At 55.7% G+C, this 115,343-nt stretch carries 90 protein-coding genes, 5 tRNA genes, 1 other RNA gene, 3 pseudogenes and 1 other annotated feature (1 of these 100 running past the window's edge); of the genes and pseudogenes, 45 read left to right on the top strand and 54 right to left on the bottom strand.

All coding sequences use genetic code 11. The features are described 5' to 3' along the window. Positions 1-1,529, top strand: partial view of a carbamoyltransferase HypF gene (gene hypF, locus INT84_RS19705; protein WP_194208163.1) — the 3' portion only. It extends 796 nt beyond the left edge of the window; only the last 1,529 of its 2,325 coding nucleotides appear in the window; its start codon lies off the left edge, out of view; its stop codon occupies positions 1,527-1,529. A gap of 312 nt (positions 1,530-1,841) precedes the next feature. On the opposite strand, the gene norW is transcribed toward hypF, so the two are convergent. Further along, entirely contained in the window at positions 1,842-2,975 is a 1,134-nt protein-coding gene (norW, locus tag INT84_RS19700) for an NADH:flavorubredoxin reductase NorW (RefSeq protein ID WP_194208162.1), read from the bottom strand. Beyond that, positions 2,972-4,420 carry an anaerobic nitric oxide reductase flavorubredoxin gene (norV, locus tag INT84_RS19695; protein WP_194208161.1) on the bottom strand — a complete coding sequence of 483 codons (1,449 nt, stop codon included), beginning with the start codon at positions 4,418-4,420 and terminating at the stop codon, positions 2,972-2,974. Before norV ends, norW begins: the two co-directional genes overlap by 4 nt. Positions 4,421-4,605: 185 nt before the next feature. On the opposite strand from norV, the gene norR reads away from it, so the two are divergent. After that, positions 4,606-6,123: a nitric oxide reductase transcriptional regulator NorR gene (norR, locus tag INT84_RS19690; RefSeq protein WP_176920002.1), complete on the top strand. Its 1,518-nt coding sequence runs from the start codon at positions 4,606-4,608 to the stop codon at positions 6,121-6,123. Here the strand turns inward: norR and gutQ are convergent. From gutQ to srlA, 7 genes are all read right to left on the bottom strand, one after another. Then, positions 6,120-7,085, bottom strand: coding sequence for an arabinose-5-phosphate isomerase GutQ (gutQ, locus tag INT84_RS19685; protein WP_194208160.1), 966 nt, complete (start codon positions 7,083-7,085; stop codon positions 6,120-6,122). The genes norR and gutQ overlap by 4 nt on opposite strands. Next, positions 7,078-7,851, bottom strand: a complete 774-nt coding sequence (locus INT84_RS19680; RefSeq protein ID WP_176920000.1) for a DNA-binding transcriptional repressor — start codon at positions 7,849-7,851, stop codon at positions 7,078-7,080. Before INT84_RS19680 ends, gutQ begins: the two co-directional genes overlap by 8 nt. A 66-nt stretch (positions 7,852-7,917) precedes the next feature. Beyond that, a complete protein-coding gene (gene gutM / locus INT84_RS19675) occupies positions 7,918-8,277 on the bottom strand; it encodes a transcriptional regulator GutM (protein WP_194208159.1) in 360 nt (119 codons plus the stop codon). A gap of 188 nt (positions 8,278-8,465) precedes the next feature. After that, a complete protein-coding gene (gene srlD / locus INT84_RS19670; RefSeq protein WP_194208158.1) occupies positions 8,466-9,245 on the bottom strand; it encodes a sorbitol-6-phosphate dehydrogenase in 780 nt (259 codons plus the stop codon). A 17-nt stretch (positions 9,246-9,262) separates the two neighbouring features. Further along, positions 9,263-9,625: a PTS glucitol/sorbitol transporter subunit IIA gene (srlB, locus tag INT84_RS19665; protein ID WP_194208157.1), complete on the bottom strand. Its 363-nt coding sequence runs from the start codon at positions 9,623-9,625 to the stop codon at positions 9,263-9,265. Between the two features lie 11 nt (positions 9,626-9,636). Further along, positions 9,637-10,602, bottom strand: a complete 966-nt coding sequence (locus INT84_RS19660) for a PTS glucitol/sorbitol transporter subunit IIB (RefSeq protein ID WP_194208156.1) — start codon at positions 10,600-10,602, stop codon at positions 9,637-9,639. Further along, the gene (gene srlA / locus INT84_RS19655) at positions 10,599-11,162 is read right to left on the bottom strand and encodes a PTS glucitol/sorbitol transporter subunit IIC (protein ID WP_194208155.1); all 564 of its coding nucleotides are present in this window, start codon (positions 11,160-11,162) and stop codon (positions 10,599-10,601) included. The genes INT84_RS19660 and srlA overlap by 4 nt, the downstream gene beginning before the upstream one ends. A gap of 253 nt (positions 11,163-11,415) precedes the next feature. Here srlA and mltB point away from each other — a divergent pair, with 253 nt between their 5' ends. From mltB to luxS, 17 genes are all read left to right on the top strand, one after another. Continuing rightward, a complete protein-coding gene (gene mltB, locus INT84_RS19650) occupies positions 11,416-12,492 on the top strand; it encodes a lytic murein transglycosylase B (protein WP_194208154.1) in 1,077 nt (358 codons plus the stop codon). A 270-nt stretch (positions 12,493-12,762) separates the two neighbouring features. Further along, entirely contained in the window at positions 12,763-13,419 is a 657-nt protein-coding gene (locus INT84_RS19645; RefSeq protein WP_194208153.1) for a metal ABC transporter ATP-binding protein, read from the top strand. After that, positions 13,416-14,276: a metal ABC transporter permease gene (locus INT84_RS19640; protein ID WP_194208152.1), complete on the top strand. Its 861-nt coding sequence runs from the start codon at positions 13,416-13,418 to the stop codon at positions 14,274-14,276. Before INT84_RS19645 ends, INT84_RS19640 begins: the two co-directional genes overlap by 4 nt. Positions 14,277-14,291: 15 nt before the next feature. Then, positions 14,292-15,170 (top strand): metal ABC transporter substrate-binding protein, encoded by an 879-nt coding sequence (locus tag INT84_RS19635; RefSeq protein ID WP_194208151.1) that lies wholly within the window; start codon positions 14,292-14,294, stop codon positions 15,168-15,170. Positions 15,171-15,296: 126 nt separating this feature from the next. Further along, positions 15,297-15,794 (top strand): nicotinamide-nucleotide amidase, encoded by a 498-nt coding sequence (pncC, locus tag INT84_RS19630; RefSeq protein WP_194208150.1) that lies wholly within the window; start codon positions 15,297-15,299, stop codon positions 15,792-15,794. Positions 15,795-15,885: 91 nt separating this feature from the next. Beyond that, on the top strand, positions 15,886-16,950 hold the full coding sequence (recA, locus tag INT84_RS19625) for a recombinase RecA (RefSeq protein WP_176919992.1): 1,065 nt from the start codon (positions 15,886-15,888) through the stop codon (positions 16,948-16,950). A 131-nt stretch (positions 16,951-17,081) separates the two neighbouring features. Next, positions 17,082-17,582 (top strand): recombination regulator RecX, encoded by a 501-nt coding sequence (gene recX / locus INT84_RS19620; protein ID WP_194208149.1) that lies wholly within the window; start codon positions 17,082-17,084, stop codon positions 17,580-17,582. A 127-nt stretch (positions 17,583-17,709) separates the two neighbouring features. Beyond that, entirely contained in the window at positions 17,710-20,337 is a 2,628-nt protein-coding gene (alaS, locus tag INT84_RS19615; protein WP_194208148.1) for an alanine--tRNA ligase, read from the top strand. Positions 20,338-20,695: 358 nt separating this feature from the next. Further along, positions 20,696-20,881: a carbon storage regulator CsrA gene (csrA, locus tag INT84_RS19610; protein WP_000906486.1), complete on the top strand. Its 186-nt coding sequence runs from the start codon at positions 20,696-20,698 to the stop codon at positions 20,879-20,881. A gap of 312 nt (positions 20,882-21,193) precedes the next feature. Further along, positions 21,194-21,286, top strand: a tRNA-Ser gene (locus INT84_RS19605). A 3-nt stretch (positions 21,287-21,289) separates the two neighbouring features. Further along, a tRNA-Arg gene (locus INT84_RS19600) sits at positions 21,290-21,366 on the top strand. A gap of 62 nt (positions 21,367-21,428) precedes the next feature. After that, a tRNA-Arg gene (locus INT84_RS19595) sits at positions 21,429-21,505 on the top strand. A 60-nt stretch (positions 21,506-21,565) separates the two neighbouring features. Continuing rightward, a tRNA-Arg gene (locus INT84_RS19590) sits at positions 21,566-21,642 on the top strand. A gap of 195 nt (positions 21,643-21,837) precedes the next feature. Further along, positions 21,838-21,914, top strand: a tRNA-Arg gene (locus INT84_RS19585). Positions 21,915-22,029: 115 nt separating this feature from the next. Continuing rightward, positions 22,030-22,596, top strand: a complete 567-nt coding sequence (yqaB, locus tag INT84_RS19580) for a fructose-1-phosphate/6-phosphogluconate phosphatase (RefSeq protein ID WP_194208147.1) — start codon at positions 22,030-22,032, stop codon at positions 22,594-22,596. Positions 22,597-22,744: 148 nt separating this feature from the next. Next, the gene (gene gshA, locus INT84_RS19575) at positions 22,745-24,301 is read left to right on the top strand and encodes a glutamate--cysteine ligase (RefSeq protein ID WP_194208146.1); all 1,557 of its coding nucleotides are present in this window, start codon (positions 22,745-22,747) and stop codon (positions 24,299-24,301) included. Positions 24,302-24,526: 225 nt separating this feature from the next. Continuing rightward, positions 24,527-25,042 carry an S-ribosylhomocysteine lyase gene (gene luxS / locus INT84_RS19570; protein WP_176919987.1) on the top strand — a complete coding sequence of 172 codons (516 nt, stop codon included), beginning with the start codon at positions 24,527-24,529 and terminating at the stop codon, positions 25,040-25,042. Positions 25,043-25,078: 36 nt separating this feature from the next. Here the strand turns inward: luxS and INT84_RS19565 are convergent, their stop codons facing one another. The 12 genes from INT84_RS19565 to INT84_RS19510 form a co-directional block, all read right to left on the bottom strand. Next, on the bottom strand, positions 25,079-26,194 hold the full coding sequence (locus tag INT84_RS19565; RefSeq protein ID WP_194208145.1) for an ATP-binding protein: 1,116 nt from the start codon (positions 26,192-26,194) through the stop codon (positions 25,079-25,081). Then, entirely contained in the window at positions 26,191-26,898 is a 708-nt protein-coding gene (locus INT84_RS19560; protein ID WP_194208144.1) for an RNA ligase family protein, read from the bottom strand. Before INT84_RS19560 ends, INT84_RS19565 begins: the two co-directional genes overlap by 4 nt. 361 nt (positions 26,899-27,259) lie before the next feature. Continuing rightward, positions 27,260-28,798 (bottom strand): multidrug efflux MFS transporter permease subunit EmrB, encoded by a 1,539-nt coding sequence (gene emrB / locus INT84_RS19555; RefSeq protein WP_176919984.1) that lies wholly within the window; start codon positions 28,796-28,798, stop codon positions 27,260-27,262. 15 nt (positions 28,799-28,813) lie between these two features. Further along, on the bottom strand, positions 28,814-29,986 hold the full coding sequence (gene emrA / locus INT84_RS19550; RefSeq protein ID WP_194208143.1) for a multidrug efflux MFS transporter periplasmic adaptor subunit EmrA: 1,173 nt from the start codon (positions 29,984-29,986) through the stop codon (positions 28,814-28,816). Between the two features lie 126 nt (positions 29,987-30,112). After that, entirely contained in the window at positions 30,113-30,643 is a 531-nt protein-coding gene (gene mprA, locus INT84_RS19545) for a transcriptional repressor MprA (RefSeq protein WP_176919982.1), read from the bottom strand. A gap of 90 nt (positions 30,644-30,733) precedes the next feature. After that, positions 30,734-31,069 carry an L-valine transporter subunit YgaH gene (ygaH, locus tag INT84_RS19540; RefSeq protein WP_194208142.1) on the bottom strand — a complete coding sequence of 112 codons (336 nt, stop codon included), beginning with the start codon at positions 31,067-31,069 and terminating at the stop codon, positions 30,734-30,736. Continuing rightward, on the bottom strand, positions 31,059-31,805 hold the full coding sequence (locus INT84_RS19535) for an AzlC family ABC transporter permease (protein ID WP_194208141.1): 747 nt from the start codon (positions 31,803-31,805) through the stop codon (positions 31,059-31,061). The genes ygaH and INT84_RS19535 overlap by 11 nt, the downstream gene beginning before the upstream one ends. Positions 31,806-31,907: 102 nt before the next feature. Then, positions 31,908-33,077, bottom strand: a complete 1,170-nt coding sequence (locus INT84_RS19530; RefSeq protein ID WP_194208140.1) for an MFS transporter — start codon at positions 33,075-33,077, stop codon at positions 31,908-31,910. A gap of 128 nt (positions 33,078-33,205) precedes the next feature. Beyond that, the gene (gene proX, locus INT84_RS19525; RefSeq protein WP_176919555.1) at positions 33,206-34,201 is read right to left on the bottom strand and encodes a glycine betaine/L-proline ABC transporter substrate-binding protein ProX; all 996 of its coding nucleotides are present in this window, start codon (positions 34,199-34,201) and stop codon (positions 33,206-33,208) included. A 68-nt stretch (positions 34,202-34,269) separates the two neighbouring features. Next, positions 34,270-35,334, bottom strand: coding sequence for a glycine betaine/L-proline ABC transporter permease ProW (gene proW / locus INT84_RS19520; RefSeq protein WP_194208139.1), 1,065 nt, complete (start codon positions 35,332-35,334; stop codon positions 34,270-34,272). Beyond that, positions 35,327-36,529 carry a glycine betaine/L-proline ABC transporter ATP-binding protein ProV gene (gene proV, locus INT84_RS19515; RefSeq protein WP_194208138.1) on the bottom strand — a complete coding sequence of 401 codons (1,203 nt, stop codon included), beginning with the start codon at positions 36,527-36,529 and terminating at the stop codon, positions 35,327-35,329. Before proV ends, proW begins: the two co-directional genes overlap by 8 nt. Positions 36,530-36,891: 362 nt before the next feature. Then, the gene (locus tag INT84_RS19510; RefSeq protein WP_194208137.1) at positions 36,892-37,899 is read right to left on the bottom strand and encodes a LacI family DNA-binding transcriptional regulator; all 1,008 of its coding nucleotides are present in this window, start codon (positions 37,897-37,899) and stop codon (positions 36,892-36,894) included. A gap of 191 nt (positions 37,900-38,090) precedes the next feature. Here INT84_RS19510 and INT84_RS19505 point away from each other — a divergent pair, with 191 nt between their 5' ends. Together INT84_RS19505 and INT84_RS19500 are read left to right on the top strand one after the other, a co-directional pair. Then, positions 38,091-39,185, top strand: coding sequence for a cellulase family glycosylhydrolase (locus INT84_RS19505; protein ID WP_194208136.1), 1,095 nt, complete (start codon positions 38,091-38,093; stop codon positions 39,183-39,185). 123 nt (positions 39,186-39,308) lie between these two features. After that, a pseudogene (locus INT84_RS19500) lies at positions 39,309-40,426 on the top strand (MFS transporter); the annotation flags it as partial. Positions 40,427-40,485: 59 nt separating this feature from the next. Here the strand turns inward: INT84_RS19500 and nrdF are convergent. From nrdF to INT84_RS19475, 5 genes are all read right to left on the bottom strand, one after another. After that, complete coding sequence (gene nrdF / locus INT84_RS19495) at positions 40,486-41,448, bottom strand: class 1b ribonucleoside-diphosphate reductase subunit beta (RefSeq protein WP_194208135.1); 963 nt, start codon at positions 41,446-41,448, stop codon at positions 40,486-40,488. Between the two features lie 10 nt (positions 41,449-41,458). Next, positions 41,459-43,603: a class 1b ribonucleoside-diphosphate reductase subunit alpha gene (gene nrdE / locus INT84_RS19490; RefSeq protein ID WP_194208134.1), complete on the bottom strand. Its 2,145-nt coding sequence runs from the start codon at positions 43,601-43,603 to the stop codon at positions 41,459-41,461. Continuing rightward, on the bottom strand, positions 43,576-43,989 hold the full coding sequence (nrdI, locus tag INT84_RS19485; RefSeq protein WP_194208133.1) for a class Ib ribonucleoside-diphosphate reductase assembly flavoprotein NrdI: 414 nt from the start codon (positions 43,987-43,989) through the stop codon (positions 43,576-43,578). The genes nrdE and nrdI overlap by 28 nt, the downstream gene beginning before the upstream one ends. Beyond that, on the bottom strand, positions 43,986-44,246 hold the full coding sequence (gene nrdH / locus INT84_RS19480; RefSeq protein ID WP_176919546.1) for a glutaredoxin-like protein NrdH: 261 nt from the start codon (positions 44,244-44,246) through the stop codon (positions 43,986-43,988). The genes nrdI and nrdH overlap by 4 nt, the downstream gene beginning before the upstream one ends. 244 nt (positions 44,247-44,490) lie before the next feature. After that, positions 44,491-44,820, bottom strand: coding sequence for a DUF883 domain-containing protein (locus INT84_RS19475; protein WP_194208132.1), 330 nt, complete (start codon positions 44,818-44,820; stop codon positions 44,491-44,493). Positions 44,821-44,982: 162 nt separating this feature from the next. Between INT84_RS19475 and INT84_RS19470 the strand changes: the two genes are divergently transcribed. Further along, the gene (locus INT84_RS19470; protein ID WP_176919544.1) at positions 44,983-45,333 is read left to right on the top strand and encodes a DUF2002 family protein; all 351 of its coding nucleotides are present in this window, start codon (positions 44,983-44,985) and stop codon (positions 45,331-45,333) included. 10 nt (positions 45,334-45,343) lie between these two features. Here the strand turns inward: INT84_RS19470 and alaE are convergent, their stop codons facing one another. Next, positions 45,344-45,793 carry an L-alanine exporter AlaE gene (gene alaE, locus INT84_RS19465; RefSeq protein WP_194208131.1) on the bottom strand — a complete coding sequence of 150 codons (450 nt, stop codon included), beginning with the start codon at positions 45,791-45,793 and terminating at the stop codon, positions 45,344-45,346. 444 nt (positions 45,794-46,237) lie between these two features. Next, complete coding sequence (locus tag INT84_RS19460) at positions 46,238-46,417, bottom strand: hypothetical protein (RefSeq protein WP_176919542.1); 180 nt, start codon at positions 46,415-46,417, stop codon at positions 46,238-46,240. A gap of 173 nt (positions 46,418-46,590) precedes the next feature. Between INT84_RS19460 and INT84_RS19455 the strand changes: the two genes are divergently transcribed. Beyond that, positions 46,591-46,749 carry a YqaE/Pmp3 family membrane protein gene (locus tag INT84_RS19455; protein WP_103678479.1) on the top strand — a complete coding sequence of 53 codons (159 nt, stop codon included), beginning with the start codon at positions 46,591-46,593 and terminating at the stop codon, positions 46,747-46,749. 17 nt (positions 46,750-46,766) lie between these two features. Here INT84_RS19455 and INT84_RS19450 read toward each other — a convergent pair whose 3' ends face one another. After that, a complete protein-coding gene (locus tag INT84_RS19450) occupies positions 46,767-47,318 on the bottom strand; it encodes a 2-oxo-tetronate isomerase (protein WP_194208130.1) in 552 nt (183 codons plus the stop codon). Between the two features lie 204 nt (positions 47,319-47,522). On the opposite strand from INT84_RS19450, the gene INT84_RS19445 reads away from it, so the two are divergent. Next, positions 47,523-47,918, top strand: a complete 396-nt coding sequence (locus INT84_RS19445) for a YdeI family stress tolerance OB fold protein (protein WP_194208129.1) — start codon at positions 47,523-47,525, stop codon at positions 47,916-47,918. Positions 47,919-48,139: 221 nt separating this feature from the next. Further along, complete coding sequence (gene lysM, locus INT84_RS19440) at positions 48,140-48,580, top strand: peptidoglycan-binding protein LysM (RefSeq protein WP_176919539.1); 441 nt, start codon at positions 48,140-48,142, stop codon at positions 48,578-48,580. 60 nt (positions 48,581-48,640) lie between these two features. On the opposite strand, the gene fhuE is transcribed toward lysM, so the two are convergent. Then, a complete protein-coding gene (gene fhuE, locus INT84_RS19435; RefSeq protein WP_194208128.1) occupies positions 48,641-50,797 on the bottom strand; it encodes a ferric-rhodotorulic acid/ferric-coprogen receptor FhuE in 2,157 nt (718 codons plus the stop codon). A 294-nt stretch (positions 50,798-51,091) separates the two neighbouring features. On the opposite strand from fhuE, the gene INT84_RS19430 reads away from it, so the two are divergent. Beyond that, on the top strand, positions 51,092-51,451 hold the full coding sequence (locus INT84_RS19430; protein WP_194208127.1) for a hypothetical protein: 360 nt from the start codon (positions 51,092-51,094) through the stop codon (positions 51,449-51,451). 19 nt (positions 51,452-51,470) lie between these two features. After that, positions 51,471-52,655 carry an FAD-binding oxidoreductase gene (locus INT84_RS19425; RefSeq protein WP_194208126.1) on the top strand — a complete coding sequence of 395 codons (1,185 nt, stop codon included), beginning with the start codon at positions 51,471-51,473 and terminating at the stop codon, positions 52,653-52,655. A gap of 29 nt (positions 52,656-52,684) precedes the next feature. On the opposite strand, the gene INT84_RS19420 is transcribed toward INT84_RS19425, so the two are convergent. The 6 genes from INT84_RS19420 to INT84_RS19395 form a co-directional block, all read right to left on the bottom strand. Next, the gene (locus INT84_RS19420) at positions 52,685-53,401 is read right to left on the bottom strand and encodes an oligogalacturonate-specific porin KdgM family protein (protein ID WP_194208125.1); all 717 of its coding nucleotides are present in this window, start codon (positions 53,399-53,401) and stop codon (positions 52,685-52,687) included. Between the two features lie 103 nt (positions 53,402-53,504). Then, a complete protein-coding gene (gene aztD / locus INT84_RS19415; RefSeq protein ID WP_194208124.1) occupies positions 53,505-54,731 on the bottom strand; it encodes a zinc metallochaperone AztD in 1,227 nt (408 codons plus the stop codon). A 36-nt stretch (positions 54,732-54,767) separates the two neighbouring features. After that, positions 54,768-55,715 (bottom strand): zinc ABC transporter substrate-binding protein AztC, encoded by a 948-nt coding sequence (gene aztC / locus INT84_RS19410; protein WP_194208123.1) that lies wholly within the window; start codon positions 55,713-55,715, stop codon positions 54,768-54,770. 57 nt (positions 55,716-55,772) lie between these two features. Further along, a complete protein-coding gene (gene aztB, locus INT84_RS19405) occupies positions 55,773-56,615 on the bottom strand; it encodes a zinc ABC transporter permease AztB (protein ID WP_194208122.1) in 843 nt (280 codons plus the stop codon). Beyond that, a complete protein-coding gene (gene aztA, locus INT84_RS19400) occupies positions 56,616-57,317 on the bottom strand; it encodes a zinc ABC transporter ATP-binding protein AztA (RefSeq protein ID WP_194208121.1) in 702 nt (233 codons plus the stop codon). It lies immediately after the preceding gene. A gap of 189 nt (positions 57,318-57,506) precedes the next feature. Beyond that, on the bottom strand, positions 57,507-59,480 hold the full coding sequence (locus INT84_RS19395) for a PhoX family phosphatase (RefSeq protein WP_194208120.1): 1,974 nt from the start codon (positions 59,478-59,480) through the stop codon (positions 57,507-57,509). 182 nt (positions 59,481-59,662) lie between these two features. Here INT84_RS19395 and INT84_RS19390 point away from each other — a divergent pair, with 182 nt between their 5' ends. Then, on the top strand, positions 59,663-60,100 hold the full coding sequence (locus INT84_RS19390) for a hypothetical protein (protein WP_194208119.1): 438 nt from the start codon (positions 59,663-59,665) through the stop codon (positions 60,098-60,100). 186 nt (positions 60,101-60,286) lie between these two features. Next, complete coding sequence (locus INT84_RS19385) at positions 60,287-60,847, top strand: Ail/Lom family outer membrane beta-barrel protein (RefSeq protein ID WP_194208118.1); 561 nt, start codon at positions 60,287-60,289, stop codon at positions 60,845-60,847. Between the two features lie 75 nt (positions 60,848-60,922). On the opposite strand, the gene INT84_RS19380 is transcribed toward INT84_RS19385, so the two are convergent. From INT84_RS19380 to smpB, 9 genes and pseudogenes are all read right to left on the bottom strand, one after another. Then, positions 60,923-62,113, bottom strand: coding sequence for an HlyD family efflux transporter periplasmic adaptor subunit (locus INT84_RS19380; protein ID WP_194208117.1), 1,191 nt, complete (start codon positions 62,111-62,113; stop codon positions 60,923-60,925). After that, positions 62,094-64,280, bottom strand: a complete 2,187-nt coding sequence (locus INT84_RS19375; RefSeq protein ID WP_194208116.1) for a type I secretion system permease/ATPase — start codon at positions 64,278-64,280, stop codon at positions 62,094-62,096. Before INT84_RS19375 ends, INT84_RS19380 begins: the two co-directional genes overlap by 20 nt. Further along, a complete protein-coding gene (locus tag INT84_RS19370; protein ID WP_194208115.1) occupies positions 64,277-65,683 on the bottom strand; it encodes a TolC family outer membrane protein in 1,407 nt (468 codons plus the stop codon). Before INT84_RS19370 ends, INT84_RS19375 begins: the two co-directional genes overlap by 4 nt. Positions 65,684-65,751: 68 nt before the next feature. Further along, positions 65,752-85,455: a BapA/Bap/LapF family large adhesin gene (locus INT84_RS19365; RefSeq protein WP_194208114.1), complete on the bottom strand. Its 19,704-nt coding sequence runs from the start codon at positions 85,453-85,455 to the stop codon at positions 65,752-65,754. Between the two features lie 1,352 nt (positions 85,456-86,807). After that, positions 86,808-88,628 carry a hypothetical protein gene (locus INT84_RS19360; protein ID WP_194208113.1) on the bottom strand — a complete coding sequence of 607 codons (1,821 nt, stop codon included), beginning with the start codon at positions 88,626-88,628 and terminating at the stop codon, positions 86,808-86,810. 279 nt (positions 88,629-88,907) lie between these two features. Further along, positions 88,908-89,767: pseudogene (locus INT84_RS19355) on the bottom strand (primase-like DNA-binding domain-containing protein); the annotation flags it as partial. A 2-nt stretch (positions 89,768-89,769) separates the two neighbouring features. Beyond that, a pseudogene (locus INT84_RS19350) lies at positions 89,770-90,460 on the bottom strand (integrase arm-type DNA-binding domain-containing protein); the annotation flags it as partial. Between the two features lie 116 nt (positions 90,461-90,576). Then, positions 90,577-90,940: a transfer-messenger RNA gene (gene ssrA / locus INT84_RS19345) on the bottom strand. A gap of 200 nt (positions 90,941-91,140) precedes the next feature. Then, a complete protein-coding gene (gene smpB / locus INT84_RS19340; protein WP_194208112.1) occupies positions 91,141-91,623 on the bottom strand; it encodes an SsrA-binding protein SmpB in 483 nt (160 codons plus the stop codon). Positions 91,624-91,772: 149 nt separating this feature from the next. Here smpB and INT84_RS19335 point away from each other — a divergent pair, with 149 nt between their 5' ends. Then, a complete protein-coding gene (locus tag INT84_RS19335) occupies positions 91,773-92,210 on the top strand; it encodes a type II toxin-antitoxin system RatA family toxin (RefSeq protein WP_228066370.1) in 438 nt (145 codons plus the stop codon). After that, positions 92,200-92,493 (top strand): RnfH family protein, encoded by a 294-nt coding sequence (locus INT84_RS19330; protein WP_194208111.1) that lies wholly within the window; start codon positions 92,200-92,202, stop codon positions 92,491-92,493. The genes INT84_RS19335 and INT84_RS19330 overlap by 11 nt, the downstream gene beginning before the upstream one ends. A gap of 55 nt (positions 92,494-92,548) precedes the next feature. Here INT84_RS19330 and bamE read toward each other — a convergent pair whose 3' ends face one another. From bamE to nadK, 3 genes are all read right to left on the bottom strand, one after another. After that, a complete protein-coding gene (bamE, locus tag INT84_RS19325; RefSeq protein ID WP_194208110.1) occupies positions 92,549-92,893 on the bottom strand; it encodes an outer membrane protein assembly factor BamE in 345 nt (114 codons plus the stop codon). Positions 92,894-93,041: 148 nt separating this feature from the next. Beyond that, on the bottom strand, positions 93,042-94,703 hold the full coding sequence (recN, locus tag INT84_RS19320; protein WP_194208109.1) for a DNA repair protein RecN: 1,662 nt from the start codon (positions 94,701-94,703) through the stop codon (positions 93,042-93,044). Between the two features lie 86 nt (positions 94,704-94,789). Next, entirely contained in the window at positions 94,790-95,668 is an 879-nt protein-coding gene (gene nadK, locus INT84_RS19315; protein ID WP_176916912.1) for an NAD(+) kinase, read from the bottom strand. Between the two features lie 122 nt (positions 95,669-95,790). Here nadK and grpE point away from each other — a divergent pair, with 122 nt between their 5' ends. Then, a complete protein-coding gene (gene grpE / locus INT84_RS19310; RefSeq protein ID WP_194208108.1) occupies positions 95,791-96,384 on the top strand; it encodes a nucleotide exchange factor GrpE in 594 nt (197 codons plus the stop codon). 37 nt (positions 96,385-96,421) lie between these two features. Here grpE and INT84_RS19305 read toward each other — a convergent pair whose 3' ends face one another. Beyond that, positions 96,422-97,708 carry an HlyC/CorC family transporter gene (locus tag INT84_RS19305; protein WP_194208368.1) on the bottom strand — a complete coding sequence of 429 codons (1,287 nt, stop codon included), beginning with the start codon at positions 97,706-97,708 and terminating at the stop codon, positions 96,422-96,424. 10 nt (positions 97,709-97,718) lie between these two features. Then, complete coding sequence (locus INT84_RS19300) at positions 97,719-98,510, bottom strand: inner membrane protein YpjD (RefSeq protein WP_194208107.1); 792 nt, start codon at positions 98,508-98,510, stop codon at positions 97,719-97,721. Between the two features lie 165 nt (positions 98,511-98,675). Here INT84_RS19300 and ffh point away from each other — a divergent pair, with 165 nt between their 5' ends. The 10 genes from ffh to INT84_RS19250 all read left to right on the top strand — a co-directional run bounded on the left by ffh (position 98,676) and on the right by INT84_RS19250 (position 107,614). Then, the gene (gene ffh, locus INT84_RS19295) at positions 98,676-100,037 is read left to right on the top strand and encodes a signal recognition particle protein (RefSeq protein WP_176916908.1); all 1,362 of its coding nucleotides are present in this window, start codon (positions 98,676-98,678) and stop codon (positions 100,035-100,037) included. Positions 100,038-100,283: 246 nt separating this feature from the next. After that, complete coding sequence (gene rpsP, locus INT84_RS19290) at positions 100,284-100,532, top strand: 30S ribosomal protein S16 (protein WP_176916907.1); 249 nt, start codon at positions 100,284-100,286, stop codon at positions 100,530-100,532. 18 nt (positions 100,533-100,550) lie between these two features. Continuing rightward, a complete protein-coding gene (gene rimM, locus INT84_RS19285) occupies positions 100,551-101,099 on the top strand; it encodes a ribosome maturation factor RimM (RefSeq protein ID WP_176916918.1) in 549 nt (182 codons plus the stop codon). Between the two features lie 44 nt (positions 101,100-101,143). Then, entirely contained in the window at positions 101,144-101,881 is a 738-nt protein-coding gene (gene trmD / locus INT84_RS19280) for a tRNA (guanosine(37)-N1)-methyltransferase TrmD (protein ID WP_176916906.1), read from the top strand. Positions 101,882-101,951: 70 nt separating this feature from the next. Next, positions 101,952-102,299 carry a 50S ribosomal protein L19 gene (gene rplS / locus INT84_RS19275; RefSeq protein WP_006687325.1) on the top strand — a complete coding sequence of 116 codons (348 nt, stop codon included), beginning with the start codon at positions 101,952-101,954 and terminating at the stop codon, positions 102,297-102,299. A 135-nt stretch (positions 102,300-102,434) separates the two neighbouring features. After that, on the top strand, positions 102,435-102,839 hold the full coding sequence (locus tag INT84_RS19270; protein WP_370529693.1) for a DUF2946 domain-containing protein: 405 nt from the start codon (positions 102,435-102,437) through the stop codon (positions 102,837-102,839). Positions 102,840-102,895: 56 nt separating this feature from the next. Next, on the top strand, positions 102,896-104,251 hold the full coding sequence (locus INT84_RS19265; protein ID WP_194208106.1) for a PepSY domain-containing protein: 1,356 nt from the start codon (positions 102,896-102,898) through the stop codon (positions 104,249-104,251). 220 nt (positions 104,252-104,471) lie between these two features. Continuing rightward, the gene (aroF, locus tag INT84_RS19260) at positions 104,472-105,542 is read left to right on the top strand and encodes a 3-deoxy-7-phosphoheptulonate synthase AroF (RefSeq protein WP_194208105.1); all 1,071 of its coding nucleotides are present in this window, start codon (positions 104,472-104,474) and stop codon (positions 105,540-105,542) included. Between the two features lie 10 nt (positions 105,543-105,552). Next, positions 105,553-106,674, top strand: coding sequence for a bifunctional chorismate mutase/prephenate dehydrogenase (gene tyrA, locus INT84_RS19255; protein WP_194208104.1), 1,122 nt, complete (start codon positions 105,553-105,555; stop codon positions 106,672-106,674). Positions 106,675-106,741: 67 nt separating this feature from the next. Then, positions 106,742-107,614, top strand: coding sequence for an SMP-30/gluconolactonase/LRE family protein (locus tag INT84_RS19250; RefSeq protein WP_194208103.1), 873 nt, complete (start codon positions 106,742-106,744; stop codon positions 107,612-107,614). Here INT84_RS19250 and pheA read toward each other — a convergent pair. The 4 genes from pheA to bamD form a co-directional block, all read right to left on the bottom strand. Further along, the gene (pheA, locus tag INT84_RS19245) at positions 107,611-108,771 is read right to left on the bottom strand and encodes a bifunctional chorismate mutase/prephenate dehydratase (protein ID WP_194208102.1); all 1,161 of its coding nucleotides are present in this window, start codon (positions 108,769-108,771) and stop codon (positions 107,611-107,613) included. The two genes, INT84_RS19250 and pheA, sit on opposite strands and share 4 nt — an antisense overlap. Positions 108,772-108,792: 21 nt before the next feature. After that, positions 108,793-108,918: a sequence feature (Phe leader region), on the bottom strand. Then, the gene (pheL, locus tag INT84_RS19240; RefSeq protein WP_103678196.1) at positions 108,870-108,917 is read right to left on the bottom strand and encodes a pheA operon leader peptide PheL; all 48 of its coding nucleotides are present in this window, start codon (positions 108,915-108,917) and stop codon (positions 108,870-108,872) included. It overlaps the preceding feature by 48 nt. 103 nt (positions 108,919-109,021) lie before the next feature. Continuing rightward, on the bottom strand, positions 109,022-109,375 hold the full coding sequence (gene raiA / locus INT84_RS19235) for a ribosome-associated translation inhibitor RaiA (RefSeq protein ID WP_176916900.1): 354 nt from the start codon (positions 109,373-109,375) through the stop codon (positions 109,022-109,024). A gap of 259 nt (positions 109,376-109,634) precedes the next feature. After that, complete coding sequence (gene bamD / locus INT84_RS19230; RefSeq protein WP_103678129.1) at positions 109,635-110,372, bottom strand: outer membrane protein assembly factor BamD; 738 nt, start codon at positions 110,370-110,372, stop codon at positions 109,635-109,637. 131 nt (positions 110,373-110,503) lie between these two features. Here bamD and rluD point away from each other — a divergent pair, with 131 nt between their 5' ends. The 3 genes from rluD (at position 110,504) to clpB (ending at position 114,911) form a co-directional block, all read left to right on the top strand. Then, a complete protein-coding gene (gene rluD / locus INT84_RS19225; RefSeq protein WP_194208101.1) occupies positions 110,504-111,484 on the top strand; it encodes a 23S rRNA pseudouridine(1911/1915/1917) synthase RluD in 981 nt (326 codons plus the stop codon). Next, the gene (gene yfiH / locus INT84_RS19220) at positions 111,481-112,212 is read left to right on the top strand and encodes a purine nucleoside phosphorylase YfiH (protein WP_194208100.1); all 732 of its coding nucleotides are present in this window, start codon (positions 111,481-111,483) and stop codon (positions 112,210-112,212) included. The genes rluD and yfiH overlap by 4 nt, the downstream gene beginning before the upstream one ends. Before the next feature lie 125 nt (positions 112,213-112,337). After that, positions 112,338-114,911: an ATP-dependent chaperone ClpB gene (gene clpB / locus INT84_RS19215; RefSeq protein ID WP_194208099.1), complete on the top strand. Its 2,574-nt coding sequence runs from the start codon at positions 112,338-112,340 to the stop codon at positions 114,909-114,911. The last annotated feature ends 432 nt before the right edge of the window (positions 114,912-115,343 follow it).

Genomic DNA, 115,343 nt, shown 5'->3' with positions numbered 1-115,343 from the left:
CAGCCGACGACTTGCCGCCGCAGGCGCGCACGCTACTTTCAACTCCCGCCGCGCCGGTAGTGCTGGTGGAAAAATCCGGCCTAAACGACCTGTGTGAGGCGATTGCGCCGGGCCTGAATGAGGTTGGCGTGATGCTGCCCGCCACGCCGCTGCACCATCTGCTGATGCAGGCGCTCGACCGCCCGCTAGTAATGACCTCCGGCAACCTGAGCGGTAAGCCGCCCGCCATGACCAACGCGCAGGCGCTGGCGGATCTGGCGGATATCGCCGACGGTTTTTTACTGCATAATCGCGACATTGTGCAGCGGATGGACGACTCGGTGGTGCGCCAGAGCGGGGAGATGCTGCGCCGTTCGCGCGGTTACGTCCCGGATGCGCTGACGTTACCGCCGGGCTTTGAGAATATCCCGCCAATGCTTTGCCTCGGCGCGGATCTCAAAAATACCTTCTGCCTGGTACGCGGTGAACAGGCGGTGCTAAGCCAGCATTTTGGCGATCTCACGGATGAAGGCGTTGAAGCACAGTGGAAACAGTCGCTACAGCTGATGCAGGCCATCTACGATTTTACTCCGCAGGCGGTGGTTGCCGACGCGCACCCTGGCTATCACTCTTCGCAGTGGGCTGCCGCGCACGGCCTTCCCCATCAGACGGTTCTCCATCACCACGCCCATATCGCCGCTTGCCTGGCCGAGCACCGCTGGCCGCTGGACGGCGGCGATGTGATAGCACTGGCGCTGGACGGCATCGGCATGGGCGAGAATGGCGCGCTGTGGGGTGGCGAGTGTTTACGGGTGAACTATCGGGAGTGCGAGCATCTCGGTGGTTTGCCTGCCGTCGCGCTGCCCGGCGGCGATCTGGCGGCGCGCCAGCCGTGGCGCAATCTGCTGGCGCAGTGTCTGGCGTTTGTGCCGGAGTGGGAGCGTTATCCGGAAACGGCGGGAGTGCGGGCGCAGAACTGGCCGCTGCTGGCCCGGGCGATTGCGCGCGGGCTTAACGCGCCGCTGGCCTCCTCATGTGGACGGTTGTTTGACGCGGTAGCTGCGGTGCTGGGCGCTGCAACGGTATTGTCAGGCGGGAAGTTAAGGGGGGCAGATAGCGCGTCGAATTTATTGAGCGAGGTATCGACTGCATTGAGCTACGAAGGAGAGGCGGCCTGCATGCTGGAGGCGCTGGCCGCGACCTGTGATGAGGTTCAGCATCCGGTCTCAATGCCGGTGGCTGAAAACCAGCTCGATCTGGCAACCTTCTGGCATCAGTGGCTTAACTGGCAGGCCACGCCCGCCGAACGCGCCTGGGCATTTCACGACGCACTGGCGGCGGGGTTTGCCTCGCTGATGCGCCAGCAGGCGCAAGGGCGGGGGATTACCACGCTGGTATTCAGCGGCGGCGTGCTGCATAACCGTCTTCTGCGTGCGCGGCTTAGTTTTTATCTTTCTGACTTTGAACTGCTTTTTCCGCAGCAGTTTCCGGCCGGTGATGGCGGCATCGCGCTGGGGCAGGCGGTGGTCGCCGCGGCACGGTTGATGTAAGAATCTGCGGCTCCTGAGCCGGAATGCCTGATGGCGCTGCGCTTATCAGGCCTACGAGTCAGCTTCCGGCGGCAGTTTCCGGCTGGTGACGGCGGGGTTGCGCTGGGGCAGACCGCCTCTGCGGCGCGGACGGTAAAGGTTTTGTAGGCCGGATAAGGCGTAGCCGCCATCCGGCATCCGCGCTCCGGTCAGTCTGCAACGCGGGGAAAACGCCCTCACGCGGCCAGTTTTGTAGGCCGGATAAGGCGTAGCCGCCATCCGGCATAAGCGCGACCGTTGTCAGCAACGTGCCCACCCGCCGCTAAAAATTGCTCACGCGGCCAGCGCTTTGAGCAAGGCGAACGCCTCTTTCATCCGATCTTCGCTGACCACAAACGCGCACAGCCGCTCATCCGCATCCATACCTTTTGCCACCATCCCCTGCGCATCGACAGCGATTTGCCAGCGCAAATCTGCCCGTCGGGTGTCTCCTGCCAGATGCAGCGGCAGATCCGTTGTCTTCACTTTCACCAGCATCGCCGGAAGCTTCAGCTCGCCGCCCGTGGCGATCAGGGTTTTCGCCAGGCACATGGCGCTTAACATAATGGGTTGCAGGAAGGGTAGCACCATGCCGTTAATCTCCGCGCAGTCACCCAGCGCAAAGATCGTCGCGTTGCTGGTTTGCAGCGAACTGTTCACCACGATCCCACGATTGACCGCCACGCCAGCGCGCCGTGCGAGGGTGGTTTCCGGACGCAGGCCGGTGGCGGCAACCACCGCATCCACCTCAATCACCCGCTGACGGTCGAGGGTGGCGCGAATGCCGCTGGCGGTCTGCTCCAGCGAGACCAGCTGCGACTTCAGCAGCAGATGCACATCGCTTTCCGTCAGACGATGTTGCAGGCGGCTGCTGACTTCCGGCGGCATCAGCGAGGCCAGAATGCTGGCGGCGCTGTCAATTAGCGTCACTGCCTTGCCCGCGCGGCAAAAATCCATCGCCAGCTCGGTGCCGATCAGCCCGCTGCCAACAATCAGCACCCGTTTTGCATCACGGAGCGTAGTTTGCGCCGCGCGATACTCCTGCTGGCTATTGAGCGTCAGCATCAGTTCATGGCCGGGCACCGGCGGCACGAAGGCCGCCGCCCCGGTCGCCAGCACCAGCTTGTCGTACTGCCACTGACGATCCTGACTCAACACCCGGTGATTCGCCGCGTCGATATCGGTAATGCGGGTATGCGGGCACAGGCGCAGATTGTACTGCTCGGCAAACTCGCCTGCCGTTTGCAGCGTCAGTTCGTCGGCGTGCAGGCCCCGGCTGATCACATGGCTGAGATCCGGTTTGTTGTACTCATCCATGCTGTCTGCTGCAATCAGCGTTAACGGTACGCTGGCGTCCTGCTTGCGGATATTTTTCACCAGCTGACGGGCCGCAAAGCCCGAGCCGATAATCACTATGCCGTGGTTCATACCGCCTCCGTCGCCAGTTCGTCGAATACCTCTTTACCTAATGAGCATTCCGGGCACAGGAAATCATCCGGCACGTCGCTCCACGGTGTACCGGGCGCAACATTCTGCATCGGTTCGCCGGTTTGCGGATCGTAGATCCACTGGCACACGCTGCACTGCATGCACGGGCCAAGGTCGGCGACAGCGGCAGCGGCGCAGGCGCACTCCTCCTGCGGCGGAGTAATAACCGGTTTGGCTTCCGGCAGCGGAGCGAGCGCCCACTGACGGGCGATATCGCGACCGTGCTGACGGCACACTTCCAGCGCGTCGAGGTCCGGACGCCATTTGGCCTTCAGGCTCAGCGACATTTCCAGACCGGCATCCTGCAAGCGGGTGGAGAGACGATCCACCGCGCCGCCGCTCCAGCCGTGAGAGCCGAAGGCGCTGGCGCGTTTGTTGCGAAAACGCAGGCCGGTGATCTCTTCGACCAGCCCGGCAATTTTCGGCATCATCACGTTGTTCATCGTGGAGGTGCCCACCAGCACGCCTTTTGAGCGGAAGACGTTGGTCAGGATCTCGTTTTTATCGCTGCGGGCGACGTTAAAGATTTTCACCGCCACGTTCGGGTCCACTTCGTTGATACCCTGGGCGATGGCATCCGCCATCATGCGGGTGTTGTTCGACATGGTGTCGTAGAAAATGGTGATCCGGTCTTCCTGATAATCCGCCGCCCATTTCAGGTACAGCTCAACGATCTGCGTCGGGTTGTCGCGCCATACCACGCCGTGCGAGGTGGCAATCATATCGACCGGCAGGTTAAAACCGAGGATTTCAGTAATTTTTGGCGTCACCAGGCGGCTGAACGGCGTCAGGATATTGGCGTAGTAGCGCTGGCACTGTTCGAACAGCTCGGTCTGATCGACTTCATCATTAAACAGGCGTTCGTCGCAGTAATGCTGACCAAAGGCATCGTTACTGAACAGCACCGCGTCGCCGGTCATATAGGTCATCATGCTGTCCGGCCAGTGCAGCATCGGCGTTTCAACAAAGATCAGCTGCTTGCCGTTACCAATATCCAGCGCATCGCCGGTTTTCACCACGTTGAAGTTCCACTCCGGGTGATGATGGTGGCCGTTAATGGAGTCAATCGCGTTGGCGGTACAGTAAATCGGGGTGTGCGGAATATAAGACATCAGTTCGGTCAGCGCACCGGCATGATCTTCTTCCGCGTGGTTAATCACGATGTAATCGATTTTCGCCAGATCGATCTCCGCCCGCAGGTTCTGCACGAACTCGCGGCTGAATTTGTGATCGACGGTATCGATCAGAACGTTTTTCCCTTCCTGAATCAGATAACTGTTGTAGCTGCTGCCGCGCAGCGTTTTATATTCGGTGCCGTGAAAATCACGCACTTCCCAGTCACGTTGCCCAACCCACTGAATATTATTTTTTACCAGAATAGCCATCACAACCTCTATCGTAAGCCAAATATTTATCAAAGATGTATAGCTATAATCAATAAGCGTGCCAGTTTTTAACTGGTTGTTTTTATTGGGTTATGTATTTAACGCTTGTTTTTTTGATGTCAAAATGACTATCATCATGACTGTCAATATGACAAAGCTGATAGTCAAAAAGACAATGAGGTGGCATGGGCTTTTCGGTTGAGGTACTGGCGAAGATCGCCATTGAGTTACAGCGCGATATCGGCCATCAGGATCGTTTTGCACGACTGATCGCCACGCTGCGTCAGGCGCTGGGCTGCGATGCCTCGGCGCTGCTGCGCTATGAGGCGCATCAGTTTATCCCGCTGGCGATCGACGGGCTGGCGCAGGATGTGCTCGGGCGGCGGTTTGCGCTGGCCGGGCATCCGCGTCTGGAAGCGATTGCCCGCGCGGGCGACGTGGTGCGGTTCCCGGCGGACAGCGATCTCCCCGACCCTTACGACGGTCTGATCCCCGGTCAGGAGAGTCTGAAGGTACACGCCTGCGTCGGGCTGCCGCTGTTTGCCGGGCAAAATCTGATCGGCGCGCTGACCCTCGACGGCATGTCCGCCGACCGCTTCGATAATTTCAGCGATGAAGAGCTGCGGCTGATCGCCGCGCTGGTGGCGGGCGCGCTGAATAATGCGCTCCTGATTGCCCAGCTTGAAAGCCAGAACGTGTTGCCGGGCGAGACGCGCGGTTACGGGCAGACGGCGGGGCAGGAGATGATCGGCCTGTCGGACAATATGACGCAGTTGAAAAAAGAGATCGCGATTGTGGCGGCCTCCGATCTTAACGTGCTGATTGGCGGGGAAACCGGTACGGGTAAAGAGCTGGTGGCGAAAGCCATCCACGAAGGATCGCCGCGCGGGGCCAGCCCGCTGGTCTACCTTAACTGCGCAGCGCTGCCGGAGAGCGTGGCGGAAAGCGAACTGTTCGGGCATGTAAAGGGGGCGTTTACCGGCGCTATTAGCAACCGCAGCGGTAAATTTGAGATGGCGGATAACGGCACCCTGTTCCTTGATGAAATTGGCGAGCTGTCGCTGGCGTTGCAGGCCAAGCTGCTTCGCGTATTACAGTATGGCGATATTCAGCGGGTCGGTGACGATCGCAGCCTGCGGGTTGACGTGCGCGTGCTGGCGGCGACCAACCGCGATCTGCGCGAAGAGGTGCTGGCCGGACGTTTTCGCGCCGACCTGTTTCATCGGCTGAGCGTGTTTCCGCTTTCGGTGCCGCCGCTGCGCGAAAGGGGGGAGGATGTCATCCTGCTGGCGGGCTATTTTTGCGAGCAGTGTCGCGCCCGGCTTGGGCTGTCGCGGGTGGTGTTAAGCCCCGGCGCGCGGGCGCATCTGCTGAGCTACGGCTGGCCGGGCAACGTGCGTGAACTGGAGCACGCCATCCACCGGGCAGTGGTGCTGGCGCGGGCCGCAAGAACGGGGGAAGAGGTCGTGCTGGAGGCGCAGCATTTTGCGCTGCATGATGAACCGGCCGCGCCCGCCGCCGCCAGCGTTCAGCCCCCGACCGCTGGTGCGAATCTGCGTGACGCCACCGAACGTTTTCAGCGGGAGTTGATTACCCGCGCGCTGGGGCAAAGTGAGGGAAACTGGGCGGCCAGCGCCAGGCTACTGGAAACTGACGTCGCCAACCTGCACCGGCTGGCGAAGCGTCTCGGACTAAAAGCCTAGAGAATGCCGGCCTGGTAGAAATCCTGAAGGTTAATCGCGCCGGTGAGTTTACCCTGCGCGTCCACCACCGGCGCGGCGGTAATTTTACGCTTCATCAGGATCTCTTTAGCATCAACGGCGCGGCTGTCGGCCTGAAGCGTAATACCGCCCCTGGTCATCGCCCCGCCGACGTCAGCGGTTAACGCGCCGCCGCCTACCAGCCAGCGCCGCAGATCGCCATCGGTAAACACGCCCTGTACCTGTGCGTCGTCGTCGCAGACTGCCACCAGCCCAAGCCCGGTGCGGCTGAGTTCCATCATCGCGTCCATCACGCTGGTGGTCAGTTTTACCTGTGGGATCGCCGCGTCGCGGCGCATCAGATGGTGGACCTTATTCAGCAACCGTGCGCCCAGTGCACCCGCCGGATGCGAACGGGCAAAATCTTCCTCGTTAAAACCGCGTGCCTGCATTACCGCCATCGCCAGCGCATCCCCCATCATCAGGGTATTGACCGTGCTGGAGGTGGGGGCAAGATGCATCGGGCAGGCTTCGCGCTCGACGGAAATATCCAGCACCGCCGAGGCCGCCAGCGCCAGCGGCGAGCGGGATTTGCCGGTCATCGCCAGCAGCGTTACCGCCTTTTCCTGTAAGCGCGGGATAATAAGATCCAGCTCTTTGGCGCTGCCGGAATAGGAGATAAACAGCAGCACGTCGCGGCTTTCGATCATCCCCAGATCGCCGTGCAGCGCCTCTGCCGGATGGACAAAAAACGCCGGCGTGCCGGTGCTGGCGAGCGTCGCGGCGATTTTTTTACCAATATGCCCCGATTTTCCCATCCCGGAGACAATCACTTTTCCGGCGCAGTGGATAATGGTATTGGCGGCGCGAATAAAATCCTCGCCCAGCCGCTCGGCGAGGCGGCTGGCTTCCTGTAGCTCCAGCTGTAACGTCTGACGGCCCGCGTCCAACAAAAACTCACTCATGCTCTTCTCCGGTAATAATCACTTCAACGCCTTTTTCTTCCAGCGCCTGCCGAAACGCCGGGGTAATGCCCGCGTCGGTGATCAGTTTATTAACGCGTTCCAGACCACAGACGATGTTGGGGCTTTTGCGGCCAAACTTTGATGAGTCCGCCATCAGAATGATTTCACGCGCGGCGGCGCACATGGCGTTACTGACGCTGAAGACCTCATTGAAGGTCGTGACGCCCGCGTTCAGATCGATGCCGTCGGTCCCCATAAAGAGCTTGTCAAAGCTGAAATGCTGGAAGGCGTTCTCGGCAAGCTGGCCGTGAAAAGAGGCGGATTTTTTGCGAAAGGTGCCGCCGGGCATCAGGATGGTTTGCTCATTATCCAGCTCCGACAGCGCATTGACGATGTGCAGGCTGTTGGTCATCACCGTAATGTTATTAAAGCGGCTCAGCAGCGGCACCATCTGCAACACGGTGCTGCCCGCGTCCAGAATGATGGAGTCGCCGTCGTGGATAAACTTCACCGCGCTTTCGGCGATCAGCGCTTTTTTATGCGTGTTGATCAGCGTCTTGTGATCGATAGGCGGATCGGCTTCATCTTTATTCAGCACGACGCCGCCATAGGTGCGAATGACGGTTCCCGCATTTTCCAGCATCACCAGATCCTTGCGGATAGTCGTGCCGGTGGTGTCAAAGTGCTGTGCCAGTTCCTCCACCGAGCATTTCCCCTGCTTTTGCAGATGCTCAAGGATAGCGGCCTGGCGCTGACGTGGTTTCATAGGCGTGGATACCCGAATTAAGTTGCGAAGTGATAATTTCGCAAGCTATTAGCGTTCACAACGAAATTACCCATGTTTCAGTTTAAGCGCCAATGATAGTGCATTCTGACAGAGCGGATCTTGTGGAAAGATCACATCAGGCTTTAATTCCTGGAGATATTTGCCCTCAAGCGCGGCAATTTTGCCCGGACGGGCGAAAACGGTGAGGCCACGCATTATCAGCGAGTCGCAGACTTTATCGTGTTTGTCGAGTGCGAGGGCGATAACGACTCTGGGCTTAAAACGGCCGCCGGAGCGCCCGACGCCGACGCGTCCCTGCTGGCAGAGCTTGTCGAAGGCGCGGTTAAAAAGCCAGATCTGCCAGCCGCCGAGGGCGAGCTGGCTGAGCCAGGCGATGATGGCGACGGTGATCAGGGCGGCAACCATAGTTAACTCCTCTTTTGTGGGGGGCCGCAATAAACACCTTCGGCCTCCGGGGAAAGTTATGCCGGGCGGCGCTGCGCTTGCCCGGCCTACAAAGGTTCAAAACTCAATCAATTACGATAATATGTAGGCCCGGTAAGCGCAGCACCACCGGGCATCGTGGCACACTGCCAGCGCCATCGGGCACACCCTTAAAACATCACCTGACCACCGGTAACGTTAATCGACTGCCCGGTGCAATAGGACGCTTTCGGGCTGGCGTAAAACAGCAGCATATTCAGCACGTCCTGATAATCACAACCGCGTTTCAATGGCACTTTGTCGATGTAATACTGCTCGACCTCGTCCGCCTTAATACCCAGCTTGGCCGCATACTGCGGAAGCAAAGACTGAAACATCGGTGATTTCAACAGGTTGCCAAGCATCAGCGAGTGAACGGTAATGCCATACTCCGCCAGATCCAGCGCCAGCGATTGCGTCAGCCCGACGCCGCCGAATTTTGCCGCGCTATAGCCGGAATTGTGCTTGCTGCCCACCTTGCCCGATTTCGAGTTGATCTGAATAATCCGCCCCTGAATACCGTCGCGGATCATCAGACGGGAGAACTCACGGGCGCAGAGGAAGTAGCCGACCAGATTCACCTGCAAGGAGCGGTCAAAATCGCCCAGCGCGAAATCGCTGATAAACGCCGCTTTGGCAATCCCCGCGCTGTAGACCAGCAGGTCGGCGCGGCCAAAGATTTCATCCACGCCGCGTGCCAGCGCCAGTACGCTATGCTCGCTGGTGGCGTCCGCGCCGAAACCGTACGCCATCCCTTCGCCAAATTCGGCGTTAATTTCCTTCGCGACCGCGGCCGCTTTATCACTCTGAATATCCACCACCGCGACGCGGTAGCCTTCTGCGGCAAGCCCACGGCTCAGGAACGCCCCCAGGGTCTGTCCTCCGCCAATGACAACGGCAACCTGACTCATACTCTTCTCCTCACAACTTAAGCGACAAATTTCAAAATACAGCCGGGGGCAATCGCCTCTGGCATAGGACCTGCAACGTGAACGGTGCCGGGATATTCCGCCTCATGCTCACCGTCAAAACGCAGGGTGATATGCCCAAGCTCACGTAAATTCTGTTCGGCAACATCGCCTACGGCAGTTACGGCATAGCGCAGATCGCCCAGTTCGAACCGGGTGCCTGGCTTAAGCGTGCCGGTCAGCTCGCCGTGGCAGTGGATAAAACAGAACTCCACGATGTCGGCGGGTGCGCCCTCACGAAAGGTGATAAGCATGCGATCGTTGAGCGCATCCGCAGCGCACTGACCAATCTGGGTAATGGTGGTCTGGTAAATCACAGTCATCTTCAGGCCCCTTAGTGATAGATAAATCCGGAAACAAACCAGGCGATTAAGACGGTCGGCGCGCCGGTAAGGAAACGGCTGACCAGCACCGACGGCACGCCGACGCGCACCGTGTCCTGACGCGCTTCGGCCAGCGACAGCCCCACCGGAATAAAGTCGCACGACGCCTGCGCGTTAATCGCAAACAGGGCAGGGAGCGCCAGATACGGCGGAATGTGCCCCTGTCCAATCTGTACGCCAATCAGCACGCCGATAACCTGAGCGATAACGGCACCCGGCCCTAAGAACGGCGAGAGCAGCGGGAAAGAGCAGATCAGCGCCAGCGTGACCAGCCCCAGTGGGTTACTGGCGAGCGGGGCCAGACCGTGCGCAATCCAGTCGCCCAGCCCGGAGGCCATAATGATGCCGATCAGCGCCGAGACGAAGGCCATAAACGGCAGGATAGTTTTCAGTACGGTATCGATGGTTTCACGGCCTGCCTGGAACAGGACCGCCACAGCAGAACCCATACCCATACCGACTTTTGCCAGCAGGCCATCGCTCTGCTCGATGATTTTTTTACTGCTGTCGTAGTCACGCCCTGCGGCGGCAGGGGCGCTCTGGACGGTGGCCTCGCCCGCCCACGAGATGTTTTCTTCCCGCACGCCCGAGACGTAGATGTCTTCCAGAATGTACTGCGCCATCGGACCGGATTTGCCGGTGGAATGAATATTGATCGTCGGGATCCGCCGCTTCGGATAGAGCCCGCAGCGCAGGGTGCCGCCGCAATCGATGATCGCCACACCGATGTCTGCCTCCGGCGGCTCACCCTCTTTAAAGCCGTCGACCGCCTGCCAGCCGGTCATCTCCGCAAGTTTGTCGATAATGGCGGGACGCGTACCGGCGGTGATGTAAACGATCTTCTTACCCGGCGTGGCCTCCAGCTCCAGCGGGCCGCCCCAGCCGCCCGCACCTTTTTCTATACGGATACGTTTCATGATGTCGCTCCAGACAAACGCACGTTTTGCTCAAGTTGAATGCCCATTTTTTTCTCGAAAATGGAGGTCGTCAGGTCGGTCACCCAGCCACGGAAGAAGTTAGTCACCAGCCCGACCAGCAGATAACTCACCGCCAGCGGGCCGAGCGGCAGGCCCAGCGTGGTCAGGCCGTTGGCGATGCCGAGGTAAACAAACAGTTCGCCGGGGTTGATGTGCGGAAACAAACCGTTCATGGAGTGGCAGCTATAGGAGGCGGCAGCGTAATAGCTCGGCTTGTATTTTTCCGGCATGAACCGCCCCAGGCTCAGGGTCATCGGGTTACAAAACACAAAGGTGCCGATGCAGGGCAGCAGCAGATAACGTGAAACCGGATTTCCGGCGCAGCGCTCGGCGAAGCGTTCAATACGGTGCTGGCCGATGAAATTGATCAGCGCATTCATGATTACCAGCAGACTAATCAGCAGAGGCAAAATACCCGTCACCATCCCGGTAAACACCTCACCACCTTTCTGAAACAGTCCGATAAACCACTCTGCACCATGGGTAATGGCGTCAATCATTCTTCTCTTTCTCCTGTAGGGCTACGGTCTTGCTAAATGGTGGCCTATTTTAATCAGATCGAAAGGTTTAAAAGTGTTAATTTGATCGCAAAATGAAAGATAAATATTTTAGTTTGAAAGATAGTAAAAAGAGAGGAGGTATCGGAATGTGCAGAAGCACTTTTTTGTTTGCAGGAAACACTACCGCTTCCTTGAGAGCTGGCGGATGTTTTACCATACTTGCCTTTGCTCAAATTCGTTGAATGGAACTCCCATGCTTAAGCGTCGTTACCTGGCTCTACTTCCGTTAGTTACTTTGCTCGCTGCCTGTAGCAGCAAACCCAAAACGCCCGCCGCGCCTCCTGAAACGGTGGCTCCGTCTGGCGGTTTCCTGCTGGAGCCGCAGCATAACGTGATGATGCTCAGCGGTGACTTCGCTAATAACCCGGTGGCGGAACAGTTCATCGATAAAATGGTGAGCAAGCATGGTTTTAATAAGCAGCAGCTTCAGGAGATCCTGTCGCAGGCGAAGCGTAAAGATAACGTGCTGCGCCTGATGGACCGGCAGGCACCGACCACCTCGACGTTGCCGAGCGGCCCGAATGGCGCATGGTTGCGCTATCGCCAGCAGTTCATTACCCCGGATAACGTGCAAAATGGTGTCGTGTTCTGGAATCAGTACCAGGATGCGCTGAACCGCGCATGGCAGGTGTACGGCGTGCCGCCGGAAATCATTGTCGGTATTATCGGTGTGGAAACCCGCTGGGGCCGGGTGATGGGCAAAACGCGTATTCTTGATGCGCTGGCGACGCTCTCCTTTAACTACCCGCGCCGCGCCGAATACTTCTCCGGCGAACTGGAAACCTTCCTGCTGATGGCGCGCGACGAGCAGGACGATCCGCTGGATTTGCAGGGGTCATTTGCTGGTGCGATGGGGTATGGCCAGTTCATGCCCTCCTCATATAAGCAGTATGCGGTCGATTTTAACGGCGATGGACGGATTAACCTGTGGGATCCGGAAGACGCTATCGGCAGCGTCGCTAACTATTTCAAAGAACATGGCTGGGTGAAGGGTGATCTGGTTGCGGTGCAGGCCAGCGGTCAGGCGGTGGGGCTGGAAAGCGGATTCAATACCAAATACAGCGTGTCACAGCTTGCCGCTGCCGGACTGACGCCGCTTCAGCCGCTGGGTAATCACCAGCAGGCCAGCCTGCTGCGGCTGGATATCGGCACCAGCTACCAGTACTGGTACGGCTTCCCTAACTTCTACACCATCACCCGCTATAACCATAGTACCAACTATGCGATGGCCGTCTGGCAACTGGGTGAAGCGGTGGCGCTGGCGCGATAGTTCAATAACGCTTCTTGTATGCTTCTCTCGCCCCGGCACCCAGCGTCGGGGCGAAAACGTCCTTCGTTAGCCTGAAATATTTCGACATATTCCTCGCGGTAAACCTGATTTACATTTCTCTACAAACTCATTATTGTTATGTTATAACGTTATGAGGTATTCCATGCTTTCTTCCACGCTTTTCTCTTTTTCTGCCGTCACGCGCCTGCTATTCGCAGTCTTGCTACTCATCGTCCTGTGGTTAGCCGTGACCTGGGCGGTGGTATTGCCATGATTGAACTTGATCACCTTGTGGTGGGCTATGACCGCCAGCCGATTACCGCCTCGTTAAGCGGCACGATTGAAACCGGCAGCATGACGGCTATTACTGGCGTTAACGGCTGCGGTAAATCGACGCTGCTGAAAACGCTGGCAGGCTTTATACCTCCCGTCAGCGGTACGGTCCGTTGGTCGTCCGGGCGGCCGGTGATTGGCTGGCTGGCGCAGCGTCACGCGCTGGAGTCGCAGTTTCCCCTCACCGTGCAGGACGTGGTGAGTATGGGGGCCTGGCCGCGGATCTCATTGTTAAAAGCGCTGGATCGCCACCTGCGAAAGCGTATTGCGGCGGTTCTGGAGCGTGTTGGCCTGAGCGCCATGGCCGGTGTCACCATCGATCGGCTTTCCGGCGGGCAGTTCCAGCGGATGTTGTTCGCCCGCGTTCTGCTCCAGCAGGCACCGCTGGTGATGCTGGATGAACCTTTTACCGGCGTCGATGAAATTACCCGGCAAGCCCTTATGACACTCATGATTGAAATGAATCGGCAGGGGCAAACCCTGCTGGCGGTACTGCACGATAGCCAGCGCGTGGCTGACTACTTTCCTGAAAATCTTCATCTCGCGGCTGAACAGGCGTACTGGGGCAGCACGCAGGGAGCGGCGTTTGCATGATCTGGCATCTCTTTTTTCAGCCGTTTATTGAGTTTGGCTTTATGCGCCGCGCGCTGGTGGTGTGCCTGGCGCTTTCCATGAGCACCACGGCACTGGGCGTTTTTCTGCTTTTGCGGCGGATGAGCCTGATGGGAGACGCGCTTTCCCACGCGATTTTGCCGGGCGTGGCGGTGGGCTATCTGCTCAACGGTATGTCGCTTCTGGCGATGAGCATCGGCGGGTTTATTGCCGGGATCGTGGTCGCGCTGATCGCCGGATGGGTGAGTCGCCGCACGCTGCTTAAAGAGGACGCCAGTTTTGCCGGGTTCTATCTGGGATCGCTGGCGCTGGGGGTGACGCTGGTATCCCTGCGCGGCTCCAGCGTCGATCTTCTGCATTTGCTGTTTGGCTCGATTCTGGCGGTCGATACCGACGCGGCTATTTTTGTCGCGGGTGTGTCCGGCATCACGTTAGTGTGCCTGGCGCTGTTCTATCGCGGGCTGGTGAGTGAAGCGTTCGACAGCGCCTGGCTACAGGTGAATGCCCGCTGGCTACCCTCGTTGCTGCACGGCCTGTTTCTGGCGCTGCTGGTGCTGAATCTGGTGGCCGGTTTTCAGGTCCTCGGCACGCTGATGGCGGTGGGCGTCATGATGCTGCCTGCGGTCGCCGCACGCTGCTGGGCGAATACTCTGCCGGGGCTGCTGGTGCTGGCTGGAGCAGGCGGTGTCCTCAGCGCCTGGTTGGGATTGAGCCTCTCCTGGGGAGCCAATCTTCCCGCCGGGCCATCCATTGTTCTGACCGCCAGCGCCCTGTTTTTTATATCCGTTTTATTTGGCAGGCGTAGCGGGCTGGCAAGCAGTTTGCGCGCCATTTTTTAATAGCAAGGGGAAAAGATGAAATGTACAGGGGTCATTATTGCGCTGGCGCTCAGCGTCATGGCGCAGAACGCGATGGCGAAAACGCTGAATGTGGTTACCAGTTTTTCGATACTCGAGGATATTACTCAGCAGGTCGGAGGCGATCACGTTAACGTGAGAACGCTGGTAGGACCGGACGGCGATCCGCATACCTTTGAACCGTCGCCCCAGGACAGCGCGATGCTGAGCAAAGCCGACGTGGTGGTGGTTAACGGTCTTGGGCTGGAGGGCTGGCTTGACCGGATGGTCAAAGCTTCCGGCTTTCACGGCACGCTGGTTGTCGCCTCAGACGGTATCAAAACGCATACTCTGGAGGAGGACGGTAAAACCGTGACCGATCCGCATGCGTGGAATGATGTTGCCAACGGTGTGCACTATGCGAAGAACATTCAGGCGGCGCTGGAGAAGGCCGATCCGCAAGATGCTGCCGATCTGAAAGCGTCCGGCAGCCGCTACATTACCCAGCTTCAACAGCTGGATAGCTGGGCAAAAACGCAGTTCAGCGCGATACCGCAGGCGAAGCGTAAAGTGCTCACCAGCCATGATGCCTTCGGCTATTTTGGCCGGGCGTATGGTGTAACCTTCGTCCCGCCGCAGGGGCTCTCCTCGGAAAGCGAGCCGAGCGCGGCGCAGATTGCCCAGATGATTAAGCAGATTAAAGCCGACGGCGTGAAAGTCTGGTTTATGGAAAATCAGCTCGATCCGCGCCTGGTCCGGCAGATTGCCAGCGCCACCGGCGCACAGCCGGGAGGCGAGCTGTATCCTGAAGCCCTGTCCGCACCCGGCGGCGTGGCGGATACCTATGAGAAAGCGATGCGTCACAATATTGAAACCATCGCCAACAGCATGAAATAAAGCTTTAAAGGTCAGCCCTGGCTGGCCTTTTTTCTGAATCTTCCTCGTAAAATCAACTCGTCGCCCCCATCTCCTGCTGGAAAGTGCTATCTTGTTGTCCATTCTTTTCGGCATCGCGAGGCCCCTATGACCGAGGGTGAATTACAACAGTTAAGTCAGCGTGTAGGGCTGGCGCTTAAGGCGCGCGGCGCAACAATGACCACCGCGGAATCCTGCACCGGCGGCTGGGTGGCGAAAGTGATTACCGACATCGCGGGCAGCTCCGCCTGGTTTGAACGCGGCTTTGTCACCTACAGTAATGAAGCAAAAGCGCAAATGATCGGCGTAAAAAGTGCCACACTTGAACAGCACGGCGCGGTGAGTGAACCTGTCGTCGTCGAGATGGCGATTGGCGCACTGCGCGCGGCGCGTGCCGATTACGCTGTCTCCATCAGCGGCATTGCCGGACCGGACGGCGGCAGCGAAACCAAGCCGGTCGGCACAGTCTGGTTTGGCTTTGCCAGCGCTCGCGGAGAGGGGATTACCCGCTGTGAATGTTTCGCTGGCGACCGTGATGCAGTGCGGCGTCAGGCCACGGCGTATGCCCTGCAAACCCTGTGGCAAAATTTTCTACAAAATGCTTGATACTGTATGGCTATACAGTATAATTAGCGCAACAGAACAGTAATCCCCGGCGTGGTGTAAACCAGCTTCACCCGGTATGAAAGGAGTAATAATGGCTATCGACGAAAACAAACAGAAAGCGTTGGCGGCAGCACTGGGCCAGATTGAAAAACAATTTGGCAAAGGCTCCATCATGCGTCTGGGTGAAGACCGTTCCATGGATGTGGAAACCATCTCTACCGGCTCGCTTTCGCTGGATATCGCGCTGGGCGCAGGCGGTTTGCCGATGGGCCGTATCGTAGAGATCTACGGGCCGGAATCCTCAGGTAAAACCACCCTGACCCTCCAGGTCGTTGCCGCCGCTCAGCGCGAAGGCAAGACCTGTGCGTTCATCGACGCAGAACACGCGCTTGATCCGGTTTACGCGCGTAAACTGGGCGTAGATATTGACAACCTGCTGTGCTCTCAACCGGATACCGGTGAGCAGGCGCTGGAAATCTGTGACGCGCTGGCGCGTTCCGGTGCAGTAGACGTTATCGTTGTCGACTCCGTGGCGGCCCTGACGCCGAAAGCGGAAATCGAAGGCGAAATCGGTGACTCTCATATGGGCCTTGCGGCGCGTATGATGAGCCAGGCGATGCGTAAACTGGCGGGTAACCTGAAGCAGTCCAACACGCTGCTGATCTTCATCAACCAGATCCGTATGAAAATCGGTGTGATGTTCGGTAACCCGGAAACCACCACCGGTGGTAACGCGCTGAAATTCTACGCCTCCGTGCGTCTGGATATCCGCCGTATCGGTGCGGTGAAAGAGGGCGAGAACGTCGTCGGTAGCGAAACCCGCGTTAAAGTGGTGAAAAACAAAATCGCTGCGCCGTTCAAACAGGCTGAGTTCCAGATCCTCTACGGTGAAGGCATTAACTATCACGGCGAGCTGGTTGACCTCGGCGTGAAAGAGAAGCTGATTGAGAAAGCCGGTGCCTGGTATAGCTACAACGGCGACAAAATCGGTCAGGGTAAAGCGAATGCGATTACCTGGTTGAAAGAGAACCCGGCTGCGGCGAAAGAGATCGAGAAGAAAGTGCGTGAGCAGCTGCTCAGCAACCCGAACGACAAGCCGGACTTTGTGGTTGATCCTAACGACGAAAACGCGGCTGAAGCGAAAGAAGATTTTTAATCTTTCGGTAAAGCTGGAGGAGGCAACGTAAATGGCATCCTCCAGAAAATCAGGTAACATCGACGGATGTTAGTCACTAAAGGGCTGCTTAATGCGGCCCTTTTGCTATTTTAACGCTTGCAGGTTTTGCTATGACAGAGAATACCCCACGCCGCTCTGCGTATTCGCGACTCCTTGACCGTGCTGTACGCATTCTGGCTATGCGCGACCACAGCGAGCAGGAGTTGCGCCGTAAGCTGGCCGCGCCCATCATCACGAAACAAGGCCCTGAAGCGTCAGATGCGACGCCAGAGGATGTGGATCGCGTCATCGTATGGTGCATCGAAAATCACTACCTTGATGACAGCCGTTTCGTGCAGCAGTTTATCGCCAGCCGTAGCCGCAAAGGGTATGGCCCGGCGCGCATTCGTCAGGAGCTTAATCAGAAGGGCATTCCCCGCGAGGTTGGCGAACGGGCGATGCGGGAATGTGAGATTGAGTGGGCTGTACTTGCTAAAGAGCAGGCCGTACGAAAATATGGCGAACCGTTGCCTACTGACTTTCCACAAAAAGTGAAAATCCAGCGATTTTTGCTCTATCGTGGCTATCTTATGGAAGATATTCAGGATATCTGGCGAAATTTTACTGATTGACCGCATACGGGATTTTACTTCCCCGTCAAGAAAACTTATCTTATTCCCACTTTTTCGGTAGCTGGCGTTGATGTACCTCAGGGTGTCCGCTGGCTACGATATTCGTTAGCTTGATTTCAGGATAATTATGAGCAAGAGCACCGCTGAGATCCGTCAGGCGTTTCTCGACTTTTTCCACGGTAAGGGACATCAGGTAGTTGCCAGCAGCTCCCTTGTTCCTCACAACGACCCGACGCTGCTGTTCACTAATGCCGGGATGAATCAGTTCAAGGATGTTTTCCTTGGACTCGACAAACGTAACTACTCTCGTGCCACCACGTCTCAGCGTTGCGTGCGTGCGGGCGGTAAACATAACGACCTGGAAAACGTCGGTTACACTGCACGCCACCATACGTTCTTCGAAATGCTGGGTAACTTCAGCTTCGGTGACTATTTCAAACACGACGCCATTCAATATGCGTGGGAACTGCTGACCGGAGAAAACTGGTTTGCCCTGCCGAAAGAGCGTCTGTGGGTGACCGTTTACGAAACTGACGACGAAGCCTATGCCATCTGGGAAAAAGAAGTCGGCATCCCGGCTGAGCGCATTATTCGCATCGGTGACAACAAAGGCGCGCCGTATGCCTCTGATAACTTCTGGCAGATGGGCGATACCGGTCCTTGTGGTCCGTGCACCGAAATTTTCTACGATCACGGCGACCACATCTGGGGTGGCCCTCCGGGAAGCCCGGAAGAAGATGGCGATCGCTATATTGAGATCTGGAACATCGTCTTTATGCAGTTCAACCGTCAGGCTGACGGCACGATGGAGCCGCTGCCGAAACCCTCCGTCGATACCGGTATGGGGCTGGAGCGTATTACGGCGGTAATGCAACATGTTAATTCCAACTATGAAATTGACCTGTTCCGTACGCTGATCGACGCGGTGGCAAAAGTCACTGGTGCTACCGATCTGAGCAATAAATCGCTGCGCGTGATTGCCGACCACATTCGCTCCTGCGCCTTCCTGATTGCCGATGGCGTGATCCCGTCGAATGAAAACCGCGGCTACGTGCTGCGTCGTATCATTCGCCGTGCTATTCGCCACGGCAATATGCTCGGCGCGAAAGACACCTTCTTCTACAAGCTGGTGGGGCCGCTGGTTGAGGTTATGGGTGCTGCCGGTGAAGAGTTGAAACGCCAGCAGGCGCAGGTTGAGCAGGTGCTGAAAACCGAAGAAGAGCAGTTTGCCCGCACTCTGGAACGTGGCCTGGCGCTGCTCGATGAAGAGCTGACGAAACTGACCGGCGATACCCTGGATGGCGAAACCGCCTTCCGCCTGTACGACACCTACGGCTTCCCGGTAGACCTGACGGCGGACGTTTGCCGCGAGCGCAATATCAAAGTCGATGAAGAGGGCTTTGAAGCAGCAATGGAAGCGCAGCGCCGTCGCGCGCGCGAATCCAGCGGTTTCGGCGCGGACTACAACGCGATGATCCGCGTTGACGGGACATCTGAATTTAAAGGTTACGACTACCTCGAACTGAACGGCAAAGTGACCGCGCTGTTCGTTGATGGTAAAGCGGTTGACGCTATCAGCGCTGGCCAGCAGGCCGTAGTCGTGCTTGACGAGACGCCGTTCTACGGCGAATCCGGCGGTCAGGTAGGCGATAAAGGCGAAATCAAAGGCGCAGGTTTTAGCTTTGCGGTGGATGATACGCAGAAGTATGGCCAGGCAATTGGTCATCTCGGCAAACTGACGACCGGTTCGCTGAAAGTCGGCGACGCCGTACAGGCGGACGTTGATGAAGAGCGTCGCGCGCGTATTCGTCGCAACCACTCGGCCACTCACCTGATGCATGCGGCGTTACGTCAGGTACTGGGGACCCACGTTGCACAGAAAGGGTCGCTGGTAAACGATAAAGTGCTGCGCTTCGACTTCTCGCATTTCGAAGCCATGAAACCGGCAGAAATCCGGGCAGTGGAAGATCTGGTGAATGCGCAGATCCGCCGCAACTTGCCGATCGAAACGAACATTATGGATCTGGACGCGGCGCGCGAGAAGGGCGCGATGGCGCTGTTCGGTGAAAAATACGATGAGCGCGTGCGCGTGCTGAGTATGGGCGACTTCTCCACCGAACTGTGTGGCGGCACGCATGCCAGCCGTACCGGTGATATTGGTCTGTTCCGTATTGTGTCTGAATCCGGCACGGCGGCAGGTGTGCGTCGTATTGAAGCGGTGACGGGTGACGGTGCCATTGCGGCGCTGCATGCGGAAAGCGACCAGCTCAGCGATATTGCGCAACTGCTGAAGGGCGATAGCCATAATCTGAGCGACAAAGTCCGTTCAGTGCTGGAACGGTCGCGTCAGCTGGAAAAAGAGCTGCAACAGCTTAAAGCGCAGGCTGCCGCTCAGGAAAGCGCAAGTCTTTCCAGTAAAGCGGAAGAGATCAACGGTGTTAAGCTGCTGGTCAGTGAACTGACGGGCGTTGAACCGAAGATGCTGCGAACGATGGTTGACGATCTTAAAAACCAACTGGGATCGACAATTGTGGTTCTGGCAACCGTAGCGGAAGGTAAGGTTTCTCTGATTGCAGGTGTATCAAAAGATGTCACCGATCGCGTAAAAGCAGGGGAACTGGTGGGTATGGTTGCTCAGCAAGTCGGCGGTAAAGGCGGCGGGCGTCCGGATATGGCGCAAGCTGGCGGTACCGACGCGGCAGCTTTACCTGGCGCATTAGCCAGCGTTAAAAGCTGGGTAAGTACAAAACTGTAATAACTATAAGCAGTTGCGAGCGTCGTTTTCTGCGAGAAAGGCGTTCTGCAACTGCACTATTGCTATCCAGACCGAACAGATTGCAGTACGATGAGAACACAATGAATTTCAGAAACCGGGTCTGCCTGGCTTCTGGATCGGGTGCTGACATCGTGCCTGTCACCTTTATCGGGACGGTTTTATAACGATAAAGTCAGGTTGAAGTTTTGTATATCGGCTAAACTTACGTTTAACAGATTGTGATGCCGTGACTGCTTACACTTTACGTGTTGGTCATCGCTTACTTTTTGGCGTTATATGACGGATAATGCCGGGATACAGAGAGACCCGACTCTTATAATCTTTCAAGGAGCAAAGAATGCTGATTCTGACTCGCCGAGTTGGTGAAACCCTCATGATTGGGGATGAGGTCACCGTGACAGTTTTAGGGGTGAAGGGCAACCAGGTACGCATTGGCGTAAACGCCCCGAAAGAAGTTTCTGTTCACCGTGAAGAGATCTATCAGCGTATTCAGGCTGAAAAATCCCAGCAGTCCAGTTACTAATGTTTTCGCGCCTTGCTGTCTGGTAAGGCGCGGATCCCTCTCGTTTCCGTTTTCTTCTTTTTTTCGTCTCCCCCTGCTAAATATCCTCTTTTTTTGCTGCGCTTAATCAGGCGTAAATCGCTTGCGTCCGCAGAATTTTCCGTCGAAAAATCACTCTCTTTGCCGTTTTTGCAGGCTAATTGTGTGTGAAGTGTGCAAACGATAAAAGCTTGGGAAAAATTGTTTGACTTATAAGTCCCAGAAAGTAATATGTGCGCCACGCAGCGACGATGAGCAGAAACAAGTTCTTCGAAGCACTCGTAAGAGGCGTGTGGTGAGGTGGCCGAGAGGCTGAAGGCGCTCCCCTGCTAAGGGAGTATGCGGTCAAAAGCTGCATCCGGGGTTCGAATCCCCGCCTCACCGCCATTTGCATCCATAGCTCAGCTGGATAGAGTACTCGGCTACGAACCGAGCGGTCGGAGGTTCGAATCCTCCTGGATGCACCATCTTCATCAGTGTTACGGCAGGTTGAGTAACATTGAATCTGTAGTAAAGTAGTAATTCTGATGCATCCATAGCTCAGCTGGATAGAGTACTCGGCTACGAACCGAGCGGTCGGAGGTTCGAATCCTCCTGGATGCACCATCTCTTACCTGGTACGGCGTTACGCGGTACAGGTATCAGCAGTAAAGCAGTAATCCCGATGCATCCGTAGCTCAGCTGGATAGAGTACTCGGCTACGAACCGAGCGGTCGGAGGTTCGAATCCTCCCGGATGCACCATTTTGCTCCCTGTTAACAGCCAGAACGCTGTTACCTGTCCTCTGCGGACTTATCGCAGGCACCAGGGAGGATAACGTTGCGACAGCAACGGCCCGTAGGGCGAGGCGCAGCCGAGTAATCCTCCCGGATGCACCATCTATTATCTGGTGCAGCGTTACGCGGTACAGGTATCAGCAGTAAAATAGTTATCCCAATGCATCCATAGCTCAGCTGGATAGAGTACTCGGCTACGAACCGAGCGGTCGGAGGTTCGAATCCTCCTGGATGCACCATATTTCTCCCTGTTTACACTCTCCCCTATCCTGATAATTCCTCATTCTGTCGTCAGCGACAAAAAAGCCCAGTTACGCTACAGTATTACCCTGTCATTTGGTTGGTGAGAATACGATGTACGAGCGTTATGAGGGTTTGATTTTCGATATGGATGGCACCATCCTCGATACCGAACCGACACACCGTAAAGCCTGGAATGAAGTCCTCGGCGGCTACGGCCTGAGTTTTGATATGGCGGCGATGGTTTCGCTAAACGGCTCTCCCACCTGGCGTATTGCGCAGGCGATTATCGAACTCAATCAGGCCGATCTCGATCCCCATCAATTAGCGCGGGAAAAAACCGATGCGGTTAAGGCGATGCTGCTTGATACCGTGCAGCCGCTGCCGCTTATTGAGGTGGTGAAAGCGTGGCACGGGCGTCGTCCTATGGCGGTGGGCACCGGCAGCGAGCGCGCGATAGCGGAAGCGCTGCTGGCGCATCTCGATCTTCGCCGCTATTTTTCCGCGGTTGTAGCGGCCGACGACGTTAAAAACCATAAGCCCGCGCCGGATACGTTTCTGTTATGCGCAGAACGCATGGGCGTCGCCCCGGAAAAATGCGTGGTGTTTGAAGATGCTGATTTTGGCCTTCAGGCTGCGCGCCTGGCGGGCATGGATGCGGTGGACGTCCGGCTGCTTTAAGTACTCCCTGACTTTTATTTTGAATAGCAACAATGGCTAATAGCGCTGAAGGGGTAACTAACGTTATTCTTGTGCGTTTGTTTCCGCAAGTATGGCATGGTAGCACTACTATGATTATTACAATGAATTCGACAGGCGGGAGGTCAATTTGATCCCGGACGTATCACAGGCGCTGGCCTGGCTGGAAAAAAATCCACAGGCAATAAAAGGCATCCAACGCGGCCTTGAGCGGGAAACGCTGCGCGTAAATGAAGACGGTACGCTGGCAACGACCGGACACCCTGAAGCCTTAGGGGCGGCCTTCACGCATCAATGGATCACCACGGACTTTGCTGAAGCCTTACTGGAGTTTATTACGCCGGTAGATGGCGATATCCAGCACATGCTGAGCTTTATGCGCGACGTCCATCGCTATACTGCCCGTCAGATTGGCGAGGAGCGGATGTGGCCGCTGAGTATGCCGTGCTATATCGAAAATGGTCAGGACATCGAATTAGCCCAGTACGGCACCTCAAACATGGGCCGGCTGAAAACGCTTTATCGTGAAGGTTTAAAAAATCGCTATGGCGCGCTGATGCAGACCATCTCCGGTGTGCACTACAATTTTTCTCTGCCGATGGCCTTCTGGCAGGCGAAATGCGGCGTAACGGATGTAGAGAGTGGTAAAGAGCAAATCTCAGCGGGTTACTTCCGCTCGATTCGCAACTACTATCGCTTTGGCTGGGTGATCCCCTATTTATTTGGTGCCTCGCCCGCCATCTGCTCCTCTTTCTTGCAGGGCAAACCCACCACGCTGCCGTTTGAAAAAACCGAAAGCGGCATGTGCTATCTGCCCTGGGCGACCTCGTTGCGTCTGAGCGATCTTGGCTATACCAATAAATCGCAAAGCAATCTCGGTATTACGTTTAACGATTTGCAGACTTATGTGGCAGGATTGAAGCGGGCGATTAAAACGCCTTCTGAAGAGTATGCCAAAATGGGGCTGCAAAAAGACGGTAAGTACCTGCAAATCAATAGCAATATTTTGCAGATTGAAAACGAGCTGTATGCGCCGATCCGTCCGAAACGCGTTACCCGCAGCGGGGAGACGCCGTCGGATGCGCTGCTGCGCGGCGGCATTGAGTATATTGAAGTGCGCTCGCTGGATATCAACCCGTTCTCGCCGATTGGCGTGGACGAGCAGCAGGTACGTTTCCTCGACCTGTTTATGGTCTGGTGTGCGCTGGCGGATGCGCCGGAAATGAGCAGCGATGAGCTGCTGTGTACACGTACCAACTGGAACCGGGTGATCCTCGAAGGCCGTAAGCCGGGTCTCACGCTGGGCATCGGCTGCGAAAGCGCCCAGTTCCCGCTGGTGCAGGTCGGCAAAGATCTGTTCCGCGACCTGCGCCGTGTCGCGCAAACGCTGGACAGCATTGACGGTTCTGACGCCTATCAGAAGGTATGTGATGAACTGGTCGCCTGTTTCGACAATCCAGAACTCACCTTCTCGGCCCGTATTCTGCGCATGATGAAAGAGCAGGGGATTGGCGGGACGGGGAAACAACTGGCAGCAGAGTACCGCGCCACTCTTCGGGAAGAGCCGCTGGAAATCCTGAGCGAAGATGATTTTATTGCCGAGGGCAAAGCCTCATGGGAACGTCAGCGTGAGCTGGAGGCGGCAGATACTGAGCCGTTTGAAGCCGTACTGGCGAGACATGCCTGACACAAAAGAAAAAGGCCACATCACTGTGGCCAAAATTTACATCTCTGAAATCAGGGATGATGATAACAAATGCGCGTCTTTCATATATTCAGACTCGCCCGGCACTAAAGAGTTCATTTAATTTTAAAAAAAATTACGCTATCCACAGTGATGAGAAATTCAGAGCAGAAGGTTGAAAGTAACCTGCTGAATTTAAAGACATAAAGATAGCCTGGAGGAGATAGAATGCCGCTATTAGATAGCTTTACTGTTGACCATACTCGTATGGAAGCCCCTGCGGTGCGCGTGGCGAAAACCATGAACACGCCGCACGGCGATGCCATCACCGTGTTTGACCTGCGTTTCTGCATTCCGAACAAAGAAGTGATGCCGGAAAAAGGGATTCATACGCTGGAGCACCTGTTTGCAGGCTTTATGCGCGATCACCTGAACGGCAACGGCGTTGAAATTATCGACATTTCGCCAATGGGCTGCCGTACCGGCTTCTACATGAGCCTGATTGGTACCCCTGATGAGCAGCGCGTTGCCGATGCGTGGAAAGCGGCAATGGCCGACGTATTAAAAGTTCAGGATCAGAAGCAGATCCCTGAGCTGAACGTCTACCAGTGCGGTACGTATCACATGCACTCCCTGGCGGAAGCGCAGGACATTGCACGTCACATTCTCGATCATGACGTGCGCGTGAACAGCAACGAAGAGCTGAAACTGCCGAAAGAGAAATTGCAGGAACTGCATATCTAGTGGCTATCGGGCAGGGATATCCCTGCCCGCCTTGTTTTACGGGTCGGTAACCCGATACTCCACGCGCTGCGCCTCATCGGGCTGCGGCACCTCCAGCTTCGTCAACATCCGCTGTAATACCGTCTCCGGCACCGCATGCTGTCGGTTCCTGTTCTGCTGCTTCCACTGCTGATACGGCACCTCCAGATAGACAATTTTGACCTCCGCGCCATAGGCAGTAAAAAGCGAGACTAACTGCGTGCGTAGCTGGCGGGTGATGTTCGTGGCATTCCAGACAAACGGCGTTTTTTGCCGCAGCAATACCCGCGCCTCTTCTTTTGCCTGCTGCACGATACGCCCCGTTGCCGCCCGGTTTTCCGGCGTCACGCCGAGGCGACGGCGAATATCATCAAGGCTGATGACCGGCATAGCGTGGCAGTGCGCCGCGATATAGCGATCTTTGCCCATCCCCGGCAGGGCGCTGAGCAAAATCACTTCGAAAGGCTGCTCAATCCACGGCTCGAAACCCGGCGCGCTGTCCGGGTGCGTCAGATAGTGCCAGCGGCTTGCGGAGGAAGGGAATGGACGTTCCCGACCCCAGCACTGTTGCTCCTGACAAAACAGTTCAAATAACGCGATGCGATCCAGAATCACGTTTTTATCGGCGCACTCCCGACCTTCGACATCGGCGCGGGCCAGTATTGCCAGCAGCCGGGTATCAACCCGCATCGCTGCGCTAAGCAGTAACCGTTCGGGGGCAGGGCGCTCAAGCAGCCATAGCGGAAGGCCATGCAGGCGTACCAGCGAGGCAATCTGCTCACGCAGCACAAACGGCGTGGGAATATCACGGAAGAGAATTTCTCTGGCAGTCAGTTCCCCTTTGCGCGCGTGACCAGGAGAGGAGATGCGTCCCTCTTCATCAATACGCGTGGTGCTGCGTTTTTCAACATCGTGCAGCAGCGCAGCGGCCCATAACAGCGCCTGCTGCTGAGGCTTCAGCGCCTGATAGCTGGCTTGCGCACGCAGCGCATCAAGCACCATTTCCGTATGAATGCCAACATTACCTTCCGCATGATGATGCGCGTCCTGCGGCACGTTGTGCATCTCGTCCACCCAACTGAATTGTTGGCGAAGGTCAGGCCAGCTTTGCGTCTGGCTCATCGTCCAGATCATGCTTTTTCTCCTGGTTGAAACTCCCATGCCATTCGCGCACGTCGCCAGTGGCGTTTCCAGTGCTGGTCAGTTTTGACATGGTTTTTCCGCACGTATTTAAAAACGTTGTGGGCAAAATCCGCCACCGGGAAGGCGTCAGCGTTGCGGCTGACGATACCTTCCACCGTACAGGGCAGGCCGGTATGGACATCAAACGGCGCGAATGCGCCGCGGCTATCGGTATGCGTCAGAAAGCGTTGCCGCCATGCTGGCTCACTGTTGCCCGGCGGGTCAATGGTGATTTCCGGTACGCAGGGGAAATCAAACAGCGCGGCGTAGAACTTCACCTCTTCCCAGCTTAACCATGTCTCATGACAGCGCACGGCAAACAGGTAAAAGTCCTGCTCAAGCTGGTGATATTCAATGGAATGCACGGCATACAGATTTTCGCCAAATAGCTCCAGATCGCCCAGATCGTGCTTCAGCAACTGCCAGCGCTGGCGGATTTTATGCGTCCAGGCGGAGTCCGTCGGCGCGGCGTGCGAACGGGCGAAAACGCCGTGACGATTGAGGCAATTATTCTCGCCGTCCAGTTTTTCGGTATGCACCAGGGAAGCGATCGCCTGCAAATCCTGCCAGTAGTGAGCGTTAATGCGATCTTCGCTGGTGGTGCCGGGGGAGAAAGGATAGTGCCAGGTTCTCCCGTATTTTCGTTGGGTATTCATGATAATCCATTATTCGGTTTTTTAGTTGAGCTGAAAGCGCGAGGAAAATCAGCGTGGCGATCCCCGGCATGGCGGTTAATCGGGCCAGGCGGGAGGGCAATCAGTGGAAAAACGACCGAGCGGATGGCTCAGCACCGGTTGAAAAGTGAACGGAAAGAGCGGGGCGGGGAGATAATACGCGGGTTAAAAAGTGATTGCAAAAAAATGGGATCCGCAGATCCCATTGGGGTTGATGATAAACCGTCCGTGGAACACGGGGCGACCACCGGGTTGGGCCTCCCTCCGGGACCCCAATCCCGGTGTTTCCCCTGACAACCCACTTTTTCAGCGGTCTGAATGGGATCCGCAGATCCCATTATATTTAGTGGGCTCCACCCCCACCACCGCCTGCACCAAACGGCGGCCTGGCAAACCAGACCAGCCCGAGCAGAAGAATAAATATCCCTGCCGAAATCCAGAAGATCTCGTTGGCGGAAATAATTAACCCCTGATTGGTAATTTGCTGCGCCAGCCAGCCGGACGCCTGCTGCTGCGTCATACCCAGTCCCTGAAGCTGATCGTACATCTGCTGGGCCTCGGGATTATACGGATTAACCGACTCGGTGAGCTGCGCATGATGCAACGACTCGCGGTTGGTCCACAGGGTTGTGGTGATTGAGGTGCCAATCGACCCGGCAAGGGTTCGCGTAAAGTTCGACAGACTCGATGCGGCGGCCAGACGCTCCGGCGGCAGGCCGGAAAGCGTAATCGTGGTCAGCGGCATAAAGAAGCAGGCGACGGCAAAGCCCTGGATAAACTGCGGCCACGCCGAGGCACCGAAATCCATGCCGGGTTCGAAGGTATACGCACGCCAGTAGAAGCAGACCGCATACATGATAAAGCTGAACGTCACCAGACGGCGCATATCCAGTTTATGTGCAAAGCGGCCGATAATCGGCGACAGGAGTACCGGGATCACCCCGACGGGAGCCGAAGCCAGACCGGCCCAGGTGGCGGTATAGCCGTAGACCTCCTGCAATAGCTGCGGCAACAGGACAATCGCGCCGAAGTAGAGCATATAGGCCAGACTGATACACAGGCAGCCGATGGTAAAGTTGCGCGACTTAAACAACGACAGATCGACAATCGGGTTATCGTCGGTCAACTCCCAGACGATCAGGAAGGCAATCGACACCACGGCGACCACCGTCAGCACGATAATTTCACTGGACGCGAACCAGTCCAGCTCTTTACCCCGGTCAAGCATGATTTGCAGACTGCCAATCCCGAGCACCAGCAGCCCCAGCCCGACGCCATCAATTCGCCGTTGCTCGGTGCGGGTCTCGCGTCCGCGCAGCGATTGCAGGGTCAGCAGCACCACCAGAATGCCGATCGGCACGTTGATGAAGAAGATCCAGCCCCAGTGGTAGTTGTCGCTGATATAGCCCCCGAGGATCGGCCCGCAAATCGGCGCGACGATCACCGTCATCGACCACAGCGCCAGCGCGATGGAGCGTTTGGCGGGCGGGTAGTTACTCAGCAGCAGACTTTGCGACAGCGGGATCAGCGGCCCGGCCACAATCCCCTGAATGACGCGGAAGAAAATCAGCATCGTCAGGCTGCTGGAGACGCCGCAGGCCCAGGAGGCAATCGCAAACGCCACCGTGGACCACAGGAACAGTTTTACTTCCCCGACGCGTTTTGCCAGCCAGCCGGTGATCGGAATGGAGATCGCATTCGCCACGCCGAAGGAGGTAATCACCCACGTTCCCTGGCTCAGTGACGAGCCAAGGTTCCCGGCGATAGTGGGGATCGCGACGTTAGCAATGGTTGAGTCCAGCACCTGCATGAAGGTCGCCAGCGACAGCGCGATGGTCATGATGACCAGTTGCGCGCCCTCCAGCGGTTTTTGCTGTTGCATTACGCTCACCTTAAATTACCCTGCGTTAGCCTGCACAATGTCATTAATGAGTTTGTTAACAGGTTCAAGGCTGATTTCGCGGGCGTTACTTTCGTATGCCGGATTTTTACGCGCCTGATTCGCCAGCATTTGTCCGTCGCGATTGGTCGTATCGACGGTCACCAGCGTAGACAGACCAATGCGCAGCGGATGGTCAGTAAGCTGTTTCTGGTCCAGTTCGATACGCACGGGCAGACGCTGAACCACTTTGATCCAGTTACCGGTGGCGTTCTGCGCAGGCAGTAGCGAGAAGGCGCTGCCGGTACCCATATCCAGGCCCACCACTTTACCGGTGTATTTGATATCGTCGCCATAGACATCGCTGACGACGGTAACCGACTGGCCAATACGCATATGCGCAAGCTGGGTCTCTTTAAAGTTAGCGTCTACCCACAGGTTAGTGGCGGGCACCACGGCCATCAGCGGCGTGGTTGGGCTAATCTGCGCGCCGGGCTGAACCGAGCGGCGGGAAACGTAGCCGGTCAGCGGGCTGACGATTTTGGTACGTTGCAACGCAAGCCAGGCATTACGCACTTCGGTCGCGGCCTGCTTCACCGCTGGCTGATCTTCAAGGCGGGTGCCGAGGATCATCGCCTGATTGGCATTGTACTGCTGAATTGCCACGTCAAGCTGCGCCTGAGCGCTGGCAACAGCATCACGCGCATGTTGCAACTCTTCCCGGCCAATCAGGTTGGCGGAGCCGAGCGGCACGCGGCGGTTGAGGTCGGTTTGCGCCTGAGAGAGCGCCGTTTTCTGCACGTTGATATTCGCCTGCAACTGCTTGCTGTTAATCATTTGCTGGCGGGTCTGGCGCACGCTGGAGGCGAGTTCGGTCTGCGCTTTTTCAAACGCCTGCTGAGCATCGGTCTCATCAAGAGTGACCAGTACGTCGCCTTTTTGCACGAAGTCAGTGTTATCGGCCCAGACTTTCGTTACGCTGCCCGACACCTGCGCCATGATTTGCACCTGATTCCCTGCGACGTAAGCATCGTCGGTTTCTTCAAAATGACGCAGAACCAAAAACCAGTAAATTCCCCATGCCACGGCAATAATAATAAAGAGCAGGGTCAAAAGCAGAAGCAGGCGTTTACGCTTGCCCTTCTTCTTCACCGGTTGCTGCGGGGCTGGAATCGCCGCATTTTCGCTCATGTTATTCTCCACGATCTTATTATTTCACATCGGCTTATGCCGACCAGTTTGTCAGACAGGCCAGCAGTTTTAGCCTGCTGGCCTGTCAATTTCTTTTTAATCAGGATATGCGAGCGACACGAAACGTTAGCGCAACGCCTCGAGGATTGCGCCTTCTTCGTCCATCTGATCGAGACGGGTCAGAAGCTTACGCGTGATCTGCTCAAGCTGTTCTTGTTCAGTGGTGTTCAGCGCTGACCAGAGTTTGTTCAGGCACTGATGCTGAGGGGGAAGGACTTCACGTAAGAATTGATGGCCTTTCTCAGTCAGTTGCAGATGCAGGCAACGGCGATCGTTATCGCTTTCACGACGTTCGATCCAGCCGCGCTTTTCCAGCTCATCGGCGATACGGGTGGCATTAGTACGAGATGATCCTAACGCACAGCTTAATTCGGAAGGCTGAATGCTGTGATCTTCCTGAGACTCCAGCGTGATGAGCGCCATAAATAACGTCTCGTTGATCCCCTGTGCTTTCAACATCTTATTGCGGTTTTCGAGCAGTTTGCCCTGCATATGCATACACAGGCGAGTCAGAAGCACTTCCTTGAAGGGAAACTCCTCATAGCGACTGGCACGGAATTTTAGCATTTGTTCAATGGGCGTAAACGAACTATCCATTTGGGCATGACCTCATTAGTTTCAGCCGATATAATAACGACAGTGACAAATAAAGTAAATCCATTAATTACCTAAATTAATATTTACCAATTATATATTCGTCAGCCATTTCCAGGCCAATCCATAGGCGGCAGCGCTCAAGAGTGTTGGAATAATAATGCTGCGGGTCTTATAGAAGCTGATGCCCAGCACGGCAAATCCTACCAGGGTGGGCAGCAGGCGTTGTACATCAGCGATAACCTCTGGTGCGCTGGAGACCACCAGCAGTGCGCAGATAGAAGCGATGCCGATAGTGTCGAGCAGCACGCCGGACGCGCCGTGTTTTACCGGGGCGGGGCGACCTGATTGCAGGCGCAGCGGCAAATAACGAAACAGGTAATTCACGCTGCCCACCAGCAGACCGAGTAAAAGAACGCTACTGCTCATGCTTTTTCTCCTTCAGAGATGCCTGTATTAGTGCGGTCAGGCATCCGCAGGTAATGCCCGCCAGAATGGCGACCGGAATGGAGACCAGGGTAACGCCTGCCAGCGAACCGATAAGAGCAGCCGTCACGCAAAGCGATTGTTTACGCTGAAAAGAGGCCAGCAGAAAGCTCATGAACAGGGCCGGGAGCATAAAACCCATCGCCGCTTCGATGGCGGGATACCCGGCCAGCAGGCCGTTGCCTGACCAGGCACCGACGATCGTTCCCAGCACCCAGGACGCCCACGAGCAGAAGGCAATGCCGATCATCCAGTTTTCACTCCAGCGGCGATTGTCCCGCACCAGTTTAGCGGTGGCGGCGGCAAAGACTTCATCGGTGAGACCAAAAGCCCACAGTGCCGTTTTAGGCTTACTAAGCCGTGTGACAATCCGGCTGCGCAGGGAAGGGCCGTACAGAACGTGACGAACGTCCATCGCCATCACCGTCAGCGCCGCAATCCACAGCGAACTGCCCGCCGCCAGCATGGTAGTGATCACAAACTGGCTGGCACCGGCATAAATGATGCAGGAAAAAAAGAGGCTCTCAACGGGTGTAAAGCCAAGCCGGGTGGCGTTAAGGCCAAAGGCGAAGGCGACCGGGATATAACTGATTACGATGGGCAGACTGTCTTTGATCCCCTCAAACAGGGTGGCCTGATTAAGCGGAAAGCTATCGGAAGTGTGAGCGGGGCTTGCCATATTTTTGATTGATTTATAACCGGGGTGATAATCACGTGAATTAACAGGTTATAACACCATACCAGACGGCGGGAGGGGTTAACATCCCACCGTCAGACAAGATTAGTAAGCTGAACCGCGCCACCAGGCCAACAGATTCAGTACCGCGATAATCGCGCCCGCTCCGCAGACGCCCGCCCAGCCCGCGTGTTGCCAGGCAGCGGCGGAGATCAGCGAGCCTGCCGCGCCGCCGATAAAATAGCTGGTCATGTAGCCTGCGGTCAGGCGATTACGCGCATCGGGCTGCACGCGGTAAATCACCGTCTGGTTAGTGATATGTACGCCCTGAACGGTGAGGTCGAGCACCAGAATACCGATAATCAATGCGAGCACAGAGGCGTGGCCGAACCAGATGGCTATCCACGACAGCAGCAGCAGCAGCAGGCCGACGGTGGTTGTCAGGTGGGCTTTGCCTTTGTCCGCCAGTCCACCCGCGGGGCGTGCGCCCAGCGCGCCTGCGGCACCCGCCAGACCAAACAGGCCAATCATGCTTTCTGAATAGTTAAACGGCGGGGAGGCGAGCAGAAAGGCCATCGAGGTCCACAGAATGCTGAAGTTCGCAAAGGTCAGACAGCCGAGGATGGCGCGGGTGCGCAACAGCTTGTTGTGCAGAAAGAGGGTAAAGACCGAGCCGAGGATCTGCGGATAGTTAAGGTGGTTTTCCTGTTTTATCTTCGGAAGGCCGCGCCACAGGGCCAGGGCCATTAATGTCATTAACACGGCGGCCACCCAGTAGACGGTGCGCCAGCCACCCAGATCGGCGAGAAGTCCGGCTACCGTTCGCGCCAGCAGAATGCCAAGCAGCAGACCGCTCATAATGGTTCCCACCACTTTACCGCGCTTTTCCGGTGTGGCGAGGGTGGCGGCCAGCGGGACGAGGATCTGCGCCACTACCGAAAAGAGGCCGGTCAGCGCGGTACCGAGAAGCATTACCGCGAGCGACTGACTGCTGGCGGTCACTAACAGTCCGATCGCTGAAAGCAGCGTCATGGAGACAATCAGTTTGCGCCGTTCAAACATATCCCCCAGTGGAACCAGGAACAGCAGACCTGCCGCGTAGCCTAATTGAGCCACCGTGACGATAAATCCTGCCTGGCCGGGCGTCAGAGAAAACGCTCTGGCGATGGTATCGAGCAGCGGCTGTGGATAATAGTTGCTGGCGACGGCAAGGCCGGTGGCGACGGACATAAGCACGATAAGCGTCGGGCTCAGCGCCTGAGTAGATTTGTTCATTGTTATCAGTGATGGTTATTTACGTTGTACCCATAATAACGAATGATTGATGCTAACGGGGAGGGAGAGCGTGTTGGATTGTGCGGTTGGGGTTATCCCCTCCCGTGGAGGAGGGGAGATCAGAACGATTATTTCTGCGCTGCCAGCGCGTCCTTCACCCAGCCGTCGAACTGCTGCTGGTGGGCTTTGATCCAGCCATCAACGTGGCCCTGGACATCAGCCTCGGACGCTTTACCCTCATGCATCATCGCGTTCTGCGCGTTGATATCCGCCAGCGGCAGTTTCATCAGCGAGAACAGCTTCGCCGCCGCCGGGTTTTTCTCCGCCCAGGCTTTGTTGGCGACGATATGCATGGTATTTACCGGGAAACCATAGTTCGCGCCGTTCGGCAGTTTGGTATCGATATCTTTCTGCTCACCCGGCAGTGAAGAGAACGGCACCTGTAACCAGACCACATCTTTACCCGGTTTCATCACATCGCTCACCCAGTACGGCGTCCAGGTGTAATAGAGGATCGGCTTACCTTCTTTAAAGCGGGTAATGGTATCCGCCATCATCGCTGAGTAGTTGCCGTGGCTGACATCAACCGTTTTTTCCAGATCAAACGCTTTATTCTGGTGGTTAATAACCGCTTCACAGCCCCAGCCCGGCGAGCAGCCCATCATGTCCGCTTTGCCATCGCCGTTAGTATCAAAGATTTTGGCAATCTTCGGATCTTTCAGCTGAGCGAGATTGGTGATTTTATACTGCTCGGCGGTTTTTTTATCGATCAGATACCCCTGCGCCGCACCGGTCACAAACACGCCTTCACGATAAAACTTTTTGTCGCCACCCGCGGCGGCATACATATCGTCGTGCAGCGGCTGCCAGTTAACGGCGGTAAAGGTCGCATCACCAGAAGCAATGGAGGTGTAGCCCACGTTATAGTCAACTTCGCTCGGCTTATTCACGGTGTAGCCCAGCTTCTCCAGCGCGCGGCTGACCAGCAGCGTCTGGAAGGATTCTTCAGAAATGGTGCTCTGCACCGGCTGAACGGTTACGCCTTTACCCGGCAGATCGGCCGCAAAGGTGCTGGTGGAAACAAGAGTGGCCAGGGCAGTGGCTAAAATCGTGCTATGTCGCATCGTTGTTCCTTTTTAATTGAGTGAGGTCGGGCAGGCCCGGCAGACGTTGCGCCGCCGGGCAAGGGTGATTATTTGATGAAGGGGCGAGTGACTAATCCCAGCGGGCCAGTCGCGTACCAGCGGCGGTTACCGCGACTGCGGGAATCGCGGCCAACGGCCTGGGTAAGGCGGTCAAGAATGATGGCGAGGATCACGATCCCGACGCCGCCAACGGTCGCCAGACCCATATCAAGACGGCCAATACCGCGCAGTACCATTTGACCCAGACCGCCTACGGCGATCATCGAGGCGATCACCACCATCGAGAGGGCCAGCATCAGCGTCTGGTTGACGCCTGCCATGATGGTTGGCATTGCCAGCGGGAGCTGCACTTTAAACAGCATCTGACGCGGGCTGGCCCCAAAGGAGCGCGATGCCTCAATGAGATCCGCCGGTACCTGATTAATACCGAGGATCGTCAGGCGCACAATCGGTGGCAGGGCGAAGATAATGGTGACCACTACGCCCGGCACGTTACCGATCCCGAACAGCATGACGATAGGTACCAGGTAAACGAACGCGGGCGTGGTTTGCATCGCATCCAGCAGCGGACGGATAATTTTCGCCGCACGCGGGCTTCGTGCCAGCCAGATCCCCAGCGGCAGTCCCAGTATCACGCAGAACAGTAGCGCGGTGAGCACCAGCGCCAGAGTGATCATCGCTTGCGACCATGCGCCAATCGCGCCAATGGCAATCAGGGAGATCAGCGTCGCGATCCCCATGCCGAGGCCGGAAATCTGCCAGGCAATCAGGGTAAAGACGAGAATCGCCACCGGCGCAGGCATTCCCAGCAGCAGCTGCTGGAAACCGTTGAGAATATAATCCACCGGCACGCGAATGCCCTGGAATACCGGGCGGAAGTGAGTCACCACCCAGTCGATCCCCTGCGTCACCCAGCTATCGAGTGGGATCAGCGTCTTGTGGAACGGATCCATGATATTGAAATGTTCTGGTGCTGGCGCAGGCGCGCTATTAAGCCAGTCGGCGCTTCCACCACCGTCGGCGGGCGCGGCGGGCGTGCCCCAGGCATCGGCGGATTGTGCTGCGCTGTCGGCGGCAGGTGCGGTTTCCCACGGGTTATTTTGATCAGCCATTGGTAGCCCCCTCGCGATCTAAAGACTGTAGCAGCATCCGTTTTGAGATGATGCCGAGGTATTGCTGCTCTTCATCCACTACCGGTACGGCACAGGGTGCCTGGCCCACATGGGAAAGCAGTTCGCTGAGCGGCGTTTGCGCCTCCACCGCAAGCGGGGAATCGATTAACGCCGCGTCGATACCCTGCTGCTGGCTGAGCGCCGCTTTCAGGGAGTCAATGGAGACAATGCCGACATATTTATTGCCGCGTTCAATCACATAACCGTATTCGCGATCTTCATCCTGTAATAATTTGAGCGCTGAACGCGGACCGAAGCCCGGCGTTTTACGAATCAACCCTACCGGACTACGGCGGGCAATATCTTTCGCACTGAAGACCTGACTAATATCCACACCACGGAAGAAGGTGCGCACATAATCATTGGCCGGATTATTGAGAATTTCATCCGGCGTACCGACCTGAACCACTTCACCATTTTGCATAATGGCAATGCGGTCCCCAATGCGCATCGCTTCATCCAGGTCGTGAGAAATAAAGACCACGGTACGCTGATGCTTCGCCTGCAATTTCACCAGCTCATCCTGCATTTCGGTACGAATTAACGGATCGAGGGCGGAGAACGCTTCGTCCATTAACAGAATATCAGGATTGATGGCTAAGGCGCGGGCCAGACCGACGCGCTGACGCATACCGCCAGATAGTTCATCCGGGTAGCCGTGGGCATAATTTTCCAGGCCGACCTGACGCAACGCATCCAGCGCTTTTTCCTGACGCTCCTGCGCAGCAACGCCTGCCAGCTCCATACCAAACGCGGTATTGTCCAGCACGGTCATATGTGGCATCAGTGCAAACGACTGGAACACCATCGCAATCTTCTTCCTGCGCACCTCGCGGAGTTCAGCATCTGAGATTTTGGCGATATCGACGCCGTCAATCAGCACCTGTCCACGGGTGGGTTCAATCAGGCGATTGAGAAGGCGTACCATTGTGGATTTACCCGAGCCGGATAATCCCATGATGACAAATATCTCGCCTTCTTCAATGGCCAGACTCGCGTCTTTAACGCCAAGCGATAGCCCTGTTTTTTCCAGAATTTGCTCTTTCGAAAGTCCTTTCTCGATATATTTGAATGCGCGCTGTGGATGCTCACCAAATACTTTATATAGATTCTTAACTTCTAATTTAATTGCCATGCAATAAAAAGATTCCCGTTATTTGCTTTTGTCGATTTGCTACCTGTAAGAAATAATCACCGCGGTATACCCTAGCACACTGAGAATCTGAGGCAACCCTCACCCTGCCGGTTGGCATGAATATTGCCGTACCAGGATCGGCGGCATTTCCCATGATATAAGGGCTGAGCGGGAATCGAATAAAGTTGATATTTTTTTATAGCCACAACAGAAGAACGTCCTGAATCGGATGATTCTGACGATTATGCTTTGCACTATTAACCTTAACCTAAATTGAAATATATGTGTGATAAATATGCAATCTTTGGGAAATATCCGGCCAGGAAACAAGGGATATTTCCTGACGAATAATCATGACAAGGCTAACGCTGGGTCGACTGACGGACCATCAGTTTTCCGGTCATCATCACCTGGGTGGCCGTATCTTCACCCTCACAAAGATATTCCACGGCGAGCCGCCCCAGCTCGGCGTAGGGAAGCTGAACGCTGGTTAATTCCGGCGTGAGCTGGCTGGTATAGCGCTGATCGTCGTAGCCGGCTACCATCACCTGCTGAGGAACGCTGATCTGCAATTCGGCCAGCGCCTGATAGCAACCCAGCGCGAGCCAGTCGCTGGCGCAAAATATGGCGTCCGGTGGCGGTGAACACTGCATCAGCTGGCGGGTGGCGCACCGGGCTTCATTAAGCTGCCAGTTGGTGCTGATAACCAGCGAAGGGTCAAACTCGATCTCTGCCTGCGCCAGCGCCGCTTTATACCCTTCCAGACGATGTTGTGACGCATCCATCCAGCGATCGCCGGTAATATGCGCGATGCGTCGCGCGCCCTGGCCGATCAGATGACGGGTAACCTGCAAGGCATTGGCATAATCGTTCGGCAAAAACGTCGGCACCATCGGATAGTTGCGGTCATAGACGTTCAGCAGCACCAGCGGGATGCGGGTGCAATTGTCAAACGGTGCGAAATCAATCGCGCTGGTGATAGGGGACGCAAGAATAATTCCGGTGCAGCGCCGCTGTTCAAGCTGACGGATAATATGGATCGCCAGTTCACCATCATCACCGTAGTCGTAAATGGTCAGCAGGGTGCTGTTGCGCCAGGCGGCATCCCTGGCCTGATTAAACGCATCGACAAAAGGATCGTAGCCGGGCATGGCGTTGACCAGGATAGCAAGCTCCTCCTGCCCCTCCAGCTGATGCGGCGAGGGGATCTTTTTATATCCCAGCTTTTGCGCGGTGCCGATGACCCGCTGACGCGTTTCATCGCTGAGCTTAATGCTCTGTGAGTTATTGAGGATCAGTGACACCGTCGCCTGCGAGACTCCCGCCTCGCGAGCGATATCGTTCATGGTAATTTTTTCTTTCTTTTTCATAACCTTCGCCATCGGTTATCTGATTTCTGACCCACTATACCATAGCCTGACAGGGGTTTTCTGGCCGCGCTCGTAAAAGCGATGGAATGTGATCGTCGTAACAATTACCTCACGGCGATCTTGCGGTTCAGGATACTAAGTAATATTTATTAGCTAATAAATATTACTTGCGAGCGACTACAGGAGAAATTATGCGTCAACAATGGAGTAAAGAGCAGGCAAATCATTGGTATCAGCAGCAGGGTTGGATGTGCGGATTTAACTATCTGCCACGGACCGCCGTGAACTGGACCGATATCTGGCAGGCCGAAACCTTCGATGCGCCGACTATCGATCAAGAGCTGGGGTGGGCGCAGGACGTGGGTTATAACACCTTGCGTATCAACCTGCCGTTTATCGTCTGGCAGCACGATCGCGACGGCCTGATTAGCCGCATCGACGCTTTTTTAACGATAGCGGCGAAACATGGTTTTCGTACCATGCTCACCCTGATGGACGACTGCGGATTCTCCGGCGATGAACCTTATCTCGGGCCGCAAAAAGCGCCGGTGCCCGGCAAACATAATAGCCAGGCCGCCGCCAGCCCGGGCCGTGACAAGGTGTGCGATTATGCGGTCTGGCCGGAAATCGAACGCTATGTGCGCGATATCATCCGTACCTTCCGCGAAGATGCGCGTATTGTTGTCTGGGATTTGTACAACGAGCCGGGCAACCGCGGCACCTTTGCCAGCGGGACCGAAGAGGTGCTGTACGATGAAAAGCTGGAGCGTTTTGCGCTGGAGTTAATGACGAAGGCCTTCCAGTGGGCGCGAGACGAAGATCCTGTTCAGCCTTTGACCGTAAGCGCCTGGCATCTTTCGCAGGATCCGGAGCAGCCGGATGAGGAGATCTATCAGCACCCGGTCGATCGCGCTGCACTGGAGCTCTCTGACGTGATCAGTTTTCACGCCTATGTCGGCACGGCAAAAATGGTCCGCGCGATCCGTCACGTGGAGCAATTTGGTCGTCCGCTGTTTTGCACCGAATGGCTGGCCCGTCACGTCGGCAGCACCTTTGAGGCGCAGCTACCGCTTATGCATGGCTGTAACGTGGTGCCGTATCAGTGGGGGCTGGTACGCGGGAAAACGCAAACCTTTATGCCGTGGCCTGGCGTTCTGAAAGAGCAGGGCGATTATGCTCACCTCTGGTTCCACGATGTTTTCGATGAAAACGGGCTGCCATTCCGTAAAGCTGAGCTGGAACTGGTATCACATCTTGCCCGTATTGATCTGCACCCACGCTTCTGACGAATTAGAAAAACAATTTTTAAAATATACCCCCCGGTGTCCTGACCGGGGGAAAGAAAGGAATTTCTTATGGCAACGGTAATGAAAATACCCCAAAAAGAGCTATGGTCTTATTTTGGCTAAACGGTTATGACCCTGGCGTCGTTCTATATTATCGACGCGCCAATGTCTACAAAAATTATTTATGCTGGTGTGACCTATATTTTATGGGGGACGCTGTACGCTATTTCGGATATTCCTTTCTGGTCGATTTCATCGGTGATGAGCAGCAAACCCCGCGAGCGCACTAAGGCGGTGACAGCAGCCGTTCTCGGCGTCAACGCTGGCTGCGCCTGCGCCAATATTTTCTTTCCCCGCCTGACGAAGTTCTTCGCGCCTTATTCTACCGATCATGGCTATTTTATGGCGGTGCTGGTGATGATGGTTGTGGGTATGTTATTAATGCTCAACGGCTTCTTTAATGTGAAAGAGCGCGTTCCGCCAGGCATGGAAAAGGTCACTATGCGGGATACTTTCCGCAACTTGTGGCAGAATAAACCGTTGTTTATCGTGCTGTGTGCTTTTTTTGCCTGGTCCTGCACAATATTGCCAACGGCATTTATATTTACTTTTTTATTTATAATATGGCGGATGCCAGCTTGCAGGCCGCGATTGGTACCATGGGTATTCTTGCCGCGCTGGCCTGCTTAGTCGCGCCGGTATTGACCCGACGTTATAAAAAACGCACGTTATTTATGGCGCTCTGCGTGCTGGATATTGTGGTACGGGTGATTTTATGGTTCTGTGGTTATCAAAGCCTTATCCTGTTATTTTCTTTACTGGGACTTAGCACGTTATTTGTGATGATGAGCAACCTGTTTGTCTCTGCAATGATCGTCGATACCATAGAATACGCGGAGTACCATACCCATAAACGCTGTGCCGCAATCACCTTTTCCGGACAGACGTTTACCGGCAAAATGTCAGTCGCCGTTGGCGGCGGACTGATTGGGGTTTATCTGACCCTGATTGATTATGTTCCGCAGGCGGCTACGCAAAGCGAGAGCGTGTTGAACGGCTTGTTCTTCGGCATCAGCTTATTACCGGCGATTGGCTCGCTTGTCCGTATGATCATTATGTACTTTTTTGACTTTACGGAAGATAAGCACGCCGAAATTAGTCGGTTACTGGCCGAGCGTCGGGAACAGCAATCTGCCGCTGCCCTGACTGACACACCTGCCCGCGTTTCAGCCGTTGATTAATCGGGTGGTGAAAGACAGGTTTGCTGCCGGGCGGCGTCTGCTGTCCGGCAGTCCTGCCTTCAGAAATTCCAGTCTTCGTCTTCGGTTTCCACCGCTTTGCCCATCACATAAGATGAACCTGAACCGGAGAAAAAGTCGTGGTTTTCATCGGCGTTAGGCGAGAGCGCCGCGAGAATAGCCGGGTTGACCTCCGCCATTTCTGGCGGGAATAACGCTTCATAACCGAGGTTCATCAGCGCCTTATTGGCGTTATAGCAGAGGAAGGCCTGAACATCCTCTTCCCAGCCCGTATCGGCATACAGATCGTGGGTGTAGGCCAGCTCGTTGTCATAGAGATCCATCAGCAGTTCGAGGGCAAAATTCTTCAGCGCCTCGCGCTCTTCCGCGCCCAGTTTCTCCAGCCCTTTCTGATATTTATAACCAATATAGTAACCGTGCACCGCCTCATCGCGAATAATCAGGCGAATCAGATCGGCGGTATTGGTCAGCTTCCCGCGGCTGGAGAAATACATCGGCAGCCAGAAGCCGGAATAGAACAGAAACGACTCCAGAAACACGCTGGCGATTTTTTTCTTCAGCGGCTCGTCGGCGCGGTAGCGCTCCAGGATCAACTGTGCTTTACGCTGCAACGGCGCGTTCTCTTCGCTCCACAGATAGGCGGCATCCACGTCTCTGGTCTGGCACAGGGTGGAGAAAATCGAGCTGTAGGAGCGGGCATGCACCGCCTCCATAAAGCTGACGTTCGACAGTACCGCCTCTTCATGCGGCGTCAGCGAGTCGGCCATCAGCGCTGGCGCGCCCACCGTATTTTGAATGGTATCGAGCAGCGTCAGCCCGGTGAAGACGCGGATGGTGAGCTGTTGTTCCGCTGTGCTCAGCCCCTGCCAGGCGGGAATGTCATTCGACAGCGGCACCTTCTCCGGCAGCCAGAAGTTGCTGGTCAGGCGGTTCCAGACTTCAAGATCTTTATCGTCATGGATTTTGTTCCAGTTCACGGCGCTCACGCGCGACAGGCGATTCATCCCTCTCTCCTTACAGCGCGCATGACACGCAGCCTTCAATTTCGGTGCCTTCCAGCGCGAGCTGGCGCAGGCGAATGTAGTACAGCGTTTTGATGCCTTTCTTCCACGCGTAAATCTGCGCTTTATTGATATCGCGGGTGGTGGCGGTATCCGGGAAGAACAGCGTCAGCGACAGTCCCTGATCGACATGGCGCGTGGCTTCGGCATAGGTATCGATGATTTTCTCCGCGCCAATTTCATAGGCGTCCTGGAACAGCGCCAGATTATCGTTGGTCATAAACGGGGCAGGGTAGTACACACGCCCGGTTTTTCCTTCCTTACGAATTTCAATCTTCGACACGATCGGGTGAATGCTGGAGGTCGCGTGGTTGATATAGGAAATTGACCCGGTCGGCGGCACCGCCTGCAAATTCTGGTTATAAATGCCGTAACGTTTCACATCCTCGCTCAACTGCTGCCACATCGCGCGGGTGGGTAAGGTAATGCCGGCGCGTGCAAACAGTTCCGCCACTTTCGTCGTTTTAGGCTGCCAGTCATTTTCAAGATACTGACGGAAATACTCGCCGCTGGCATAGCGCGACTGCTCAAATCCAACGAAGCGCTGGTTACGCTCGCGGGCAATCATCATGGACGTATTCAGCGCGTGCCAGGTGATGGTGTAGAAATAGAGATTGGTGAAATCCAGCCCTTCCGGCGAACCGTAGGCAATACCCTCCCGCGCCAGGTAGCCGTGCAGGTTCATCTGCCCCAGGCCGATGGCATGAGAGTCAGCATTGCCCGCCGCTACCGAGGGAACCGAGCGGATGTGGCTCATGTCGGAGACGGCGGTCAGGCCGCGAACGGCGGCTTCGACGGTACGGCCAAAATCCGGCGAATCCATCGTATGTGCAATATTCAGCGATCCGAGGTTGCAGGAGATATCGTGCCCGGTCTGCGCATAATCGAGATTTTCATCAAACGTTGAGGCGCTGTTGACCTGTAAAATCTCCGAGCACAGATTGCTCATGTTGATACGCCCGGCAATCGGGTTGGCGCGGTTAACCGTATCTTCAAACATAATGTACGGATAGCCGGACTCGAACTGGATCTCGGCCAGCGTCTGAAAGAAATCGCGGGCGTTAATCCAGGTTTTGCGAATTCGCTCGTCGGCGACCATCTCGTCGTAAAGCTCGCTCACCGCAATATCGCCAAACGGTTTGCCGTAAATGCGCTCTACATCGTAGGGTGAGAACAACGCCATCTGCGCATTCTCTTTCGCCAGGCGGAAAGTCACATCCGGGATCACCACGCCGAGCGAGAGGGTTTTAATACGGATTTTTTCGTCGGCGTTCTCACGTTTGGTATCAAGGAAACGCTGAATATCCGGATGGTGTGCGTGCAGATAGACCGCGCCTGCGCCCTGACGCGCGCCGAGCTGATTAGCGTAAGAGAAGGCATCTTCCAGCATTTTCATCACCGGGATCACCCCGGAGGACTGGTTTTCAATGCGCTTAATTGGCGCGCCCGCTTCACGCAGGTTGGAGAGCAGAAATGCCACGCCGCCGCCGCGCTTCGAGAGCTGGAGCGCCGAATTTACCGCCCGGCCAATCGACTCCATATTGTCTTCAATACGCAGCAGAAAGCAGGAGACCAGTTCGCCGCGCTGCTGCTTGCCGCAGTTGAGAAACGTGGGCGTGGCGGGTTGAAAGCGACCGGACAGCATTTCGTCGGTCAGTTGCTGTGCCAGCGCGGTATCGCCCTGCGCCAGCGTCAGCGCCACCATCGTCACCCGATCTTCAAAGTGCTCCAGATAGCGTTTGCCGTCGAAGGTTTTCAGCGTATAGCTGGTGTAAAACTTCCACGCGCCGAGAAAGGTCTGGAAACGAAAACCGCTGGCGTGCGCGCGGGCAAAAAGATCCACCACGAAGGCGCGGTCGTAACGGGCCAGCACGCTGTCATCGTAATAGCCTTCGCTAACCAGCCAGTCGAGGCGCGCATCCTGATGCGGGAAAGTGACCGTGTTAGGCAGGACGTGCGCGCTGTAAAAGGCGTCCACGGCCTGACGATCTTTCTCAAACTGGATATGGCCTGCTTTGTCGTACAGATTCAGCATGGCGTTTAGCGCATGGTAATCCGGCGCGGCCTGCGTTACGCGTTCTGCGGTTGTCGTTGCCAAAATTCGCTCACTCCTTTTCGCACGTTATCAATATCACGCTGGGTACCCATCAGCTCAAACCGATAGAGCCAGGGAACATTGCACTTCTGAGAAATGACATCTCCCGCGCGCCCGTAAGCCTCGCCGAAGTTGCGGTTTCCCGAGGCGATCACCCCGCGAATCAGCGCACGATTATGTTCATCGTTTAAAAATCGAATGACCTGGCGCGGCACTGCGCCTGCCGTTCCGCCGCCGCCGCCGTAGCTCGGCACAATCAGAATATAGGGTTCGTCTACCCGGATGCGTTCGCGCTCGTTCAGCGGAATGCGCACCGCGGGCAATCCCAGCCGCTCGATAAAGCGCAGCGTATTTTCCGAGCTGCTGGAGAAGAAGACGAGGGTGCTCATGCGCGGGCGGCGATGGGCGCGGCGCTAAGGCGATTAATCATATCCGGGCGAAAGCCAGACCAGCTGGTTTCACCGGCGATGACCACCGGCAGCTGGCGATAACCCTGGGCACGCAGCGTCTCGATTTCATCCGGCTCGACATCCAGGTTAACCATCTCAAAAGCCAGTCCGCGACTTTCCATCGCACGTTTGGTGGCGTGGCATTGAACGCAATCATTTCGAGTGTAAATAATAATACGCATGATTCGTATTTCCATTTAGAATGAGAGTGGCGGCGCGGATATCGCGTCGGAGTCGTGTTGCTTCATAAGATGAGATACTAGATGTAGATAACTAAAAGTTCAACCATACAAGATATAGTATTTTTAGATAAGTTTTGCCTGGCTGATGAACGTAGCGCGGGAAGGCGTGCTGTTGCTGACGTAGAGCGGAGCGGGCGAGGGAAAAAGAAAACCCCCGCTGGATGGGCCAGCAGGGGTTCCGGTAAAACCAGGGTGTAAATTAGCGGCGACGCAGGCTCAGCAGTGCGCCAAAGAAAATGCCAACGGCGGCGGCAGTACCGACGCTGCACCAGGGTTTATCGCGCAGAAACGTTTCCGCGCAGCCTACGGCATCACGCGTTGCCTGACCTACACGAGTGCGGCCATTAGCACGCGCACGCGTCTCTTTTAACAGCACTTTCGCTTTACGACGCGCTTCTTCCGCTTCACCTTTGGCATCACTGCCCCAGGACTTTAATACGGATTCAAGGCTATCCGCTAATTGGTTAACGTCATTCTGGATATCCTGTACGCCATCATCTACATCGTTACGGTTCGGTCGATTAAACATGGGATCCTCCATTGATTTCGATGTGTTTTTAAGTGTAGACCACCTTTTTTGACCCGGAAATTAAACGCAGCGCTAAAAACTCTTTTATGGACTTTTCTGAAAGCGGTGCTAATGCTGAATACGGTAAGGTGGCGATGCAGTAAAAGATAACGAGGATAAAATATGTATTTACGACCCGATGAGGTGGCGCGCGTTCTTGAAAGAATGGGTTTTACAATGGATGTGGTTACGCAGAAAACCTATGGTTATCAGCGTGGGGAGGACTATGTATATGTTAATCGCGAAGCGCGGATGGGAAGAACGGCGCTGATTGTCCATCCGACCCTGAAAGAACGGTGCATGACGCTTGCGGATCCGGCCTCGGATATAAAAACCTGCGATCACTATCAGCACTTCCCGCTTTATCTGGGAGGCCACCGCGAGGAACATTACGGTATCCCTCACGGCTTTAGTTCACGGATGGCACTTGAGCGTTTTGTTAAAGGCGTATTCGGCGAGTACCAGCCGGGTTAACGCTGTTCCCTCAGGCTTTCACCTGCTGGCCTGCCGTGACGCGAAAGAGACGGCGGCAGTAGTCCAGAAAGTAGCCGTAAACCGCCCCCATCAACATGGAAATCACAATATTCGAGCTGACGGCCGCCACGATTTGCGGCCAGCCTGCGCCTACGGTCAGCAAAATCGCAATATAGACCGGTGACTGGAACGTCACATACGCCACCACATCCGCCAGATTCTTAATCCATCCCGCCGGGCTAATGCGGCGCGCCACGCGCATAATGGCATCGCGATAGAAGCCGTAAGGCCACGCAATAATAATGTTAACCGGGATTGCCACCAGCCGCGAAGAAAGCGACTGCTCAAACGTCATTCCGGAGAGGAATATCTCGATCAGCATATTGACAATGGAGCAGTAGACCACCATTGCAAACGTGTCAGCCATCGCGTGACGCAGACGGGACTGCGCAGAGAACATCGTTGTGCTCCTGAAGAAAGGGGGAAAGGGTATTTATCAGCGGGAATCGCCGCCTCATTCGATATGTATAGATTATATGGCTGCTTATAAACGTACAACTAGTGGAATATTTTTATTTATTGCGTTTTTGTGGATAATTTGCTTTGTGGTTGGCTGTTTTTTGCGCGTTTCGTTATTTTCGTTGCTTCTGTGTTTTTACTTGTTTTAAATCAATGGGTTAAAAAGGAGAGATGTTTTGATGCATCTCAGATGATCTGCGCCACTTCACATTTTTCAGCAGAGTATCGGGAGCGGCGTCATTAAGCGGAAGGTAAAGCATTTTTTATAGGATAAAAACGCGTTTAGTAGACGATAATGCTGAAAAGAAGAGTCGCTTTTTATGCGATTAAAATGAATGGAAATGCATATTTGCATTGCGGCGAGGGTTGACCTCACCGCCTGTTATTAGCAAACGCCAAAATCGCCATCTTCGGCGTAGAGCACCACGTCAGCGGCCTTGAGCGTCACTTTATTGCCCTGCTCATCGTTTGCCGGGACGGCAACAATCTGGTCGGCATTAACTTCAATGATTTTTAATTTTGGACCGCCAATACGCGGCTGCACGATATCGCCCGTTGAGAACATACTTACTCTCCTGTGAGGTGTGGTTCATTGTTCAAAACATTAGCATAGTAACGTCAGGAAGGTAAAAGAGGGTAAAAAGGCAGGGCGCAACCTTCACCATTGACTACACTGTTTACCCGCAGAGATAAAATCTCTTTTTATACAATAGCCTGCTTTTTTATAGGGAGTTTTTTATGGGTTTTTGGCGCGTAGTGATTACGATCATTCTTCCCCCTTTGGGAGTACTTATTGGTAAAGGCTTCGGCTGGGCGTTTCTGCTGAATATTATTCTGACGCTGCTGGGCTATATTCCTGGACTCATTCACGCTTTCTGGGTACAGACACGAAATTAATGGACAGCCTCAGGGTATTACTCTGAGGCTTCAGTCTCTTCTTCCAGAAAGTGCAGCACGCGGGCAAGGGCAAAATGTACCGCCTGGTTAATCACCTCTTTAGGCTCACCGCTGAACTGCCGTGATTCGCTTATCACAGGCCGATCAAGTACTGACCATGCAAACCAGACAAAACCGGCAGGCGTGCCGTCCGGTCCATCATCCGGACCGGCATAGCCGCTGACCGCAACGGAAAGCGGTTCACCCGAGACCTCTCTTGCGCCCTGCGCCATCTCTTCCACGGTCTGCTGGCTGACGGCGGTATGCTCAGCCAGCGTCCGGGGATTAACGTGAAGTAACGTCATCTTCGCCTCATCGGTAAAGGTGACAAAACCACAGCCGTAAAAATCAGGGGTGTCTTTTGCCGCGCAAAGCGTGGTGGCGATTTGCCCACCGGTACAGGACTCAGCGGTCGTCAGGCGTAAATTCTTTTGCGTCAGGATGCTGCCCAGACGGTCTGTAAGCTGTTCTACAGAGAGCGAAGAAAGATCGTGTTGTTCAGTAGCGGACGGGCTTGTGGAATTATTCATTACGACCTTCATTGTTACCGGTTAACTTTCATTAATCACTACGCTACCAAGTAATATAGTCAAAATTCCTACAGCGGCAGAGAAATAAGCGCGGGTTGCCGCTTCGTTTAATCAGGGCGTTAGCGGTGATAACCCGGCGAATTTGCAGGAATGAAAGATGGCTGCCATGCTTAATACCTGAGTTAAATAACCGGAGAGGCTCCGATGAATAAGAAAGCACTTTTCATTCTTCTTGGCTCATTGCTAAGTGTAGGCGCACACGCTGAAGAAAAAGGTGGCCTGAAGCCGGGTGACGCTCCACCGCCGCCGCACGCGATGGATGACGGATATCGTGGGGTTGAGGATGCGCGTATCTCGACCATCGAGAAAGCAAAGGCGATGCACGATGGCGCGTCAGTCTCATTTCGGGGGAACCTGGTGAAAAAAACCGGTGATGACCGTTTCCTGTTCCGCGATAAAACCGGCGAAATTACGGTGCAAATTCCGCCGAGCGTCTTTGACGATCGCGAGGTTAAACCGGATCATCTGCTTACCGTGAGCGGTAGTCTGGATAAAAAACAGGATCCTCCTCTGGTCCGCGTCAGTCATTTAGAGAAATAGCAATACAAATTTTGCAGCGGAGACATTCTCTGCTGCAATGTATTCATCGGTTAAATTTTATACTCCTGAAAATATTATTTATCAGAATTAACTGATGAATTTATTTAACTACCAGCACTATAACTTTTAGTCACAACTGTTTATTCATAAACGGTGCAGAATGTAGGATGGTTATTTTCTGCTACACTTTTGATATCTTCACTGCATATAACGAGGTAAAAATGGGACTGTTTAACTTTGTAAAAGATGCTGGCGAGAAGCTCTGGGATGCAGTATCCGGTCATCATGACGATCAGGCAAAAAAAGTTCAGGATCACCTGAGTAAAACCGGTATTCCTGACGCGGATAAAGTTAACGTACAGGTGACTGACGGCGCAGCCGTGGTCTCCGGTATTGCTCTGAGCCAGGAAGCTAAAGAGAAACTGCTGGTAGCGGTAGGTAATATCGCGGGTATTTCCAGCGTTGACGATCAGGTTAAAACCGATGCGCCGGCTAAAGAGAGCCAGTTCTATACCGTCAAATCCGGCGATACCCTGAGCGCTATTTCAAAACAGGTTTATGGCGACGCAAATAAGTACAATAAGATTTTTGAGGCGAATAAGCCGATGCTGAAAAGCCCGGAGAAAATCTATCCCGGTCAGGTATTGCGTATCCCTGAGTAACAGATTGGTTTTCTGACAGTATTGCTGTTGGCCCCGACGCTCGCGCCGGGGCCAGTTGTATCAGAACGTATAAGACAGATTCACCGAATAGTTCAGCGGTTCGCCATACACTTCCGAATCCCCCAGCCAGGTGTAATAGCTGCGGTCAAACAAGTTTTCAACGTTAGCCTGCACCGCCAGTTGTTTCGTCATCTGGTAGCGGGCAAACAGATTCACCAGCGGGAAACTGCCCTGTGATACGCGCTTCGTTTCGCCGTCCGGCGCGGTCGCGTCTTTATACACCCTGTTCTGCCAGTTCGCCCCGCCGCCAATGGTGACGTCCGGCAGCATCGGCAACTGATAGCGGGTAAAGAGCTTGAACGTGGTCTGCGGCATGTTGCTGTTAAAGCGGCCAGACGTGTCGCGTGCGACATAGCGCGTTGCGCCGAAGGTCATTTGCAGATTGTCGGTCACCGCGCCGTTCAGTTCGAACTCAGCCCCTTTGCTGGTGGCCCCTTTTGCCGGGTAGTACGCCTGCTCGCTGCCACCGTTAACAAACGATCCATCAATCTCCTGGCCGACGTTATCCTGCTCAATACGGAACACGGCAAACGTGGCCGTCAGGCGGCCATTCAGCCAGTCGGATTTCAGCCCGGTTTCGTAGCTTTTCCCGGTGACAGGGGAAAGATATTTGCCGCTGCTGTCGCGCTTAGTCTGCGGCTGGAAGATGGACGTGTAGCTGGCGTAGGCCGACCAGATATCGTTAATGTCATAGATCAGTCCGCCATACGGTGTGATATTAGTCTTGCTCATATCGCCGCTGCTACCGTTGGTGCTCCACTGCGTATAGCGCGCGCCGACAATCAAGGAGAGCGGGTCGGCCAGCGAGAAGCGGGCGGCGGAGTAGGCGGATTTCTGCCGCACCACATCGTCGGCATTGAGATACCAGTCGCCCCATTCAGGATCGATAACATCGCCGTTCCAGCTATCATCAAAACGGCCCATCTGCTCGCTATCAATTGGACCGTCGGCACTGTAAGTGGCGTTATGCTGGCGACTGTAGCTCACCCCGGCAACCAGTTCATGCTGGCGGCCGAGCAGGGAGAACGGGCCAGTCGCATAGGTATCGACTGAATCCAGCTTACGCTTGCCTTTGTCTTTACTGCCGAAACCGCTGGTGCCTCCGCCGGTGATCATATCCGGGGAGCCCATCACATAGAGCAGCTTGTCGTTAAAATTCTCCTCCGCATGGGTGCCATTCACCCGCAGCGACCAGCCGTTATCGAAGTTATGCGTGGCGTTAGCAAAGACTTTACGCGAATCCAGGCTGTAGCGCGCCCAGTCCGCCGAGGTGTTAGTACTGCGATCGTAATGAGTGCGCACGCCGTTGCTGTACCAGGTCGGCAGCCCGCCCCAGGTCGGATTGCCGGTATTGCTCTCCTGATAGTCGTAGCCCAGCGACAGGGTGGTGTGGTCGGATACATCCGCATCCACCACCCCGTAGAGGAATTTTTTGCTTTTATGATAGCGGTCCAGCCAGCCATCCTGATCCTGATAGCCTGCGATAATACGCCCGCGCACCGATCCCATCTCATTCAGCGGGCCAGAGACGTCAGCCACATAACGCTGCTTATTCCAGCTTCCATAGCTGGCATTGACGTTGCCGGTAAAGGTTTTGCTGTCCGCATGTTTGCGTACCATATTGACCGACGCCGCCGGGCTGCCCGCCCCGGTCATCAATCCGGTAGCGCCGCGCACAACCTCGATGCGGTCGTAGATGGCGGTGTCAGACGCGGCATCGCCGTAGTTCCAGACGTCGCTGACGGAGGTCGGGATATCATCGTAGGTGTAGTTACTGATCTCAAAACCGCGCGAGAAGTACGAGGATCGCTCGCTATCGACAATTTGCGATGAGATACCGGTCGTGTTGTCCAGCACCTCGCCGATAGATTGCAGATCCTGATCTTCAATACGTTGCTGTGTGATAACGCTAAATGACTGCGGAACGTCGCGCGGCGTCAGCGTCAGCTTTGTTCCCGCGTGGGTAGTCGCCACATTGTAATCATGCGCAGTTTCACTCTCTGCGCCGTCGGTTTTACCTTCCACTATCATATCTTGCTCTGGCGTTTTCACCTCTTCAGCGTGCGCGAGGAGGGGAAAAACGGTGGCGTGGATAGCCAGCGCCAGAAATGAAACGGTAATGCCGGACGCGCCGGTTTCCTTGCTATCAAAAGACATACCAGGTTCCTGTCAGAAAGAGAGTGCCGCTTCTTTTAAGTTGTTGTGGCATCCCTTTTCTGTCGCGTGGGACGGAAAGGGAAGAAGCTCGCAATTTGAGAATGGCAATGATAATTATTATCCTTTACAATTTCCAGCATAGATTTACATTCTCTTTACGATATCGCGCATCAAAGGTTAGCAATGTTTATTGTTACGTTATAACATAATAAATTGGCGTCTGAACCGCACTCCGCCTGAAGCCGCCTATACTTACCCCTGACTTAAACGTTTATCACGATGAGGAGCACGACGATGGCCGCGAATAATAAACAGGACCGTATGCCCTATTTTATTTATCTCTGCGAGCAGCGCATTCTGGCGCAAAATATTGACGGCCATATTATTGATATCGGCGGATACCAGGCGGAAGAGGACGGCATCTCCTGGCTTCTGGATGGCAACAAAGAGCAAGGCGAGGGGGCCAGTACGGAGCGGGAAGCGCTGGATGATATCGCCAGTAAAATCGACTTTCTGTTTCTTGACGGCCAGTTTACCAGCCTGCCGGATTTGTCGGCTGACTATGGCGATAAGCTGGAAACCGCCAGCACGAAGCAGATTGTGTTGAATGAGCTGAGCGACGCGTCCGAAACGCGCCCCGAGGCGGAACGCTGATATCCTTACGGGAGGGGTAATGACCGTAAAAAATATCGCCGTGATCGGCGCTGGCGTGCTGGGGCTTTCCGTCGCCCGCTCGCTTGCCCGGCAGGGAGCGAACGTCACGGTTTTTGAGCGCAGCCAGCCAGGTGCCGGGACAAGCAGCACGACCTTCGCCTGGATTAACGCTAACGGTAAAAATCCGCAAAGCTATCATCGCCTGAATGCGCTGGCGATTGATGAACACGTGCGTCTTCAGCAGGAAAATACCGCTCAGGGACGCTGGCTATTACAAACGGGCACTTTCGAATGGGCGAGCGGAACGGCAGCGGAAGAGAGGCTGAATGCCCGGGTTAACAAATTGATGGCGCTGAGCTATCCGGTACAGTCGCTTACGGCGGAAGCGCTAAAACGCGCCGTGCCTGAAATTCGTATTGCTGCCGATGCCGGCAATATGTGGTACTTCCCTCATGAATGTTTATTAGTGCCGTGCGTATTTATGGCGGGACTGGTTGCAGAACTGCGTGCCCATAAGGTCACTCTGCAAACCGACAGCGACGTTACAGACGTGGGGGAAAATAGCGCGGGGGCAACGTTAAGGCTGGCGGACGGCAATGTATGGAAGGGCGACAGCGTCGTCATCGCAACGGGGCGCTGGTCGCCAGAGCTGGTCGCCAGACTGGGTCAACCGCTGGCGATGATAGATGCAAACCAGCCGAATAAAATCGCCTGCGGGTTTCTTGCCACTACTCAGCCGGTATTAACTCAGCTCCAGTCGAACTTGATCACTCCCGATCTTAATGTTCGGCCTGAAGGCGGCGGGCGGCTGCTGCTTCAGGCACCTGATCTGGATGATTATGCTAACCCCGCCAGCCCGGCGGCGGTTGACGGATTTATCGGGGAAGAAATGCTCAGGCGGCTCCGGCGTTTGTTTGACAACATGGCATCGGCCCGTATCGACAATATTGCCGTCGGGCAACGCTCCCGGCCGGCTGACGGCTTGCCGGGGCTGGGCTATATCTCTTCTCTGCGCCGCGTTTATTTAATGGTGACCCACAGCGGAATGACACTTGCACCCCTGCTGGGCCGCCTGTGCGCTGACGAAATTATCCAGGGTGCGCGCTCCCCGTTGCTGAGCGACTTTTCGCCACAGCGACTGCTGGGAAAAACGGCGGAACAGTTTCCGGCGTTCGCCACGCTTCATTATCCGGCTGCGCAATAATCCGGGCGGCGTCAGCCGCCCGTTACGCCTTAAAAGTTATACGTGACCCCAACGCGATAGCGCGTCTGGCGTTCATCAGTGTATTTACTGCCGGAGACGTTACCGATGGCGACATAAGGCTTCCAGTTTTTATCAACCGAATATGCCAGTTTAAGATCGTGCGTCCATTGGTAGCTTTTATTATTAGCGACCGGCGCAAAGAAGGCGGTGTTGGTTTTATGGTATTCCAGTTCGTAATCCAGACCCCACTGGCTCAGGAAGCGATACCCCAGTACGGAGGTAATGGTCACGCCGTTCTCCGAGGTCTCTTTTTCTGTATTCCTGTTTGCGCTATAGCGTTTATAAAACGGGCGATAACGCAACGACCAGTTTACATCTTCTGTAATATTGATAATGCTTTTAATATAGGGGCGATAGTTTGTGTAACCGCTGTCGGAAACAATATTCAGCCCCCCTTCGAGAGAATAGATCTTGTTAAAGCCATAGAGGTAGCTGGGCGTAACCTCAAAACCGTCGCTGGTATTTTCATGATAGATTTTATTATTATCAGCGTCGCTATCGCCGGTTTTCCATTTCACCTCCGATGAGAGCCCAAATCCATTAGCAAAACGGTGAGAAAGTAATAGCCGGTCTTTATGCGTGTTTTCAGCCCGATCCTGTACTTCGTGACGATAATCAATGCTGAAGGCGAACGCATGGGTACTTAAAAGCGTAGTGAGCAAGAGTGTTATCAGGTTAGTTTTCATTAAAAACAATTCCAGTGGCAAATTGAAAAGCGAATATCAGCAAAGTAAAAAGAAGCAGGCCTGCGGGAAGCTCAGGCCTGAGAAGATAAAATTATTTTTCCTGTTAATCGTGATGGTCGTGGCTATGGCCGTGGACCATGCCGGAGCCGCCGACGGCAACGATATTAAACGGCTGACCGGCAACGTTAATTTCGCCCGTCTTTTTAAAGCTGTCGGCGTCCACCACGTCTATTTTGCTTTTCAGCGGGTCGGTGACGAAAATCTGTTTGTCCGCAACGGCAATACGCGGGCGCGGATCGTTCCAGTGACCGTCCATCGAGTACGGTTCGGTTAACGTAACTGACTTGCTAATCTCGCCTTTTAAGACGTCAATCTGGTGCAGTTTTCCATCCTCGGTAAAGACGTAAGCAAATTTCGAACGTACCGGGTCAACGACAAAATGAACCCGGCGGGTGGGCAGCTGTATCAGACGGAAGCTATCGGTTTCGGTCGGGTCGACCAGGATAATACGGTCCGGCCCGTAATTACCGATAAAATACTGAAGCCCTTTGCCGCCAATCAATGTTGAGGTGCTGCCTTCCGGGAGGGAAGCAGCATAAGGAAGATGTTTAATGACCGGCGTATCGCCTTTCTGGGAAATCAGCAGAAGTCCCGTTTCACAGGAGAGGGCAAAAATATCGCCCGAACCGGCTGAGCCGTGCAGGCCCGGGCACGGCGCATCCTCACCCACTTTTTTCCCGTCAAGACCGACGACACGCGCGCCAATCGGCCGTTTTGAGGCATCTTCAGGATTGGGGATGGAGACGACCGCGTAGCGATCGTAAGGCACCGCGACGCCATGATGAGGCGCAACAACGTTAACCCGGGCAATCTCTTTCTTACCGGCCAGCACGGCTTTTTCACTTAAGATTTCCGCGTTGTCTTCACCGTCAAACCACTGGGCGACTTTCCCCTGACGCTCAACAAAATGGCCCGGCTTTTTACCGGTTAAGGTCAGGTCCAGCAGCCGCGGAGGATCAACATCAATATCCGCATGGTCGCCATGATCGTGAAACGCAATGCCGGACGATATCACGGAGACTTCGCCCGCGCTGCCCTGGATAGCAAATACGGTTGCGCCGCTTTCGCTGCGGGCTAAATTTGCCGGTCCTTTAACCGGGAAGGTGGCCATTTTACTGCTGTTCAGCGCGTCAATGACCGTCACTACCGGCTTATCGTGATCGGCAACGAATAGCCGCCAGGCGTTTACCTCTTCATCGGCATGCGCAGGCATTCCTGCGAGGCCAGCCAGCAGCGCTGAAACAGACGCTGATAATAAAAGTTTTTTCATGATGATCTCCAGTATGTCAGTTGTGCGGGCGAATAATTACCGGCGTGGTTTTCCGTTATTCACGGCGGTGGTAATGGTGGCGACGTTATGCTCCATCATGGCGAGGTAGGTGGAGGCAGGCCCGGCGGGATCGGATAAAGCATCGGAATACAGCGTTCCGGCGACGCTGAGATCGGCTTCAGCCGCAATTTGTGCCACCAGACGAGGGTTGGAAATATTTTCTGCAAATACTGCCGATGCTTTATTTTGCTTAATCTCTTTTAAAATACCGGCAACGTCAGCGGCGGAAGCTTCCGCTTCGGTCGAAATTCCCTGTGGTGAAAGAAAGTGAATGCCGTAATCCTCTTCAAAGTAGCGGAACGCATTATGTCCCACGACCACGGTGCGTTTGTCCTCGGGAATAGTGGCTATCGCTGCCTTTATTTTTTGCTGTAGATCGTTCAACTTACTGGTATAGGCGCGGGCGTTGTCCTGATAAAACATGCAGCCAGACCGATCGGCGGCGCAAAAGGCATCGGCAATGTTTTTCACATAAATTTTGGCATTGGCGATGGATTGCCATGCGTGTGGATCAAAAGGTGCCGCGTGAAAAACCGCTTTACCTTCATAAAAATGATAATGGCCGCCAGCCGGATCGCGAATGATATGCGCATCCTTCGTGGTCTCTGTTACCGGCGCGGATGTTTCGCTTGCCGCAATCAATCTCTTAATAAAGCCTTCAAACTGTAAACCGTTAATCAAAATAACATCGGCTTTAGCCATCGCAATCGCGTCGGCCGGAGACGGTTCGTACACATGTGCATCGCCGTTTGGTCCCACAATGGTGCGCAATGTAATACGATCCTGACCGATATTTTTCGCCATATCGCCAATAATCGAAAAGCTGGCAATAACGTTAATTTTCGCGCTGACCTGCCACGAGGTTAATAACAGAAATAACAGCGGGACATACTGATAAAATGATACTTTTTTTGCCTTTTTCATCGGCAATTTCTCCTTTTATTTTCATTCATGACTACTGTAATGAGTGGTGAATTTAATTTAACGCTTGCGCAGCATGACGCTCATCGCTGAAAAAATATAAAAAATACCTCCCGACAATATAATTGCCGGTCCGGAGGGCAGGGAAAAATGAAACGAGAGCAGCAGGCCAGCCAGGCAGGAGAGTATTCCCAGTAACGCTGACAAAATGCACATGGACGCGACGCGCGTTGCCCAAAAGCGGGCGGTCACCGCGGGTAATATCATTATCCCTACCGACAATAACGTGCCGAGCGCCTGAAAACCCGCCACCAGGTTTAACACCACCAGCGCCAGGAAAATAAAATGCACCGGCGATCCTAAGCCTGAAACGGAACGTAGAAACAACGGGTCAAGGCATTCGGCAATAATCACCCGCCAGAAGATAAAAAAGAGGAGTAGCGTCGCAAACGCCACCGCGGCAATTAACAGCAGCGCATCGTGGTTTAACGCCAGCACGGTGCCGAAAAGCACGTGCATTAAATCGACGCTGGAGCCCCGCAACGAAATAATCAGCACGCCAAGCGCCAGCGCGATCAGATAAAAAGCGGCCATAGAGGCATCTTCTTTCTGGATGGTTAAACGCGAAACTGCGCCAGCGCTAAGCACCACCAGCAGGCCAGCGAGAAGACCGCCGAGGGTCATCGGCAAAATATCCAGGCCATACAGCAGAAAACCCATCGCCGCGCCGGGAAGAATGGCGTGAGCCATGGCGTCACCCATCAGGCTCATACGGCGCAGGGTTAAAAATACGCCCACCGGGCAGGCGCTTAATGAAAGCAGCACGGAGCCATAAAGCGCATTGCGCATAAAGCCGAATGCGGTAAAGGGAGCAACAAACCATTCATAAAGCCATCCCGTCATTCAATTCACTCTCTTATCTGCGTTGTCATCGTCTGTGCCTTGCTTAAGTACCGCCAGGGTCTCGCCCCAGGCCATAACCCTGCCGTTGATCATCAGGGTCTCTGGAAAGTGCTCGCGAACCAGGCTCATATCGTGGATCACCACCACCACGGTGCGTGACTGGGCGTGCCAGCGTTTGATCAGCGCCAGCATGTCGCGCGTTGTCTTCACATCAATGGCGTTGAAGGGTTCATCAAGCAGAATAAGATCCGCATCCTGAAGAATGACACGGGCGAAGAGCGCCCGCTGAAGCTGCCCGCCGGATAACGCCGCAAGCGGCTGGTTTTCAAAACCGGTCATCCCAACCTGCGCCAGCGCGTCAGAGAGGCGTTGACGATCCTGCTGCCGATGACGGCGAAACGGGCCTCGCTCGGGCCACAAGCCGAGCGAAACGATATCCCGCACGCAGGCCGGAAAGCTGCGGTCCAGTTCCGATAGCTGCGGCAAATAAGCGATTCGCGTCGGGTGCTGAATAATGCATTCGCCGTCAGACGGCGACAAAATGCCCGCGATCCCTTTAAGCAGCGTTGATTTACCCGAACCGTTAGGACCCACCACTGCGGTAAGCGACCCTTTGCGTACCGAGCCGGAGACGTTGTGTATGACCGGAAAACCGTTATAGCCCAGCGTCAGATTTACCAGCTCTACTGAATCGCTATCCATACCAGACGTTATTCCATACCGTTGTTTACGAATTGCAATGTTATAACATAACAAATTACAATGTAAACGGTAAATGTCATTTCGTTTGTCACTGGGAAAAGGTGATGCGGGAGAAGGTCATCTGGCGGTACGGCACGGTAAACGCCCCGGGCGGCTATCAGAACAGGATGCCCGGGGCGTGGTGAAGATTTACAGGCCGATCATTCCGCCATCGGCTTTGGTAATCACTACCGTTGACGAGCGCGGACGCCCATTGGGATTGGCATCCGGCCAGTTAGACACCGCGCGGGGATTGGCCGGATCGGTCACATCGTCACCGCCTTCGCCGGGATGCTGAATATTGATAAACAGCGTGCGATTATCCGGCGTAAAGGCAATCCCGGTGATCTCGCAGCCGCGCGGCCCGGTGAGGAAGCGGCGATATTCATTGGTGCCGGGAATGGTAGCGACCATCTGGTTATTGCCCATTCCGGCATAATCTTTCTGGTTGATGGTGCTGGAAGAGACATCGGTCTGGATCCACAACACGCCGCGATGGTCGAATGACAAGCCGTCCGGGCTGCCGAACTCCGCGCCCTGCATCGATCCTTTGGCTTTAGCATCCTTATCATCCGTGCGTCCCGCCAGCACCAGAATATCCCATTTAAAGCGTGTGGCCGCCGGATCGCCGTTTTCTTCATTCCAGTGCATGATATGGCCGAACAGATTGGCGGCGCGTGGGTTTGCAGCATCCACCGGTGCTTTGCCCTCCATTCCGCGATCGCTGTTATTGGTCAGCGTGCAATAGACGCTGCCCATGCTATGCGGGTCTACGGCAATCCACTCCGGCCTGTCCATTTTGGTTGCGCCGACCGTATCCGCCGCCAGACGGGTTTTGATCAGCAGATCGCCCTGATTTTCAAAGCCGTTGCTCTTATCCAGTCCATTTTCGCCGAAGACCAGCGGCAGCCAGTCGCCGCTGCCGTCGTCGTTGAATTTAGCCACGTACAGTGTGCCGGATTCCAGCAACTGCATTCCCGCCTCGCGGTTTGCCGAATCGTATTTTTTATCCGAAATAAATTTATAGATGTATTCGAATTTCTGATCGTCGCCCATATAGACAACCACACGGTTATCCGACGCCAGCGTTACCGCCGCGCCCTCATGTTTGAAGCGCCCCAGTGCGGTATGTTTACGTGGCGTGGAGGAGGGATTATAAGGATCGATCTCCACCACCCAGCCAAAGCGATTCGGCTCGTTGGGCGTTTTATCAACGTTAAAACGATCGTCCACTTCATTCCAGCGGTAGGAGGCGTCGGTGTCGCTGATGCCGTAGCGCTTCTCCAGCGCATTACGTTCTGCCTTCTTCACGAAAATATCGGACCAGTTTTCTTCGCAGGTGAGATAAGTGCCCCACGGCGTAAACCCGTTCGCGCAGTTCTGCATGGTGCCCAGTACCACTTCACCCTGCGGATCGGCGGCGGTTTTCATCAGATCCTGCTGACGCGCCGGGCCGGTAAGCTGCATCGGCGTGTTAACGGTGATCCGTCGCGCATACGTTGAAGGGCGCACGACCTGCCAGTCGTTACCGCTCTTTTTCACTTCAATTACCGACACGCCCATCGCATTCTGCCCCTTGAGGGCTTTTTCGTGACTCCAGTTGGCAACGCCGTCTTTGAACAGCATCCCGTTATCAATATATTCATGGTTCAGCGCCAGCAGGCCATGCGACGGATTATCTTCGCCCTGCGGCAGGCTAAACCAGGCCATGCCGTCATGGTGCATCCCGGCCTGCGCGGCCTGCTCTTCCGTGGTATTGCTGCCGTCCATTTTAAATTCAGGCAGGTTACCCTTCAGGCCCACCGCGTCACCCCAGCGGTAGAACGGGCGCGCAATATAGCCTTCCGGCACGATCACGGTATCGTCGGTCGAGAGCGGAATACTGGTAAACCCCAGCGCGACGGCCTTTGCCAGCGGGGAAGGGCGGGTCAGCGCGGCGAAGGCGCTTTCTGAGCGCATCAGCGCGGGGAAAGAGACGGCGGCACCGGCGATTGCGCCCGCCTGTAAAAAGCGACGGCGGGAGAGAAAAACATCCGCCACCTCCGAGAATACCGGGTTAGCGCTGGGATTACTGATATCTTCGCTGTGTTCTTTTTTGAATACGGAGTGTAATGGTCTGCTCATCGCGGCTTCCTGTCAGTTTGCCAGAGGGACAAAAGTTGCAGGCCATACTAGGAAATCTGTGTTACAGATTTATAACATTTGCGCAGATTAACGCCGGAGCGTCCGCCTGACGCTACCAGAAGCAGGGAGGGACGAACGGCTGACATCTTGCTACGATAATCTTTTCACGTCCGGGGAGCCTCATGTCGTTACGTAAAACCATCACACTGGTCGGTTGCCTGCTTCTGTCCATGCTTTCAGGCTGTAAAAACCATCGGGTTGAACGTACCGTGGTCTATGAAAATACGGTTTACCACTGGCGAATCGATCACGTCGTAGATATCTTTTTGCCCGACAATAAACGCCAGTACTACGAAGTATTTCTCAACGATCGCCTGCTTATCCTTCCGGGCCACACCTTCAACGATAAAAATGATATTCAGGAGTTTATTGCCGCAGGCGGTTTTGATATCGGCCACTGGCGCAATAAATCGATCGTGGTGAGCTTTGAAAATAGCCAGCTGCGTGACGGCCATGAGATACGCCTCATTCGTTCAGTGATGCTGACGCCGGAAAATGAGAAAGAGGTTATCGTGACGGATATGGTTACCCAACAACAGGTTATTGCCGGGCTTAAGTAGGATAAAATAATTTTCCTACTATATTTTGTAGGGACGATCCTGCTATATATCCTCCTTTGAGATTAATCTGTATTTCAACCCATTCATATAAAAGTAACAATAAGCTTCATTCAGTAAGTAATATTGTTATTTACTGAATGCGAAGCGGGATCAGGATAATTTCTGACAATATATAAAGGATAAAAAGTGAAAAAAATCTCTCTGGTCGTAATGCTTGCAGGCAGCCTAGCAAGCGGCATGGTGATGGCAGATAACCATTCAGTATCATTGGGTTATGCTCAAGGTAAAGTAGAGGGTTTCAAAAATATTCGCGGCGTAAATGCTCAGTACCGGTATGAATTTGATTCGCCATTCAGCGTGCTGGGTTCATTCACCTATATGAAAGGCGATGAAAAGCAGGATTACTATTATTATGGTGATGCAGTCCATAATGATATTGAAGCGAAATATTATTCTCTGCTGGCTGGCCCCGCGTACCGTATTAATGAATACGTGTCGTTGTATGCTTTAGGGGGTGTTGCCCGTACTAAAGTTGATGCCCATACTACCTGGCGTAATGCAGGCGACGGCTACGTCGGTCGTGAAAGCCTTAGCGAGAAATCTACCTCATTCGCTTATGGCGCTGGTGTTATTATTAACCCAGTTGAGAATTTAAGCGTTAACGTAGGCTATGAAGGGACAAATATCGATATCGACGGCGATCGTTCCATCAACGGGTTTAATGTTGGCGTAGGTTACCGCTTTTAAGCGATGAGTCACTATGCTGCCAGCGAATAACTGGCAGCATAGTGACAGTGTCGGGTATGGTATCACATCACCTTTCTACCGCTCCCGCAACGCCTCTTTAGCGCGGTTAAACGGTTTTATCAGGTAATCGACAATCGTCTTCTCCCCGGTTTTAATATCGACCGTCGCAATCATCCCTGGCGCGATAGAAAAACGGCGTCCCGCTTTATTGACCAGAAAATCCTGATGGGTGCGGATAAACACCCGGTAATAGAAGATCTCCGGCTTCACCTTATCCTGAATCGTATCCGGCGAAATAGTTTCGACTTCGCCCTCCATACCGCCGTAAATGGCGTAATCGTAGGCGGTGATTTTTACCAGCGCGCGCTGACCAGGATGAATAAAGGCGATGTCGCGCGGTGACAGACGCGCTTCGATCAGCAGCCGGTCGTCAATGGGCACAATTTCCATCATCTCCCCGTTGGGCGGGATCACGCCGCCGATGGTGGTCACCTGAATGTTTTTCACAATGCCGCGCACCGGCGAGCGCACAGTCAAACGCGTCACCGAATCTTCCCGGCCTTTAATGATCGCCGAGAGCATTTCGACCTCGGCATTAGCTTTCGATAACGCCTCGCGCGCCTGAACGTAATACTGCGAACGCAGGTCGCTGAGCTTAAGCCCCAAATCGCTTTTTTGCCGTTGCAGTCGCAGCACTTCGACGTGGCTGGCCGCGCCGCTTTTCTCCAGCCGCTGAGTGATCGCCAGCTCTTTATTAACCGAGGTCAGCGCCTCTTTTAACTCTGTCTGGGCGTCGGTAAGCTGCGCGCGGCGGGAGTTATAGAGTCGGGTCTCCGCGGCGATAAGATCCGGCCAGGCTTTCAGCGAGTCGGGAAAGAGCAGCGGTTTATCGCTGACTTCGGCGTAAAGCCGTGCGCTGGAGGCGAGAGAGGCCCGGTAGCGCGCCGCGCTCTCGCCGACGTTGGACTCGGAACGGGTCGGGTCGAGCCGCGCCACCACCTGGCCCGCCTTCACCTGGTCACCTTCACGCACCGTTAATTCGGCCAGCACGCCGCCGTCGAGCGACTGTAAAAGCTGCTCGCGCGAGCTGGGCACCACTTTGCCGGTGCCGGTGGAAACCTCATCCAGCACGCCGAACCACGCCCAGATCCCGGTCAGGACAAACAGCAGGGTACAGAGGACAATAATGCGCGTCGATCCGGAAAAAGCATTCTCGCGGCTGAGATCCAGGTCGTCGAATGCCGCGTCACGCTGACTGGTTTTCATTGTTATCCTCCTGTCCGTTTACCGGCGTGGTTTTACGACTCTGACTTAACGCCTGCGTTTTCGGCGCGTCCATCACCAGTTGCCCCTCTTTTAGCACGATAACCCGTTCCACCAGGTCGAGCACCGGCACGCGGTGGGTGGCGACGATCAGCGTGCGGTTGCCGAGCCACTGGCCGAGCCGCTGAATAAACTCCCGCCCGGTGTGCTCGTCCAGCGAGGCAGTGGGTTCATCTAGCAGGACGATATTGGGCGAGCGCAGCAGCATTCGCGCCAGCAGAATAGACTGACGCTGGCCGCCGGAAAGCCCGGTGCCGCCCTCCATAATCGGATGATCCAGCCCCTTCGGCTGGGTTTTGACAAAGCGCGCCGCGCCGCTGATATCCAGCACGTTGAAAATCTCCTCATCGCTGGCGTGCGGCGCGCCCAGGGTCAGGTTCTCGCGCAGGGTGCCGTAAAACAGGCGGGCGTTCTGGCTGAGAAAACCGATATTGCGCCGCAGGTCGGCCATGTCGATCTGCGACAGGCTCAGGCTGTCGAGGCGCGCTTCACCGCCCGCCAGCTCGACTCCGCCCGCCAGCGCCTGTAGCAGGGTTGATTTCCCGGCCCCGTTGCGCCCGAGAATGGCAACCCGCTCGCCGGGCTGGATCTCCAGTCGGTTAATGCGCAGCGGAATGCTCTGATCGTCGTTGTGGTAGCGAAACTGCGCGTTCTCAAACTGGTAATGGCCGTGGAAAATCTCCTGGTGCACCAGACTGTCATCGCGCTGCGTCTCGGTGGGCAGTTGCATAATGCTGTCCAGCCCCACCTTAGCCGCTTTGACCTGCTGCCAGCGGGCCAGCACGCCACACAGGTTCGCCATCGGCGCTATCATCCGCGAAGCCAGCATTGACGCCGCCACCACCGCACCGGTGGTCATCGTGCCGTCGATCACCAGCGGCGCGCCGAACATTACCACCGCCGCGTAAACCAGGCTCTGTACGGTGATCCCCCAGCTAATCAACCCCTGCGACAGTTCGCGGGTGCGCAGGCCGGATTCGGCGGTAATGCGGATATAGTGATTCCACTGTTGCAGGAAGCGGTTCTCGGCCTGCATCAGTTTGATGTCTTCCAGCCCCTGTACGCTCTCAACCAGTACCGCATTACGCAGCGTGGCTTCGTGGGCCGACTGATTTGCCAGTACCGCCAGCTTTTTTTGCAGCAGCAGGCCAGGCAGGATCATCAGCAGCGCGGCGACCGGGGCGATCCACGCCAGCGGCGGGGCGATAATCGCCAGCACCACCATAAACAGCAGGAAGAAGGGCAGATCGACCACCGTCGACATGGTCGACGAGGTCACCATCTCGCGGATCTGCTCCAGCTCGCGCAGCTGGGAAATAAAGCTGCCGGTGGAGCGGGGAATGGCGCTGTTGCGCAGGCGCAGCGCGTGGCTGAATACCCGGTCGGAGACGCGCATATCGGCCCGTTTACCCAGCAGATCCATAATATTGCCGCGCGCGATCCGCAGCAGAAAACCGAAGATCACCGCGATCAGCACACCGAGCGCCAGGACATATAGCGACGGCCACGACTGCGCCGGGATCACCCGGTCGTAGACCTGCATTGAGAAGATAATGCCTGACAGCGACAGGACGTTGATCAGCAGTGCTGCCAGCATCACCGGACCGTAGGGTTTGAGATCTTTCATCACCAGGCTTTTCAGCCAGTCGGGACGAAAGCGGGAAATATAGGCGTCGACCCGGCTGTCCTTCAGCGCCGAGAGCGGGCGCAGCGCCACCGCATAGCGGATGTCCGCCAGCAGTGCGCTGAGCGCCACCCGATTGCGCTGGCGCGTGTTGTCAATCACGCTGACCTCGACCGTATCCTCGCCGTCGAACTGTTCAATCACCGCCAGATGATCGTTTGCCAGTACAGCAACCACCGGCAGTTGCCAGCGCGAGAGCGCGGCCTGCGGGTCCGTTAGCGGCTGGAAAGAGAGCCCGCTCTGTCGCGCGAGCTGGGTTAACGCGGGTAGCCACGGCTTGCCCTGAAACCACGGGGCGTTAGCCTGGATCGTGCCCGGCGAGCAGGAGACGCGGTAGTGTGCCGCCACATCGCCTATTGCCAGCGCCCAGCGATCCAGCATCGGGCCGCTCAGCGCTTCATCTTCAGGAAGGGTAGCGTGTGTCATGGCTGGATCTCCACGGACTGAATACGACGATTTTCCAGGCCAAATGCGCTACGCAGTTTGCCGGTATTGTAGAGGCAGTTGAGTTGAAGCTGATGGAGCTGGTTGAGCGTTTGCTGTTGGGCAAAGCGCGCCTGGTAAACTTCCTGCTCGGCGTTAAGCACGTCCAGCAGCGGGCGTGAGCCTAAATCCAGATACTGTTGCTGATAGATTTGCCGGGTACGCTCACTCAACGCCTGTTGCCGGGCCTGCACCTGAAGCGAGGTCGCCAGGTTTAGCGCTTCACTGCGGGCTTCCAGCAGCTTCTGGCGGACCTGAAGACGGACGCGCTGGATGGTGGACTGCGCTGTTTCAACCGCGTGGCTGGCGGCATTGCGCCGCGCGGTCAGGCCGCCGCCCTGATAAATCGGCATTTCAACCCGCACCCATGCGGAATACTGGGTGCGATCCAGCTCGGCGTTGTTGGCATATTTATCATTAAGGTAATGCCTGACCTCCGGTTCAAGGGAGATGGTGGGCGTCATCTGGGCATCCGCGTAATCCAGGTTGGCCTGTGCCACATTGGCCTGCGCCCAGGCCGCCAGCACCGACGGCACCAGGCGGTCATCCGGCTGCGCCACGTCGCAACTGCGATTCAGCTTCTCAGGAAAGTCGTTGCTGATGGCATTGAGATTATTCCAGCCCAGCCAGGTCATCAGCGTGGCCCGCGCGCTTTCAAGACTGGCCTGGTATTGCACCAACTGCGCCCGTGCGCCTTCAATACGCGCGTCGGTTTGCACCACATCGGAGAGTGAACTGGCACCTTCATCGTTGCGCTGGTGGGCCAGATGGCCGACCGCGTTTAGCGCCTCGAGCTGCTCTTCAGCAATCGCCACCATCTGCTGCCAGGTTTGCACCTGCACCAGCGCCGTGGCGGTATCATGCCCGACGGTATCAATGCTGAGCAGCACGTTGGCCTGCTCCTGTGCCACGCCGGCACGCTCTGCTCTGACCTGGCTTGAGACTTTACCGAAATCGTAGAGCATCTGGGACAGGGAAAGCACCAGCGACGGACTGAATCCGCTATCGGAGTAAGTATTGGTATAACCATTGTTCATCCCCGCGTTGACCTGCGGGTAATATTTAGCGCGGGCAACATCCACCTGGTCGTTTTGCGAGGCCAGTTTGCCCACCGCTTCGCCGATAGACGGATGCCAGGCCACGGCGCGGTCGACGGCTTTCTCCAGCGTCAGTTGACCCGGTGCAGCGGTTTCCAGCGGCAGAGACGTCACGCCATCCAGTGACGGCAACGCCTGCTGTTGGGCAAGTTCTGCGGAAGCAATCGTGGGGTGCGCCTCGGCGGCGCAGAGCTGAAACGGACACAGGCAGCTAACCAGCCACCCGACAACGGGCCGTAGTTTTCGCATAAGTTATCCCTAAGAAAATGTCACTGCTTATCTGCCCCGGACGACATCGTCCGGGGCTATTGTGTACATCAACTAATAATGTGATTTTGTTGGATCAGCTCTTCGAGGTTGGTCTGTACATTCTCCAGGGTTACCAGGTTAGTGGACTGATAGGTGGTACCGGCACCGTCCCGGTCAATGGCTATCACCGTATTGTTGCCGCTGGTGGTGACGTTCAGGTAGCTGCCGAGCGCCGCCTGATCGCCATTCCAGCCCACCAGCAGATCGCCGATATCGATTTTGTCACCCTGCGCCAGCGAGAAGTTGCTCCAGTTATCGCTGCCGTTGCCGCCCGTCGCGCTGGTGCTGTCGAGCAGCTGATAAATCAGCGTGTCGGCATAGGCTGTGCCAATGATCGTGTCGCTTTGCGCGGTGCTGACAAACTGCGGTGCCATGTCGATGGTCAGCGTGGCGTTATCCGTATGGCCGTTCTGGTCGTTAAGGGTGTAATTGAACGTCTCCCTGGTGGTTATGGATGAGGTGGCGATACCCGGCGTCAGCGTGTAGGTGTACGAGCCGTCAATATTGATCGCCAGCGTGCCGTAATGACCCTGAACGGTGCCGCTGGCACCGCTATTGGCAAACGGATCCAGCGTGGTGCTGCTGCCGTTATAGCCAGTGATGGTCAGACGGGTATCGACGGTAGAGAGTTGATCCAGCACGCCGCCCGCGTCGCTACCGTCAAAGATATTGCCGCTGACGGTATGCACGCCGCTGGTCTCAAAGTTGTCGAGATCGTAGGTGGTGCCGGTGACGCTTGGGGTGATGGTAATGGTTCCCACGGAGAGCGCCCCGATACTGCCGGTATAGCTCAGCGTATAGTTGCCGGAATGCAGCTCCAGCCCGCCCAGATCTACCGCGATGCTGTTGCCGAGCAGCGCGCCGCCGTTAAAAGAGCCGGTGCGCAGAACGGTGGTGCCGTCGGACAGCGTCCAGTTAACGGTCAGCCCGCCCAGCGCTAGCCCGGAAGCGACGTTGAAGTGCAGCACCGCCTCTTTCACCGCCGTACCCGCCGCCACTTCGATGACGCCGCTGCCGTTACCGCTGGTCCGCGAGAAGAGTGAACTGGTCCAGGCGGCGTTGCCTACCGCATTGTCGGTAAAGGCGGTGGTATCCTGCACGGTGTTAAAGGTCATCAGCGAGCTGACATCATCCACCGCATCCACCGACAATGGCGTGGCGGAGATATTCAGCGACGCGCTGTCGGTGCCGCCCTCCGGCGTACGCACGGTATAGATAAAGCTATCCGGCGCGTTAATGCTGTCAGCCCCGAGACCGCTACGCAGCGTATAGCTGTAGTTCCCCGCCTGGTCGATGGTCAGCGTGCCGTAGCTGCCTTCGATGGTCGCGCCTTCCGCGCCCACCGCGACGCCGTTCACCTCCGTGACGACAGTGCCTGCCGGGACAACGTCATTCTCCAGCACATTACCTTCGGTATTAGCGCTGATGCTTTCCACGTTATAGACATGATCCTGAAGAATATTCAGGGTGTAGCCAGTCAGCGCGGTAACGCCAGACGCGTTATTCAACAAGAACAGATACTCGCCGCCCGGCAGCGTGAGGGTGAGCTGGCTGGACTGACCGCCCAGCAGCGGCACCTGTAGCCAGCCGGGTTCAACCCGGTACTGCTCAAACTGCTGAATAGCGTCGTTAAAGCGGTAGACGTAAAGATCGAAGGTTGAGAGCAACGCCACGCCACCAGCAGAGGATTGCAGGGTCAACGTGCGGGTAGAGCCTTCCTCAACATCAAAGATGATCGGGTTGGTCAGGTTATCCAGAATATTGGCATTGAGGACATTACCCAGCGCAATCCCCACCACCGAGAAGCTGGTCTGAGAAGAGGCACCGTTGTCAACGGCTTCGACCTGGGTCTCATAATTCAGCGTCGCGGTGTTGTCGACGGCGGTCACGGCGTTGCCCGCCGCACCCTCGCCGAGGGCGACCACCAGTTGCGCCGTGTCGCTGACGCCGTCGTGAGTAATGGTATAGGTGAAGCTTTCCGTGCGTCCCAGAACCGTCGGCGAGGTGCTGGTCAGCGCGTAGCTGTAGCTGCCGTCCGGATTGATGGTCAGCGTACCATAGAGACCGTCAATGCTCGCTCCACCAGCGCCCACCGTTACCGTCTGGCCGCTGGCGTTGGTGACCTGGCTGACCACCGTGCCGTTAGGCGCGCTGTCAGCGCCGCTCACCGGATCGATATCCTGGATCACGTTACCAACGTGCGTCGTTTCACCGTTCAGCGTGCCAGCGCTGGTCTGCGTCACCGAGACATTCAGACTGGTGAAGGAGCCGGTCGCCAGCAGGCTGGAGTTGTAGCTCAGCACGCGGTACGTGCCGCCGGTCAGCCCGTCGAGGTTAAAGCTGACGCTGCTGCCGTTGAGGGTCAGAAGGTCGGCAAACTGCGGCTGGGAAGAGTCCGCCACCGTTACCCACGCATTGCTGGTGGCGTCGAGACGCTGGACGGCAATCTGTTGGGTGTTGAGCAGCGACAGCACGATCCCGGTGGCGGCGGAATCAATACTGATATCCGCGCTGCCGCCCTCGGCGACGTCAAAGGTGACCTGCGCCGTGTCGTTGCCGATCACCGTCGCGCTGTTGCCGAGCGCGCCGACCAGCAGAACGCCATAGTCACTGTAGTTCTCGTTCGTGACGGTAGCATCGGTCGTCAGATCCAGTTCCGCGACGTTATCGCTGGCCGAAAGCGGCAGTACCGGCGCGGTCAGCGGCGTGGCGGCGGAGACGTTGCCCGCTGCGTCGCGGGCGGTGACGGAGATGGTTTCGCCTTCGGTCTGCCGATCGTCCAGGGTGAGACTCCATGCGCCATTATCGCTGGCCGTGGTGGTCAGCTGCACGTTGCCGGGTAGCGTAACGGTGACGGTGCTGCCCGCTTCAGCGGTGCCGCTGATGACGCTGCCGTCAGCGTTAATCGCCGCCTGTGGCGCGGCGGGGGCAATCGTATCCACGACCACGTTATAGATCGCGGAGGCGGTGCCGGTGTTGCCCGCCGCGTCGGTGGCGGTGGCGGTCAGGTTATGCGCCCCTTGCGCCAGATTAGTCCCCGGCGTGAACGACCAGTTGCCGTCGGCCGCCACCGTCGCGGTGCCGATCTGCACGCCGTTATCCAGAATACGCAGCGTGGCACCCGCTTCGCCCGTGCCGCTCAGCGTCGGGCGGGCATCGTTAGTGGCGGAACCATTGCCGACCACGCCGGTTACCGGCGCAACGTCATCCGTGACGGCGACGATGACCGGCGCGTCCGGCGCGGTAGTATCGACGGTAAGCGTGAACGGACCGGAGAGCGGGCTGGTATTGCCCGCCGCATCCGTTACCGATGCCGTCAGGGTATGCGGGCCGCTGGCAAGCGCCGTCGCTGGCGTAAGGCTCCAGTTGCCATTATTCCCCACCGTGGTCACGCCAATTTCCACGTTATTGTCAAAGAGCCGCAGCGTGGTACCCGGTTCACCCCTGCCGCTGAACGCGGGCTGGGTGTCATCGGTGGTACGGCCGCTGGTCAGTGGTCCGGTGACGCTACCGATATTATCGGTGGCCAGCGCGATAACCGGCGCGGCGGGCAGCAGGGTATCGACAACGACGGTAAACGGATCGGATGCCGGGCCGCTGTTGCCTGCCGGATCGGTGGCGACAGCGGTGAAAGCGTGGCTGCCGTTAGCAAGCGCGGTTTCCGGAGTGAAGCTCCATTCGCCAGCCTCATTCGCCTGCGTCGTGCCGATGGCCACGCCGTTATCCAGTACCTGCACCGTGGCTCCCGCTTCGCTGGTGCCGCGCAGCAAAGGCCGCGTGTCGTCGGTAGACTGGCCGCCTGCCAGCGGACCGGTTACGCTGCCGACATCGTCAGTAATGCTGGTGATCACCGGGGCCACCGGCGCGGTGATGTCGACAATGACATCAAACGCCGCCGACGCCGGGCCGGTATTGCCAGCCGCATCGGTCGCCACCACCGTCAACGCATGCGGACCCTCCAACAGCGGTTCATCCGGCGTAAAGATCCAGTTGCCGGTGCTGCCCACCGTCACGACGCCAATTTCCACGCCGTTATCAAGCACTTGCAGCGTCGAACCCGCTTCCGCGCTGCCGCTCAGCGTCGGGCGCGTTTCGTCCGTAGTTTGTCCCGATGTCAGCGCTCCGGTCAGCGGACCGGTCGCATCGACGACGGAGACAATGCCCGGCGCGACCGGGGCTGTGGTATCCACCGTAATGCTAAAGGCCGGGGAGGCGGCGCTGGTGTTGCCCGCCGCATCGCTGGCAGTGGCGGTAAAGCGGTGCACCCCGTCCGCCAGCGGCGTGTCAGGCGTAAAGGTCCATGCGCCAGTATTATCGACCAGCGCGGTGCCGATCGGCGCGCCGTTGTCGAGGATTTGCACGGTCGCGCCCGCGACGCCCGTCCCGCTGAGGAGCGGCCGGGTGTCATCGGTGACCTGGTCTTGCGCCAGCGCACCGGTAATCGCACCGACATCATCAGTAATACCGGCGATGGCAGGCGTGGCTGGCGCAGTGGTAGTGATGGTGAGATCAAAGCCCGCCGTGGCTGGTCCGGTATTGCCTGCGGCATCCACCGCGCTCAGCGTGAAGCTGTGCGGCCCGCTGGCGAGGGCTGTCGTCGGGGTAAAGGTCCAGGCTCCGCTGTCGCTGACCAGTGCGCTGCCGATCTGAGTACCGTTGTCAAAAATCAGCACCGTGGCGTTAGCCTCAGCGGTACCGTTGAGCGTCGGCGTGGTATCATCAGTCGTCTGGCCGGAGACGAGTGGCCCGGTAACGGTGCCGACGTTATCCACCACGCTGGTCAGCGCAGGCAGCGGTGGGGCGAGGGTATCCACCACCACCGTGAACGGCGACGAGGCGGGGCCGGTATTGCCCGCCGCGTCAGTGGCGATCGCGGTCAGCACGTGCTCTCCTTCGCCCAGCGCGGCGGCCGGGGTAAAGCTCCAGTTCCCCTCGGCATCCGCCACGACGCTGTCCAGCAGCTCGTCGTTATCGTAAATAGTGACCGTTGCCCCGGCTTCCGTCGTGCCGCTCAGCCCAGGCTGCGCATCGTTGGTGACCTGGCCGCTGACCAGCGGGCCGGTCAGCGCATCAACATTGTCGGTGACGTCGGTGATGACCGGTGCCTCCGGCGCGACGGTATCAACGATAATCGTGACCGGCGAGGAGGTGCCGCCCGTACCGTTCGCGTTGGTGGCATTCACCGCAAAGGTATGCGGACCGTCGGCAAGCGTCGCGGGCAGGTCGTACGACCACGCGCCACTGGCATCGGCTTCCACGGTATCCACGATTGCACTATCAACAATGATCGTTACCAGCACGTCCGGCTGGGCGGTGCCACTCAGCGAGAGCTGATTATCGTCTGTGCTCTGGCCGTTGGTCAGATTACCTGTAAGCGGACCAACATCGTCGGCGATGTCGGTAATCACCGGTACCGATGGCAGGCCCGAGTTCGAGGCCGGGAACACGGTTGGATCGCTGATATTGCCCGCCGCATCCTGGACGACGACGGTCAGCGGCGAGCCGCTGGTCTGCGCCGGGGTCAGGGTGACGGTAAAGTTGCGATCCTCGCCGATAACCGCGCGGCCCAGCACGTTCCCCAGCGCATCGCTGACAATGGCCGTCGCGCCAGCCTCCGCCGTGCCCGACACCGACGTGCCATCGCCAGGGGTGGTCAGGTTGTCCGGCGCATCCGGCGCGGTCAGATCCACGTTGAGGGTAAACGAGGCAGAGCGTCCGCTGGCATTGCCCGCCGCGTCTGTCGCGCTGACGGTCAGAACATAATTTCCCTCGCCCAGCGGCGTGGCCGGCGTAAAGGTCCAGTTGCCGGCATCGTCGACGTCCGCCGTGCCGATTTGCTCGTCGTTGGCGTACAGCGTCACTGTGCTACCCGCTTCAGCCGTGCCGCGGATCAGCGGCTGGGTGTCATCGGTATAGCCGCCGTTGGTCAGCGGTGCGGTGAACGGCCCGACGTTATCTTCTACCGCATTAATGATCGGCGTGGCAGGCGCGGTGGCGTCTATGGTGAAGGAGAACGGCCCGGTGGCCGCGCTGACGTTACCCGCGGCATCGGTGGCGGTGACGGTCAGCGTATACAGACCGTCTGCCAGCGGGGTCGTCGGCGTGAAGCGCCAGTTCCCCGCGTCGTCCGCCAGCGTGGTGCCAATCGCCGTGCCGTCATTGTAAATCGTGACGGTGCTGTTTACCGGCGCGGTGCCGGTGAGCGTTGGCAGGTTGTCATCGCTCAGATCGCCGCTGGCAAGCGGGCCGGTCTCTGCGCCGACGTTATCCTCCACGCTCAGCAATACCGGCGTGGCAGGTATGGCGGTCTGTACGTCGATGACGAAAGGCGCGGAAGGGCCGCTGGCGTTGCCTGCCGGATCGGTGGCAGTCAGCGTCAAGCTGTGCTCGCCCACCTCCAGCGGCGTGACTGGCGTAAAGCGCCAGTTGCCGTCGATATCCACCAGCGTTGTACCGAGCGTGTTATCGCCGTCATAGACGGTAATGGTATCGCCTGGCGTGCCGCTGCCGCTCAGGGTCGGCTGCGTGTCGTTGGTCTGCTGTCCTGAAATCAGGCTGCCGGTGCCTTCCGGCACGTCGTCAGTCACCGCAGCGAGGACAGGTGTGGCCGGAGCGGTGGTATCCACCACCACGGTAAACGCGGCTGAAGCCGGGCTGACGTTACCCGCCACATCCACGGCGACGGCAGTCAGGGCATGGGTACCTTCGGTCAGCGCGGTAGTCGGCGTGAAGCTCCAGCTACCGCCGGTGGCGACGGTAGTGCTGCCGATCAGCGTGCCATTATCATACAGGTTGATGGTTGCACCCGGCTCGCCGCTGCCGTTCAGCTGCGGACGGGTATCATCGGTACTCTGCCCGCGAGTCAGACTGCCGGTCACGCTGCCGACGTCATCATTGACGGTAGCAATCACCGGCGCGGCAGGGGCGCGGGTATCCACCGTCAGGCCGAAGCTGGCGGCGGGGCTGACGTTACCCGCGGCATCGGTGGCGGTAACGGTCAGGGTATGCGCGCCGTTCGCCAGCGGTGCCGTTGGGGTAAAGCTCCAGGTGCCGTTATTGCCGGCCTGGACGGTGCCAATCAGGGTGCCGTTGTCGAGGATACGAACGGTGCTGTTCGCCTCCGCCGTTCCGCTCAGCGCGGGCCGCGCGTCGTCGGTTCGCTGTCCGCTGGTTAACGGCCCGGTGATGCTGCCGATATCGTCAATCACCGCGCTGATTACCGGCGTTGCGGGCGCGCTGGTATCTACCGTCAGCGTAAACGGCGTGGAGAGGGCGCTGGTATTGCCCACGCCATCGGTGGCGCTGACCCGCAGACTGTGCAGGCCCGCCACCAGCGCGGTGTCAGGGGTAAAGGTCCAGCTGCCGGTTTCACCCACCTGTGCGCTGCCGATCGCCGTTCCGTTATCGAAAATCGTGACCGTAGCGCCTATCTCGCCGATGCCGGAAAGCGTCGGGCGCGTGTCGTTGGTGCTTTGTCCGCTGGCGAGTTGTCCGGTGACCGGCGCGGTATCGTCAGTCACCAGCGTAATCGCCGGGATCTGCGGCATAACCGTATCCACGACCAGACTGAAGGCGGCAGACGGCTGACTGATGTTGCCGTCGCCATCGGTGGCGGTGACCGTCAACACATGCCCGCCGGTGCTCAGCGCGGTCTCAGGCGTAAAGCTCCAGACACCGCTGGCGTCCGCCGTCACCGAACCAATCTCTGTTTCTCCGTCAAAGATGCGTACCGTGGAGTTGGCCTCGGCGGTGCCATTCAGCGTCGGGCGCGAGTCGTTAGTGCTCTGGCCGTCGGTCAATGCGCCGGTGAATTCCGGCACGTCATCGACCACGCTGGTGATGGTCGGCGGCTGCGGCGCGGTGATGTCCGGGGCGTTAACCGTGGCGGCGGGACCCTCGTTCGCTGCGGCATCGGTGGCCGTCGCGCTCAACGGCTCGCCGTTGGTTTGCGGAGTGGTCAGGGTTACGGTAAAGCGACCGTCGTCATCCGCCGTGGCGCTGCCGAGCGGTGCGTTATCCGGTCCGGTCACCGTCACCGTGCTGCCCGCTTCTGCGGTACCTGACAGGGTTGTGCCGTCTTCAGAGACCAGCAGGTCTGACGGCGCGGCTGGCGGCGTAAGATCCGGCGTGGCGACGGTGGCTGCCGGTCCGGTATTATCTGCCGTATCGGTCGCCGTGGCGCTTAACAGTTCGCCGGTGATCTGCGGCGTGGTCAGTTCGATGTTGAAATTGCCGTTATCGTCCACCACGCCACTGCCTACATTTTCATTACTGGCGTTGACAATGGTGACGGTGCTGCCCGGTTCAGCGCGTCCGGTGACGACAGCGCCATCCGGGGTGATCGCCAGTTCCAGCGGCGCATCAGGCGCGGTAGTATCCACTGCGCCGGTGCGGGTGGGCTGGCTGCTGTTGCCTGCCGCATCGGTCGCGATGGCAGTTAACTGCTGACCGTTGGTCTGCGGCGCGTTAAGCGTGACGCGGAAATTGCCATCCTCGCCTGCGACGGCATTACCGAGCAGTGTGCCAGCGGCACTGGTGATGGCGATACTGCTGCCTGCTTCCGCGCTGCCGGTGACGGTGAGGCCATCGCTGCTGACCGCCAGATCCTCCGGCGCGTCAGGCGCAACGGTATCCACCACGATGGCGAACGGTGCGGAAAGCCCGCTGGTGCCCGCCGGGGTCGTGGCGGTGGCGGTGAACTGATGCGGTCCATCTTCCAGCGCTGTCTCCGGCGTGAAGTTCCAGTTGCCGCTGGCATCAGCGGTCACGCTGCCCAGTTCAACGCCATTGTTGTAGAGCGTAATCTGCGCGTTAGCTTCCGCCGTTCCGCTCAGCAACGGTCGGGTATCGTCAGTGGCCTGGTCTGCGGTCAGATTGCCGGTCAGGGTGCCCGCGTCATCAGTAACCGTGACAATCGTCGGCGCATCCGGCAGACCGGAGTCGGACCCGGTAAACGCCGTCGGTTCGCCGACGTTGCCCGCGCTGTCCTGAATACGCGCTTCCAGCGGCTGACTCATGGTCTGCGCCGGGGAGAGGCGCACGACAAAGGTGCCGTCCGTATTTACGGTCCCGCTGCCAATTTGTACGTTGTCGGCGTTAACAATGGTGATTAGCGCCCCGGCTTCCGCCGTCCCGCTTACCGTGGTGCCATCCTGTGCCACGGTCGTAATGACCGCGGCTTCCGGCGGGGTGACGTCAATAATGATGGCAATTGCAGCAGACGGCTGGCTGACGTTGCCGACGCTGTCAGTTTCCCGCACGGTGAAGCTGTGATCGCCTTCCGTAAGCGGCTCATCCGGGGTAAAGCGCCACTGTCCGTCGGTGCCCACCGTGGCGTTACCCATCTCAACCCCGTTATCAAACAGGACGATCTGGTTGCCTGGCTCGCCGCTGCCGCTCAGGACAGGGCGGGTGTCATCGGTGCGCTGACCATCCACCAGCACGCCGGTAATCAGTCCGGTATCATCTGTTACCACCGGCGTCGCAGCCTGCGGCGCGGTGAGATCCACCACGACCGTAAAGGCCGCCGAGGCCGGACCGGTATTGCCTGCGCTGTCGGTGGCGCTGACGGTAAGATCGTGCGTCCCTTCGCCCAGCGCGGTGTCAGGGGTAAAGCGCCAGTTGCCGCTGTCATCTGCCTGTACCGCGCCAATTTCCGTGCCGTTATCGAAAATGCGCACCGTAGCGCCCGCTTCTGCGGTGCCGCTCAGCGCAGGCTGCGCGTCGCGGGTGAGCTGGCCGCTGGTCAACGGTTGTGACGTGCCGGTGGAGTCATCTGTCACACTGGCAATAACTGGCGCTGCCGGAGCGGCAAGGTCGATCACGACGTTAAATACCGGCGACGGCGCGCTGCTGTTGCCCCCGGCGTCGGTAGCGATGACGGTTAACGGATGGCTGCCGCTGCCCAGCGGGGCATCCGGCGTCAGACTCCAGATTCCGTCATCGTTAACCTGCGCAGACGCGATCTCAATGCCGTCATCGTACAGCCGGACGGTATCGCCCGGTTCGCCGCTGCCACTCAGCGTCGGGAGCGTGTCGTCGGTGGCCTGGCCGCTGACGAGCGGACCGGTCACGCTGCCGTTATCATCGCTGACGCTGTCAATTACCGGTGTTGCAGGGGCGGTAGTATCAATATTAATGGCAAAGGCCGCCGAGGCCGGTCCGGTGTTGCCGGAGGCGTCGGTCGCCGTCACGGTAAAGTTATGCACTCCCTCCGCCAGCGCCGTTGTCGGCGTAAAACTCCACTCGCCGTTTTCGTTCACCGGGGCGCTGCCAATGGCGATACCGTTATCGAAGATCTGCACGCTGGCGTTTGGTTCAGCGCTGCCGCTGAGCGCCGGACGGGTGTCGTCAGTCGTCTGGCCCGCGGTGAGCGGACCGGTTACGCTGCCGGTATCGTCTGTAATGGCGTTCAGGATCGGCGCTTGTGGCCCGCTGAGATCAACTACCAGCGTAAAGCCGGCAGAAAGCGGCCCGCTGTTGCCCGCCGCGTCGGTTGCCGAGGCGGTGATGATATGGGTGCCGTCGCCCAGCGGCTGCGCCGGGGTCAGGGTCCAGTTGCCTGCATCGCTGACCCGGGCGCTGCCAATTGCCGCGCCGTCGCTGTACAACGTAACGGTCGAGCCTGCTTCGCCGGTGCCGCTGAAGGTCGGCTGGCTATCGTTGGTTGGCTGACCACTGGTGACCGGGCCAGTGCCAGGGGCGATATCATCGGTGACCGACACTATCAACGGGGCGGCAGGCGCGGTGGTGTCAATTTGCAGGGTGAAGGCGGCTGACGGCGTGCTGCTATTGCCTGCACTGTCAGTGGCGACCACCGTCAGCGGATGTGTGCCGCTGGCAAGCGGCGCTGGCGGCGTGAAGCTCCAGACGCCGTTAGCGTTTGTCTGCACGCTGCCGATTGCCGTTGCGCCATCATAAACCGTAATGGTTGTGTTCGCTTCGGCGGTCCCGCTGAGCGTCGGCTGCGGATCGTTCGACGGCTGGCCGCTGGTCAGCGGGCCGGTGCCACCTTCCACATCGTCCACTACCTGACCGATGACAGGCGCATCCGGCGCGACGGTATCGACGATCAGCGTAAACGGCTGAGATTCATCGCTGGTGCCGTTGCCGTTAGTAGCCGTCACGGTAAAGGTCACGCTGTTTTCCCCTTCCGCAAGCGGATCGGTCGGGGTAAAGGTCCAGTTGCCGCTGGCGTCTGCCAGCGTGGTGCCCATTTCTGTGCCGTTGTTATAGATCGTGATGGTCGCACCCGGCTCGCCGGTACCGGCAATGGTGGGTTGCGTGTCGTCGGTGCGCTGACCGTTGCTCAGATTTCCCACCACCGGGCCTACGTCATCACTGACGGAGACGATAACCGGCACATCCGGGATGCCGGAGTCTGTGGCGGTAAACGGCGTGGCGGGTCCGACGTTACCGGCGCTGTCTGTCGCCTGCGCCAGCAGGGATTCCCCGGCGGTTTGGGCCGGAGAGATGCCGATGCTGAAGGTGCCGTCGGCATTGGCGGTTCCACTTCCCAGTACCACATTGCCAGTGGCGTCAGTGATGGTCACGCTGCTGCCAGCTTCCGCCGTTCCGGTGACAGTGGTGCCCTGCGGGGAGACCGCCAGATCGCCCGGGGCGGCTGGCGGCGTAGTATCCACCACAACGCGGATCGCGGCGGACGGCTGGCTGGCGTTGCCCGCCGCGTCGGTAGCGGTAAAGGTCAGCGTATGCGTGCCCTCTGCCAGCGGCGCGGCAGGCGTGAAGGTCCATGCACCATCGGCGTCCACCGGCACCGTACCGAGAACGGTGCTGCCGTCATAGAGCGTTATGGTTGTGCCTGGCTCTCCGCTGCCGGTCAACGTTGGTTGGCTATCATCGGTGCGCGCGCCGTTAGCTATTGCCCCGGTGATGGGGCCGACGTCATCCGTTAACCCTGGCAGGGCTGGTACAGCAGGCGGCGTCAGATCGACGGTAAAGGTAAAGGCGGCGGACGGCGCGCTGGTATTGCCCGCCGCATCGCTGGCGATCGCCGTGATCGCGTGCGGCCCTTCGCCCAGCGGGCTGGCAGGGGTGAAAGTCCATTCCCCCTGTTCATTAACCAGCGCGGTGCCGATTTCCGTGCCGTTATCCAGCACGCGGAGGGTAGCTCCCGCTTCGCCGGATCCGCTAATCACCGGAAGGGTGGCATCGGTGACCTGCGCCTCCAGCAACGGTCCGTTTATGGGCCCCTGATTATCAATAATCGCGTTGATGACCGGTACGGCGGGTGCCAGCGTATCGACGGTCAGGGTTAACTCCGGCGACGCCGGGCCAGCGTTGCCCGCCGGATCGGTGGCGACAACGGTCAGGGTATGCGCGCCGTCAGTGAGCGGCGCGTCGGGGGTAATGCTCCAGCTTCCATCGTTATTTACCGTTGTGCTGCCAATCGCCGTACCGTCGTCATACAGGGTGACGGTCGCGCCCGCTTCGCCACTGCCGGTGAAGGTGGGCTGCGTGTCGTCAGTGGTTTGTCCGCTGGTAATCGGTCCGGTCAGGTTGCCGGTATCGTCGATGATCTCGCCAATAACCGGCGCGGCAGGCGCGCTGCTATCTACCGTCAGCGTGAAATCAGCGGAAGGCGCGCTGGTGCCGTTAGCGTTGGTGGCTGTGGCGGTAAAGGCATGTGCGCCTTCTGTCAGCGGCGTGGCTGGGGTAAAGCTCCACTGGCCGTTCGCCCCGGTGAGGGCCGTGCCAAGCAGCGTGCCGTTATCGTACAGCGTCAGGGTCGTGCCGGGCGCAGCGGTGCCGGAGAGCAGCGGTTGCGCATCGTCGGTAGCCTGCCCGCTGGACAGCGTGCCGGTTACCGCGCCCACATCGTCCGTGGCAGAGATAATCGTCGGCACGGCCGGGAAACCGGAGTTGGTGGCGGTAAAGTTTGCCGCCGGGCCGCTGTTACCCGCGCTATCCTGCGCGATGGCGGTAAGCGGTTGCCCCGCCGTCTGTGCTGGCGTGATAACAACGGTAAAGCTGCCGTCATCTGCGGTCGTACCGGTGCCGAGTACCGTACCGCCTGCATCAATAATCGTTACCTGACTACCGGCTTCCGCATTGCCGGTAACGTTAACGCCATTTTCGCTGATAGTCAGGTCGGTCGGTGCGGCAGGCGGCGTGGTGTCCACCACGAAGGTAATTGGTGCGGACGGCTGGCTCACATTTCCGGCGGGATCGGTGGCGGTAAAGGTCAGGGCATGTTCACCCTCCGCAAGCGCTGTCTCCGGGGTAAAGCTCCATTGTCCATCATCACCAACGACGACCGTACCTGTAACCGTATCGCCGTCATAGAGAGTGATAAGAGTGCCTGCTTCGCCGCTGCCGCTCAGGGTCGGGCGCGTATCGTCGGTTGATTGACCATCAACCAGCGGACCGGTGATGCTGCCAGCATCGTCATTAATAACGGGCAGGGCAGGCGCATCCGGAGCGGTAACGTCGATAATCAGCGTGAAGGCAGGCGAGGCGGCGCTGACGTTACCCGCTGCATCGGCCGCGGTGACGGTAAAGTCATGATTGCCTTCGCTTAGTGCGGCGACGGGCGTAAAGCTCCAGCGACCCTCTCCGTCAGCGGTAGTGACGCCCAGTTCAGCGCCGTTGTCGTAAATGACAATCTGGCTGCCGGCGGCGGCCGTGCCGCTCAGTTGTGGTTGCGTGTCGTCGGTGGTTTGTCCGCTGCTTAACGCGCCGGTCACGGTACCCGCGTCGTCAGCGGCAGCGGTGATGGCAGGCACGTCTGGTGCGGCGGTAGTCACTGTAAAGCTGAACGCCGGAGTGGCCGCGCTGACGTTACCTGCCGTGTCGGTCGCGGTGACGGTAATACTGTGATCGCCTTCGGCCAGCGGCGCGTCCGGCGTAAAACGCCAGCTGCCGCTGTCATCGGCCTGTACGCTGCCAATCTGCACACCGTTATCGTAGAAGGTCAGCGTCGCACCAGGCTCGGTGCTGCCGCTCAGCGTCGGCTGGCGATCGTCTGTGGTTTGACCGTTGGCGATTGCGCCGGTGATACTTCCGGCATCATCAACCACTTCGGCAATCACCGGCGCATCCGGGGCGAGGGTGTCCACCACGATGGTAAAGGGCTGAGACTCGCCGCTGGTGCCGTTGCTGTTAGTTGCGGTGACGGTAAAGGTAAAGGCGTTTTCCCCCTCCGCCAGCGGCTCAGTCGGCGTGTAACGCCAGTTGCCTGCGTCATCTGCCAGCACGCTATCAACCGCTTCACCGTTGAGATAAACGGTAATTGTCGCGCCCGGCTCACCGGTGCCGCTTAACGTTGGCTGTGTATCATCGGTATGCTGACCGCTGGTCAGGTTTCCTCTGATGGTGCCCACATCATCAGAGACCGAGATAATTGTCGGTACGTCCGGATAGCCAGAGGTGGAACCGGTAAAGTCCGCCGACGGTCCGCTGTTTCCGGCGCTGTCGCGGGCGGTAGCCAGCAGCGTTTCGCCGTTTGTCTGCGACGGCACAATATTGACCGAGAAGGTGCCGTCGTTGTTGGCGGCGGCAGATCCCAGTACGTTACCGTTGACATCGGTGATGGTGACCAGACTTCCGGCTTCCGCCGAACCGGTAACCGTTGCGCCATCAACGGAAACCGCCAGATCGGTCGGGGCGTCAGGCGCGATCAGGTCAACGGTAATCGTTAACGGCTCCGACGGATCGCTGATGTTTCCGGCCTGGTCGGTGGCGGTAAAGCGCAGCACATGGTTGCCGTGCGCCAGCGGCGTATCCGGCGTCAGATTCCAGCTACCGTCGCTATCGACCATCGCGGTGCCAATCATCTCGTCGCCGCGCCATGCGGTGATCATCGTCCCCGCTTCGCCGTTGCCGGTCAGCACCGGGCGGGTTTCATCCGTTGGCTGACTGTCCGCCACTGGCCCGGTAATAATACCGGTATTGTCGTTGATGAGCGGAGCGGCTGGCGCGTCAGGGGGAGTGATATCCACTTCAAGATTAACCGGCGTCGAGGTCGCGCTGGTGTTGCCAGCAGCATCCCGCGCGGTGAGCGTCAACGCGTGGTCGCCTTCGCTCAAATCGCTGTCTGGCGTAAAGCGCCAGTTGCCATCCTCTCCCACCAGCACGCTACCGATCTGCGTACCGTTGTCATAAATCGTTATCGTGCTGCCCGCCTCACCATTGCCGCTTAGCGTCGGGCGAGGATCGGCGGTGATCAGCGCATCGGTGATAAGTCCCGTATCGTCTGTAATGGCCTCAATAACGGGCGTCGGCGGTGCGAGAGTGTCGACGACCAGCGTAAATGCAGCGCCGGGCAGGCTGGTATTATTCGCCGCGTCGGTCGCGGTGACGGTCAGCGCGTGGTTGCCGTCGGTCAGCGGCGTAGTGGGTGTAAAGCTCCAGTTGCCGTCCGCATCTACCTGTGCGGTACCAAGCGCCTCGCCGTTATCGTAAACGGTAATGGTAGTGCCTGCCTCGCCATTACCGCTCAGCGTCGGGCGAGCATCATCGGTGGGTTGACCGCTGGTGAGGGATCCGGTCAACGCACCGCTGTCGTCGGTTACCGTGGAGAGCACCGGCACGTCAGGTGCGGTAGTATCCGGCGCGGTGGTGCTGGCTGTCGGGCTGTTATTGCCGCTCGGATCGGTGGCGATAACGTCCAGCGTTTCGCCATTCGTCAGCGGCGGATCTAACGGCAGGGTAAAGCTGCCGTCAGGCCCGACGGTGACGGTGCCTACCGGCTGACCGTTGCCGTCGGTGACCGTTACGGTGCTGCCTGCTTCAGCATTCCCGGTGAGGGTCGTGCCATCCTCCGACACGGCCAGATCGTCCGGGGCGGCAGGGGCGGTGATATCCGGGGCGTTTACGCCTGCCGCCGGACCCGCGTTACCCGCGAGGTTGGTTGCCGTGGCGGTGAGCGCTTCACCATTAATCTGTGGCGGCGTCAGCGTCGCGCTGAACGAGCCGTCCGGGCCTGTAACGGCGGTGCCAATGATGTTGTTATCGGCGTCACGGATCGTAATGCTACTTCCGGCTTCGGCGTTACCGGTGAGGGTGGCACCATCTTCAGAGACGGCGAGATCGTCAGGCGCGGCGGGCGGGGTGGTATCCACAATCAGCGTCAGTGGCTGCGAGACGCCGCTGGTACCGTTACCGTTGGTCGCCGTGAGCGTGAAGGTAAAGGTATTCTCTCCTTCAGGCAGGGCTGGCGATGGCGTAAAGCTCCAGTTGCCGGACGCGTCAACGGTAGTGGTACCGATGGCGGTGCCGTTGCTGTATACCGTAATGGTGGCATCGGGTTCACCGGTGCCGTTCAGGGTCGGGGTGGTATCGTCAGTCGTCTGGCCGTTGGTCAGGTTTCCGGTAAGGCTACCCACGTTATCTACCACAGACACCAGCACCGGCACGTCAGGGTAACCCGAGGTGGAGCCTGTAAAGGTTGCTGCCGGGCCGTCGTTTCCGGCGGCGTCGCGGGCAGTGGCCGTCAGCGTTTCGCCATCGGTTTGCGCCGGAACAATACCGATGCTGAAGCGGCCATTTTCATCGGCGATACCGCTGCCGAGGAGGTTGCCGCTGTCATCGCTAATCGTAACCGTACTTCCCGCTTCGGCGTTGCCGGTGACGGTAGTGCCGTCGGTAGAGGTAACAAGCTCCGCAGGCGCAGCAGGCGGGGTGATATCCACTACCACATTCAGCGCCGGAGAGGGCTGGCTGACGTTTCCGGCCAGGTCGGTAACCGTGATGGTCAGTGCATGAGCGCCTTCGGCGAACGGTGCAGAAGGCGTGAAGCTCCAGTTGCCGTCATCGGTGATAACCGCCGTGCCCAGCAGCGTTGCGCCGTCATACACGCTGACGGTCGCACCAGGCTCACCGCTGCCGCTGAGAACAGGACGGGTTTCATCAGTAGACTGACCGTCGGTGATCGTACCGGTAAGCGGACCGGACGCGTCGGTGGCGACCGGTGCGGCTGGCGCATCGGGCGCGACGGTATCGATAGTGAGCGTCCACGGGGCTGAGGCGGCGCTGGTATTGCCTGCCTGATCCGTCGCAGTGATGGTGAAGCTATGATTGCCGTCACTCAGCGCAGCGGACGGGGTGAAGGTCCAGCTGCCTGCGGGATCGACCGTCGCCAGGCCGATAACGGTGCCATTATCATACAGTGTAATTGTACTGCCAGGCTCGCCGCGCCCGGCGAAGGTTGGTTGCGTATCATCGCTCACCTGGCCGTTAAGTAGCGGGCCTGTGAGCGGGCCTGCATCATCGGTCAGGCTGGTGAAGACCGGGACGGCAGGCGCTTCGGTATCGACAATCAGGGTAAAAACGCCGGAGGCCGGGCTGACATTGCCTGCCGCATCGGTGGAGATGACGGTCAGCGCATGGTTGCCGTTGCCAAGCGCTGTCTCAGGCGTAAAGCGCCAGCGTCCGTCGTTGCCGATGGCGACAGAGCCGATTTCAGTTCCGTTATCATACACGGTCAGGGTGGCACCGGGCGTACCGCTACCGCTGAGGGTCGGCGTGGTATCGTCGGTGCGTTGGCCATTGCTCAGCGAACCGGTAATGGGTCCCGCATCGTCAATCGCCAGATCGATGACCGGCGTGCCTGCCGGAGCGTTGTCCGGCGCAGTTACGGTGGCGACCGGCCCACTGTTACCGGCCGGATCGGTCGCGACTACCGTGAGGGTTTCGCTGCTGGTGCGCGGCGGATCCAGCGGAAGCGTAAAACTGCCATCCTCACCTGCCACCACGCTACCCAGTGACTGACCGTTGCCGTCAGTGACGGTGACGGTGCTCCCCGCTTCGGCATTACCGGTCAGCGTGGTGCCATCGTCGGAGATATCCAGCCCGCTCGGCGCGGCAGGCGCAGTGAGGTCGACATTCAGCGTGAAGGCGGCAGACAAGCCGCTGGTCCCGTTGGCATTGGTTGCTGTCGCGGTAAAGCGATGCTCCCCTTCACCCAGCGGCGCGGTGGGCGTGAAGCTCCAGTTACCGCTGGCATCAACCAGGGTGGTGCCGATAATCACATCATCGCTGTACAGCGTAATGGTGGCTCCGGCCTCTCCGTTACCGCTCAGCGTCGGTGTGGCGTCATCGGTACTCTGACCGCTGGCAAGATTGCCCGCGAGCGCCCCCGCGTCGTCCAGCGCCGAGAGGATGACAGGTACATCAGGATAGAGAGACGTTGAGCCGCTGAAATCTGCCGTCGGGCCAGTATTACCCGCGACGTCGCGGGCGACCGCCGTCAGGGCTTCGCCGTTAGTCTGCGCTGGCGCAATACCAATACTGAAATGACCGTTGGCGTCGGCGGTGCCGCTACCAAGCACGGTGCCACTGGCATCAGTAATGGTGACCGTGCTTCCGGCCTCGGCGCTACCGGTGACGGTGGTACCGTCTGTGGACGTAGTGAGATCGGTCGGCGCGGACGGAGGAGTGGTATCCACGATTAATGTAAACGGCTCTGAGAACGTCCCCGTATTGCTGAAAGAGACCGTCAGAATATGCGTGCCTTCAGAGAGCGTGGTGGCAGGCGTAAAGCGCCATGCGCCGCTGGCATCAACCAGCGTGCTGCCGATGGCGTTGCCGTTATCGTAAACGGTTATGGTAGCGCCAGGCTGACCGCTGCCGTTCAGGGTGGGGCGGGTATCGTCAGTGAGCTGACCGTTGCTCAATTGACCTGTAACAGCGCCCGCGTCATCCAGTACGCTATCAAACGTACCGGCGTCGGGTGAAGTCAGATCCGGCGCGATGACTGTCGCTGAAGGGCTAACATTGCCCGCTGCATCGGTGGCGTTGACGTTAAGCGTTTCACCGTGGTTTTGCGCAGGATTAAGGGCCAGCCGAAAATGACCATCTGCGTCAGCCACCGCCGTGCCAATAAGGTTTCCGCTGGCATCGGTCACGTTCACCGTACTTCCAGGTTCCGCCGTGCCGGTCAGCGTGGCTCCGTCATCGACGATCAACAGATTGGCAGGCGCATCTGGCGCGGTGAGATCGGGGGTATCCACGCTGGCAGAGGGACCGGTATTGCCCGCAGGATCGGTTGCCACCACCTCGACAGGTTTACCCTCCGTCTGCGGTGTATCGAGATCAATCGTGAAGTTACCGTCGCTACCCGTCGTGCCGGATCCAATAACATTGCCATTGGCATCGGTCACGGTAATCGTGCTGCCAGGTTCAGCGCTGCCGGTAAGTGTTTTGCCATCTTCACTGATGATCAGGTTTCCGGGGGCATCAGGCGGGGTGTTATCTTCTCCCGTTTCATTACCCGGAGGAGGCGTTGTATTGTGCTCGTCATCATCGTGACCACTTCCTCCGCTGGAGGCAGCGACGGCTGCCAGACCACCGCCGCCTAACAGCCCACCCAGTACCCACGGCCATACCGGAGCCGCGCCGTCAGAGGCCGCTGCGCCTGCGCCAGAAGTGGCTAATAAATCGTCAATACTCGCAACATGGACAAAATTAAGTCCGGCGGCTGAAGGATCTTCTACCCACCACAGTGCCCCCTGACTATCTTCGAGCACCAGCAAACTTTTGGTTTCGCCTTCAGCAAGATAAAAGTTTTTGATGGCGACGGTTTCGCCCGAGCGAAGATGAACAATCAAATCGTTATTGGCGCGGGTGAGGGAGGCGATATCTGCTCGCGCTACCTGAAGTTTTACAATGGCGGGATGGCTTAAGGTGACTTCAGAGGCGGTGGTCGATGTTTCTACACCGGTTAAAGCAGAAATGACAGATATCGATACCATTGGTTCTTACTCCCAGCAGATATAGATGACACGCGTTTACTTACGCATCGCTCTGAATTTCAGGTAAAAGGACTCTGCGGCAGAGATTCTATTTAAAAATAGTTTCTCACCGTTATTTATTAACGTTTCACTATGAATGCTACCTCCCGAGAGAAGAGGTAGTGGTTATATAAAGGTATTTAATTTTGGCTGCTGATTAATACCTTTCAGCGGCACTCAAATAGAAGATATGCTCCTCACGGCGTTTTCTCCCGTATGGCTTATTAATGATATAGGCAGAACTATAAAAATACGCAAATTAAGGACGCCTACATTAAATTGTAGGGGAGTGATTGATATGAATTTTTGTGACGGAGTTCAAGGAAAATAAATGACGCGGCGGCAGGTAATGGGTTGTTTATTCAAGGTTTTTTGGGAGGGGGCGAAAAAACGCTGTCTCAGGTGTATTAAGCTTTAAATTTTCTCTGTGTGGTTACTACCATTATATAGGGGAGGTAAGCATACTCTCCAGACAGGATGGCCCTTTGCTTTTAAGAGGTTTGTTTCGTGATAGGGGGCCTGGATGATCGGTTGCGCGGGGGATGAATTATCAGTTTGTGTTAACTGAAAGGATTCAACACGCAGGGGGAAATAAAGAGCTACTTTTGAAATATAACTTTTTATACAGCCAGCATTTATAAGCCAGTGATATACAATTAATTATTCCATGTTGTCAGTGGTGCCCTCCTTTTCCTTGTCCTTTCAGCATTGAAAGCTCCTTTTCAACAAATAAGGCGCGTTACCTGGTTTATATATAGTAACTCGGATTTATTATTTCTATTTTAATTCTTTCATTTGACTGTAATGAGAGTGATGAAAGAGGGTGGATTAAAAATTTCCTATATGACTTTATGAGATTTATTCATATGGGATAGGTTACCTGCCGCGCTTATGACTTTCATTATAACAATATCTGGTACGTCAGACGCTTGCTGAACACCAGCTAGTTTCTTCCTGCTCATTACTGGAAGGCATAGTAAAGCGCCTGTGCGGGAACGGGAGTATTGATGAGCATACGCGCCTTACCTGAGCACACGGGTATGTGATTAGCTTGTCTGATACACCGCCAGCGGAAAAACGGCGTCCGTGGTTGGTTAAAGCTGGCAGCTTAGATAAAAAAAATGCCCGCAGAGCTTGCGCCATGCGGGCTTTCGACTTCTATGGATGACTCTAGGATTGGATTTGAAGGTTTTTGGCTGGCGGAATCTGAATAATGTGCGCAAAAGCATGTAAAATTTGGTTTTTATCCAATTCAAGTTTGTTTGGTGTACCTAAACGTGTACCAATCCTACTTATCAACTTACAATCTGATGTTAATTAAGTCGATTTTTCGGTTGAACATCGTCATGACCTATTATGTAAAATTCTGCACCAGAAGCTCTAATTGCTGATTCAGCGCTCACTAGCAAAACGTCAAGCTGTTTCCTTATGTTAGATTGAATATTTCTATCATAGTAACTTCTCATTGTGTGAGGTTGCACAATTATCACCCTAAACTTGATCTTACTATTCTTTTCAAGTGCCTCGATAGCGTTTAAAAATGAGTTATGATCACTTGTTTTATTATTATTCCAGCAAAATTTTGTGGCAGCATTGTCGGCCCGTTCTCTAAGATCATTTATTAGTTTTTTCCTGCTAATGTATCGAAGGTTTTTGATTGCTTGATTTAAAACTATATCATGGGCACCAACTGATATTCTTCGTTCTGGACTTTTTGAGTTTGCAGCTTTGACATGAACTAAGGAAATGTAGATTCTGTCTTTATACTCATCAATATGAATAAAATCAGCTTTTTCTCCCGCTCCATCATCGCAGAATAACCAACCAGAGGGTTTATCAGTTGTAATGAAGTTTTCATGTGAATCCCAAAGCCCACTCCAATGATGCTTCATCCAACAAAATAGAGATTTTTGGTTACCGATTTTATCTAGTGCTACTATTCCATTGATTTCTGGTTTTTCTTTTGAAATGTCAAAACCTTCAAAGTTAGCCCATATAAAATTGCTATAAGCAACATCACGATATTCTGTTTTGAAAACTCTACTGTTAATTATTGCATGCCCTGACTCATACCAGCATTTAATTAACTCTGAGTATTTAAATGTATTGGAGAAATATTCGATCTCAGCTTTTTTTCCTTTTTTAGGGATTTTTTCAATTACATCGAACTCGACTGTATAGTCCAATATTTTTGGGGCCACCTTTATTTCCCCAATGCATAATAAGTCTTTGAATACTTCTAGATTTATGTCAGGTGAGTTTAACGTATCCAAAATCTTAAAAGTATATGTGCTTTTAATTGTATGCAGTCGTTCGACTTTGCTCTCACTTAGATCGTTTCTATTGAACTCAGGATCGAGAAATGATAAGTCATAAACATTACTCACTCCTTTCATTTCTGCAACTGGTATGGCAAGTATGCTGATTGGGTTTTCGACTTCATTTTTGTTCTTATCAATTGTATCTATTATCTCAATTACTCTATCTTCAAATGTTTTCCAATCCTTACATGGGCCTCTCCATAAAGATGACTTATATGGGTTTAAGCCAATTGTTTTTTCTGTACCATCTAAGGATGTTCTAACTGCTGACATTACAAAGGATTGATCTTCGAGAGGATTTAAAGTATCAGCCACATTTTCTCCGCCTAAAACTTTCGAGTCAGCTTTAAAACTCTCTCGACCATGGGTACCCAATAGCCACAGCATTTTTATATTATCTTCATTAATGAAAAGATAGTTAAGCTGAGTAATATTGATTACTTTTAAATTAGGAAGTAACGGTGTAAAGAAGTATGCTCTTATCTCATCTTTTAAACCTTTTTCAGACATATAGAATGCGAATGTGTTATTTAGGTTGAAGGTAATGAAAACATGGTTTTCAACATCGGTTAGTGTATTTCCTGAAAACCAACTTGGATTTTTTAAAACTTCATAATGAGTATAAAAAATAAGAGCTTCGCCAGAAGAATCCTCTTTAGTAGGATTCATTTCAACGATCTGTTCTTTCCGCCCTTCTGTTTGGATTATACTCACAATTTTTTCATGGGTTTCAGCTGCGCTTATAGTTTGATGACTCATCCCTAGTAGTATTGAGAGAAAGGGCTTGATTTGTAGTTTACCAACTGCGTACATAAGAAAAGTCTCTATTTATTCATTAATATTTTTTAATGTAATCTATAAGCAGTCAGTTGATCAAACAGTGATCAATGTCGATTTTTGCGTACGAGACAAGCGAACAAAAATGATTTTATGGAAAAGTGTTCATACTATTCACTTTTGATGTTAAGTCTTTTAAATCATCTCGTTAGGTAGGAATGGTTAAGGTGTATGGCTACACAGGTGTTCACTTAAAGTGATCACTATGGTTTGGAACGTAAAAAACCGGCCTGAGCCGGTTTGTATTGTGTGGATTTATTTACTGCACGCGGGCTGCCAGTAGGCCTCAATGTCTCTGTGCAGCGTGAGATTGGTTTGGTCGCTGTTATTCGTTCTGCGCTTTAGCAGGATGCGCTCATACTCCTTCAGGGTCTGCGGTACCGCCTGCCTAAATGCGGTCAGGCTCAGCGGATGCTGGTGACCGTGCGACTTCATAAACGAAAGATAGGCATGATAGAGATAGAGCTTCGGATTCAGCGGGCGGATGGCGCTAATCATTAACAGGCCGGTAGCTGTGCTTATCGGCATCAGGTAAGCGCAGAAATCGACCAGCGGGTCAGCCTGGCGCTTCATCTCCAGCGACTCGCCGGACGTCTGCTGTGCCTGTCACAACTCGCGGGCTTCTTCCGGTTTACTGAAACACTTCATCAGATGGCGAACGATGACGGCCAGCTCGGTGCTGATCTTATCCAGCAACTGCGGGTCACGCTCTTTTGCCAGTATCACATCCGGGAAAGTCAGGATCGCCCGGCGACGTGACAAGCCGCCGCTGCGATCGCGGAAGCGCATCGGGTTGTTGTTCATCGCCAGAATTACCGCCGGGATGTGCGTTGAATAGGCGTCACGGTATTAGGGGGCGATTGCCACGGCATCGCCGCCAATTATCGCCTTGATGCCCGCGCCATCGCCGCTCCATTTCTCCTGGTCAGGGAGGATAATCAGCAAGAAGCCCACCACGCTCGCGCGAGGATTCCAGCGTGTTAATTGGTGGCTGATATAGTGTTGTCTTTTCCGGTCAAAAGTGTGGTTATCGAGGCCACCACGCTTTTACCGCTGCAGCCGGGGCCGGTGACCTTGAGAAACATCTGACAGTCATAGCGATTTGTCAGCAGGATCAGTTTGACATACTCAAAGAACGTGTCAGTTTCGGCAATTCTTCTGGCCGCAGCGTTGGCATGTTTTGCTTTTTGGGTTTCTCAAAAGCCATAACTACATCTGATGCAGGATTGGCGTCAATAAGGTCGGTATTGACTGCATAAATCATTATCTCGTTTACACGCTGCACTAAACGGTGAACAGTCTCCAGCGCACCACATGCTTTGATGGGTTCTAATGTTTTAACAATTGTTCTTGCCTTTATCTCCTGAACGGATATCTAGCCTATAGCAGGGAACACATCTTTCTCCAGCAACCGCCAAATATCCTTCGCGTAATCCTCTGTGACGCTTTTGCTCTTAAGCTGAAACCATTTTCCCTGCTGCAACGGAGAAAATGCTATCAAGCTCGATCTGGTGTTGCTCCGATACATCTTCTTGTTTCTTCTGAGAGTCAATCCCTTATGCAAGCAGAGACAAGTATTGGTCACGCACTTGTCTTGCGACAGCGAGCGTTAAGGCTGGTTAAGAGTCACGGCTGAGATTTGTACGGCTGCTACTTGCTGGCTGCTGGTATCGGAAACGCTACAGCTTTTTACCCGATGTTTTGATCAGCAGGAAAAGGCCGTCGCCATCATGAAGCGTGAAGTCTTTCTCTTGATGCTTAGCTTTTAGGATTTCGTTATTGATGAGGGGGCGTGTCATCCGCGTCATGACTGGTTTCAGGTGGATTATCTCAAGCAACTACAGACACAAAAAAGCCCGCAAGGCTTGCGCCATGCGGGCTTTCGACTTCTATGGATGACTCTGGAATCATCTTCGAAGGATTTTGGTGGAGCTGGCGGGAGTTGAACCCGCGTCCGAAATTCCTACATCCTCGGTACTACATGCTTAGTCAGTCTTTACATTCGCCTGGCACCTGCGGACAGACACGCCACTACCAGACTAGCCTGATTAGTTTTAACGCTTCAACCCCAGGCAAGGCATCCACGCGATCTCTTTTGGGTTTGACCTCTCTTTGATCCCCGTCTTAAGAGCGGAAGCTAGGGAGAGAGGGCTCTCAGCAGGTTATTAAGCTGCTAAAGCGTAGTTTTCGTCGTTTGCGACTATTTTTTTGCGGCTTTTTACGAGGCAAACCGCCCCTCGGCATGCACCTTGGGTTTCGCAAATCCCGTCGAATCCAGAATCAGCCCCAATGTGTTACGTTGAGTATAACAGATTTGTGACGTTTGATGCCAGTCTCTGTCACGTAGTTTATAAGCATTTATTCTTGCTTAATAAGTGTACAAAAAGTAGCAGTTACAAAGAGATAAGCGCAGAGGTGTCAACGATAAGGGGGATTAACTGAAGAGAAAAAAGCCCGGTCGTGTAGTGCTGACGACCGGGTGACGGACTTATCGTCCCGCATGTTTCATGATGCGGGCTTTATCGACCTGCCATTCACGCTCTTTGATATCCGAACGTTTATCATGCTGTTTCTTACCTTTCGCCACGCCGATTTTGACTTTGCACCAGGCATTTTTCCAGTATAACGAGAGCGCAACGACCGTGTGACCTTCCCGGTTGACCCGGCCATACAGCGTATCCAGTTCGCGCTGGTTGAGCAGCAGTTTACGGGTGCGAGTGGGATCACAAACGACGTGTGATGAGGCAACCATCAACGGGGTAAAGTTCGCGCCAAACAGGTACGCTTCGCCATCTTTCAAAATGACATAGCTATCGCTAATGTTAGCTTTACCGGCACGCAGGGATTTTACTTCCCAGCCTTGTAGCGCCAGGCCCGCTTCAAATTCATCTTCGATAAAATATTCGTGACGGGCGCGTTTATTCAGCGCAATGGTGGCTGATCCAGGTTTGTGGGATTTTTTCTTGGTCATAGTATCCTGAACATCGCTAATCTGATCTTAATCGGCCTCAACTCTCCTTCGAGGCGTAATGAGGTATCTTAGCACGAGTTGCGGCAGAGCGTTTTTTTTAACGTGTGATAAATGTTATTATTCTGGTGTGTAAGTTCCTGGGAATCGCTATGCCACAGATTAATCGTACTGCTCTGGTCCCTTTCAGCGCGGAGCAGATGTACCAGTTAGTGAATGACGTGGACTCTTATCCTGAGTTTATTCCGGGGTGTACCGGCAGCCGGGTGCTTGAGTCCGGGCCAACGCAAATGACGGCGGCTGTCGATGTCTCGAAAGCCGGGATTAGCAAAACCTTTACTACCCGTAATACGCTTAACAGCAATCAAAGCATTCTGATGCATCTGGTTGATGGGCCGTTCAAAAAACTTATTGGTGGCTGGAAGTTTACGCCGCTCGGTCAGAATGCCTGCAAAATCGAGTTTCAGCTTGATTTTGAGTTTACCAATATGCTGATTGAACTGGCGTTTGGCCGTATTTTCAAAGAGCTGGCGGCAAGTATGGTGCAGGCTTTTACGACGCGCGCCAAAGAGGTTTACAGTGCCGGGTAAGATTGAGGTCTCAGTTGCCTACGGCTTTCCTGAGAAGCAGTATTTGCTGAAGGTGATGCTGGAAGAGGGTGCTACGGTAGAAGACGCTATTCGCGCCTCTGGCCTGCTGGCGTTGCGTACTGAGATCGACCTCAGTCAGAGTAAAGTGGGGATATACAGTCGTCCGGTAAAATTACAGGACCCTGTCCACGATGGCGATCGGGTTGAAGTTTATCGTCCGCTGATTGCCGACCCCAAAGAACTGCGTCGTCAGCGTGCGGAAAAGTCGACAGCGAATAAATAGTGTCAGGTAACAGCTGTTTTAACAAAAAGGTGCCTTCCGGCACCTTTTTTTCACTTTATTTCTCGCTCGTCAGCGCGGGTTTGTTGTCGATGTTCGTTAACGTGCCGCTGCTGTTAAAGGTCAGGGTCAGCGTCTGCTGAGTCACATCTTCATGCCCTGGCTGCTGGCGGAATACGTAGAACCAGGTATTGGTGCCAAACGGATCGGACATCATCGGCGTACCCAGAGCATAAGCAACCTGCTGTTGCGTCATACCGACACGAATTTTTGATACATCGTTAGGTGCCAGATAGTTTCCCTGGTTGATGTCAGGGCGGTAAACCACTCGCTCCAGAGTGGAACAGCCTGCGGTCAACATCAGAAGAACCGCTGCGGCAGCAGTCAGCGTTTTACAGCGCATAGTGATTTGATTCCTTTTCGGGCCCGAGCAGTACGCGGCTCATATGTAATATGCCGATGATAATAGACCTTTAACCACTTTAAAACCTTTGATACCTGGTCATACGGCGATTTTATCGTGAACTCAGACTCCCGGATATCAAAAAAGTTTACGCTGCCAGCAGTTCTTTCGCATTTGCCAGGGTATTGCGCGTGACTTCGCTACCCCCCAGCAGACGCGCCAGTTCCTGTAAACGAGCGCGTTTATCCAGCGGCTGCATATGAGTTTCGGTCATTTCACCATCGGTTTCTTTGCTGACGACGAAGTGGTGATGTCCACAGCCCGCGACCTGCGGCAGGTGAGTCACGCACATCACCTGGGTGGATTCGCCCAGCTGGCGCAAAAGTTTACCGACCACGGCTGCGGTAGGACCGCTGATACCGACATCAACTTCATCGAAAATCAGCGCCGGGGTTTCCATTTTACGCGCCGTGATAACCTGAATGGCTAAGGCGATACGTGACAACTCGCCACCGGAGGCCACTTTCGCAATAGATTGCAGTGGCTGACCGGGGTTGGTGGTGACCCGGAATTCAATCCGATCCGCACCTTCAGCCGTCAGGTGATGCTCATCAAAACTCACGTCGATAGTAAACTGCCCGTGCGGCATTGAAAGCGTGTGCATACTGTCGGTGATAAGCGTTGCCAGTTCCTGCGCGCTGACTATTCTGCGCTGATGGAGCTGCCGGGCGGTTTCCAGTGCTAGTTGATGATGCTTATTAACCGCCAGGGTCAATGTTTCCAGCGAATCGGCCTGATCGTCGAGCTGTTGCTGTTCGTCGAGCAGCGACTGATGAAACGCGGGCAGTTCTTCCGGGCTGACATGATGTTTACGTGCCAGGTTAATTTGCCGTGAGAGACGTTGTTCCAGTTCAAACAGACGATTAGGATCGAGATCCAGACGATCGCTGTAGTGACGCAATTCTTCGCTGGCTTCACCAATCTGGATGCTGGCTTCTTCGAGCATATCCAGCACGCCTGAGAGCTTGTTATCCATGCTGACCAATTCGCTAACCAGCTGTTTTGCCGTGTACAGCTGGCTTTGCAGATTGGCATCTTCACCGTCTGCCAGCAAATTCAGGGCCTGCTGGCTGGTACTAAGCAGTTGACCGCTGTTGGCGAGGCGTTTGTACTCTTCGTCGATCTGTTCAAACTCACCGGCCTGTGGATGAAATTCGTTAAGCTCTTTGAGCTGATACTGAAGCAGTTCCGCACGCGCGGCGCGATCGTGGCTTTGCTGCTGGTGCTGTGCCAGCGCGCGGCAGCTTTGGTGCCACTGACGATAATGCTCTGTCATCCGCTGGGTGAGCTCGACTTCGCCTGCGTAACCATCCAGCAGATTTTTTTGATGATCTGGCTTAATCAGAAGCTGATGGGCGTGCTGCCCGTGGATTTGAATCAGGAGTTGACCCAGTTCACGCAGCTGTGACAGGGGAACGGCGGTGCCGTTAATGAAACCACGAGAACGCCCGTCGCTACTGATAACGCGGCGCAGTAAGCACTCGCGGCCATCTTCAAGCTGGTTTGCTTCGAGCCAGCGCAGCGCAGCCGGGGTGTCTTTCAGGGAAAAACGGGCGCAGAGGTCGGCGCGGCTGGCACCTGCGCGGACCATGTCGGCCTCGGCGCGGCCACCAAGGCACAATCCTAACGCATCAATCGCAATAGATTTACCCGCGCCGGTCTCACCGGTGATAGCGGTCATCCCGCTGTGAAAATCGATTTCAAGCTCACGAACGATGGCAAAATTGCTGATGGTAAGTTGTGCCAACATAGCTGCCTTCCTGTATGAAAAACCATGACTGTGTTTACGTACAGTATAAACTGGTTTTTTATCCAGTAAAGATCCGCGATGCTAAATCAGAATAATTTTTTCGACCAGCCGAGTTTGGTGCTTAGCGTATTGAAATAATTGTAATCTTTAGGATGGATTAGGTTGAGATGGTAATCGCTACGGCGGATTAACACATCTTCATCTTCCTGAATCGGCAGCGCGATTTGGCTGTCGCAGCTGATTTCAAGATCGCTGCCATGCTGTGAAAAGCGCAGGCGAATAGTGCTACTGCTGTTAATAACCAGCGGGCGAGCGGAAAGCGTATGAGGAAACATCGGCACCAGCGTTATTGCATCCAGTGACGGCGTCAGAATGGGGCCTCCGGCGGAAAGTGAGTAGGCCGTAGAGCCGGTAGGCGTAGAAATAATCAGGCCGTCCGAGCGTTGCGAGAAGGCAAACACTTCATCAATATACACTTCGAACTCAATCATATGGGCGACTTTACCAGGGTGCAGGACCACCTCATTAATCGCCGTGCTGATCCGCTTCTGGCACGCTTTCTGACAAACCTGCGCCTCGAGCAGAAAGCGTTTCTCGGTAATGTAATCGCCTTCCAGCACATCGGCCAGTTGCTGATGGGCGTTATCCGGGTCAAGATCGGTAAGAAAGCCCAGATTGCCACGGTTGATACCGATGACTTTGATGTCATAACGGGCCAGCGTGCGCGCCGCGCCCAGCATATTGCCATCACCGCCGACCACCACCGCCAGGTCCGCCTGCTGACCAATCTCCGCCAGCGTTCCCGTGCGTACCTCACTTAATTTAAGTTCGCGGGCAATTTGCTGCTCGATAATGACCTCATAGCCCCGGGAGCAGAGCCAGCGATAGAGCATTTCATGTGTGGTGAGCGCGGTAGGGTGACGCGGATGTCCGACAATACCAATGCACTTGAAATGAGTGTTCATTTTCTGGTGGTCCTTGTGCCAATGATTGATGACAATGTGAGTGCTTCCCTTGAAACCGGGAAACCGATCCCCATAATAAGCGAAGTTAGCGAGATGAATGCGAAAAAAACGCGGAGAAATTCATGAGTAGTAAAGAACAGAAAACGCCTGAGGGGCAAGCCCCGGAAGAAATTATCATGGATCAGCACGAAGACGTTGAGGCCGTTGAACCAGAGGCTTCTGCTGAGCAGGTGGATCCGCGCGATGAAAAAATTGCGAGCCTTGAAGCGCAGTTAGCGGAAGCGCAGACGCGCGAACGCGAAAGTTTGCTGCGCAGCAAAGCGGAAATGGAAAACCTGCGTCGTCGTACTGAACTGGACATTGAGAAAGCGCACAAATTTGCGCTGGAAAAATTTGTCAATGAACTGCTGCCAGTGGTGGATAGTCTGGATCGCGCGCTGGAAGTGGCGGATAAAGCGAATCCGGATTTGGCACCGATGGTTGAAGGTATTGAGCTGACGCTGAAGTCGATGCTGGATGTCGTGCGTAAGTTCGGCGTTGAAGTTATCGCCGATACTAACGTGCCGCTGGACCCGAACGTGCACCAGGCGATTGCGATGGTGGAATCTGAAGAGGTTGCCGCCGGTAATGTGCTGATGGTGATGCAGAAAGGTTATACGCTGAACGGTCGTACGATCCGTGCAGCGATGGTGACGGTCGCGAAGGCGAAAGCGTAATCTTGCGGGCCGGGTTTACCCGGCCCATTTATTCACACTACTCTTTCACGCTCTCGCGCAGCGGTTTCACCGGGATCACCCGCACCTGCTTAATCATATTGTCCTGCACGTCCAGGATATCAATATCGTACTGACCAATGCGTACTCGTGTTTCAGCCGCCGGGATCTCCTCCAGCGCTTCAAGCAGCATGCCGTTTACGGTACGCGCATCCTCTTCCGGCAGATGCCAGTTAAAGGCTTTATTGAGTTCGCGCACGTTGGCACTACCGTCGATGATCACTGAACCGTCGTTTTGCGGGGTAACTTCTTCCGCAAGCGTTGGCGACATCGAGGTGGTGAAATCGCCGACAATCTCTTCGAGGATGTCTTCAACCGTCACCAGCCCCTGAATATCGCCGTATTCATCTACTACCAGGCCGACTTTCTTTTTATTGCGCTGGAATTTAATCAGTTGCGTGCTGAGCGGGGTACCTTCCGGCACATAGTAGATTTCATCTGCCGCGCGCAGCATGACCTCTTTGGTGAACTCTTTTTTCTCCTGCATCAGCCGCCAGGCCTCGCGTACCCGCAGCATACTGATGGTGTCATCCAGCGAGTCGCGGTACAGCACGATACGCCCGTGAGGAGAGTGGGTAAGCTGACGGACGATGGATTTCCAGTCGTCGTTAATGTCGATGCCGACGATCTCGTTGCGCGGGACCATAATGTCGTCCACGCTGATCTTCTCCAGATCCAGTATCGACAGCAGCATGTCCTGATTACGCCGTGAGATCTGCGAGCGGGATTCGTTAACCAGCGTGCGCAGTTCATCTTTGCTGAGCGAACCGCTGATCACCACATCCGTTTTGATACCCATCATGCGCATCAGTAGTCGGGTAATGGTGTTGAGAAGCCAGACCAATGGCATCATTAGGATCTGTAAGGGGGCCAGCAGGACGCTACTGGGGTAAGCCACTTTTTCAGGGTAGAGCGCGGCGATGGTTTTAGGCAGCACCTCAGCAAATACCAGCACCACAAACGTGAGGATACCGGTGGCAATTGCTACGCCTGCGTCACCATAAAGACGCATCCCGACAATGGTTCCCAGTGCAGAGGCCAGGATATTGACCAAATTATTACCAATCAACACCAGGCTTATCAGTCGGTCAGGTTTGCGTAAAAGGGCTTCCACGCGCTTTGCCGGGCGATAACCTTTTTTCGCCAAATGCCTCAGACGATAGCGGTTCAGCGTCATCATGCCGGTTTCAGAACCGGAGAAATAAGCGGAGATGACCACCATGACGATCAGGGTTACGATCAGCGTGGTGGTAGAGATGTGTTCCAGAAGGGACTCCTTAGCTTACGAACTGCTGCACGATACGGCTACCAAAGTAGGCCAGGGTCAGAATGCACGCGCCCGCAACGTTAAACCAGACAACGCGACGGCCGCGCCATCCTTTATGATAGTGGCCCCACAACAGCACGATATAAACAAACCACGCAATAATGGAAAGCACTGCTTTATCGATATTCTCCACGCTGAAAAGGTTATGCATGTAGAACAACCCTGTACACAGCGTCAGGGTGAGCAGCACGACGCCAATCTGCGTAATGTGGAACATTTTGCGCTCAATACTCATCAGCGGCGGCATTTCACTGTTGAATACCAGCTTCTTATTTTTTAACTGGTAATCGATCCAGGCCAGCTGTAGCGCATAAAGCGCAGCAATAATCAGCGTGGCGTAGGAGAACAGCGACATCCCAATGTGGATCATCATCCCCGGCGTCGTCTCCAGATGGGTGATGAATTCATTCGGCATAAAGGTGGCGAAAGCGAGGTTGATAAACGCAAACGTATACACAATGGGCAGCAGCAGCCAGCCACGATTGCGCGAGGCGACAATAGTCATCACCGTACAAATCATCAGGCTGACCAGCGAACCGACGTTTAACAGGCTAAGATTCTGGCCGCCGTTTCCATCAGGGAAAATGCGTGCTTCCAGGGCAAAAGCGTGACAAACCAGCGCGATAACCGCTGAAAGCATCGCCATGCGCCGCCAGCCGCTATTTTTCTGAAGCAGGCCGGGGATAATCAGCGCCAGGCTGAATGAATAGGCAACAAGAGCGAGCAGCGCAAAAACAGGCATAGGTTTATTGACGGTTCACTGGGAAGAAAGAGAGTCAGTATAACGTTACGTGACCTCCGCTCCAACCGTTGCATAACAACAAAGGCGGCTTCATGTTATACTGCGGCAAAATTTTGTAGACGTGTCGCGCGAGCGACCGACCGTTTCCACCTCAGGCGAGAGACAATGTTTGATAATTTAACCGATCGTTTGTCGCGCACGCTGCGCAATATCAGTGGCCGTGGACGCCTTACTGAAGAGAACGTTAAAGAGACGCTGCGTGAAGTGCGTATGGCGCTACTGGAGGCTGACGTTGCGCTGCCGGTAGTGCGTGAGTTCATCAATCGCGTAAAAGAGAAAGCGGTTGGTCACGAAGTCAATAAAAGCCTGACGCCGGGTCAGGAATTCGTCAAAATCGTGCGCAACGAGCTTGTTGCGGCGATGGGCGAAGAAAACCAGGTGCTGAACCTGGCCGCACAGCCGCCCGCCGTGGTGCTGATGGCGGGCCTGCAAGGGGCCGGTAAAACCACCAGCGTCGGTAAGCTGGGTAAGTTCCTGCGCGAGAAGCACAAGAAGAAAGTGCTGGTCGTTTCTGCCGACGTTTATCGTCCAGCGGCAATCAAACAGCTTGAAACGCTGGCCCAGCAGGTCGGCGTCGATTTCTTCCCGTCTGACGTCGGGCAGAAGCCTGTCGATATCGTCAACGCCGCGCTGAAAGAAGCGAAGCTTAAATTCTACGATGTGCTGCTGGTGGATACCGCTGGTCGTCTGCACGTAGACGAAGCGATGATGGATGAGATCAAGCAGGTTCACGCTTCTATCAATCCGGTAGAAACGCTGTTTGTCGTCGACGCGATGACCGGTCAGGATGCGGCCAATACCGCCAAAGCGTTTAACGAAGCGCTGCCGTTAACCGGCGTGGTGCTGACCAAAGTCGACGGTGATGCCCGTGGCGGTGCGGCGCTCTCAATTCGTCATATCACCGGCAAGCCGATTAAATTCCTCGGCGTCGGCGAGAAGACCGAAGCGCTGGAGCCGTTCCATCCGGATCGTATCGCCTCCCGTATTCTCGGTATGGGCGATGTGCTGTCGCTGATCGAAGATATCGAAAGCAAAGTCGACCGTGCGCAGGCCGAGAAATTAGCCAGCAAGCTGAAGAAAGGCGACGGTTTCGACCTGAACGACTTTCTTGAACAGCTTAAGCAGATGAAAAACATGGGCGGTATGGCAAGCCTGATGGGTAAGCTGCCGGGCATGGGGCAAATCCCGGACAACGTTAAGTCGCAGATGGACGATAAAGTCCTTGTGCGTATGGAAGCCATCATCAACTCAATGACCCTGAAAGAACGCGCAAAGCCGGAAATCATTAAAGGTTCCCGTAAACGCCGTATCGCTCAGGGCTGCGGTATGCAGGTGCAGGACGTTAACCGCCTTCTGAAACAGTTCGACGACATGCAGCGCATGATGAAGAAGATGAAGAAGGGTGGGATGAAAGGGATGATGCGCGGGATGAAAGGGATGATGCCGCCAGGTTTCCCGGGTCGTTAACCGGCCTGGCTTGTTTGTCATATTGGCACCGGGGTGTACTCGCCACCCTCACGTACTTCGTGTACGCCCCGGTAGCTGCGCGCACGCCTGCACCAATCTGCCTGCACCGCTGACGGCCTTCTGCAATAGAGTTTCAACTGTTGATTGCAATTTCCCCAAAAATCAGTAAAATTTTCGGGCTTTTAATATAACACCGGGTCCCTTCCCTCGATGGGACCCGGTGTTTTATTCACACAAGAGGATGTTATGGTAACTATTCGTTTAGCTCGTCACGGCGCTAAAAAGCGTCCGTTCTACCAGGTTGTTGTCACCGACAGCCGTAATGCACGCAACGGTCGCTTCATCGAGCGCGTTGGCTTCTTCAACCCGATCGCCAGCGAAAAAGAAGAAGGCACTCGCCTGGATCTGGATCGCATCGCTCACTGGGTTGGTCTGGGCGCGACCCTTTCCGATCGCGTTGCTGCGCTGATCAAAGAAGCAAAAAAAGCAGCTTAATCTGTCACGGTGGTCATGATGAGCAAACAACTTGCCGCACAAGTTCCCGTTGAACCGGTTGTACTGGGAAAAATGGGTTCTCCCTACGGAATTCGTGGTTGGCTCAGAGTGTTTTCTTCCACCGAAGAGGCCGAAAGCATTTTTGACTATCAGCCCTGGTTTATCCAGAAGGCGGGTCAGTGGCAGCAAATACAGCTGGAAAGCTGGAAGCACCACAATCAGGATTTGATCATCAAGCTGCAAGGCATTGACGATCGTGATGCCGCGAATGTACTGACTAATTGTGAAATTGTCGTAGATTCCTCGCAGTTGCCTGCGCTTGAAGATGGTAGCTACTACTGGAAAGACCTTATGGGTTGCCAGGTAGTCACCACTGAAGGCTACGAGCTGGGTAAAGTCGTTGATATGATGGAAACCGGCTCAAATGACGTGATCGTCATTAAGGCAAACCTGAAAGATGCATTTGGTATCAAGGAACGTCTCGTACCGTTCCTCGATGGACAGGTTATCAAGAAAGTCGATCTCGCTACTCGTACTATTGAAGTAGATTGGGATCCTGGTTTTTAAACCACCGGATAAACGGTAAATGACGGCGTAGTGGGGATAGGCTTGTGTTTATAGGTATTGTTAGCCTGTTTCCTGAAATGTTTCGCGCAATTACCGATTACGGGGTAACTGGCCGGGCTGTAAAAAATGGCCTGCTGAACATCCAGAGCTGGAGTCCTCGTGATTTCGCGCATGACCGGCACCGTACCGTGGACGAACGTCCTTACGGCGGCGGACCGGGGATGTTAATGATGGTGCAACCTTTACGGGACGCCATTCATGCAGCAAAAGAAGCGGCAGGGGAAGGCGCTAAGGTGATTTATCTGTCACCTCAGGGACGCAAGCTTGATCAAGCGGGCGTCAGCGAACTGGCAACGAATCAGAAACTGATTCTGGTGTGCGGTCGCTACGAAGGCGTAGATGAGCGCGTAATTCAAACCGAGATTGACGAAGAATGGTCTATCGGCGATTACGTTCTCAGCGGTGGTGAGTTGCCCGCAATGACGCTGATTGACTCGGTCGCCCGGTTTATTCCGGGGGTTCTGGGCCATGAAGCATCAGCAACGGAAGATTCCTTTGCTGACGGGTTGCTGGATTGCCCCCACTACACGCGTCCTGAAGTGTTAGAAGGAATGGAAGTACCGCCGGTTTTACTGTCGGGAAACCATGCCGAGATACGTCGCTGGCGTTTGAAACAGTCGCTGGGCCGCACCTGGCTTAGAAGACCTGAACTTCTGGAAAACCTGGCTCTGACTGAAGAGCAAGCAAGGTTGCTGGCGGAGTTCAAAAAAGAGCACGCGTAACGGCAACATAGACATGATGGGCAGGCGTAAGCCCCCAAATATCAGTTTACCCAGGATAAGAGATTAAATTATGAGCAACATTATTAAGCAACTTGAACAAGAGCAGATGAAGCAGGACGTACCTTCCTTCCGTCCGGGTGATACCGTGGAAGTGAAAGTATGGGTTGTTGAAGGTTCCAAAAAACGTCTGCAGGCATTTGAGGGCGTGGTTATCGCTATTCGTAGCCGCGGTCTGCACTCTGCATTCACTGTTCGCAAAATCTCCAACGGCGAAGGCGTTGAGCGTGTCTTCCAGACTCACTCTCCGGTAGTTGACAGCATTGCTGTTAAACGTCGTGGTGCTGTACGTAAAGCTAAACTGTACTACCTGCGTGAGCGTACTGGTAAGTCTGCTCGTATCAAAGAGCGTCTTAACTAAGATATCGCTTTCGCGACATCCATATAAAAGGGCTGGCCAGTGGGCTGGCCCTTTTTTCATCCATTGAGAACGCATTGCGTTAACTGTTTCGACATAAATCATTTACAATGTCCGCTCGCAGCGGGAGGGTAAGTGATTAACAACGCACTACGTCAGCCAGGTAAGACACGCACAGCGGCATGGCTCGCGCTGTTTGCGATCCTGCTGATCGTCGTCGCTCCGCTGATTTCCGTCTCTCTGCAACAGGATCCCATGAGTGCCATGCCAGGAATGCATCATGATATGAGCATGATGGCCGACCATGGTGAGCATGATGCGCCGACAACGATGCCTGTCGATCATGGCGAAGCCTGCGGCTACTGTGTGCTGCTGGCTCATATTCCCGGGCTGCTTCTGGCGCTGACGATCCTGCTGTGCGCTGTGGTGCTCAGACAAAAGACGCCACCGCCGCGCCCGACCATTAAACACTGGTATTTCTTTCCCTGGCTGTATCCTGATACCCGCGCCCCGCCGCGCACGTCTGCTTTATCCCAATTCTGATCTGACGTCTATGCGCGCCTGCGTATAGCGCTTTTTGACTTTATCTGAGGAAAAGTATGACAACCTGCACCCCACGCGCGGCATGGATCACCCTGCTGCGACGTCTTCATTTCTATATTGGCCTGTTTGTCGGCCCCTTTATTTTTGTTGCGGCCTTAACCGGAACGCTCTACGTCGCCACGCCTCAGCTTGAGGAGTGGATCTATGCCGATGCGCTACACGGTGCGGTGCAGGGCGACAAGCAGTCGCTCGCGCAGCAGATCGCGATAGCTGAGCAGGTGACGGGCGGGCATTTGCCGCTCCAGGCTGTACGTCCGGGGCTGGAGGCGGGCGAAACGACCCGGGTGATGTATGCCGATCCTGCATTAGGCGTTTCTGAAAGCCGGGCGATTTTTATCGATCCGGTTACGCTTGCGGTGAAAGGCGATATGACGGTTTACGGCACCAGCGGCATCTTACCGTTACGTCAGTGGATCGACTACGCGCACCGCTCGTTGCTGCTCGGCGATATCGGCAGAAACTACAGCGAGCTGGCCGCATCGTGGATGTGGATCGCGGCGCTCGGCGGGATCACGCTGTGGTTTTTTACCCGTCCTAAACGTCGACTCAACAATCGGGTCCAGAACACTCGCCGCCTGCATGTCACGCTCGGCTGGTTGCTACTGGCGGGCATGCTGCTGTTCTCTGCGACTGGCCTGACCTGGTCGCAGTGGGCGGGAGCAAACGTCGATAAAATGCGTGCTGCATTTAACTGGCTGACGCCGCAGGTGAATACTCAGCTTCAGGGAAAGGCCGACGTTCACGATCCGCATGCGGAACACCATATGCATCACGGTGGAATGGTCATGGCGGAAGATAAACCTTCTCTGGCTAATTTTGATGAGGTACTGCATGTCGCGCAGTCCGCCGGGATCAAGGCTAATAACGTCGAAATTCGTCCGGCCCGTAGCGCCGATCGTGCGTGGACCGTCACCGAAATTGACCGTCGCTGGCCAACGCAGGTGGATGCCGTCGCGGTGAACAGTGGAACCATGCAGGTCGTCGACAGCACCCGTTTTTCCGACTTCCCACTGATGGCGAAGCTGACGCGCTGGGGCGTGGATTTTCATATGGGGATTTTGTTTGGCCTGCCTAACCAGCTGCTGCTGATCGCCTTTGGCATTGAGCTGTGCGTAAGCATTGTTTTTGGCTACCGCTTATGGTGGATCCGCCGTCCGGCAGCCGGCGCGTTAACTCCGCTATGGCAAAGCGTGGCGCAGCTGTCCATAGCGGGGCGGGCATGTATGCTGATCGGCGCGCTTGCGCTGGGAATGGCGATGCCGGTAATGGGCGTCAGTTTGCTGATTTTTGTGTTGATCGACTATTTGCGCTGGCGAAAAAGCAGCCAACGGATGACCAGTCAAAGCGTGTAAGACTTTTGATGTGCGAAGCCTGATAAACCGGATCAGGTTTTTGCACATCAATGGTGTAAAGTATTCATTACAATATTGATGGCCTGAACAGGAGGTTATTTTGCTTTTGTAAAATAAAGTGTACGTATTTTGTATTGAATTCTTTACCACTTGTGGTATCGTGAATTCCTCCTCTGTTGAGGATCCTTTTATCGCAAACGAGCCAGACAGGATTGCCATCATGCAAAAAGACGCGCTGAACAACGTACATATCGCCGACGAACAGATCTTAATTACCCCGGATCAGCTGAAAGCCGAGTTCCCGCTCAGCGCAGCGCAGGAAGCGCAGATTGCACAATCGCGTAAAACCATCTCCGACATTATTGCCGGACGCGATCCTCGTTTACTGGTAGTGTGCGGTCCCTGTTCTATCCACGATCCGGAAACGGCGCTGGAGTATGCTCGTCGATTTAAAACCCTTGCCGCAGAGGTCAGCGATAGCCTCTATCTGGTAATGCGCGTCTATTTTGAGAAACCCCGTACCACCGTCGGCTGGAAAGGGTTGATTAACGATCCACACATGGATGGCTCGTTTGATGTCGAAGCCGGTCTGAAAATTGCGCGTCACCTGCTGGTGGACCTGGTCAATATGGGGCTGCCGCTGGCAACCGAAGCGCTGGATCCTAATAGCCCGCAGTACCTGGGCGATCTGTTTAGCTGGTCAGCCATCGGCGCGCGCACGACCGAATCGCAAACACACCGCGAAATGGCGTCTGGTTTATCCATGCCGGTGGGCTTTAAGAACGGCACCGACGGCAGTCTGGCAACCGCCATTAACGCGATGCGTGCTGCGGCGCAATCCCACCGCTTTGTCGGAATTAACCAGGCGGGCCAGGTCTGTCTGCTGCAAACCCAGGGCAACCCGGATGGTCACGTGATCCTGCGCGGCGGCAAAGCGCCGAACTACAGCCCGGCAGATGTGGCGCAGTGTGAAAAAGAGATGGCTCAGGCGGGACTCAAGCCCTCTCTGATGATAGATTGCAGCCATGGGAATTCTAATAAAGACTACCGCCGCCAGCCTGCGGTCGCTGAATCCGCGGTTGCACAAATCAAAGATGGTAACCGATCCATTATCGGCCTGATGATTGAAAGTAATATTCATGAAGGGAACCAGTCTTCTGAGCAGCCGCGCAGCGCGATGCAGTACGGCGTTTCCGTTACCGATGCGTGCATCAGCTGGGAAACGACCGATGCGCTGCTGCGTGAAATCGATCGCGATTTGAAAGGCCACATGGCGGCGCGTCTGGCATAAGAGGTTGGTTATGGTTGCTGAGTTGACCGCGTTACGCGATCAAATTGATGAAGTGGATAAGGCGCTGCTGGGACTGCTGGCGCGTCGTCTGGCGCTGGTAGCCGAAGTGGGCGAAGTAAAAAGCCAGTTCGGCCTGCCGATTTACGTCCCGGAGCGTGAAGCCTCCATGCTGGCGTCGCGGCGGAAAGAAGCCGAGGCGCTGGGCGTGCCGCCGGATTTGATCGAAGACGTGCTGCGCCGCGTGATGCGGGAATCCTATTCCAGCGAAAACGACAAAGGCTTCAAAACGCTCTGTCCGACGCTACGGCCGGTAGTCATCGTCGGCGGCGCGGGTCAAATGGGTCGCCTGTTTGAAAAAATGCTCACTCTCTCCGGCTACCAGGTCAACATTCTTGAAAAAGAGGACTGGGCGCGGGCGGAGGAGATTGTCGCCGATGCGGGAATGGTGATTGTCAGCGTGCCGATCCATGCGACGGAGCAGATTATTCACCATCTGCCGACGCTGCCGGAAGACTGTATTCTGGTGGATCTGGCCTCGGTGAAAAACGGGCCGTTGCAGGCGATGCTCGCCGCGCATAAAGGCCCGGTGCTCGGGCTGCATCCGATGTTCGGCCCGGACAGCGGTAGCCTTGCCAAGCAGGTGGTGGTGTGGTGCGATGGCCGTCAGCCGGAAGCCTACCAGTGGTTCCTTGAGCAAATCCAGGTCTGGGGCGCGCGGCTGCACCGCATCAGCGCAGTAGAGCACGATCAGAATATGGCGTTTATCCAGGCGCTGCGCCACTTTGCGACGTTCGCCTATGGGCTGCATCTGGCGGAAGAAAACGTGCAGCTGGAGCAGCTTCTCGCACTCTCGTCGCCGATTTATCGCCTGGAACTGGCAATGGTGGGAAGACTGTTTGCGCAAGACCCGCAACTTTACGCCGACATTATTATGGCGTCAGGCGATAACCTTGCGCTCATCAAGCGTTACTACCAGCGCTTTGGCGACGCCATTCAGCTTCTGGAACATGGCGACAAGCAAGCCTTTATCGACAGCTTCCGTAAAGTAGAGCACTGGTTTGGCGATTACGCGCAGCGTTTCCAGAGTGAAAGCCGGGGGCTGCTGCGCCAGGCAAATGATAGCCGTCAGTAATTAAAAATCCTGTATATACTCAAAAGCCAGAGGGGAGACCCGCTGGCTTTTTTATTAGGGAGAAGACATGGCCGTACTGCAACCGTTGTTTGAGTATACCGGGCATCTGCCGGAGTGCCCGACCTGGAGCGAAGAGGAACAGGCGCTCTACTGGGCCGATATTATTGAAGGCGAAATTCATCGTTTTCACCCGCAAAGCGGCGATCATCAGGTGCTTCAGTTCCCTGAAGAGGTGGGCTGCTTTGCGCTCAGAGAGAAGGGGGGGTTCATCGTTGCGTTACGTAACGCTATCTGGCTGACGGATGCGCGCGGCCTGCTGACGCACAAGGTGTGTGATAACCCATCCAATCCTCAACTGGCGCGTTTCAACGACGGCGGCACCGATCGGAACGGGCGTTTTTATGCGGGCACGTTCTGGTCTCCCGGCGATTATAACGGGGCGCTGCTGATGAGAGTGGATAACGATCTCACCCCGCATGTGATCCAGAGCGATATTCAGGGTTCCAACGGGCTCGCCTTCAGCGAAGATGAAAAGTGGATGTACAGCTCCGATACGCCCAATAACGTTATTTATCGTACGCCGCTGAACCACCAGGGTATGCCGGGGCAGCGTGGAATTTTCCGTCAGTTCGCGGAGGGGGAGGGTAGCCCGGACGGCGCGGCGGTAGATGTTGAGGGTTGTTACTGGAGCGCAATGTTTGACGGCTGGCGCATTGCCCGCTTTTCACCGCAGGGCGAACAGCTGGAGGAGTACCGGCTGCCGGTACGCTGTCCGACGATGGTCTGCTTTGGCGGTCCGGAGATGAAAACGCTGTTTATTACCACCACGCGGGAAAATATGGACGCGCAGGAAGTGGCGCAATATCCGCTTTCCGGCGCGATCTTCACCCTGCCTGTGAATGTGGCAGGAGTGAAGAAACGGCCGTTTATCGAACGTTAAACCGGATCGACCGGCACCACGTTTTCACTCGGATAGCAGCCCAGCACTTTCATGGAACGGGTGATGGCAGCCAGCTCTTTAAGCGCGTCCTGCATTGCCCGTGATTCGAGATTGGCCTGGATATCCAGATAAAACATCTCTTCCCACGGATTGCCGTAAATCGGCCGCGATTCCAGCTTGGTCATGATCAAATTGTGGTTGCGCAGCACCAGTAACGCCTCCACCAGCGCGCCAGCCTGCTGACCGGTGGCAATCAGCAGTGTGGTTTTCGCCGGCACCTGCTCTGAAACGTCGATGGCCTTGCGCGCCAGTACCACGAAGCGGGTGAAATTCTGGCTCTGATTCGCCTGGATACGCTCCAGCACCTGCAAACCGTAAAGTGCACCGCCCGCTTCGCTACCGAGTGCAGCCACTTCACCGGATGCCGCCTGCGCCACTTTCTCCATTGCTGCCGATGTGCTTTCGGTATATTCGATCTTCCAGTGCGGATAGCGGTTAATAAACTGGCTGCACTGCTGGAACGGCTGCGGATGGCTGTAAACGGTCTTAATTTTATTGACGTCGGTGGCGGCGGAAACCAGCAGGCAGTGATCGATAGTCACCGTCATTTCCCCGACGATAGAGAGCGAGGTGTGCTGGAGCAGATCGTAAACATCGTTGATCGAGCCAGAGCTGGTGTTCTCAATCGGCACCACCGCGTAATCGGCCTGCCCGGTTTCGACCTGATTAAAAATGTCGGCGAATTTCGCACAGCCGCTCTCAATAAACTGGGCAAAGTGACGCGCAGCATACTGACGCGCGGCCAGATGTGAATAAGAGCCTTTGGGGCCCAGAAAGGCGACGCGTGCCGAATGCGGATTGGTTTTATTCAGGTGCTGCTGGAGCAACGCCTGCTGGGTCAGGACGGAATCTTCAATGATCAGATGGAACAGACGGGTGATGTAATGGGCATCGAGTTGGTGCGTTTTTCCAAGCTGAATGAGCCTCTCCAGCAACGCACGCTCGCGGTCGATATCACGCACCGGGCGATGGGAGGTGAGCTTCGCTTTGCCCACTTCCACTGCCAGCCCACGGCGCTCGGCCAGCAATACCAGTAATTGTTCATCCAGCGCGCTAATTTTATCGCGCAGGGCCAGTAACGGGTTTTCCTCAGTCATAATGTCGCCTGTCTCATGTCCATAAAAAAGGCCCCCCGGAGTGGGAGGCCTTATTGTTCGTCTTCGCATTCTTTATCACACGACGAAACGCCTCCCGATCAGGGGAAGGTAAAAAAGAATGCGAAGAAAAACGGGATGATTTTCATAATAACGTCCTGATGTCGATGAAGGTAAAGTACCCGCTCTGTTTAAACTCTGTCAACAAAAAACGCGCCCGGAGGCGCGTTGGCGATACACTCAATATAAGGGATTACTTCTCTTCTTCTTCAACTTCTTCTTCTTCAACGAAGTTGGCGTCTCTCACCGACGTGGTGGCACGGCGCGCTTCGCCTTTGTGCTGCACTTTATTGAGCTGCCGTTCCAGCTTGTTGATCAATTCGTTAATGGCGGCGTACATATCTTCATGTTTGGCGCTGGCAACAAGGTGACCATTAGGCGTATTCATTGTTGCATCAGCAGTAAACCCCTGCGGTTCTTTTGACAGAATAATGTGCGGGTTTATCAGGTGAGTTTGCCATTTATCAAGTTTGGCGAGACGGTCGGCGACATGTTGGCGTATTGCCGGGGTGATTTCCATTTGCTTGCTGGTAATGTTCACTGTCATAAATTTTACCTCTTGTCTTTCCGTCTTGGTAACTTCAGCATAACGCGCCCAATGGCAATTTGCGTGATTAAAATCACATTTTTTTGTCACTTTTTGTCAGCAAAGACTTTTTGTGAGGCAGAACATGAAGAGGCGTTTTTTTGCTTGAAGTAAGCGAAATTACCCGCCATATTCGATGGGATGATCTGAGTCGAAACACTCAGCAAACGGTAAAAAAAACGGCAGCCCGCAGGCTGCCGTTTTGTCTTTCCAGGGAAAATCAGGTGTTGCTGCTGTTGGCAGCAATGATTTTCGCTACTTTTTCAGCCTGAGTATTCATCTGCATTTCACGGTAGGCGTTTTCCATCAGCGGCAGGGCGTCGCGCGTGGCCTGGGTATCAGGGTAGTCACGCAGCATACCTTCAACACGGTTAACCACCGCTACCCACGCGCCACGCTGGGTATAATATTCCGCAACGGAGTATTCATACTTAGACAGACGATCTTTCAGGAACACCAGACGCTTAGTGGCATCGGTCACATACTGGCTGTTCGGATAACCGCGCACCAGTTTAGAGAAATCGTTAAACGCATCGCGGGCATGCAGCGGATCGCGATCGCTACGATCGACGCCGAAGAAGCCCTGAAGTGCGCTATCGTCCAGCGCCATGTTGGTTAATCCACGCATGTACATCACATAGTCGATGTTAGGATGGGTTGGATTCAGGCGCATAAAGCGATCGATAGAGGCCTGGGCCAGCGGCAGATCGGCATTCTTATAATATGCGTAGATCAGATCCAGCTGTACTTGCTGAGAGTAAGGGCCGAATGGATAACGATTATCCAGCGCTTCCAGTTGCGTTATTGCTTGTTTCCAGTTACCGTCCTGCAGTTTTTGCTGAGCAGTCGCGTAGATTTCCGCAGGCGGATTATCAGGTACCTCTTCCTTTGAGCCGGAGCACCCCACCAAAGCCAGGCTCAGTGTGGCTGCTGCCACCAGATATTTCATGCGCATCATGACGTTTTGACTTCCTCAGAATGTTTATGCGGGAGATTAACTGTTCCTGCTCCCGATTAAGACCAGCTACAATAGCACACTATATTATACGGCCAAGCCGTAAAACCCAACGTTAAACGAAGAAGCTGTCTATGGCACAACTAGTACAACTCACCGCAACGGTGTCCGAAACTCAACTCGGTCAACGCTTAGATCAGGCTTTGGCCGAATTGTTCCCTGATTATTCGCGATCGCGAATAAAAGATTGGATCCTTGCTCAGCAGGTACAGGTCAACGGCAAAATTTGCGACAAGCCGAAAGAAAAAGTGTTTGGCGGGGAAAGCGTCGCCATCAATGCTGAAATCGAAGAGGAAGCCCGCTTCGAGCCGCAGGACATCCCGCTGGATATTGTCTACGAAGACGACGACATCCTCGTCATTAATAAACCGCGCGATTTCGTGGTCCACCCTGGCGCGGGCAACCCGGATGGGACAGTGCTGAATGCACTGCTGCATTACTATCCGCCTATTGTCGATGTTCCGCGTGCGGGTATCGTTCACCGTCTGGATAAAGACACTACCGGTCTGATGGTGGTGGCAAAAACGGTCCCGGCGCAGACCCGGCTGGTGGAATCGCTGCAACTGCGCGAAATTACCCGCGAATATGAAGCGGTGGCGATCGGCCATATGACGGCGGGCGGGACGGTAAGCGAGCCGATCAGCCGGCACCCGACGAAACGCACGCATATGTCCGTTCATCCGATGGGTAAACCGGCGGTCACGCACTATCGCATCATGGAACATTTCCGTATTCATACGCGCCTGCGTTTGCGTCTGGAAACCGGGCGTACTCATCAGATCCGCGTACATATGTCGCACATCACGCATCCACTGGTCGGCGATCAGCTCTACGGTGGTCGTCCGCGTCCGCCGAAAGGCGCATCGGAAGAATTTATTAGCGAACTGCGCAAATTTGATCGTCAGGCGCTGCACGCGACCATGTTGCGTCTGTATCACCCCATCAGCGGCATTGAGATGGAATGGCATGCACCTATTCCACAGGACATGGTCGATCTTATTGCCGCCATGCGTGCCGATTTCGAAGAACATAAGGATGACGTTGCCTGGCTATGACAAATGTGATCGTCCCGCAATGGCCCGCGCCGGAAGGCGTGGGAGCCTGTAGCTCTACGCGTATCGGCGGCGTGAGTCTGCCGCCGTATGACTCTCTGAACCTGGGAGCCCACTGTGGCGATAACCCGGAGTATGTCGAGGAGAACCGCACACGCCTGTTTGCGGCGGGCGGTCTGCCTTCAAAGCCTGTCTGGCTTGAACAGGTCCACGGTACCGCGGTGTTGCCGCTGACCGGCGGGCCGTATCTTTCTAAACGTGCCGACGCATCGTATAGCGCGACGCCCGGCACCGTATGTGCGGTCATGACCGCAGATTGTCTGCCTGTTTTATTCTGTAACCGGGCCGGAACCGAAGTGGCTGCGGCGCATGCAGGATGGCGCGGGTTATGTGAAGGCGTGCTGGAAGAGACCATTGCGTGCTTTCATGACAAGCCAGAGAATATTCTGGCCTGGCTTGGGCCGGCGATCGGTCCTGAGGCGTTTGAAGTCGGCGCGGAAGTGCGCGAGGCTTTTATGGCAAAAGCGGCTGAAGCCGTCAGTGCATTTCGTCCCGCCGGTGAAAAATATTTCGCCGATATTTACCTGCTGGCCCGTCAGCGGCTGGCCCGCGCCGGGGTGACTAATATCTACGGCGGGGACCGCTGCACGTTTAGCGAAAAGCAGCAATTTTTCTCTTATCGACGCGACAAAACAACGGGCCGTATGGCAAGTTTCGTTTGGCTGAGATAACCTATAGAATCAAGACGATCCAGACGTAACTTTTTTTTCACATACTCAGGTCTTTAACCTTGAATAATTGAGGGATGACCTCATTTAATCTCCAGTAGCAAATTTGACCTGTTATGGGAGGAATCATGCGTCTGGATCGTCTTACCAACAAATTCCAGCTTGCTCTTGCCGATGCCCAGTCTCTTGCACTTGGGCAAGACAACCAGTTTATCGAACCCCTGCACTTAATGAGCGCCTTGCTGAATCAGGAAGGGGGATCGGTGCGTCCTTTACTCACCTCGGCTGGCGTGAATGCCGGTCAGCTTCGCACGGCTATCGATCAGGCGTTAAGCCGTTTACCGCAGGTGGAAGGCACCGGCGGCGACGTGCAACCGTCTCAGGATCTGGTGCGCGTGCTGAATCTTTGCGACAAGCTGGCGCAAAAACGGGGCGATAACTTTATCTCGTCGGAACTGTTTGTTCTGGCGGCGCTTGAATCACGCGGCACGCTGACCGACCTGCTGAAATCAGCCGGGGCGACGACGGCGAATGTGACGCAGGCGATTGAACATATGCGCGGAGGTGACAGCGTGAACGATCAGGGGGCCGAAGACCAGCGTCAGGCCCTGAAAAAATATACCGTCGATCTGACCGAGCGCGCCGAGCAGGGCAAACTTGACCCGGTCATTGGCCGTGATGAAGAAATCCGCCGTACTATTCAGGTTCTGCAACGGCGGACCAAAAATAACCCGGTGCTGATTGGTGAGCCTGGTGTCGGTAAGACCGCCATTGTCGAAGGGCTGGCGCAGCGTATCGTTAACGGCGAAGTACCAGAAGGCTTAAAAGGCCGTAGGGTACTGGCGTTGGATATGGGCGCGCTGGTGGCGGGGGCGAAATACCGCGGTGAATTCGAAGAGCGGCTGAAAGGCGTGCTTAACGATCTGTCAAAACAGGAAGGCAATGTGATCCTGTTTATCGACGAACTGCACACGATGGTTGGCGCGGGTAAAGCGGACGGCGCGATGGATGCCGGCAACATGCTGAAACCGGCGCTGGCCCGCGGCGAGCTGCACTGCGTGGGTGCCACAACGCTGGACGAATATCGCCAGTACATCGAAAAAGATGCGGCGCTGGAACGTCGTTTCCAGAAAGTGTTCGTTGCCGAGCCGTCGGTGGAAGACACCATCGCGATCCTGCGCGGCCTGAAAGAACGTTATGAACTGCATCATCACGTGCAGATCACCGACCCGGCGATTGTCGCGGCGGCCACGTTATCGCATCGCTATATTGCGGATCGTCAACTGCCGGATAAAGCCATCGACCTGATTGACGAAGCCGCATCCAGCATTCGTATGCAGATCGATTCGAAGCCGGAAGAGCTGGACCGTCTGGATCGCCGCATCATCCAGTTGAAACTGGAACAGCAGGCGCTGAAAAAAGAGTCAGATGAAGCCAGTTTGAAGCGTCTGGATATGCTTAACGAAGAGTTGAGTGAAAAAGAGCGCCAGTATTCTGAACTGGAAGAAGAGTGGAAAGCGGAGAAAGCGTCTCTCTCCGGGACTCAGACGATTAAAGCCGAGCTGGAGCAGGCGAAAATCGCCATCGAACAGGCGCGGCGCGTGGGCGATTTGGGCCGGATGTCCGAACTTCAGTACGGCAAAATTCCGGAACTGGAAAAACAGCTGGCGGCGGCAACGCAGTCTGAAGGTAAAACCATGCGTCTGTTGCGTAATAAAGTCACCGATGCGGAAATTGCAGAGGTGCTGGCGCGCTGGACGGGGATCCCCGTCGCCAGAATGCTTGAAGGCGAGCGTGAGAAACTGCTGCGTATGGAGCAGGAGCTGCATAGCCGTGTGATTGGGCAGAATGAAGCCGTTGAGGCGGTATCGAATGCGATTCGCCGTAGCCGTGCGGGCCTGTCCGATCCAAACCGTCCGATTGGTTCGTTCCTGTTTCTGGGGCCGACCGGTGTGGGTAAAACGGAACTGTGTAAAGCGCTGGCTAACTTTATGTTCGACAGCGATGACGCGATGGTGCGTATCGACATGTCCGAGTTTATGGAGAAACACTCCGTTTCGCGGCTGGTCGGTGCGCCTCCAGGATACGTCGGCTATGAAGAGGGCGGATACCTGACGGAAGCGGTACGTCGTCGTCCCTATTCCGTCATCCTGCTGGATGAAGTAGAGAAGGCACATCCGGATGTATTCAACATTCTGCTACAGGTGCTTGACGATGGACGTCTGACCGACGGACAGGGGAGAACGGTCGACTTCCGTAATACGGTAGTGATCATGACTTCAAACCTGGGGTCGGACCTGATTCAGGAACGCTTTGGCGATCTGGACTATGGCAGTATGAAGGAGCTGGTGCTCGGCGTAGTCAGCCATAGCTTCCGGCCGGAGTTCATTAACCGTATTGATGAAGTGGTTGTGTTCCACCCATTAGGTGAAAAACACATCGCGTCCATTGCGCAGATCCAGTTGCAACGTCTGTATAAACGTCTGGAAGAACGTGGCTATGAAGTTCACATCTCTGAAGAGGCGCTGCAATTGCTCAGCCAGAATGGTTACGATCCGGTTTATGGTGCACGTCCTCTGAAACGGGCTATCCAGCAGCAGATTGAAAACCCGCTGGCACAGCAGATCCTCTCCGGGGCGTTAATTCCGGGGAAAGCGATCAAGCTGATAGTGCAGGATGAGCGCATCGCTGCCGTGCAGTAAGTAAGTGGGAATGCTAAACGGACCCTTCGGGGTCCGTTTTTGTTTAAATAATAAGCGGAAAAGTGCCCTTTTTAGTGAGTTTGGGTGAAAAGTAAGCGAACGGTGGTTTTTTTTAAATTTATGCTTGTCAGCCCGGAATAACTCCCTATAATGCGCCTCCACTGACACGGAACAACGGATTACATGCCGCCGGGTCAGCAGGCCCCTCCGGGAATGCCGACGGAGAAAAGCGAAAATAAACGCTTGACTCTGAGTGAGGAAAACGTATTATACGGGACCTCGCGACACAGCGCTAAAGCGCGTCGCAACTGCTCTTTAACAATTTATCAGACAATCTGTGTGGGCACTCGAAGATACGGATTCTTAAATGCCGAAAGGCAAAAATGAATACCAAGTCTCAAGAGTGAACACGTAATTCATTACGAAGTTTAA

It is taken from the genome of Superficieibacter sp. 1612_C1, from assembly GCF_015234305.1.
In the GTDB taxonomy this organism is placed as follows: domain Bacteria; phylum Pseudomonadota; class Gammaproteobacteria; order Enterobacterales; family Enterobacteriaceae; genus Superficieibacter.
Note: the sequence above shows the minus strand (reverse complement) of the source record. Positions and strands in the feature narration are given on the sequence as shown.

Bases quoted from the DNA above. Each gene is read 5' to 3' on its own strand.
- norW (WP_194208162.1), bottom strand. From the start codon at position 2,975: ATGAACCACGGCATAGTGATTATCGGCTCGGGCTTTGCGGCCCGTCAG.
- norV (WP_194208161.1), bottom strand. From the start codon at position 4,420: ATGGCTATTCTGGTAAAAAATAATATTCAGTGGGTTGGGCAACGTGAC.
- norR (WP_176920002.1), top strand. From the start codon at position 4,606: ATGGGCTTTTCGGTTGAGGTACTGGCGAAGATCGCCATTGAGTTACAG.
- gutQ (WP_194208160.1), bottom strand. From the start codon at position 7,085: ATGAGTGAGTTTTTGTTGGACGCGGGCCGTCAGACGTTACAGCTGGAG.
- INT84_RS19680 (WP_176920000.1), bottom strand. From the start codon at position 7,851: ATGAAACCACGTCAGCGCCAGGCCGCTATCCTTGAGCATCTGCAAAAG.
- gutM (WP_194208159.1), bottom strand. From the start codon at position 8,277: ATGGTTGCCGCCCTGATCACCGTCGCCATCATCGCCTGGCTCAGCCAG.
- srlD (WP_194208158.1), bottom strand. From the start codon at position 9,245: ATGAGTCAGGTTGCCGTTGTCATTGGCGGAGGACAGACCCTGGGGGCG.
- srlB (WP_194208157.1), bottom strand. From the start codon at position 9,625: ATGACTGTGATTTACCAGACCACCATTACCCAGATTGGTCAGTGCGCT.
- INT84_RS19660 (WP_194208156.1), bottom strand. From the start codon at position 10,602: ATGAAACGTATCCGTATAGAAAAAGGTGCGGGCGGCTGGGGCGGCCCG.
- srlA (WP_194208155.1), bottom strand. From the start codon at position 11,162: ATGATTGACGCCATTACCCATGGTGCAGAGTGGTTTATCGGACTGTTT.
- mltB (WP_194208154.1), top strand. From the start codon at position 11,416: ATGCTTAAGCGTCGTTACCTGGCTCTACTTCCGTTAGTTACTTTGCTC.
- INT84_RS19645 (WP_194208153.1), top strand. From the start codon at position 12,763: ATGATTGAACTTGATCACCTTGTGGTGGGCTATGACCGCCAGCCGATT.
- INT84_RS19640 (WP_194208152.1), top strand. From the start codon at position 13,416: ATGATCTGGCATCTCTTTTTTCAGCCGTTTATTGAGTTTGGCTTTATG.
- INT84_RS19635 (WP_194208151.1), top strand. From the start codon at position 14,292: ATGAAATGTACAGGGGTCATTATTGCGCTGGCGCTCAGCGTCATGGCG.
- pncC (WP_194208150.1), top strand. From the start codon at position 15,297: ATGACCGAGGGTGAATTACAACAGTTAAGTCAGCGTGTAGGGCTGGCG.
- recA (WP_176919992.1), top strand. From the start codon at position 15,886: ATGGCTATCGACGAAAACAAACAGAAAGCGTTGGCGGCAGCACTGGGC.
- recX (WP_194208149.1), top strand. From the start codon at position 17,082: ATGACAGAGAATACCCCACGCCGCTCTGCGTATTCGCGACTCCTTGAC.
- alaS (WP_194208148.1), top strand. From the start codon at position 17,710: ATGAGCAAGAGCACCGCTGAGATCCGTCAGGCGTTTCTCGACTTTTTC.
- csrA (WP_000906486.1), top strand. From the start codon at position 20,696: ATGCTGATTCTGACTCGCCGAGTTGGTGAAACCCTCATGATTGGGGAT.
- yqaB (WP_194208147.1), top strand. From the start codon at position 22,030: ATGTACGAGCGTTATGAGGGTTTGATTTTCGATATGGATGGCACCATC.
- luxS (WP_176919987.1), top strand. From the start codon at position 24,527: ATGCCGCTATTAGATAGCTTTACTGTTGACCATACTCGTATGGAAGCC.
- INT84_RS19565 (WP_194208145.1), bottom strand. From the start codon at position 26,194: ATGATCTGGACGATGAGCCAGACGCAAAGCTGGCCTGACCTTCGCCAA.
- INT84_RS19560 (WP_194208144.1), bottom strand. From the start codon at position 26,898: ATGAATACCCAACGAAAATACGGGAGAACCTGGCACTATCCTTTCTCC.
- emrB (WP_176919984.1), bottom strand. From the start codon at position 28,798: ATGCAACAGCAAAAACCGCTGGAGGGCGCGCAACTGGTCATCATGACC.
- emrA (WP_194208143.1), bottom strand. From the start codon at position 29,986: ATGAGCGAAAATGCGGCGATTCCAGCCCCGCAGCAACCGGTGAAGAAG.
- mprA (WP_176919982.1), bottom strand. From the start codon at position 30,643: ATGGATAGTTCGTTTACGCCCATTGAACAAATGCTAAAATTCCGTGCC.
- ygaH (WP_194208142.1), bottom strand. From the start codon at position 31,069: ATGAGCAGTAGCGTTCTTTTACTCGGTCTGCTGGTGGGCAGCGTGAAT.
- INT84_RS19535 (WP_194208141.1), bottom strand. From the start codon at position 31,805: ATGGCAAGCCCCGCTCACACTTCCGATAGCTTTCCGCTTAATCAGGCC.
- INT84_RS19530 (WP_194208140.1), bottom strand. From the start codon at position 33,077: ATGAACAAATCTACTCAGGCGCTGAGCCCGACGCTTATCGTGCTTATG.
- proX (WP_176919555.1), bottom strand. From the start codon at position 34,201: ATGCGACATAGCACGATTTTAGCCACTGCCCTGGCCACTCTTGTTTCC.
- proW (WP_194208139.1), bottom strand. From the start codon at position 35,334: ATGGCTGATCAAAATAACCCGTGGGAAACCGCACCTGCCGCCGACAGC.
- proV (WP_194208138.1), bottom strand. From the start codon at position 36,529: ATGGCAATTAAATTAGAAGTTAAGAATCTATATAAAGTATTTGGTGAG.
- INT84_RS19510 (WP_194208137.1), bottom strand. From the start codon at position 37,899: ATGAAAAAGAAAGAAAAAATTACCATGAACGATATCGCTCGCGAGGCG.
- INT84_RS19505 (WP_194208136.1), top strand. From the start codon at position 38,091: ATGCGTCAACAATGGAGTAAAGAGCAGGCAAATCATTGGTATCAGCAG.
- nrdF (WP_194208135.1), bottom strand. From the start codon at position 41,448: ATGAATCGCCTGTCGCGCGTGAGCGCCGTGAACTGGAACAAAATCCAT.
- nrdI (WP_194208133.1), bottom strand. From the start codon at position 43,989: ATGAGCACCCTCGTCTTCTTCTCCAGCAGCTCGGAAAATACGCTGCGC.
- nrdH (WP_176919546.1), bottom strand. From the start codon at position 44,246: ATGGAAATACGAATCATGCGTATTATTATTTACACTCGAAATGATTGC.
- INT84_RS19475 (WP_194208132.1), bottom strand. From the start codon at position 44,820: ATGTTTAATCGACCGAACCGTAACGATGTAGATGATGGCGTACAGGAT.
- INT84_RS19470 (WP_176919544.1), top strand. From the start codon at position 44,983: ATGTATTTACGACCCGATGAGGTGGCGCGCGTTCTTGAAAGAATGGGT.
- alaE (WP_194208131.1), bottom strand. From the start codon at position 45,793: ATGTTCTCTGCGCAGTCCCGTCTGCGTCACGCGATGGCTGACACGTTT.
- INT84_RS19460 (WP_176919542.1), bottom strand. From the start codon at position 46,417: ATGTTCTCAACGGGCGATATCGTGCAGCCGCGTATTGGCGGTCCAAAA.
- INT84_RS19455 (WP_103678479.1), top strand. From the start codon at position 46,591: ATGGGTTTTTGGCGCGTAGTGATTACGATCATTCTTCCCCCTTTGGGA.
- INT84_RS19450 (WP_194208130.1), bottom strand. From the start codon at position 47,318: ATGAATAATTCCACAAGCCCGTCCGCTACTGAACAACACGATCTTTCT.
- INT84_RS19445 (WP_194208129.1), top strand. From the start codon at position 47,523: ATGAATAAGAAAGCACTTTTCATTCTTCTTGGCTCATTGCTAAGTGTA.
- lysM (WP_176919539.1), top strand. From the start codon at position 48,140: ATGGGACTGTTTAACTTTGTAAAAGATGCTGGCGAGAAGCTCTGGGAT.
- fhuE (WP_194208128.1), bottom strand. From the start codon at position 50,797: ATGTCTTTTGATAGCAAGGAAACCGGCGCGTCCGGCATTACCGTTTCA.
- INT84_RS19430 (WP_194208127.1), top strand. From the start codon at position 51,092: ATGGCCGCGAATAATAAACAGGACCGTATGCCCTATTTTATTTATCTC.
- INT84_RS19425 (WP_194208126.1), top strand. From the start codon at position 51,471: ATGACCGTAAAAAATATCGCCGTGATCGGCGCTGGCGTGCTGGGGCTT.
- INT84_RS19420 (WP_194208125.1), bottom strand. From the start codon at position 53,401: ATGAAAACTAACCTGATAACACTCTTGCTCACTACGCTTTTAAGTACC.
- aztD (WP_194208124.1), bottom strand. From the start codon at position 54,731: ATGAAAAAACTTTTATTATCAGCGTCTGTTTCAGCGCTGCTGGCTGGC.
- aztC (WP_194208123.1), bottom strand. From the start codon at position 55,715: ATGAAAAAGGCAAAAAAAGTATCATTTTATCAGTATGTCCCGCTGTTA.
- aztB (WP_194208122.1), bottom strand. From the start codon at position 56,615: ATGACGGGATGGCTTTATGAATGGTTTGTTGCTCCCTTTACCGCATTC.
- aztA (WP_194208121.1), bottom strand. From the start codon at position 57,317: ATGGATAGCGATTCAGTAGAGCTGGTAAATCTGACGCTGGGCTATAAC.
- INT84_RS19395 (WP_194208120.1), bottom strand. From the start codon at position 59,480: ATGAGCAGACCATTACACTCCGTATTCAAAAAAGAACACAGCGAAGAT.
- INT84_RS19390 (WP_194208119.1), top strand. From the start codon at position 59,663: ATGTCGTTACGTAAAACCATCACACTGGTCGGTTGCCTGCTTCTGTCC.
- INT84_RS19380 (WP_194208117.1), bottom strand. From the start codon at position 62,113: ATGAAAACCAGTCAGCGTGACGCGGCATTCGACGACCTGGATCTCAGC.
- INT84_RS19375 (WP_194208116.1), bottom strand. From the start codon at position 64,280: ATGACACACGCTACCCTTCCTGAAGATGAAGCGCTGAGCGGCCCGATG.
- INT84_RS19370 (WP_194208115.1), bottom strand. From the start codon at position 65,683: ATGCGAAAACTACGGCCCGTTGTCGGGTGGCTGGTTAGCTGCCTGTGT.
- INT84_RS19365 (WP_194208114.1), bottom strand. From the start codon at position 85,455: ATGGTATCGATATCTGTCATTTCTGCTTTAACCGGTGTAGAAACATCG.
- INT84_RS19360 (WP_194208113.1), bottom strand. From the start codon at position 88,628: ATGTACGCAGTTGGTAAACTACAAATCAAGCCCTTTCTCTCAATACTA.
- smpB (WP_194208112.1), bottom strand. From the start codon at position 91,623: ATGACCAAGAAAAAATCCCACAAACCTGGATCAGCCACCATTGCGCTG.
- INT84_RS19335 (WP_228066370.1), top strand. From the start codon at position 91,773: ATGCCACAGATTAATCGTACTGCTCTGGTCCCTTTCAGCGCGGAGCAG.
- bamE (WP_194208110.1), bottom strand. From the start codon at position 92,893: ATGCGCTGTAAAACGCTGACTGCTGCCGCAGCGGTTCTTCTGATGTTG.
- recN (WP_194208109.1), bottom strand. From the start codon at position 94,703: ATGTTGGCACAACTTACCATCAGCAATTTTGCCATCGTTCGTGAGCTT.
- nadK (WP_176916912.1), bottom strand. From the start codon at position 95,668: ATGAACACTCATTTCAAGTGCATTGGTATTGTCGGACATCCGCGTCAC.
- grpE (WP_194208108.1), top strand. From the start codon at position 95,791: ATGAGTAGTAAAGAACAGAAAACGCCTGAGGGGCAAGCCCCGGAAGAA.
- INT84_RS19300 (WP_194208107.1), bottom strand. From the start codon at position 98,510: ATGCCTGTTTTTGCGCTGCTCGCTCTTGTTGCCTATTCATTCAGCCTG.
- ffh (WP_176916908.1), top strand. From the start codon at position 98,676: ATGTTTGATAATTTAACCGATCGTTTGTCGCGCACGCTGCGCAATATC.
- rpsP (WP_176916907.1), top strand. From the start codon at position 100,284: ATGGTAACTATTCGTTTAGCTCGTCACGGCGCTAAAAAGCGTCCGTTC.
- rimM (WP_176916918.1), top strand. From the start codon at position 100,551: ATGAGCAAACAACTTGCCGCACAAGTTCCCGTTGAACCGGTTGTACTG.
- rplS (WP_006687325.1), top strand. From the start codon at position 101,952: ATGAGCAACATTATTAAGCAACTTGAACAAGAGCAGATGAAGCAGGAC.
- INT84_RS19265 (WP_194208106.1), top strand. From the start codon at position 102,896: ATGACAACCTGCACCCCACGCGCGGCATGGATCACCCTGCTGCGACGT.
- aroF (WP_194208105.1), top strand. From the start codon at position 104,472: ATGCAAAAAGACGCGCTGAACAACGTACATATCGCCGACGAACAGATC.
- tyrA (WP_194208104.1), top strand. From the start codon at position 105,553: ATGGTTGCTGAGTTGACCGCGTTACGCGATCAAATTGATGAAGTGGAT.
- INT84_RS19250 (WP_194208103.1), top strand. From the start codon at position 106,742: ATGGCCGTACTGCAACCGTTGTTTGAGTATACCGGGCATCTGCCGGAG.
- pheA (WP_194208102.1), bottom strand. From the start codon at position 108,771: ATGACTGAGGAAAACCCGTTACTGGCCCTGCGCGATAAAATTAGCGCG.
- raiA (WP_176916900.1), bottom strand. From the start codon at position 109,375: ATGACAGTGAACATTACCAGCAAGCAAATGGAAATCACCCCGGCAATA.
- bamD (WP_103678129.1), bottom strand. From the start codon at position 110,372: ATGATGCGCATGAAATATCTGGTGGCAGCAGCCACACTGAGCCTGGCT.
- rluD (WP_194208101.1), top strand. From the start codon at position 110,504: ATGGCACAACTAGTACAACTCACCGCAACGGTGTCCGAAACTCAACTC.
- yfiH (WP_194208100.1), top strand. From the start codon at position 111,481: ATGACAAATGTGATCGTCCCGCAATGGCCCGCGCCGGAAGGCGTGGGA.
- clpB (WP_194208099.1), top strand. From the start codon at position 112,338: ATGCGTCTGGATCGTCTTACCAACAAATTCCAGCTTGCTCTTGCCGAT.